The organism is Streptomyces gottesmaniae, from assembly GCF_031845845.1.
Taxonomy (GTDB): Bacteria; Actinomycetota; Actinomycetes; order Streptomycetales; family Streptomycetaceae; genus Streptomyces; species Streptomyces akebiae.
In genome coordinates this window covers 1-115,343 of record NZ_JAVRFJ010000024.1, presented here as the reverse complement: position 1 = coordinate 115,343, position 115,343 = coordinate 1, and the positions used below count along the sequence as shown (strand labels likewise).

The window sequence follows — 115,343 nt, the reverse complement described above, 5'->3', positions numbered from 1 at the left end:
TCAGGTCGGTCGCGTCGCCGACCACGGCCCGGGGCAGGCGGACGTACGCGCCGTCGGACGTGGGCGCTCCGCCGGGCAGGGCGAGCGCCCTGCCGCCGCCCGTGCCCTCGACGGACCGCGCGGTGGAGCCGTTGACCAGGCTCGCCGTCAGACCGTTGCCGGAGACGTCCGTGATCTTCCCGGACGTGAGGTCGTCCTCGTCGAAGGTGTAGCGGGCCGTGGGCTCGGGCGCGTCGGCCGCCTGGGCGGGGACGGACGGCGAGACCAGCACGCCCGCGCCGAGCGCCAGTGCCACGGCGGCCGGGGCCCGGCGCCGGGCAGATCTGTCAGCGGATGACATGGAGTGCTTCCTCGATCCTGTGAGTGAGGGGGTCCCGGTCGGCCCGCCTCGGCCCGGCTCGGCCCGGCCGTTCGTGCGCGTGCCGGGGCGGTGAGGCGGGTTCGAGGGGGCGGGCGATGCGGAATCGGTTCGATCGGCCGCGCTCCGGGGCGGGGCTGCCGACCCGACTGGCCGTGACGGCGCTCCCCACACCAGGAAGCTGTGCGGGGCGGGGCCCCCGGCCGCCGGAGGATCACTGCATCGAACCGGTTCGCAGGAAGTTAGCACCGGGGAAATCGCACAGCAATACCTTCGACACGAGCAAGGCCGCGACGGTGCGGGGGACGTCCGGATTGCCGCGCTGTGGTGCGAAGTGCCGCGCGAGGTGTTGACAGCCGCCCGGCCTGTTCCTACCTTCACTTCACGCGAACCGGTTCGACAACCGGGGAGCGTGCCCTCCTCGGTCCACCCACCCACGCGGTTCGCGAGCTCCGCTACCGTGGAGCGCCGAACCGGTTCGAGCAAGGAGCCCTCCGTGAACATCGGTGAGATCGCCCGGCGAGCCGGTGTCTCGCGGAGCACCGTGTCCTACGCGCTGAGCGGCAAACGCCCCGTCTCGGACGACACCCGCCAGAAGATCCAGCGGGTCATCGACCAGCTGGGCTACCGGCCCAACGCCAGCGCGCGGGCCCTGGCCAATGGGCGGACCAGCACGATCGGCCTGGTCTTCCCGCCGGCCGGCAACCACTACACGGGCATGCAGCTGGACTTCATCGGCAGCGTGGTGGAGGCCGCCGCGGCCCACGACTACGACGTGCTGCTGTCGCCCAGCGGCGTCGACAGCGACCGTTCCTTCCAGCGGCTGCTGGGGGAGCGGCGGGTCGACGGCGCGATCCTCATGGAGATCAGGCTGGAGGACGACCGGGTCGATCACCTGGCCGACCTGGACTTCCCCTCCGTCGCCATCGGCCGCACCGCACGGCCGGAGGGCGGCTGGTGGGTGGGCCTGGACCACACCGCGCTGGCGGAGGCGTGCGTCCACCACCTCGCGGACCTCGGCCACCGCAGGGTCGCCTTCGTCAACCGCCCCGAACAGCTCCTGCGGGCCGGGTACGAGTCCGCGCACCGGGGGCTGGACGGGTTCACGAAGGCCGCGGCCGAGCGTGGGCTGACCGTGCGGTCGTACACCTGCGGGGACGACGCCCGCTCCGGGCAGGCGTGCCTGGAGCGGATCCTGCGCGACGACCCGGCGACCACGGGCCTGGTCACGCTGAACGAGGCGGCGCTGGGCGGCCTGTACCGGGGGCTCGCCCGGGCCGGCCGCCATGTGCCGCGCGACTTCTCCGTCACCGGGGTGGTCGCCGGCCGGTGGGCGGAGACGGTGACCCCGCAGCTCACCGCGGCGGACGTACCGGCGGAGGAGATGGGCCGCCTCGCCGTCGACCTCCTCGTCGAGCGGCTGGACGACCCCGACGCGCCGCCCCGCAGCCACCTGCTCGTACCGCCGATCTCCCTGCGGGCCAGCACCGGTCCCGTCCTCGGCACCACCTGAACCCGAAACCCGACCTCCCGCCCGCCGCAGGCTCTGTCCTCCCGCCTGCCCGCAGGCCCCGACCTCCCGCCACGCCGACCTCCCGCCACGCCGACCTCCCGCCACGCCGGCATCCTGACCTGCCGAAGGCCTGCGCCTCCTGACCGGCCCAGGGCGTCCGCCTCCTGACGCACCGAAATCCCCACCGGCCCCACCGCCGCCGTTCGGCGTACCCCGGTTCCCCCCGTCATCCCTCCCTCTCACGGCACACCCATGCCTGAAACTAAGGAACCCGCCATGCACAGCACCTCCAGACAGCGCCGTCTGACCGCCGCGGCGCTGACGGCCCTGGCCGTGGCCGTCAGCGCCACCGCCTGCTCCTCCGGCTCGGGCAGCACCGGCGCCAAGGACGCGGACAGCGGCACGTACACCGTCTGGGACCCGTACCCGCAGTTCGCCAAGGGCTCGGCCTGGACGAAGCTGCTGGACAAGTGCGGCGCCGACGCGGGAGTGAAGATCAAGCGGACCGGCTTCGACACCAGCGACCTGCCCAACAAGACCCTGCTGGCGGCCCAGCAGGGCAACTCCCCGGACGTCCTCATCGTCGACAACCCGGTGGTCTCGACCCTGGCCGAGGCGGGCGTGCTCACCACGACCGACGACAACAAGCTCGACACCTCAGCGGTGGACACCAACCTGCTCGCGGCCGGCCAGTCCGGCGGCAAGACCTACGGCATGCCGATCGGCGCCAACACCCTCGCCCTCTACTACAACAAGGAGGTGCTGGAGAAGGCGGGCGTCGACATCGCCTCGGTCAAGGACTGGAAGTCGCTGACGGCGGCGCTGGCGAAGGTCAAGAAGGCCGGCAAGAAGGGGATCACCTTCTCGGCGATCGGCACGGAAGAGGGCAGCTTCCAGTTCCTGCCCTGGTTCTGGGGCTCGGGCGCACAGCTCACCGCACTCGACTCCGCCGAGGCCGCCTCCGCGCTGTCCCTCTGGAAGGGCTGGCTCGACAAGGGCTACGCCCCCAACTCGGTCATCAACAACACCCAGACCACCAGCTGGCAGGAGTTCGCCACCGGCGACTACGCGTTCAGCGAGAACGGCACCTGGCAGCTCGCGGGCGCCGACAAGGCCGGCTTCGACTACGGCGTGATACCCGTCCCGGCCGCCGAGGGCGGCAACGCGGCGGCCCCGACCGGCGGAGAGTTCGTGACCGTCCCGGTCCAGAAGGACGCCGCCCGCTACGCCACCTCTCAGAAGCTGGTCACCTGCCTCACCAGCACCGACAACCTCTACGACACCGACACCACCCTGTCCTACGTCGCTCCCACCACCGAAGTCCAGGACAAGCAGGTCGCGGCGAACGCCGACCTGAAGCCGTGGGTCGACGCGGTCAGGGCGGCCAAGGGCCGTACCAGTGACGACCTGGGCACCAAGTACCCCAAGATCTCCGAGCAGATGTGGAAGGCCGTCCAGTCCGCGCTCAGCGGCGCCGAGTCGCCGAAGGACGCGCTGGCCAAGGCCCAGTCGGCCGTCAAGTAACCAAGGATGCGCGGGCCGACGATGAACGACACGAAACAGCTCCCGGACCGCCGGTCCGCGCACGACCGGGGCGGGGCGGCCACCACCGCCCCGCCACGGGCCCGCGCGCGCGAGAGGCGCCGTCCGACCTCCTCGCAGTGGGCCGCCTGGGCCTTCCTCGCCCCGGTCACCCTCTACCTCGCCCTCTTCTACGCCTATCCCCTCTACCGCAACCTCGACCTGAGCCTGCGCGACTACACCGTCCGCTCCTTCGTCGACGGCGACGCGCCCTTCACCGGCCTGGCGAACTACCAGAAGGTCCTCGACGACCCGACCTTCGCGCCCGCCCTGCTGCACACCGTCGTCTTCACCGCCGTGTGCCTGGTCTTCCAGTACGCCATCGGCCTGGCGCTCGCGGTCTTCTTCAACCAGCACTTCCGGCTCTCCACCACCCTGCGGGCCCTGTTCCTGGTGCCCTGGCTGCTGCCGCTGATCGTGTCCGCCTCCACCTGGTCGTGGATGTTCAACAGCGACTCCGGCATCGTCAACACCGCCCTGCACGCCGTCGGCATCGGCCCGGTCAACTGGCTGACGTCACCGGACTGGTCACTGCCCTCGGTGATCATCGCGAACATCTGGATCGGCGTCCCGTTCAACCTGGTGGTGCTCTACAGCGGTCTGCAGTCCGTCCCCGGAACGCTGTACGAGGCCGCGGCCCTCGACGGGGCGAACGCCTGGCAGCGGTTCTGGCGCATCACGTTCCCCCTGCTGCGCCCGGTCTCCGCCATCACCCTGCTGCTGGGCCTCGTCTACACCCTCAAGGTCTTCGACATCATCTGGATCATGACCAAGGGCGGCCCGGCGGACTCGTCCACCACCTTCGCCACCTGGTCCTACCAACTCGGCTTCGGCAACCTCCTGCCCGCCTTCGGCCCCGGCGCGGCCGTCGGCAACCTGCTCGTGGTCGCCGCCCTGGTCTTCGGCCTGGTGTACGTCCGGGTCCAGCGAAAGCAGGCACTGTCATGACGATCGCCCAGGCGGCCCCGAGGCGGCGCCGCGGCAGCGCGGGAAAGACGGCCCTCGGCCTGCTGCTCACCGGGGTCATGCTCTTCCCGGTCTACTGGATGGTCAACGTCTCCTTCACCCGCGACCAGGACATGCGCAAGAGCCCGCCGGACCTGTTCCCGACCCACGGCACCCTGGCCGGCTACCGCACCGTGCTCGACGAGCAACTGCCCTACCTCGGCACCAGCCTCGTCGTCGCCCTCGGCACCGTCGTCCTGACCGTGGCCCTGGCCGCGCCCGCCGGATACGCCCTCGCCAAGCTGCGCCCACGCGGCGGCGGCCTGCTGAGCTTCGTCCTGCTGGCCGCCCAGATGATCCCCGGCATCATCATGGCGATGGGCTTCTACGCCATCTACCTCCAGCTCGGCCTGCTCCAGTCCGTGCCCGGCCTGATCGTCGCCGACTCCACCCTGGCGGTCCCCTTCGCGGTGCTCATCTTCACCGCGTTCATGTCCGGCATCCCCGGCGAACTGCTCCAGGCCGCGCAGATGGACGGGGCGCGGGCCCTGCGCACCTTCTGGTCGATCGTCCTGCCGATGAGCCGCAACGCCGTCGTCACCGTCTCGCTGTTCGCGTTCCTGTGGTCCTGGTCCGACTTCGTCTTCGCCAACACCCTGGTCAACGGCGGCACCCACGAACCGATCACCCTCGGCATCTACCACTACATCGGCAACAACAACCAGGAGTGGAACGCCATCATGGCCACCGCCGTCGTGGCGTCACTGCCCGCCGCGGTCATCCTCGTCCTCGCCCAGCGCTATGTGGCCGCCGGTGTCACCACCGGCGCCGTCAAGGACTGAAACCCCCACCCGCCAGACCCGCCACGACCGCCGGCGCCCTCCCGCGCCGGCCGGTCGGCACCCCCTGCTCCAGAAACGAGTCACGCCACATGACCGCCGCCCGATCCGGCCCGGCCTTCTCCGTCCACGACATCCCGTTCAGCGCGTACGGATCCTGGTTCGACATCTCCCCCGTGGTGGCGGAGAAGACCTACGCCGAGGACCTCCACCTCGTCTCGCACCAGAACGGCATGCACGGCGTGCTGCGTCTGGTCCCCCTGGACCCGGCGACGGGTGATCGGGCCGAGACCCGCGTCGAGGCGACGCCGGGCCTGCTCACCTGGACCGACGGGAAGGGCCGCGTCGAACTCGCCTACGAGACACCGGACACCGTACGCCTGCGCGGCAGCGGCACGCACTTCGGCGTCCTCGCCGCCGCGCGGACCCTGACCCCGTTCAGCGGCACGTACTTCTTCCACGACCCGGCGGCGAACGCGCATGTCTTCACCTCGTACGAGACCGGCCGCCGCTACCGCGTCACCCTGCTGTCCGGCGTCCTCGCGGACACGGTCGGTGACCAGGCCCTGGGTGGCGCCGACCGAGGTGTCACCGTGTCCGCGCGGGGTGGCGGCGACTGGGAGATCGCGATCGAGGAGTTCGACACCGCCCGCCCCCCGTACGTGTCCTCGGCGCCCTTCGACGCCGTCACGGCCGCCGCACACGCCGCCTTCGCGGACTTCGTCGACACCGTGGCCCCCTGGCGCTCGGAGGCCACCCCGGCCGCCGAACTCGCCGCCTACGTCGTCTGGTCGGCGACCGTCGCCGCGCAGGGCCTGGTCACCCGGCCTGGCGTGCTGATGTCCAAGCACTGGATGGACAAGGTCTGGAGCTGGGACCACTGCTTCAACGCCCTCGCCCTCGCGCCGGGCCGCCCCGAACTGGCCCTGGACCAGTTCCACCTGCCCTTCGACCACCAGGACGAGAGCGGCGCCCTGCCGGACTCGGTCACCCACTCCGAGGTGCTGTACAACTTCGTCAAACCGCCCATCCACGGCTGGGCCTTCGGCCATCTGCGCCGCACCCTGCCGACCCCTCCTGACCGGACCGAACTCGCTTTGGCGTACGAGCGCCTGGAGCGCTGGACCGACTTCTGGCTCACCGCCCGGCGTGCCCCCGGTGCCGACCTGCCCCACTACCAGCACGGCAACGACAGCGGCTGGGACAACGCCACCACCTTCGACCCCGAGCGGGTGGTCGTCACCGCCGACCTCGCCGCCTTCCTCGTCCTCCAACTCCACGAACTCGCGTCCCTGGCAGCGGAGTTGGGCAAGGGGGACGAGGCCGCACGGTGGACGCGCACGGCCGCGGAGACCCAAGCCGCGCTGCTGGACCAGCTGTGGAACGGCGACAGGTTCGTCGCCCGCTCGGCCGGCACCGGGGACACCTGGAGCAGCGCCGGCCTCCTCGACCTGATGCCCATCGCGCTCGGCGAGCACCTGCCCGCCGAGGTCGCCGGCACCCTCGCCGACCACATCAAGGCACATCTGACCCCGTACGGCCTCGCCACCGAACTGCCCACCTCACCGCACTACGTGGCCGACGGCTACTGGCGCGGCCCGATCTGGGCACCCGCCACCGTCCTCGTCGAGGACGGCCTGCGCCGCGCCGGACACGAACGCCTCGCGGACGACATCAGCGCCCGCTTCCGCGCCCTGTGCGAGACCCACGGCTTCGCCGAGAACTTCGACGCCCTCACCGGCACCGGCCTGCGCGACCGGGCCTACACCTGGACCGCGAGCAGCTACCTCCTGCTCGCCCATGACCACCACCTGCGCGCGGAGGCCGCGACCGGCGCCACTCCCGACCGACGCACGCGCTAGGGCCGCGGCACCAGCACCCACCCACACGTCCGGCACGGGGGCCGGAGCAGCACATACAAGCCCCATCCTGAAGGAACGTGAGCACATGCGAAGACTCGGGCAGAGCCGCTCGGCCTCGAGACGGCTTCTTCACGGCATCACCCGGACACTGCTTCCGCTGACCGTCCTGGCCGGCCTCACCACCGCGATCGCGGCGCCGGCCGCCGCCGCGGACCCCACCCTCACCGTCGACCTGGGCACCACCACCGGAGCCTTCCGCGGTGGCGCCTCCGGAGTGCTGTACGGCCTGTACGGCCCGGACGTGCCGACCAACAACCTCATCGAGGGGATGGGGGTGCAGACCACCAACACCAAGTACCAGGACGGACAGCAGCACCCCGGATCGGACGCCCTGGAGATCGCCGATCCGTTCGTGGACAGCGGCGGCGGGGACGTCTTCATCTACATGACGGACGTCTACCGGGCCAACTACGAGCGCACGAGCTACGCGGCCTACCAGGAGACGATGCGCACCCAGGTGGAGCAGGCGAAGGCCAGCCCCCACGCGAGCCACATCGTCTTCGTCCCCTACAACGAGCCCGACCTGAACTGGTTCAGCGGCATGCGCACCAACTCCACCGCGCTGAACAACTTCAACGCGGAGTGGCGCCAGACGTACAACTTCATCAAGGGCATCTGGCCCGAGGCGCGGCTGGCGGGGCCCAACACCTCCAGCTACACCTCCTCCTCCCTCAGCGGCTTCCTGAACTACTGCAAGACCAACAACTGCCTGCCCGACGTGGTCACCTGGCACACCCTGGGCAGCCCGGCGGACGTGCGCAGCACCGTCGACTCCTACCGCGCGGTGGAGACCGCCGCCGGCATCACCTCGCCGATCACCGTCAACCTCAACGAGTACGCCCACCGCTACCACCTGACCGACCCAGGTCAGATGGTGCAGTGGATCTCGGCCATCGAGGACAAGAAGATCGACGGCAACCTGCCGTACTGGAACATCAACGGCAACCTCGGTGACTCCGCCGCCGCCCAGAACACCCCCAACGCCCAGTGGTGGCTCTACAACTGGTACAGCTCCATGAGCGGCGACACCGTCAAGGTCACCAGCTCCGGGAACAACGCCGCCTACACCCTGCAGGGCCTGGCGAGCCTGGACACGGGCAAGAAGCAGGCCCGCGTCATCCTCGCCGGGGGAGGCACCAGCGGCGCCTCCGACACGGTCATCAAGAACATCGATCCCGCGGTCTTCGGCGACACCGTGCACGTGAGTGTCTTCCAGGACCGCTACAGCGGCTACCTCGGCGCGGCGGCCACGCCGACCCGGCTCTCCGACGCCGACGTCGCCGTGGGCTCCGACGGTTCGATCACCGTCCCCATCACCCTCGACGCGATGTCCGCGTACCAGGTGATCGTCTCCCCGGGCGGCACCGGCTCCGCCACCCCCTCCGACAGCACCTGGACGGGCACGTACGAGGCCGAGAGCGCCACACTCAGCGGCAGCGGCTACAACATCAACACCGAGGGCACGACCGGCAACGTCGGCAAGTTCCCCGCCTCGGGTACGAAGGACGTCGGCGGTCTGCGCACCGGCTCCACCACGGTGATCTCCTTCCCCGTCTCCGTCCCCACCACCGGCGACTACGACCTGTCGGTGTTCGGCAGCAGCTACGCCAAGGACGCCGAGGTCAAGGGCCCGACCGACGTGTACCTGCGGGTCGACGGCGGCGCCTCGAAGAGGGTCGACATCCCGGTGGGCTTCCAGTGGGTGGTGTGGGGCCACAGCGACACCACCGTGCACCTCACCGCCGGCAGCCACACCATCACCCTGGCCACCACCGGCGACAACGGCGCGAAGACCGACGGTGACGCCATCATCGACAAGATCGACCTCCGGTACCGGGACGCCGACGTCCAGGGCACCACGCTCCACGAGGCCGAGCAGGCCACCCTCTCCGACAACGGCAGCACCACCTACACCTCCCAGGGCCAGTCCGGCGCCGGCGCGGTGAACCTCACCTCCGGCAAGTCGGCGACGTTCTGGGTCTACTCGGCGCGTGACGGCTACGCGGACCTCACGGCTCGCTTCCGCAACACGGGCCGGGCCGACCTCACCGTCAACGGCAGGGCCGCCGACGACCAGACCCTCTCCGGCGCGACGCCCGACGCCTGGTCCACCTCCACCAACCGGGTGTACCTGAAGGCCGGCATCAACAAGGTGGAGGTGACCGGCGCCGGCGGCACCCTCGCCCTGGACGACCTGGCCGTCACCCCGTTCGGCGCCACCTCCGCCGTCACCACCGGCAACGTCGTCACCTACCAGGCCGAGGACGGCACCCTCACCGGCACCGCCGACGTCTCCACCAGCTACAGCCAGGCCGACGGCGGCGTCGTCACCGGCATCTCCGACGGAACCGCCAACTCCCTCACCCTCGACGTCGACGCGCCCTCGGCCGGCACCTACGCCATGACGATGCGCTATGCCAACGCCGAGGAGCTGCCCTCCAACCACTACAACCCCGACCTGTACGCCGAGCACGCCGACGTCAGCGTCAACGGCGGCGACGCCACCCGCGTCCACTTCGCGAGCACCCTGCACTGGAACCAGTTCGCCGACCACACCGCCCACGTCACCCTCAAGAAGGGCGCCAACACGGTCAAGTTCACCTCTTCACAGCTCTACGACTGGGACGGCACCACCATCGGCAAGGTGTACTCGGGCGGCGGCAGCGACATCGGACAGCCCATGCGCTCCAGCTCCGCCCCGCACCTCGACCAGGTCTCCTTCGCACCGGCGAGCCTGCACATCGGCGCCCCGGCCGCCTTCTCCTCCACCGCGGTGGCCCAGCACAGCGGCCTCTGCCTCGAAGATCCCGCCAAGTCCACCGCGGACGGCACCCAGTACCGGCAGAACACCTGCGGAAGCGGCGAGGAGCAGGTCTTCGACTTCCACCGTGTCTCCGGCACGACCGACACCTACACCGTCGTCAACCACTCCAGCGGCAAGTGCCTGGACGTCGCGGGCATCTCGACGGCCAACGGCGCCGCCGTCCAGCAGTGGACCTGCCACGGCGGCACCAACCAGCGGTTCAGACTGGCGGCGGTGACCGCGCTCGGCAACAGCCACGACTACCAGCTCGTCGCCGTCCACAGCGGCAAGTGCGTCGACGTCAGCACCATCTCGACCGCACCCGGCGCCCTCGTCCACCAGTGGCCGTGCGACACGGGGAGCACCCTGACCACCAAGAAGAACCAGATCTGGAGGCTCACCGGCAAGGACTGACCCGACGACGGTTCAGGGAAGCCGAAGTGGCGCCGCACCCCGTCCGGCGGGGGGCGGCGCCACTCGCACATCAGCTGTCCCGGAACGGTCCTCCGGATGTTTCACGCTGCACGGGACTCCGCAGAGGGGGAGGAGTCAGCGCCCGAAGTGGTGCGGCTCCTCCAGGACTTCATCGGCGGCTGACCGCCGGGGCCTGTTCGGCCCCGGCGTCGATGACCGTGTCCAGCATGGCGCGGGACGCCTCCAGGTCGTCGATGGAGCGGGTGATCCGCTCCCGCTCCTGCCGAAGCTGGGCGATCAGGTCCGAACAGACCGGGACCAGACGCTCGTCCTCCTCCCGCACACACGGCAGCACCCTCGCGATCGTGTCCGTGGTCAGCCCGGCGGTGAGCAGCACCCGGATCCGGCGCACCGTCTCCACGTCCTTGTCGCAGTACACCCGATAACCGCTGGGCAGCCGCTCGGGCGTCAGCAGTCCCTGCTCCTCGTAGTAGCGCAGCAGCCGCTCGTTGACCCCGGTGCGTCGCACCATCTCGCCCATGCGCATGGATCCGCCCCCTCACCGACTTGACTCTGACACTGATGTCAGACTTTAGCGTTCCCGCATGCAGAAGAGTTCCGTGATTCTCGCGGCCCTGTGCGTGAGCGTGTTCGTCGTGGGAACCTCCGAGTACCTCGTCGCCGGGCTGCTGCCCCAGGTGGCCGAGGACCTGGACGTCTCCGTGGGCGCGGCCGGCCAGACCGTCACGGCGTACGGCCTCGGCGTGGTCGTCGGCGGCCCCCTCCTCACCCTCCTGACCGTGCGCACGCCACGCAAGGGTCTCGCCCTGTCGTTGATGCTGCTCTTCGCCGTCGGCAGCGCCGTCAGCGCGTTCGCCGGCTCGTACGAGGTGCTGCTGGCCGGCCGTGTGCTGTCCTCGCTCAGCCACGCGGCGTTCTTCGCGCTCTCCCTGGTCGTCGCCAGCCAGGTCGTCCCCGAGGACAAGGTGGGCCGGGCGACCGCCGCGGTCGTCTCCGGCCTGACCGTGGCGACGCTCCTCGGCGTGCCGCTGGGGGCCCTGCTGGGTGAACGGACCAACTGGCGCACGCCGTTCGTCGTCCTCACGGTGCTGACCCTGCTCGGCGTGGCGCTGCTGGCCGCCGTCCTGCCGCGTCGGCACGCCGAGTCGGCGGGCGCCCGCGCCGAGATCAGGATCATGGCCCAGCGCCCGGTCCTGCTCGCCATCGCCACCACCGCCGTCGGTTTCGCCGGCGTCGCCACGGTCTTCACCTACATCGCGCCGCTGCTCACCGAGGTCACCGGATTCCCCGCGTTCGTCGTCTCCATCCTGCTGCTCGCCTACGGCGGCGGCAGTTTCCTCGGCAACATCATCGCGGGGCGCCTGACCGACAGGGCTCCGGCCGCCACCCTGCGCGGCGTCTTCGCGGCGCTGGCGCTGCTGCTCGCCTGCACGCCCTTCGCGGTGACGTGGAGGCCGACGGCGGTTCTGGCCGTGCTGCTGCTGGGGCTGCTCGCCACCGCGACGATCGCCCCGCTGCAGGGCCTGATCCTGCGTCACGCGCGGCAGGCGCCGACCCTGGCGGTCTCGGTCAACGTCGGTGCCTTCCAGTTGGCCACCGCCATGGGGTCGGCGGTCGGCGGCGGCGTCGTCGCGGCCGACGCCCTGCGCTGGACCGGTCTCGCCGGCGCGGTCCTCAGCGCTCTCGGCCTCCTCGTCTCCTGCTACGCGCTCCCGCTGCGGCCCAAGGCGGAGCCCGAGGTCGCCGGCACCCCCGCGGAGGCCAGCCCCGCCACCGCTGCCTGATCCCGCTTCCCCGCCCGACTCGCTGTCCGAACCATCGCTGCGACCCACAAGGAGAGTTCCGCCATGCTCGCTGTGCAGATCGACGTCCACGGAGGCCCGGAGGTGCTTGAGGTCCGGGAGATCGCCGAACCGGTGCCCGGCCCGGGAGAAGTGCTGGTCCGGACGGTCGCGAGCAGCCTCAACCCGGTGGACTGGAAGACCCGCGCCTGGGACGTGGGCCCCCAGTTCCCGATGACCCTGGGCTGGGACCTGGCCGGCGTCGTCGTCGCGAGCTCGTCCGCCGAGTTCGCCGTGGGCGACCGGGTGATCGCCATGTCCGCGCAGATCGCCACCGGACGCGGCACCTGGGCCCAGTCGGTCGCCCTGCCGGACCACCTCCTGACCCACGCGCCGACCACGCTCAGTCTCGCGGAGGCGGCCACGCTGCCACTGGCCGGGACCACCGCGCTGCAGGCCCTCGCGAAGCTGCGGTTGGTGAGCCGCGGCCGTCTTCTGGTCACCGGGGCGGCCGGCGCGGTCGGCGGACTGGCGGTCCAACTCGCGCGACGGGCCGGCGTGGCCGTCGACGGGCTGGTTTCTCGGGCCGAACACATCGACGTCGTACGGGAGTTGGGCGCCGATACCGTGGTGGACCTCGCCACGGACCTGCCCAAGGAGGCATACGACGCGGTACTCGACACCGCGGGCGTGGACGTGTCCTCGTCGCTCGTCGAGGGAGGGCGGTACGTCTCGATCTCCGACGAGCCCCTGCCCGCCGTGCCCGGTGCCGCCAAGAGCTATGTGCAGGAGAGCAAGAAGGATCTCGCCGAGCTGGTGGAGCTGGCGGAGGCCGGTCGGCTCCGGGTGCGGGTGGCGGAGCACCACCCGGTGACGGCGGTGCGCACGGCCCACGAGCGCTTCGAGGCCGGAGGGCTGTCCGGCAAGGTCGTCCTTCTCTTCTGAGCCCTTCGGCCCGGCGCCGGCACCGCCGAGCCCGTGGTGGGTCCGCCTCCTGGACGGGCCCACCACCGGTGTCACTCAGGCGGTGTCACTCTGCCTGTGTCACCGCGGCAGGGGCGTTCCCGGGTGCGTTCGGCGGAGTTGAAGACGACCGGGCGGCAGAGGTGGGTGCACCTCGGGTTGGCTTCGGGCGGTTACGGGGGTGATGCCGCCACTTCCCCTCCGGCCCCGTGTTCCATGCGGCTCGGCGGGGGTGTGGCGGCGCTCTTGCCTGCGACCCTCAGATGTCCCGGAAGATCTCGATCTGCGCCCCCACGGTGTTGAGACGCTCCGCGAGGTCCTCGTACCCGCGGTTGATGACGTAGACGTTGCGGAGCACGGACGTGCCCTCGGCGGCCATCATCGCCAGCAGGACGACCACGGCCGGACGGAGCGCGGGCGGGCACATCATCTCGGCCGCGCGCCAGCGGGTGGGGCCCTCGACCAGGACACGGTGGGGGTCCAGGAGTTGGAGGCGGCCGCCGAGGCGGTTGAGGTCCGTCAGATAGATCGCCCGGTTGTCGTAGACCCAGTCGTGGATGAGCGTCTGGCCCTGCGCGGCGGCGGCGATGGCCGCGAAGAAGGGGACGTTGTCGATGTTCAGGCCGGGGAACGGCATGGGGTGGATCTTGTCGATGGGCGCCTGGAGTTTCGAGGGACGGACGGTGAGGTCCACCAGGCGCGTACGGCCGTTGTCGGCGACGTACTCCGGTGAGCGGTCGTGGTCGAGCCCCATCTCCTCCAGGACCGCCAGCTCGATCTCCAGGAACTCGATCGGCACCCGGCGCACGGTCAGTTCGGACTCGGTGACGACCGCCGCGGCGAGCAGGCTCATCGCCTCGACCGGGTCCTCGGAGGGGGAGTAGTCGACGTCCACGTCGATGTGCGGCACCCCGTGCACGGTGAGCGTGGTGGTGCCGATGCCCTCCACCCGTACGCCGAGGGCCTCCAGGAAGAAGCAGAGGTCCTGGACCATGTAGTTGGACGAGGCGTTGCGGATGACGGTGACGCCGTCGTGGCGGGCGGCGGCGAGCAGCGCGTTCTCGGTCACCGTGTCCCCGCGCTCGGTCAGCACGATCGGACGGCCGGGGGTGACGGAGCGGTCCACCTCGGCGTGGTACAGCCCCTCGGTGGCCGTGATGTCGAGGCCGAACCGGCGCAGGGCGATCATGTGCGGCTCGATCGTCCGCGTGCCGAGGTCGCAACCGCCCGCGTACGGCAGCTTGAAGTGGTCCATACGGTGCAGCAGCGGGCCGAGGAACATGATGATCGAGCGGGTGCGGCGAGCCGCCGCCGCGTCGATGGCGTCGAGGTCCACCTCGGCCGGCGGCACGATCTCCAGGTCGACGCCGCCGTTGATCCACCGGGTGCGCACGCCGATGGAGCCGAGCACCTCCAGAAGGCGGTACACCTCCTCGATGCGGGCGACCCGGCGCAGCACTGTGCGCCCCTTGTTCAACAAGGTGGCGCACAGCAGCGCTACACACGCGTTCTTGCTGGTCTTCACGTCGATCGCGCCCGACAGCCGACGCCCGCCGACCACCCGCAGATGCATCGGACCCGCGTAGCCCAGCGAGACGATCTCACTGTCGAGGGCTTCACCGATTCGGGCGATCATCTCAAGGCTGATGTTTTGATTGCCGCGCTCGATACGATTCACCGCGCTCTGGCTCGTCCCGAGTGCCTCCGCCAACTGTGACTGTGTCCAGCCACGGTGCTGTCGGGCGTCACGGATGAGCTTGCCGATGCGTTCGAGGTAGTCGTCTGCCATGAGGGAGAGGTTATCTCAGATATGAGATGACGCCTCTCGAGGGGTCCGTTGGGGGTGTGACACGGGCCCGTTCAGGTGATGGGTGTGATGGGCGTGATGGTCCGTCAGCCGGGCTCAGGGGCGCCGCGCGTTGCGGGTGCGGCGCCAGCCGAAGGGGCCGGGCAGGTCCATCGAGGTCGTACGGCGTCCGGTGCTGCTGTGGGTGTGGCGGGGGCCGTTGCGGCCGCCGGTGGTGATGGACCAGGAGCGCTTGTTGATGTTCAGTCGCACACCCGGCAGGATCCGAAAGCTCTTGCGGAACGTGAGCGGCATGTCTGCTTCCTTCCCTTCCCGATGTCCGACGGGTACCCCGCTCCTCGGTCCGCATCCCCACCCGCCGTACGGCAACTGGGCTCTCCCGGGCGGCGATTGCCTCAGCGCGGCGGCAGTACGCAGAACTCGTGGCCGTCGGGGTCGACCAGTACCGCCCAGTCGACCGGGCCCTGACCGATGTCGGCGGGGGCCGCGCCGAGGGAGACGAGGCGGTCGATCTCGCTCCGCTGGTCACTGCCGGCGGACGGCACGAGGTCGAAGTGGAGGCGGTACTTCCCCGCCTTCGGGGCCAGCGGCGGACCGCCCCAGGTGATCTTCGTGCCTCCCTGCGGCGACTGGATCGCGGTCTCCTCGTCCTGGTCCCAGACGAGGGGCCAGCCGAGGGCCCGGCTCCAGAAGTACCCGACCTCCTGCGAGCCGTCGCTCGCGACCGCGCCGATGAAGCCGCAGCCGGCGAGGAAGCTGTTGCCCGGCGGGATGACGCAGAACTCGTTGCCCTCCGGGTCGGCGAGGACCACGTGTCTCTCTTCCGGGAGCTGGCCGATGTCGATGTGCCGGCCGCCGAGCTCCAGCGCCCGTTCCACGATCCGCCGCTGGTCGTCGAGGGACGTGCTGGTCAGGTCGAAGTGCATCTGGTTGGGGACGGTCTTCTTCTCCTGGCTGGGCAGGAAGCGCAGCCGCAGCCCGGTGCCGTCGTCCGGCGCGAGCGCGATGCCCCCGTAGGGGTCCTCGGTCGTCTCCCGGTCCAGGACGCCGGCCCAGAAGTGCGCGAGGCCGACGGGGTCGTTCGCGTCGAAGCTGAGCGCGTGGAGGTGGGACGTCATCGCGGGGGATCTCCGATCCGTCGGCACGGCCGCGGACAGGGCTCGTCCCCCGCCCATGAGGAACAGCCATGCTAGGAAGCGCGGGAAACGCTCCGCAACGCAATAAGAGGCCCGCGCGCCCGGACCGTCGGAACGGAGATTGGCGCACGCCACATCGGGCCGGGCATGACCAGCCCGCGCCCATGTACTACTGTTATCTCGACATCGAGATATCTGCCGAGGCGCACTGCGGCCGCCACCCCGGTAAGGGGTACCTAACTTAGCCTTACCTTAGCGGATCGGCCAAGGAGGCGTGGCGGCAGGATGCGGTGGTACGCGCACATGGAATGAAGGAGACTGTCGTGTCGGCGAACAGCTTCGACGCCCGCAGCACGCTGCAGGTGGGCGACGAGTCGTACGAGATCTTCCGGCTGGACAAGGTGGAGGGCTCGGCTCGCCTGCCCTACAGCCTCAAGGTCCTGCTGGAGAACCTGCTCCGCACGGAGGACGGCGCGAACATCACCGCCGACCACATCCGTGCCCTCGGCGGCTGGGACTCGCAGGCCCAGCCCAGCCAGGAGATCCAGTTCACCCCGGCCCGCGTGATCATGCAGGACTTCACGGGTGTGCCCTGTGTCGTGGACCTCGCCACCATGCGTGAGGCCGTGAAGGAGCTCGGCGGCGACCCGGCGAAGGTCAACCCGCTCTCCCCGGCCGAGCTGGTCATCGACCACTCCGTCATCGCCGACAAGTTCGGCACCCACGACGCCTTCGCGCAGAACGTCGAGCTGGAGTACGGCCGCAACAAGGAGCGCTACCAGTTCCTGCGCTGGGGCCAGACCGCCTTCGACGACTTCAAGGTCGTACCCCCGGGCACCGGCATCGTCCACCAGGTGAACATCGAGCACCTCGCTCGGACCGTCATGGTGCGTAACGGCCAGGCCTACCCCGACACCCTCGTCGGCACCGACTCCCACACCACCATGGTCAACGGCCTCGGTGTGCTGGGCTGGGGCGTCGGCGGCATCGAGGCCGAGGCCGCCATGCTCGGCCAGCCGGTCTCCATGCTCATCCCGCGCGTCGTCGGCTTCAAGCTGACCGGTGAGCTCACCCCCGGCACCACCGCCACCGACCTGGTGCTCACGATCACCGAGATGCTCCGCAAGCACGGTGTCGTCGGCAAGTTCGTCGAGTTCTACGGCGAGGGCGTGGCCGCCACCTCCCTCGCCAACCGCGCCACCATCGGCAACATGTCGCCGGAGTTCGGCTCGACCGCCGCGATCTTCCCGATCGACGGCGAGACCATCAAGTACCTGAAGCTCACGGGCCGCAGCGAGCAGCAGCTCGCGCTCGTCGAGGCCTACGCCAAGGAGCAGGGCCTCTGGCTGGACCCGGCCGCCGAGCCGGACTTCTCCGAGAAGCTGGAGCTGGACCTCGCCACGGTCGTCCCCTCCATCGCCGGCCCGAAGCGCCCGCAGGACCGCATCGTCCTCGCGAACGCCGCCGAGCAGTTCAAGCAGGACGTCCTCAACTACGTCGACTCCGTGGACGAGTCCGGCAAGGAGTCCTTCCCGGCCTCCGACTCCCCGGCCGTCGCCCCGAACGGCGCCCCGTCCAACCCGGTCACCGTGACCGCCCCCGACGGCTCGACGTACGAGATCGACCACGGCGCCGTGACGGTCGCGGCCATCACCTCCTGCACCAACACCTCCAACCCGTACGTCATGGTCGCCGCCGCGCTCGTCGCGAAGAAGGCCGTGGAGAAGGGCCTGACCCGCAAGCCGTGGGTCAAGACCACCCTCGCCCCGGGTTCGAAGGTCGTCACCGACTACTTCGACAAGGCCGGGCTCACCCCGTACCTCGACAAGGTCGGCTTCAACCTCGTCGGCTACGGCTGCACCACCTGCATCGGCAACTCCGGCCCGCTGCCGGAAGAGGTCTCCAAGGCCGTCAACGACCACGACCTCGCGGTCACCTCGGTCCTCTCCGGCAACCGCAACTTCGAGGGCCGGATCAACCCCGACGTCAAGATGAACTACCTGGCCTCCCCGCCGCTGGTCGTCGCGTACGCCCTCGCGGGCTCCATGAAGGTGGACATCACCAAGGACGCCCTCGGCACGGACCAGGAGGGCAAGCCGGTCTACCTGTCCGACATCTGGCCCTCCGAGGCCGAGGTCAACGACGTCGTGGCCAACGCCATCGGCGAGGACATGTTCAACAAGTCCTACCAGGACGTCTTCGCCGGCGACGCCCAGTGGCAGGCCCTGCCGATCCCCGAGGGCAACACCTTCGAGTGGGACCCGCAGTCGACGTACGTCCGCAAGCCCCCGTACTTCGAGGGCATGACGATGGAGACCACCCCGGTCTCCGACATCGCCGGCGCCCGCGTCCTCGCCAAGCTGGGCGACTCGGTCACCACCGACCACATCTCCCCGGCCGGTGCGATCAAGGCCGACACCCCCGGAGGCAAGTACCTCACGGAGCACGGTGTCGAGCGTCGTGACTTCAACAGCTACGGCTCGCGCCGCGGCAACCACGAGGTCATGATCCGCGGCACGTTCGCCAACATCCGCCTGCGCAACCAGATCGCGCCGGGCACCGAGGGCGGCTACACCCGCGACTTCACCCAGGACGGCGGTCCGGTGTCGTTCATCTACGACGCCTCGCGCAACTACATCGAGCAGGGCATCCCGCTGGTCATCCTGGCCGGCAAGGAGTACGGCTCCGGATCGTCCCGCGACTGGGCGGCCAAGGGCACGGCCCTCCTCGGTGTGAAGGCCGTCATCGCCGAGTCCTACGAGCGCATCCACCGCTCGAACCTCATCGGCATGGGCGTCCTCCCGCTGCAGTTCCCCGAGGGCGCCTCGGCCCAGTCCCTCGGCCTGAGCGGCGAGGAGACCTTCTCCATCGCGGGCGTCACCGAGCTCAACGACGGCACCACCCCGCGCACGGTCAAGGTGACCACCGACAGCGGCGTCGAGTTCGACGCGGTCGTCCGCATCGACACCCCCGGCGAGGCCGACTACTACCGCAACGGCGGCATCATGCAGTACGTGCTGCGCAACCTGATCCGCAACTAAGCGGCTCAGTACGGCAGTCGAGGGCCGCATCCCCGGTTTCGGGGGTGCGGCCCTTCGCCGTCCTCGACGGCCCTTCCGTACGGCCGATCCGAGAGGGAGGGGTGCTACAACCAGCCGCGCTGGGCCGCCCGTGCCCCCAGCTGGAAGCGGCTCGCCGCCCCCAGCCGTTCCTGGAGGTCACTCACCCGGCGGCGCAAGGTCCGCAGACTCACGCCCAGATGGCGGGCCACCGCCTCGTCCTTCATCCCGGCCGCCAGCAGTCGTGTCAACGCCCGCTCACCCTCGGAGAGTTCGGCGTCCTCGGCGGGCCGGCCCAGCGGAGCCGCCTGCTGCCAGGCCAGGTCGAAGAGCTTCTGGAGGGCCTCGGTCACGGCCGAGTGCCGTACGACGGCGGCGCAGTAGCCGCCCGCCGGGGTGGCGGTCAGCGGAAGCATCGCCCGACGTCCGTCGACCACCAGCAACTTGACCGGCACCGACGGCAACACCCGGGCCAGTTCGCCGAGTTCCACCATCTTCCAGGCGTGGGACAGGACGTCCGGGTCCTCCAGGGCGGTCGCCGCGTAGACCGTGCGATACACGATCCCGCGGCTGAGCAGATCGGCCTGGAGGTCCAGCTGCGGGGTGCGGGGGGCGAGATAGGGAGGCGTGTCGAAGACACACACCTCGTGCTCGGCGTGCGCGTACAGCTCTTCCAGGCGTGCCGCGTTGGCGCCCTCGCCGGAGACCACCTCGACCAGCCGGGACGGCTCCTCGCGCAGCAGCCCCGCCTCGTACGCGGTCGCCATCTCCTCGGCGGTGGCGGCGAGCAGTTCGGACTCCGTCTCGCGCCGCCGGATCAGCGCGCGGATCGCCACCCGTGGGTCGACCGCGCGTAACCCGCCCATGGAGTCGGGCGGTTGGAGAAAGCCGAGAGCGAGCAGCCGGTCACAGGACGCCCGCACCCGCGCCGGGGAAGTACCGGTCAGCAGCGCCCAGCCTGCCGCGTCGGCATCGGGCTGATGGAGGATCGCCTGGTACACCAGCTCGTCGAAGGCGGAGACCCCCACCGCGGACCAGGGGCTCGCGGCAGGGGTCGGTCGTGCCGTGTCGTGTGCCGTGTTCACCATGTCCCGGCACGGTAGAGGATCTTTGTTAAGGCTGAGGAGCGGGTGGCGGGTGTCGCCTACTTCAGGCCGAACGCCCGCAGCACGGTCTGGTCGATCCCGTTGCCGTCGCGGTCGGTGGCCCGCACCCGCAGCGACACCGACTCGGCGTCCGCCGCCGGCTCGAACCGTGCCTCGCCGCTCTTCACCCTCACCTCCTTCCAGGACGTGCCGTCGTCGTAGGAGACCCAGGCGCGCAGGCTGCTCGCCTTCACCCCGCCCAGCTGGTCGGCGACCGGCAGATCGACCCTCAACTCCTTTCCGCTCTTCGCCCGGTTGAGGAGGTCGAGGCCCTTCGGGGCGATGCCGACGGTGAGCAGCGGCAGGGCCGTCTCGGCGGCGGTGTGTGCCGAGGTGAAGGTCCACTCCGTGTGCGTGCTCGTGGAGTACCTGGCCCAGGCCGCCCGGCGCCGCACATCCAGCTCGAAGCGGTACGAGGCCTTGTCCGCCGCCACGTCGAAGGTGCCGTGGCCGCCGAGTGTCGAGTCGCCGACCGGCTTCCCGTCCGCGTAGAGACTGCCCTTGCCGGTGCTGTCGGCGCCGTCGATGTAGCCGTAGTGGCCCGGTGTGGAGTCGGTCAGCTCCGCGACGGAGAAGGTGAGTCTGTCGCCGGTGCGGGTGGAGAGGCCGTACTCCTCGCTGGTTCCCGGGCGGACGACCTGGCGCAGCCAGTTCTCGGTGGGTTCCGTGGCCGGCTCGGTGAAGGTCCGCAGCGGGCTCCACTGGCCCCTGAGCGTGTTCCAGTTCGGGTAGACGACGTGCCAGGTACGGGTGTCGGGGTCGACGTAGTAGTACTCGTCGCGTTCCGTGCCGAGCCGCATGTACTTGCTGTTCTCGATGCTGAAGAGCTGCCAGGGCCGGTAGGTGTACAGGGTGTCCGCGCCGGTCTCGCCGGCCGTGGCCCCGTGGTAACGGGCCTTCCGCTTCACCGTGTTGGAGCGGTCGAGGGCGTAGGTCTGGTCCGCGGAGATGGCGCCGCTCTGGGCGGCGAGCAGGTTGTAGACGTACGGGCTGTCCGGTGTCCCGCCCAGCTTCAGCGTGACCTTCTTGCCGGTTCTCAGCAGCGCGGTGAGCCCGGCACCCTCCTCTCCGGTGGTGATCATCAGCGGGACGGTGGTGGCACGGTCCACGGCCTCGATCCAGAAGCCGGGCGTCTTGCGATACGCGATGAGGTAACCCGCCCCGGCCTCGGTGGCGTTGTCCAGGGCGTTCTGCGCCCGCTCCGTGGCGCCGAGCGCGACCACCGCCACCTTGCCCCTGACGTCGAGCCCCGCGAAGTCGGCCTCGGTACCGCCGCCCGCGTCCACCGCACGGACCTTGTGCTCCCCACTGATCCTCAGCGGGAAGTCCTCGTAGGTCTGCGCGTAGTAGAGCGAGGACAGTTCGGTCTTCTCCGGGCTGGTGACGCTCGCCGTCAACTCCTTGGCGTACAGCCGGAACTTGGCGGTGAACTCCAGGCTCCCCTCGGTGACCTGCTCGGTCGGCGTCACATAGAGGTGGTCGGTCCAGAAGCCCTGGCTGTAGGTGAGTCCCCAGCCGCCGCCGGGCCCTTCGCGGTGCACATTGGTGCTGAAGCCCTGGAACTCGGAGTCCTGCTTCGTCCTGGGCTTGACCTCCACCGCCTTGCGGGCGTCCAGGACGACCTCGGTGTCCTGGCCCACCTTGATCTCGGGGCTGACGACCACCGAGGTGCCGACCGCCACGCCGCCCGCGTCGCGGTCCGGGATCCAGGTCGAGATGGAGTAGGTACCGGCCGGAACCTGCCAGGTCCAGCCGGTGCCGAGGAAGCCGTACTGGTCGGGAACGGCGCCGTTCAGCTCCATGAGCGTGTAGAGCGACCCGCCGGTGGGCGCTTTGCCGTCCCGGCCCAGGAGGGAGACGGCGAGGTCGTACATCTTCGGTGCCTTCTCGAAGCCGACGCCCGTGGTGATCCGTACGCCGTCGTCGGCGGTCGCCGTGATGTGGCCCGCGTACCGGCCCTGGGGCTTCTCCGCGGGGTCGACGCCGACCGGGAGCGTGGCGGTGCCCCGCGCGGGCACGGTCAGGGTGCCGTCGACCGGAGTGACCTCGGCGAGCGACGACGAGATCTTCAACTCCACGGCCTTGTCGGTGGTGTTGGTGTAGGTGATGTCCTTGGTGACGACCTCCGTGTCGCCGTCCTCGAACTTGCCGAAGCTCAGCGTCGGGGTCGCGAACACGTGCTGGCCGACGGCCCGTACGGCGTCGACCCGCCCGTTGCCCTGCTCGAACACGGAGTCGTCGGCGTTCGTCTTCGCCGTGGTGGCCAGGGCTTCCTTGATCTGCCGGCCGGTCCAGTCCGGATGCGCCTGCGCGACCAGCGCCGCCGCGCCCGTGACATGCGGGGTCGCCATCGACGTACCGTTCGCCGCCGTGTAGTGGTCGTCGACCGGCGTCCCCATGGCGGTGCCGGCGGCACGGGCCGCCGTGATGCCCACGCCCGGCGCGGTGATCTCCGGCTTGACCGCGAAGTCACCGGGGCGCGGGCCGCGTCCGGAGAACGGGGCCAGCCGGTCCGACTTGTCGACCGCGCCCACGGTGAGCGCCGAGTCGGCGATGCCCGGGGTGCCCACCGTCTGCTCGCCGGGGCCCGCGTTGCCCGACGCGATCACGAAGAGGGCGCCGGTGGACGCGGACAACTCGTCGACGGTCTCACTGAGCACGTCGGAGGGGCCGGTCGCGGTGCCGCCCAGCGACATGGAGACGATCTTCGCGCCTGAGTTCGCGGCCCACTCCATGCCCGCGATGATCCAGGAGGACTGGCCCCGGCCGTCGTTGCCCAGCACCTTGCCGACCAGCAGCTCCGCGCCCGGCGCCACGCCCTTGCGCAGGCCGTCCGAGGCCGCGCCGGAGCCGGCGATCGTGGACGCCACATGGGTGCCGTGGCCGTGACCGTCCTGCACCGACTGCTCCGGCACGAACGTCCGGGAGTCGCCTACCCTGCCCGCGAGATCCGGGTGCCCGGTGTCCACGCCCGTGTCCAGGACCGCGACCTTCACGCCCTTGCCGTCGTGGCCCGACCGCCACACCTCGGGTGCGCCGATCTGCGGGACGCTCGTCTCCAGGGACACCTTCACCTGGGCGTCCAGCCAGAGCTTGTCGATGCCCTCACCGAGGTGCCGCGCGGCCTTCGTGGTGGGCTCGGTGCCGAGGGCGGGGGCGATGTCCGCCCAGAACGCGGTCGACTTCTCCGCGCTCAGCGCCGCGCCGTCGATCCCGGGCAACGCCCGTGTGCGCCGGGCGCCTTCGGGCGTCGCACCGCCCTTCGCGTAGGTCGCGATCAGCGGGGTGGCGCCGGTCCTGTCGTCGCCGTACCCCTGCTTCACCAGCCGGGTGACATTGAAGAGTGCCGGGTCGAGGCGGCCCGCCCGTACCAGCGGGACGGCGTCCGTCGGCAGGACGCTGACCTCGCCGTCCCGTTCGCTCGACAGGAACGTGGCGGCCTCCCGGCCCACGCCGCGCCGTACGTCGACAGCGTGCTTGCCGTTAGGTCCGGCGGTGAGCGAGACGGTGTCGCCGGTGATGAGGGTGACGGTCCGGGTGGCGGGGGCACGTGAGGTGTCGGTGCTCGTGCCGGGGGCGGTGCCGGGGCCGGCCGTCGCGGGCGTGATCGCCGCCGCGAGCAGACCGGCCGCTCCCGCCACGGCACCGAGGGCATGGAGTCTTCGCATGGGTGGTGCGTCCTCCCCTGAATCGCTGATGAACGCTTCCGGCCGATGGGCGGAAGCCAGTGATCAGAGTGGGCGGCGCGCCGAGAGAGGCTCAAGGGATTCCTGTGGCCGGTCCGTGCCAACGCCCTCTTCGGTCAGGGCAGTTGGCGGTCTCCGTACGTCTCCGTGCGGGGTGCCGTCCGCACCCGACGGCCAGGTCGCACGGCTCCGGCTCAGCCGGAACACAGGCTTCCCCCAGGCAAGAGGGACAGGATCAGGACATGGCAGGTCCGGCCGGTCCGCCCCTTCCGGCCCGTCGGATTCGTCGTATCCGTCGGTTCCGGTGTGACCGTCGGCCTACTCTGACCCGATGGTGGGGGAACACGACTTCGGTGCGCGGTTGCGGCGGCTGCTCGATCGCCGGGGGCTGCACCCGACGTCCCTGTCCCGCCACGCCGACGTCCCCGAGCCCGAACTGACGGCTGTGCTCCAGGCCCACCAGACCCCGACGCCACCCCTCCTACGGCGGCTCGCACCCGCCCTCGGCCTCCACACGGCGGACGTCTTCGCGATCGCGGGCGCCGACCTCCCCGAAGACCTCGCTCCACTGGACGCGACGGCCGGACGCGAAGTCCCGCGTGTCATCCAGGAAGCCGCCGGCCTCCCGCCGGAGCACCGGGGCCGGCTGCGCCGACTCGTCGCGTCCCTGCCCCAGGCACAGCGGACCCAGCCCGTCCCGGACACCCCTCCCGGCCACCGCTACCCCCCGGGGCCCGGGGCCCTTCTCCTGCGCATGCTGCACATCCGGAATCTCAACCTGCCGGCCACGGCCCGGGCGTTCGGGACGGTCACCGACCGCTACTGGGCGGCGGCCACCTTCGGCCAGGTGGGGCGCGGCCGCAAGCCGCTCACCCCGGACCTGTTGGCGGACTGCACGACGCTGCTCGACGTCCCCGCCGACGACCTCTCCGCGCTGACCGGCATCCCCCTGCCCACCACCTCCACCACCACCTGCGCCCCCACCCCCGGAACACCGAAGCTCGACGCGCCCGAGATCGCCGAACTCATCTGGGAGCTGCGCCGCCTCACCGCTAGCCAGCTGCGACAGGTCACCGACGCAGCGAAGGCCCTGCGGGAACGACAGCCGGACGCCTGAGCCGCGAACCCGCCCACCTCACCCCCGGCCCCCGTCGCGCACGTTTCCGCACGGCAACCCTGGCGATCGGGAGGCTGGAGGGCGAAGACTGGCACCCATGGATGCACCGATGCGCCGCCGCACCCCGCTCCCGTACGTCGACGAGCACACGATCCTCGTGGAAGCGGACGCCGACGAGGTCTGGTGGGCCCTGGCCGAGGCGCTCGACTGGGCCTTCTCCCGCCCCGCCGCGGTCCGTTACGCCAAGCTCGTGGGCTGCGCCGACCACACGGCGTCCGGGCCGCGCCCGCCCGTCGAGGGTGCGACGACGTTCCCCGGCTTCCGCACACTGACCGCGATCCCGGCCAGGCAGCTGACCCTCCTGGGCCGCCACCGCTTCTCCTCCTACACCCTGACCTTCCACCTCGAAGCGGCGGGGCCCGACCACGTCCGGCTGCGTGCCGAGACCCGTGCCGCCTTCCCCGGCCCGGCCGGTGGCCTGTACCGCCTGCTCACCGTGGGCACAGGCACGCACGCGAAGCTCACCCGCCGACTGCTGACGACCGCCCGGCTCCAGGCCGAACGCCCCTGGAGAAGGGCCGGATGAGTCCCGGAGCACCGGATCGGCGCCCACGACGTCAATCACACGCCGTCAATCCCGGGCCGGCGCCGCGCGCACGCCGCCGTCCGAGGGGCGAGGCCCCGCGCCTGCCGCCGTCCGAGGGGCGAGGCTCCGCGCACGCCGCCGTCAGAGGGTCCCCCGGCACCCGCGGGCGTCAGGCTCCGCTCAGCTTCCACGCACAGAGTCGTCCCGTACGGCGATGCTCCCGGCGTACGGGTGTGTTCCGGTCATAGCGGGGGGCCGCGCCCGCCCGGGTGCGGCCCCCGCGCGTCAATACGTGACAGCCGTTTACAAGCACGGCGCCGCGCGCTAGCTTCCGAAGCAGGTGGGGTGGGAGCGCTCCCATCTCTGGCGTGACGGACCGGAACCCGTCACCCCCGGATCCGCTCCCACCCGCACCACTCATCCGCACCACTCACTCGCACCACTCATCCGCACCGGCACGTCGCACCGGCACCTGGCACGTCCGCACCGGCACATCGGCACCCGCATCTCGGCACCCGCACGTCCCCCCACTTCAAGCCGTACACGCAAGGAGCTCCTGTCATGCACGTGACAAATCTACGGTTAAGACTGCCCCGGCGCCACAGGGCCCTTCTTCTCGTCCTGCTCGCCCTCGTCACCACGATCCCCGCGCTCGGCCTCGTCGTCACCGCCGGCAGCGGCAAGGCGGAGGCGCACGGCACTCCGATGAAGCCCGGCAGCCGTACGTTCCTCTGCTGGCAGGACGGGCTGACCGACACCGGGGAGATCAAACCGATCAACCCGGCCTGTCGTTCCGCGCAGCAGGTCAGCGGGACGACCCCGTTCTACAACTGGTTCTCGGTGCTCCGCTCGGACGGCGCCGGCCGCACCCGCGGCTTCGTCCCGGACGGCCAGCTGTGCAGCGGCGGCAACACCAACTTCACCGGGTTCAACACGCCCAGCGCCGACTGGCCGTTGACCCACCTCACCTCCGGCGCGACCGTCGACTTCTCGTACAACGCGTGGGCGGCGCACCCGGGTTGGTTCTACGTCTACATCACGAAGGACGGCTTCGACCCGACCAAGACGCTCACCTGGAACGACATGGAGGCGCAGCCGTTCCTGAGCGTCGACCACCCGCCGCTGAACGGCAGCCCGGGCACGGTCGAGGCCAACTACTCCTGGCGGGGCCAGCTGCCCGCGAACAAGTCGGGCCGCCACCTCATCTACATGGTCTGGCAGCGCTCCGACAGCCAGGAGACCTTCTACTCCTGCTCCGACGTCGTCTTCGACGGCGGCAACGGCGAGGTGACCGGCATCAAGCAGCCCGGCGACCCCACCGACCCGGTGCCGGGCGAGTGCGCCGCGACCCGGCGTACGACGGGGAGTTGGACCGGTGGCTACCAGTCCGAGGTCGTCGTCACCAACACCGGCGACGTGCCGATGCTCGGCTGGATGGTCAATTGGACGTTGCCCGCCGGGCAGAAGGTCGACAGCCTCTGGAGCGGCAGCGCGACCTACACCGGGCAGAACGTGATGGTGCACAACGCGGACTGGAACGGGGCACTGGATCCCGGTGAAACCGCCACCTTCGGCTATGTGGTGCAAGGGTCGGGAGGTGATCCCGCGACCACGCTGCCCTGCCGGGTGGGCTGAGCCCGGCCCGCGCGTGACGCCGGCCCTGTGCGGGGGCGGGCGTCACGCTCGGGGCGGACCGGGTGGGCGGGCGGTGCGTGCCCACCCGGTCCGCGAGCCGCGTCCCGGTACGGGGGAGACCGGGAGCGGTGGGAGTGCGGCTGTGAGAACCCCCCGACAGGACAACGTTGTCGAGTGGTCTGGACAAGACTCTATCGTTCCCATGGGCAACCAAGTCAAGCCGGTTGGGCCCGTGCCCCCGTCAGGCTCAGACTCAGGGGCAGGGTCAGGACAGCAGTTCCACCTCCGCGAGCGTCGCCGTGTCGTCCAGGACGAGCCGGTAGTGGTCGTACGCCTTCGGGGCCGGGACGGAGAAGGCCCGGGTCTGGCGGTCCCAGGCGAAGGACTCGCCGGAGCGTCTGTCGAGGGTCTTCCAGGTCGTGCCGTCCGTGGAGGCCTGCAAGGTCCAGCCGTCCGGAGCCTCGGCGCGTTCGGCGGAGGTCAGCGTGTACTGAACCGCCTCGGTCCGGGCGGGAGTCGGCAGCGGCACCGTCCGCACGGCTGCCTTCGTGGACGACGTGTCGTCGAAGAGCGCCCCGTCCCCCACGACGGCGTCCGAACGGGGGGACGGCACCGTGTCGTCCTTCGTGATCGACACCGGGGCCGCGCTCTCACCGGTGCCCCAGCGGGAGGGCTTCGGGCCCATGTCGAACTTCAGCACACCCCCACGGGAGATGAGGGAGTGCGGCAGTGAAGTCGACGTCCAGGCCTTGCCGTTGACCTTCAGACCCTGCACGTACACGTTCCTGGCGCTGTTCCTCGGGGCCTCGATCACCAGGTCCCGCCCGTTCTCCAGATGGACGGTCGCCTTGGTGAACAGCGGGGAGCCGACGGCGTATTCGCCGCTGCCCATCACCAGCGGGTAGAAGCCGAGCGCGGAGAAGAGGTACCAGGCGGACTGCTCGCCGTTGTCCTCGTCGCCGTGGTAGCCCTGGCCGATGTCGCTGCCGACGTAGAGGCGGGAGAGCACCTCACGGACCTTCTCCTGGGCCTTCCAGGGCTGCCCGGCGGCGTCGTACATGTAGATCGCGTGGTGGGCGACCTGGTTGGAGTGGCCGTACATGCCCATGCGCACGTCACGGGCCTCCGTCATCTCGTGGATGACGCCGTTGTAGGAGCCGACGAGGTCGGGGGAGGCCGTCTCCGGGGTGGAGAAGTAGGTGTCCAGCTTCTTCGCCAGCCCGCCGCGACCGCCGTACAGGTTGGCCAGGCCCTTGCTGTCCTGCGGCGCGGTGAAGGCGTATCCCCAGCCGTTGGTCTCGGTGTAGTCGTGGCCCCAGACCCGGGGGTCGTAGGTCGCGGAGTCGACCCGCCAGGCGCCGGTGCCGTCGCGGCCCTGGAAGAACCCGGCCTTCTCGTCGAACAACTCGACATAGTTGCGGGCCCGGTTGAGGAAGTAGGCAGCCTCCTCCCGGTAGCGCTTCTCGCCGGTCTTCCGGTACAGCGCCTGACCCATGCGCGCGATGCCGTAGTCGTTGAGGTAGCCCTCCAGTGCCCACGACAGGCCCTCGTGGGTGTCGGTGGAGGTGTAGCCGAGGAAGGGGGAGGTGGCCATGCCCTTGCGGCCGACGCCCGCCGACGGTGGCACGACGGTGGCGTTCTTCAGGGCCGCCTCGTACGCCGACTTCGCGTCGAAGTCCACACCCTTCACGTATGCGTCCGCGAACGCCACGTCCGACGAGGTGCCGGTCATCAGGTCCGCGTAACCGGGGGAGGACCACCGCGAGGTCCAGCCGCCGTCCTTGTACTGCTGCACGAAACCGTCGACCATCTCACCGGCCCGGCCGGGCGTCAGCAGCGAGTAGGCGGGCCAGGTGGTCCGGTAGGTGTCCCAGAAGCCGTTGTTGACGTAGACCTTGCCGTCGACGATCTTCGCGCCGGTGTGGGTCGGGGTGTCCGGACCGGTCATCGGGGAGAACGGCGAGGCGTACCGGTACGTCGATCCCACCTTCTCGAAGCCGGAGTTGGGGTACAGGTAGAGCCGGTAGAGGCTGGAGTACAGCGTCGTCAGCTGGTCGGGGGTGGCGCCCTCGACCTCCACCTTGCCCAGGACGCGGTCCCACTGCGCCCGTGCCCGGCTCTTCACCGCGTCGAACGACGTGCCCTCCGGGATCTCCTGACGCAGGTTGTCCTTCGCCTGGTCCAGGCTGATGAGGGAGGTGGCGAGACGGAGGGTCACCGTGCGGTCCGCGCCCGCGTCGAAGCGGAGGTGGCCCTTCACCCCGGTCGAGCCGCCGTCCGTGACCGGCGCGTCGAAGACCCCGTACACGAAGAGGCGGGTCGCGCCCGCCGACAGACCGGACTTCACATCCGAGAATCCCGTGACCACCCCGGCGTCCTTGTCCAGGGTCAGCCCCGCCTGGTCGGTCACGTTGTCGAAGATCACGCCGGCGTCGTCGCCGGGGTAGGTGAAGCGCAGCGCCGCCGCGTGGTCCGTGGGCGCCATCTCGGCCCTGACGCCGTTCTCGAAGCGCACCCCGTAGTAGTACGGCCGGGCCGTCTCGTTCTCGTGCCGGAAGGCCAACGCCCTTGATGTGCGGCTCAGTTCGGGCGTACCGGTGGCTGCCGAGGGCATCACCTGGAAGGTCTGCCGGTCACCCATCCAGGGGCTCGGTTCGTGACTTGCGCTGAACGCCTGGATGGTCGGGAGGTTGTCCGCGTTGTTGGCCCGCGCGTAGTCGTACAGCCAGCTCAGGGAACCCGCGTTGGTCACCGGCGTCCAGAAGTTGAAGCCATGGGGCACCGCCGTCGCCGGGAAGTTGTTGCCGCGGGAGAAACCGCCGCTGGAGTTCGTTCCCCTGGTGGTCACCGCGTAGTCGGACAGGTGCGCCTTCGGCCGCTCGGGCGCCCGGACACGCAGCGTGACGTCGTCGATCCAGCCGCGGAACCTCGCCGGGCCCTTCGGGGAGTCGTAGGCCACCAGGATCCGGTCCACGGTCCGCCCGGCCGCGACCGACCCGATCCGCGCGACCACGTCGTTCCACTGGTTGACGTACAGCACCTTGGCCGCGCCCTGCCCGCGCGGCGACAGCGGGAACCCATGGCTGTCCACCGCCCGCAGCTCGCTGAGGGAGGTGCCGTCGGTGAAGACCAGGTCGACCGAGACGTTGGTGGCGTCGTAGTCCAGATCGCCGTCCGCCATCGACGGGAAGATCCGGTAGGCCAGCTCGGTGTCGCGTTCGACGGCCACGTGGACGTCGAAGATCTTGTTGTACGAGTGCGCCGGTCCGTCCGCCGTGTGGCGGCCCGCGTACCGCAGGGCCCGCTTGCCGGTGAAGCCCGCGCCGGCCTTCGCGGTCGCCGAGCCGTTCGGGCCCCGGTCGACCAGCGACAGCATCTCCTTCGGCGGGGGCGCCTGCCCGCCGCCCGTGGAGAACTGCACATCGGCGAGCTGGGTGATCATCGAGGCGCCGTTGTTCCGGGTGATGTCGAGTCGGAAGTGCCGGTACCCGGCCACCGCGTCACCGGGGATGTCGTACGACTTCGTCTGGAACCGGTCGGTGAAGCTCTCGCCGGAGCGGGTGTCGAGGGTCTTCCACTCCTTGCCGTCGGTGGAGCCCTTGAGGGTCCAGTCCTTCGGGTCGCGGGTCTCGAAGTCGTTCGCCGACGTCAACGCGTAGGTCACCACCTCGGCCGGTCCGGCGAGGTCGAACTCGGCCCAGCCGGTGGGCTGGAAGGTGAGCCACTTGGTGCCGGACTCGCCGTCGACGAGGTTCTCCTTCACCTCGCCGCCGTCGGTGTTCTCGCCGCTGGCGCGGACCTCGGTGACCCGGTCGGTGATGTTGCCCGGGATACCGGTGGTGTAGCCGCCGTCGACCCCGGAGGCCCGCGGGGAGCCGTCCGGTGCGGTGTCGACCGTGCTGATCCAGTCCGGGGCCGGATCGTCCGGTTCGAACGACGAGCCGAACTCCCGCGCACCGGCCGCCGGTCGGTCCGGTAACGCGACGGCCGCGCCCTGCGAGGCCACCACCAGAGCGAATGCGACGGCGCCGAGCACCGCCGTGGATCTCCGTCTGTGCCGCATCAGCGAGCACCCTCCCTGCGTCCGACGTACTGTTTCCGATCAAGAAGTGATCGAAAGAGGACAACGTTGTCGACTGGGTAACGCGGGGACCAGTAGGGGTTGAAGTGGCGAGTGGTGTCAAGGGCGTTGACTGCGTCATCCGGGCCGAATGGCGGGGATTTTCCGGTCAGGTGGCGCAAGGTCGCTCATATTTCCGAGAGGTCTCAACTCGGAAAAGACCGAAGGCGAACCTTGCATTCGATCTTGCCCCCCTGGCGGGAAGTGGACTATACCTGTCGGCGTCCGCATAGTGGTCGCACGATCGTGGACGGCACTACCTGGGGGGAATTACCGGTGGTCGCGGACGTGTCCGCGCGCCGACCGCCGTCTTGCCCCTGTTGAATCCTCACGCACGACCCCAGCTTGAACCGACCGCGGTGCCGGGAGGATCCGGTTCACCGCCTGAGTCCTGGAGAAGGCGAGGACTTGAGCATGGGATCCACTACCGCTGAGCACGAGCACGGCCCCGAGGGCGTCGACACCACCCACCCCGAGGGCGTCGGCCGCCGCGATCTGATCAAGCGTTCCGCCGCGCTGGGCCTGATCACCGTTCCCACGATGAGCTTCCTGTCCGCGTGTGCCAGCGGGGGCGGCGGGGACGACGACACCTCCGAGGACACCCAGGGCGAGACCTCCGAGTCGAACCCCTTCGGCGTCAAGAAGGGCAGCAAGCTCGACGTCGTCATCTTCAAGGGCGGCTACGGCGACGCCTACGCCAAGGCATGGGAGGCCGCCTTCCAGAAGAAGTGGGGGGTCACCTCCACCCACACCGGCACCCAGGAGATCACCGGCAAGCTCCAGCCGCGGTTCAACGCGGGCAACCCGCCGGACATCGTCGACGACTCCGGCGCCCAGCAGATCCCGATCGACGTCCTCTACAAGAACGGCCAGCTCCTCGACCTCGCCGCGGTGCTGGACGCCCCCTCGATCGACGACCCGGCCAAGAAGGTCCGCGACACCCTCATCCCCGGCACGCTCGACGCCGGCATGCAGGAGGACAAGGTCGTCGCCCTCAACTACATCTACACGGTGTGGGGCCTGTGGTACTCCGGCAAGCTCTTCAAGGACAACGGCTGGGAGGAGCCCAAGACCTGGGCCGACTTCCTGACCATCTGCAAGGAGGCCAAGGCCAAGGACATCGGCGGCCTCGCGCACCAGGGCAAGTACCCGTACTACATCAACGTCGCCATCATGGACCTGATCGCCAAGACGGGCGGACTGGAGGCCATGAAGGCGATCGACAACCTCGACCCGAAGGCGTTCGTCGGCTCCGACGCCGCGAAGGCCGGGGTCGAGGCGATCTACGAGATCGTCGAGAAGGGCTATCTGATGCCCGGCACCAACGGCCTCACCCACACCGAGTCCCAGACCCGCTGGAACCAGTACAAGGCCGTGTTCATCACCTCCGGCTCCTGGCTGGAGAACGAGCAGCTCAAGCAGACACCGGACGACTTCGACATGAAGTTCATGCCGATGCCGCTGCTGCCGGACAGCGTGATGCCGTTCGAGGCGATCCGGGCCGGCTCCGGCGAGCCGTTCATCATCCCTTCCAAGGCCAAGAACCTGCCGGCCGCCAAGGAGTTCATGCGGATGATGCTCTCCAAGGAATGGTCGACGCTGTTCGCCAAGGAGGCCAACTCGCTGACCATCCTCAAGGACGGCGTCGACCCCGGCGTGCAACTGCGGCCGGGCACCCAGTCGACGGTCGAGGCCTCCCAGGCCGCCGGTGACAACACGTTCCGTTACCTGTACACCGAGTGGTACAGCGAGATGGACACGGCGATCCAGAACGCGTCGAACGAACTGATGGCGAAGCGCATTCAGCCGGCCGAGTGGCTCAAGCGGGCCCAGGCCGCGGTGGACAAGCAGGCCGAGGACCCGGATTCCAAGAAGAACCGGCGGGACTAGGGGGCGTCGGAGCGCCGGGGGAACCGCGCACTGTGGTGAGCTGCGGGTTCGCCCGTGGCTCACCGTGCGGTTCCCCGCGTCCCCGAAAAGCGGAGCGCGCCTTTCCTCTCCTGGAACCCGAGGCAGGGAAACACCAATGCGTAAAGGGCAGAACCGGTTCGTCGCGGGGTTTCTCCTGGTCCCCGTGGCGCTTTATCTGATCTTCGTGATCTGGCCGTACATCCAGACATTCGGCTATTCGCTGACCGACTGGAAGGGACAGTCGCAGACCTTCTCCTTCATCGGCCTGGACAACTACACCGCGTTGTTCGAGGACGACATCTTCCTCCAGGCGATCTGGCACAACATCCTGTTCCTGGTGTTCATCCCGGTCATCACCATCCTGCTCGCGCTGTTCTTCGCGTTCATGCTGAACGCGGGCGGACGCGGCCGGGCCGGCGGTGTCTCGGGGGTCGCCGGGTCGGGCTTCTACAAGATCGTGTACTTCTTCCCGCAGGTGCTGTCGCTGGCGATCCTCGCGGTGCTCTTCGGCGCCGTGTACCGCAGCGACAGCGGCGGCATGCTCAACGGCCTCCTGATGAAAGTGGGACTGGTCGACGAGAGCGCTCCCATCGAGTGGCTGAACGAGCCGAACATGGTGCTCTGGGCCCTCATCCTGGTCGTCGTATGGCACGGGGTCGGCTTCTACCTGGTGCTGTTCTCCGCCGCGATGCAGGCCATCCCGAGAGACATCTACGAGGCCGCGCTGATCGACGGCGCCGGACGCGCCCACACCTTCTTCCGCATCACCCTGCCGCTGCTGTGGGACTCCGTGCAGACCGCCTGGGTCTATCTCGGCATCGCGGCGATGGACATGTTCATCCTGGTCTCGACCATGACCGCGGGGGAGTACGGAGGCGGCCCCGACCACCACAGCGAGGTCATGGCGACCGTGATGATGCGGAACTTCCTGCTGTACGGCAGGAGCGGCTACGCCTGCGCCATGGGCGTCGTGATGCTGCTCCTCACCCTGATCGTGTCGGTGGTCATGCTGCGGGCCACCCGTCGCGAGCGCGTCGAGTTCTGAGCGGGAGAGACGACAGAAGATGAGTGCACCCCTCAAGACCGCCTCGCGCGGCGACTCGGTCCCCACCGGACCGACGGTGAACAAGGGCCGGACCGGGACCGGCGACGAGCGCGGCGAAGGCGTCGTCCTGAACGTCTTCTCGCACGGCTTCCTCGCCCTGTGGGCCCTGCTGATCGTGCTGCCGCTGCTGTGGCTGGTGCTCAGCTCCTTCAAGACCGACGCCCAGATCGGCGGCTCGGCCTTCGGCTGGCCCGAGAACTGGTCCCTCGACGTCTTCTCCCGCGCCTGGGACAAGGGCATCGGTGACTACTTCGTCAACACGGTCATCGTGCTGGTCTTCTCCGTGCCGCTGACCATGCTGTTCGGCTCCATGGCCGCGTACGTCCTGGCCCGCTACCCCTTCACGGGCAACCGGCTGCTGTACTACTTCTTCGTCGCCGGCGCGATGTTCCCCGTCTTCCTCGCTCTCGTGCCGTTGTTCTTCATGGTCAAGCGGCTGGACATGCTGAACACCTACCAGGGGCTGATCCTGGTGTACGTCGCCTACTCGCTGCCGTTCACCGTGTTCTTCATGCACGCGTTCTTCCGGACGCTGCCCACCGCCGTGTTCGAGGCGGCCATCCTCGACGGGGCCTCGCACACCCGGACGTTCTTCCAGGTCATGCTGCCGATGGCGAAGCCCGGGCTGATCAGTGTCGGGATCTTCAACACCTTGGGGCAGTGGAACCAGTTCATCCTGCCCACGGTCCTCATGCAGCCGCAGAGCGGCGACGATCCCGAGCGGTACGTCCTCACCCAGGGCCTCATCCAGCTCCAGCAGCAGCAGGGCTACGCCTCCGACCTGCCCGTCCTCTTCGCCGGTGTCACCATCGCCATGATCCCCATGCTCGTGGTCTACCTCTCCTTCCAGCGGCAGGTGCAGGCGGGGCTCACCTCCGCCACCCTCAAGTAGCCCGTCCCGGGACCTCAAGTAGCCGCAGAGTGACATTTAGTGGTCATTCGGCGGTCTCAGTTTCCCTCAAGGACTTGACTGCGGTAACCCGTTCAGCGGAGTTTGGAGTTCACAACTTGTAAGTGACCCGGCTGCGTGGCTGTGATCTGGGTCACCCGGGCGGCGTGCGGGCCGCCCGGTCTTGGACGGGAGTGGATGAGTCGATGGAGACTCCGGGGTCGCAGTCGTCGCTGCACCGAGCAAATCTCGAGCGCGTCGTACGGGCGGTGCGTCTCGCCGGGTCGCTCACGCAGGCGGAGATCGCCAGGACCACCGGCCTGTCCGCGGCCACGGTCTCGAACATCGTGCGCGAGCTCAAGGACGGGGGAACCGTCGAGGTCACCCCCACTTCGGCGGGCGGCCGACGGGCGCGTGCGGTCTCGTTGAGCGGGGACGCCGGAATCGTGATCGGCGTGGACTTCGGGCACACGCATTTGCGCGTCGCGATCGGGAATCTCGCCCATCAGGTGCTGGCCGAGGAATCCGAGCCGCTGGACGTGGACGCCTCCTCGGCGCAGGGTTTCGACCGGGCGGAACAGCTGGTCACCCGATTGATCGAGGCCACCGGGGTGGATCCTACGAAGATCGCGGGTGTCGGCCTCGGGGTGCCCGGCCCGATCGACGTGGAGTCCGGGACGCTCGGCTCCACCGCGATCCTGCCGGGCTGGACCGGCACCAAGCCCGCCGCCGAGATGCGTGACCGCCTCGGCGTCGCCGTGCACGTGGACAACGACGCCAACCTCGGCGCCCTCGGTGAGCTGGTCTGGGGCAGCGGCCGGGGAGTGCGGGACCTGGCCTACATCAAGGTCTCCAGCGGCGTCGGTGCCGGTCTGGTGATCGATGGCAAGATCTACAGGGGCCCGGGTGGCACGGCGGGAGAAATCGGGCATATTACTCTTGATGAGTCCGGCCCGGTCTGCCGCTGCGGGAACCGCGGCTGCCTGGAGACCTTCGCTGCCGCGCGCTATGTGCTGCCGCTCCTCCAGTCCAGCCACGGCACCGACCTGACCATGGAAGGGGTCGTGCGGTTGGCGAGGGACGGTGATCCGGGCTGCCGTCGGGTGATCGCCGACGTCGGTCGACACATCGGAAGTGGAGTGGCCAATCTCTGCAATCTGTTGAACCCGAGCCGCGTGGTCCTCGGTGGCGATCTCGCCGAGGCCGGAGAGCTGGTTCTCGGGCCCATAAGGGAGTCGGTCGGCCGGTACGCGATCCCGAGTGCCGCACGTCAACTCTCAGTGCTGCCAGGGGCACTTGGTGGCCGTGCCGAGGTCCTCGGGGCCCTGGCGCTGGCCCTCAGTGAAATGGGTGATTCAACCCTTTTGGACGGGACCCTCTCCGCTGCCACCCCTGCCTTCACTTAGAGAACGAAACACGCCGTTGCCAACCCGTTAAGGATTTACTTCTTGACGTCGCACGTGTGGCCGAGTTGACTTCCAGCCACCTCGGCCGCAGCGCTGCGGCCCGTGTCAGGGAGGCACAACCCAAAATGAACGCAACGATGCGTAGAGTCGTGATCGGCGCCACCGCGGTTTCGCTGGCGCTCTCCGTGGCCGCCTGTGGCAAGGCCGGCGACGACAACGACTCGGACAGCGGCAGCACCGGTGGTGGGGACAGCAAGACGATCGGTCTGCTCCTGCCCGACAACGTGACCGCGCGCTACGAGAAGTTCGACCGCCCGTACTTCGAGGACAAGGTCGAGGAGCTCTGCTCCGACTGCACGGTCGAGTACGCGAACGCCGCCGCCGACCCCACCAAGCAGGCTCAGCAGATGAGCACCATGGTGACCAAGGGCGTCAAGGTCATCGTCGTCTCCGCCCAGGACTCCGCCGCCATCAAGTCCTCCATCCAGTCCGCGGTGGACAAGGGCGTCAAGGTCGTCGCCTACGACCGTCTCGCCCAGGGCCCGGTCTCGGCCTACGTCTCCTTCGACAACGTCAAGGTCGGCGAGCTCCAGGGTCAGGCCCTCCTCGACGCCCTCGGCGACAAGGCGACCGCCAAGTCCAAGGTCGTCATGATCAACGGCGACGACGCCGACCCGAACGCCGGCCAGTTCAAGGAGGGCGCGCACAAGGCCCTCGACGGCAAGGTCGACATCGCCTACGAGCAGTCCGGCCTCTGGAAGGACACCGTCGCCGCCCAGAAGATGTCCGCGGCGATCACCCAGCTGGGCGCCAAGAACATCGCGGGCGTCTACGCCGCCAACGACGGCATGGCCGGTGGCATCGCCAACACCCTCAAGGGTGCGAAGATCAGTGGCATCCCCCTGACGGGTCAGGACGCCGAGCTCGCGGCCATCCAGCGGCTCGTCGCCGGCACGCAGTCCTCCACGGTCTACAAGGCCTACAAGCCGGAGGCCGACACCGCCGCCGAGCTCGCGGTCAACCTGCTGGAGGGCAAGGACGTCAAGTCCCTCGCCGACACCGAGGTCACCAGCGGCTCGGGCGACAAGGTCCCGGCGAAGCTGCTGACCCCGGTCTCCGTCACCAAGGAGAACATCAAGGACACGGTGGTGAAGGACGGCCTCTACACGGTCGCCGACATCTGCACCGCCGAGTACGCCAAGGCCTGCAAGGAGGCCGGCCTCGAGTAGTCACTCGGGCCCGGGCCGCGAGCGGTCACCCGCGTCACGACCGCTCGCGACCCCCTGAACCTGTCCGGCGCCCGCCCCGTCTTCAGACCCCGCTTCCGGGGCGGGCGCCGGACGGAACCGCTGCCGAAAGAGCAGCGGCCATACGCATGTTCACCTTGTAAGCCTTGTGCGACGGCCCCCACCCACGGGGCCAGGCACATTCCTCCGCGCCTGGTTCAAGGCGCGGCATCCCCGCCGGTCAGGCGGCGAAGGAGATGGTTCACGTGTCCGCTACGCCCGTGCTGGCGTTGCGCGGAGTCTCCAAGCGATTCGGTGCGGTGCAGGCACTCACCGACGTCGAGCTGGAGGTCCACGCCGGTGAAGTGGTCGCCCTGGTGGGCGACAACGGCGCAGGAAAGTCCACCCTGGTCAAGACCATCGCGGGTGTCCACCCCATCGATGAGGGCGTCATCGAGTGGCAGGGCGACCCGGTCAAGATCAACAAGCCGCACGACGCCCAGGGCCTCGGTGTCGCGACGGTCTACCAGGACCTCGCGCTCTGCGACAACCTCGATGTCGTCGGCAACCTCTACCTCGGTCGCGAACTGCTGCACCGGGGCGTCATCGACGAGGTGACGATGGAGAAGAACTCCCGGGAGCTGCTGTCGACGCTCTCCATCCGGATCCCGAGCGTACGGATCCCGATCGCGAGCCTCTCCGGCGGTCAGCGCCAGGTCGTCGCCATCGCCCGCGCCCTCATCGGTGACCCCAAGCTCGTCATCCTGGACGAGCCCACCGCCGCCCTCGGCGTCGAGCAGACCGCACAGGTCCTCGACCTGGTCGAAAGGCTGCGCGAGCGCAACCTCGCCGTCATCCTCATCAGCCACAACATGGCCGATGTCAAGGCGGTCGCGGACACCGTCGCGGTCCTGCGTCTGGGCAAGAACAACGGCTCCTTCTCCGTGAAGGACACCAGCCACGAAGAAATCATCGCCGCGATCACCGGTGCCACGGACAACGCCGTGACCCGTCGCGCGGGGCGGCGCACCACGGAGGCGGCAAAGTGAGCGACACGTCCAAGACCGTGAAGAGCGATTCCGCGACGGGGCCCGAGGGCCAGACCACGGTCGCCCCCGCCGACGACCCCACGGCCGCGCCGGTCACCGTCGTCGACCCGCGTCTGCTGGTCCGCGAAGAGGGCTTCAAGGGCTACGTCACCGAGTTCAAGCGCAAGGTGAAGGGCGGCGAGCTGGGCTCGCTGCCGGTGGTCATCGGCCTGATCGTCATCTGGACGATCTTCCAGCTCCAGAACGATCGTTTCCTCAGCGCCGACAACCTCTCGAACATCAGCTACTTCCTCTCGGCCACCGGCATGCTCGCCATCGGCCTGGTGTTCGTGCTGCTGCTCGGCGAGATCGACCTGTCCGTGGGTTCGGTCAGCGGTCTGGCCTCCACCCTGTTCGCCGTGTTCGCGGTGAACAACGGCATGAACGCCTGGTTGTCGCTGGTCCTCGCCGTCCTCACCGGTATCGCCATCGGCGCGCTGCACGGCTGGTTCTTCGCCAGGATCGGCGTACCCGCGTTCGTCGTCACCCTGGCCGGCTTCCTCGGCTGGAACGGCCTGATGCTGTGGCTGCTGGGCGAGAGCGGCACGATCAACATCCCCTCCGACGAGGGGCCGGTCCGTCTGCTCGGCCAGAGCTCCTTCTTCATGGACCAGGCCATCATCGGCGCGTACATCCTGGCCGGTCTCGCCGTGGCGCTCTCCCTCGTCGGCAACCTGGGCGAGCAGCGCCGTCGTCGGGCCGCGGGTGTACCTTTCCGGCCGACCAGCGAGATCCTGCTGCGCGTCGGCGCGCTCGCCCTCGTCTCCTTCGCCGCCGCAGCCGTGCTCAACAACGCGTCCGGAGTCTCCAACGCGCTGGTGATCTTCCTGGCGGCGCTGGTGGTCGTGGACTTCGTGCTGCGTCGTACGACGTACGGCCGTCAGGTGTTCGCGGTCGGTGGCGGCATCGAGGCCGCCCGCCGTGCCGGTATCAACGTGCCGATGATCCGGATCACCGTGTTCGCCATCTCCGGTGGCTTCGCGGCGGTCGGCGGCATGTTCTTCGCCGGCCAGACCGCGAGCGCGACGCTGTCCGCCGGTGGCGGCAACACGCTGATGCTCGCGATCGCCGCGGCCGTCATCGGTGGCACCAGCCTCTTCGGTGGCCGCGGGTCGGTGTGGTCGGCGCTGCTGGGTATGTTGGTGATCCAGTCGATCCAGACCGGTCTCGACCTGCTGAACATGAACACCTCGATCCAGTACATGATCACGGGTGCGGTGCTCCTGGGCGCGGTCGTCATCGACTCCGTCAGCCGTAGGAGCCAGAAGGCGGCGGGTCGCGCCTAGCCGCCGTCGGGGCACATGTGCCCGGTGCCTTCCAGGCACCGGGCACTTCTCTTTGTTGTCGGACGTTTCGTACGGGTACGTCTGCGCAGGATGGTTTACGGCCGTTTGCGTGACACGGGACCCGACCGCCCGGCGGTCGGCCCGGTGCGCGGAAGATTAGACTTCGTCGAGCCCGGTAACGCTCGAACAGCACTATCGCAAGGAGGCACGGGTGCCGCTGCTGACCCGCATCAGGGGACCGCGCGATCTGGACCGGCTCAGCCTGGAGGAGTTGGACCAGCTGGCGGAGGAGATCCGGACCTTCCTCGTGGAGGCGGTGTCGAAGACCGGCGGTCACCTCGGCCCGAACCTCGGCGTGGTCGAGCTCACCATCGCCCTGCACCGGGTCTTCGACTCGCCCAAGGACAAGGTGCTGTGGGACACGGGCCACCAGTCCTACGTCCACAAGCTGCTGACCGGCCGCCAGGACTTCTCCAAGCTGAAGATGAAGGGCGGCCTGTCCGGCTACCCTTCGCAGGCGGAGTCCGAGCACGACGTCATCGAGAACAGCCACGCCTCCACCGTGCTGGGCTGGGCCGACGGCCTCGCGAAGGCCAACCAGGTGCTGAAACGCGACGACCACGTGGTCGCGGTCATCGGCGACGGCGCGCTGACCGGCGGTATGGCCTGGGAAGCGCTCAACAACATCGCCGACGCCAAGGACCGCCCGCTGGTCATCGTCGTCAACGACAACGAGCGCTCGTACGCGCCGACCATCGGCGGCCTCGCCAACCACCTGGCCACGCTGCGGACGACGGACGGCTACGAGCGGTTCCTCGCCCGCGGCAAGGACCTGCTGGAGCGGACCCCGGTCGTCGGCCGGCCGCTCTACGAGACGCTGCACGGCGCCAAGAAGGGGCTGAAGGACTTCATCGCCCCCCAGGGCATGTTCGAGGACCTCGGCCTGAAGTACGTCGGCCCGATCGACGGACACGACATCGAGGCCCTGGAGTCCGCGCTCGCCCGCGCCAAGCGGTTCGGCGGACCGGTCATCGTGCACTGCCTCACCGAGAAGGGCCGCGGCTACCAGCCCGCCCTCCAGGACGAGGCCGACCGCTTCCACGCAGTCGGCAAGATCCACCCGGACACGGGTCTGCCCATCGCCTCCTCCGGCGCCGACTGGACCTCCGTCTTCGGCGAGGAGATGGTCAAGCTCGGCAAGGAGCGCGAGGACATCGTCGCCATCACGGCTGCCATGCTCCAGCCGGTCGGACTCGACCGGTTCGCCAAGGCCTTCCCCGAGCGCGTGTACGACGTCGGCATCGCCGAGCAGCACGGCGCGGTGTCCGCGGCGGGCCTCGCCACGGGCGGTCTGCACCCCGTCTTCGCGGTGTACGCCACCTTCCTCAACCGTGCCTTCGACCAAGTGCTGATGGACGTCGCCCTGCACAAGTGCGGTGTGACGTTCGTCCTGGACCGGGCCGGCGTCACCGGCACCGACGGGGCCTCGCACAACGGCATGTGGGACATGTCGATCCTCCAGGTCGTCCCGGGCCTCAGGCTGGCCGCGCCACGTGACGCCGACCAGGTCCGCGCCCAGCTGCGCGAGGCCGTCGAGGTCACCGACGCGCCGACCGTGGTGCGCTTCTCCAAGGGCGCCGTCGGCCCCGCCGTACCGGCCCTGCGCCGCGTCGGCGGCATGGACGTGCTGCGCGAGCCGGGCACGGACACCCCGGACGTGCTCCTCGTCTCCGTCGGTGCCCTCGCGCCGATGTGCCTGGAGATCGCCGGCCTGCTCGACAAGCAGGGCATCACCACGACCGTCGTCGACCCGCGCTGGGTCAAGCCGGTCGACGAGCACATGGCGCCGCTCGCGGACAAGCACCGCGTCGTCGTCACCGTCGAGGACAACTCCCGTGTCGGCGGCGTCGGCTCGGCCGTCGCCCAGGCGCTGCGCGACGCCGGCGTGGACATCCCGCTGCGTGACTTCGGCATCCCGCCGCGCTTCCTCGACCACGCCTCCCGCGCCGAGGTCCTGGCCGAGATCGGGCTCACCGCGCCCGACATCGCCCGCCAGGTCACGGGGCTCGTCTCCAAGCTCGACGGCCGCCTCGACGGCGCGCCCGCCGAGGCCGAACCCGCGCGTGACTGACGTACCGGCGCGTGGCTGACGCTCCGCGCCACTGACGTGCCCCCTTGGGCCGCTCGGGCCGGTTTCGCCATCCTTTACGGTGGTGAGACCGGCCCGTTCGCGTGAAACCGCCCGCGCCGGGGCAAACGCACCCCCAGTCTCGGCTTCGCTCGACCGGGGGACCCCCTTCGCCCCCTCTCGACCCTGTCGAGGACGACAAGCGTGGGAGGTACGCCCGTGAGCAGCACACTCTTTCGGACCAAGAAGGTCGAGCAGTCCATCCTCGATACCGAGGAACCAGAGCACGCGCTCAAGAAATCCTTGTCCGCGCTGGATCTGACGGTCTTCGGCGTCGGTGTCATCATCGGCACCGGCATCTTCGTCCTCACCGGCACGGTGGCCAAGAACAACGCCGGTCCCGCCGTCGCCCTCGCCTTCGTCGTGGCCGGCGTCGTCTGTGCGCTCGCGGCCCTCTGCTACGCGGAGTTCGCCTCCACGGTCCCCGTCGCCGGATCCGCGTACACCTTCAGTTACGCCTCCCTCGGGGAACTGCCCGCCTGGATCATCGGCTGGGACCTGGTGCTGGAGTTCGCGCTGGGGACGGCGGTGGTGGCCGTCGGCTGGTCCGGCTACATCCACTCGCTGATGGACAACGCCGGCTGGGACCTGCCGGCCGCGCTCGGCACGAGAGACGGGGCCGACGGCTTCGGCTTCGACATCCTCGCCGCCGCGCTCGTGCTGATCCTCACCGCCATCCTCGTGGCCGGCACCAAGCTCTCCGCGCGGGTCACCTCGGTCGTCGTCGCCATCAAGGTGACGGTCGTCCTCACCGTGATCATCGCGGGCTCCTTCTTCGTCGTCGGCGACAACTACGACCCGTTCATCCCGAAGGCGCAGGAGGTGCCGGCGGGTGACAGCCTCCAGTCCCCGCTGATCCAGCTGATGTTCGGCTGGGCACCCGCCAACTTCGGCGTGATGGGCATCTTCACGGCCGCCTCGGTCGTCTTCTTCGCGTTCATCGGCTTCGACGTCGTCGCCACGGCCGCCGAGGAGACGAGGAACCCGCAGCGGGACATGCCCCGGGGCATCCTCGGCTCCCTCCTGATCTGCACCACGCTGTACGTGGCCGTGTCGATCGTCGTCACCGGCATGCAGCACTACACCGACCTGTCCGTGACCGCGCCGCTCGCCGACGCCTTCAAGGCCACCGGGCATCCGTGGTTCGCGGGCTTCATCAGCTTCGGCGCCGCCGTCGGTCTGACGACCGTGTGCATGATCCTGTTGCTCGGTCAGACCCGGGTGTTCTTCGCGATGAGCCGCGACGGGCTGCTGCCGCGCTTCTTCTCCCGCGTCCACCCCCGGTTCAAGACCCCGCACCGGCCGACCATCCTGCTCGGTGTGGTCATCGCGATCGTCGCGGGCTTCACCCCGCTGAGCGAGCTGGCCGAGCTGGTGAACATCGGCACGCTGTTCGCCTTCGTGGTCGTCGCGATCGGTGTCGTCATCCTGCGCCGGACCCGCCCCGACCTGCCCCGGTCGTTCCGCACCCCCTGGGTGCCGCTCATCCCGATCCTCTCGGTGTGCGCCTCGCTGTGGCTGATGCTCAACCTGCCCACCGAGACCTGGCTCCGCTTCGCCGCCTGGATGGCCCTCGGAATCGTCGTCTACTTCGTCTACGGCCGCACGCACAGCCGGCTCGCGCGGCACGAGGAACTGCCTGCCGACGAGGTCGGGGGGCCGCCGGGACGCGGCACCCCGTAGCCGGCCCCCGAGGCCCGGTGACTCTCCGGCCCTGCGGTCCCGCTTCCGGCGGGACCGCAGGGCCGTGGTCCGTGGGCACCGTTCCTTCGCCTTCTCCGGCGCGGACCCCGACGATCTGCTGCTCGGTACAGCGCTGGCGCTGCGCGGCGCGGGTCTCGCCTCCATCTCGATCCCGTTGGCGGCGGCTCTCTACAAGAGCGATCGCCGCAGGCGGCGATTCCGCACATCACCACGATCAGCGCCGTCGCTCAACGCGTGGGCGGCGCGACGGGTGGGGCGATGGCCGCGGTGAGTCTGCAACTGCTGTCGGAGCCGGGCAAGGAGTTCGACGGATCCGCGTTCATCACCACGTTCTGGTGGATGACCGCCCTCCTGCTCGTGCCATTCGCGCTCGCCCTGCTGCTGCCCCGCAGGGCCGCATCCGAAGCCCGAGCCTGCCGGCAAGAACCGGGCACACCTGAGACAACGGGAGTCTCAGACGGCAAGCATGGTTGAGGTCAATCCCCGCCGGTGGACTGGGACATGAAGACGCGCTCCTCTTCGGGCAGGTCCGGCGACGGGCGCCACCAGCGGCTCAGTCCCCGCCCCGCACCGTCCGCGGCCCGGTCACCTCGGCGCCCAACTCACCCACCCTGCGCCGTAGTTCGCGGTCGGCGGTGACGACGAGGCAGGGGCGGTCGTGAGCCTCCTCGGCGACGAGTTCCACGATGCGGTCGTCACCGCTGCGGGGTGCCGCCTCGACCCGCACGCCGGGCACCGGCTCCACGCCTCGGGCCGCGCCCTCGACGACCATCACGACTTCGACGGGCCCGTCCCGACCGGGGATCCCGTCCCGGGCCAGGCGGTCGCGCAGCCGCTCCGCCGCGCCGCGTCGGTCGCGCCACCAGCCGTCCGGGACGGAGCCGATGACGTTGGCGGCGTCGACGATCACGAGCAGGGGGGCGTCCATGGAGGACAGGGTCGCATGCCGGGCGGCCACGCCGGATCGGCAAAACGTTCATCCTATGATGGGTTCCGCTCGGCCTCCCGTGGTGCGGGCGAGAAGGCGGCCGGAGCGCCGAGCCGAGCGCCATCGGGCCGAGCGTCATAGGGCCGCGTGTCATCGGAGAGGGCAGGTCACGTCATGCGGACCAGATCCGGGCGCGCCGCGGCCCAGGGGGCGGCGACCGGCATTTCGGCGAACGGCGGGAGCGCGCGGCACAGGGCCGAGACCACGCTCGCCGGCTCCTGGCTCGTGCTCGGCAAGGACGGCAGGCTCACCGCGTACGCCCGCGCGCGCACGGGGCTGCTGCGCTGGACGCAGACGCGGCCCGGCGGCGCCGAGTGGACGGGCCCGGACCTCTTCCCCGTGTCAGGGCTGACCGACGTTCACCTCGTGCAGGGTGCGGACACCTATGTGCACTTCCTCGGCCGCCGTGAGGTCCGCAAGGCAGACGGCCCGCCCGCCGTGGACATCGTGCACGCCATCCAGTACCAGACCGGCCGACCGGTCACCGAATGGCGTTCGCTGGGCAATCCGCACAAGGACGCGGCGAAGGCGGCGCGCTTCGGGATGCCCACCGGCGCGGTGAGTGCCGGCGGCAACGTCCATGTCTTCGCACGCAACGCGGGTGGCGGCGTCATGCTGCGCCGGGAGCTGGCGGGCGGCAAGTGGAGCGCGTGGACCGACCTCAAGGGCAGCCTGGTGCAGGATCCCGTGGCCGTGGTCGCGTACGCGGCCGGGCGCGTCGAGGCGTTGGCCGGCGGAGAGGACCTCATCATGCGCTGGACGCAGGAGAAGCCCGACGGGAACTTCGGCCAGGCGCCCACCATTCCGCTCTCGGTGGCCCGTGGCAGCGCGGTGGGTCTGGAGACGGGGCCCGACCGGGCGACGTACTACTGGACCGACCCGGCGACCGGAGGCGTCGTCGCCCACCGGCCGGGCGGCGACGTGATCCCGCTGGGCGGGGCTCCGGCCGAGGGCCCGGGCGCCGTGCTGCGGGTGCCGCTCGACGGGTACGACTGCACGGTCCTGGCCCATCGTGACGTCGAGGGGCGGGTCGTGGTGGCGGCCTGCGGTACGGAGAACGAGCAGGCCGGGGTGTGGTGGTCGCCGACCCGTGAGCGCTGTGTGGGGGTGCCGGCGTTGGCTCGGGACGCCGACGGGCGGGTGGTCCTCGGGTTGATCGACGCGGGGGGCGCGTTGCGAATCGCCCGGCAGAACGACGAGGACGGGTTGGCGTTGGCGCCGTCGGTCGTCGTCTGACGGTGCGTGTCGCCCACGCGTCTGCCGTGTTCGGTGAGACGGCGGGTGCGGGTTGCGCGTGGCCGCTCACGCGGTTCCCCGCGCCCCCACCAGGACCCCACCAGGACCCCACCAGGACCCCACCAGGACCCCACCAGGACCTGACCCTACGAGGGGCACCGTCGCCCCGCCCTGTTGACGGGGCGGTTCCCTGCCAAGTCCCGTGGCGAGGGAGGACGTTGAGGACGGAACCCCGTTGTGCGGTTGTTGTGAAGCGTGATCGCATGGCCAACTCCACCAGACGGAAGGTGAGTACAGACATGGCAATGGGACGCAGAGTGTTCCTCGGAGGCTTCACCGCCGGTGCGGTGACCGTCGCGGCGGGCGGCGCGGAGACGGCCGCCGCCGCGGCCGAGTACACGTCGTACACCGCGCCGGCCCAGTTCCTGGGGACGTCGACGACCGAGCACACGGTCACCATCAACCACAAGGCCACGTCCGGAGAGAAGACCGTGGCGCTGAACGTCACCTCGGACAACCCGCAGACCTCGGCCATGTACCTCAAGGGCGTGGAGACCGCGCACGGCACGCTGAAGATCTCCCACGTGGGCTACGCCGACGGCTCGGACCCGGGCTCCTCCGGCCTCTCGATCGACCTGAAGACGGCGGGGACCGCCGCCCAGGGCATCTTCGTGACCGCGACCGACGGTCCGACCACCGGCGCCCTCATGATCCTGCGGAACACCCCGGGCCGGGACGACTTCGTCGTCAAGGGCAACGGGCTGACCGGCATAGGCGTGGGGCGGGGCGACAAACCCCTGTCCCAGCTCCACGTGGTCCAGGGACCCGACGCGCCCTCGGCCATCCTCGCCGAGGGTGCGGTACGCCTCGCGAACGTGGCCACGGAACCGACGGGCGCGCCCGCCGCGGCGGGCGGCGGCTCCCTGTACGCCCAGGGGGGCAAGCTGTTCTGGAAGGCCGTCGGCGGTACGCCGACCCAGCTGGCGTAAGGGGACGTGGACGTGCAACTGACCCCCGACCAGCTCATCTCCGAGTTCCACGACGCGGTCATGGAGCTGTACTTCGCCCGTAAGCGCATCGCGCTGCTGGAGGCGGAGAACGCCGAACTGAAGGCGCGGCTCGCCGCGGCCGAAGGGGAGGCGGCGGGCGCATGAGAAGAGGGCCTCCGCCCGCAGGCGGAGGCCCTCACCCGTGTCCGGTGGTTACGCGGGGACCGAAGCCACCCCGGCCTCCAGGAACTTCTTGCCGTTGACCCGCTCGCTGACGCCCTCGCGGTCCAGGTACGGCGTGATGCCGCCCAGGTGGAAGGGCCAGCCGGCGCCGGTGATCAGGCAGAGGTCGATGTCCTGCGCCTCGGCGACGACACCCTCGTCGAGCATCAGCCCGATCTCCTGGGCGACGGCGTCGAGCACGCGGGCCCGCACCTGCTCCTCGGTCAGGACGACATCGCCCTGCTTGAGGAGCGCGGCGACCTCGGGGTCCAGCTCCGGCTTGCCGGAGTCGTAGACGTAGAACCCGCGCTTGCCGGCCTTGACGACCGCGGCGAGGTTCTCGGAGACCGTGAAGCGGTCCGGGAAGGCCCGGTTGAGGGTCTCCGAGACGTGCAGACCGATGGCCGGGCCGACCAGCTCCAGGAGCACCAGCGGCGACATCGGCAGACCCAGCGGCTCGACCGCCTTCTCGGCGACCTCGACCGGCGTGCCCTCGTCGATGACGTTCTGGATCTCGCCCATGAAGCGGGTGAGGATGCGGTTGACGACGAACGCCGGGGCGTCCTTCACCAGCACCGCGGTCTTCTTCAGCTTCTTGGCGACGGCGAAGGCCGTGGCGAGGGAGGCGTCGTCGGTGGCCTCGCCCCGGACGATCTCCAGGAGCGGCAGGATCGCGACCGGGTTGAAGAAGTGGAAGCCGACGACCCGCTCGGGGTTCTTCAGCTTCGACGCCATCTCCGTCACCGACAGCGAGGAGGTGTTGGTGGCGAGGATCGCGTGCGCCGGGGCGACCGCCTCGACCTCCGCGAACACCTGCTGCTTGACGCCGATCTCCTCGAACACGGCCTCGATGATGAAGTCGGCGTCCGCGAAGCCCTCGGCCTTGTCGAGGACACCGGTGACCAGGGCCTTGAGGCGGTTGCTCTTGTCCTGGTTGATCCGGCCCTTGAGCAGCAGCTTGTCGATCTCGGCGTGGACGTAGCCCACGCCCTTGTCGACGCGCTCCTGGTCGATGTCGGTCAGGACGACCGGGACCTCCAGGCGGCGCAGGAAGAGCAGCGCGAGCTGGGAGGCCATCAGACCGGCGCCGACGACACCGACCTTGGTGACCGGGCGGGCCAGGTTCTTGTCCGGGGCACCGGCCGGGCGCTTGCCGCGCTTCTGCACCAGGTTGAAGGCGTAGATGCCGGCGCGCAGCTCGCCACCCATGATCAGGTCGGCGAGGGCGACGTCCTCGGCGTCGTAGCCCTGCTGGAGGTCGCCGTTCTTCGCGGCGGCGATGATGTCCAGCGCGCGGTACGCGGCCGGGGCCGCCCCGTGCACCTTGGAGTCCGCGATGAAGCGGCCCTTGGCGACGGCCTGGTCCCAGGCCTCACCGCGGTCGATCACCGGGCGGTCGATGACGATCTCGCCCTTGAGGACGGACGCCGTCCAGATCAGCGACTGCTCCAGGAAGTCGGCGCCCTCGAAGATGGCGTCGGCGATGCCGAGGTCGTAGACCTGCTCGCCCTTGAGCTGCTTGTTCTGGTTGAGGCTGTTCTCGATGATCACCGAGACGGCCTTGTCGGCGCCGATCAGGTTCGGCAGCAGCGTGCAGCCGCCCCAGCCGGGGACCAGGCCGAGGAAGACCTCGGGGAGCGAGAACGCCGGGAGGGCCGCGGAGACGGTCCGGTAGGAGCAGTGCAGACCGACCTCGACGCCACCGCCCATCGCGGCACCGTTGTAGTACGCGAAGGTCGGGACGGCGAGCGCGGACAGACGCTTGAAGACCTCGTGGCCGCCCTTGCCGATGGCGAGCGCGTGCTCGTGCTCCTTCAGCAGCTCGACGCCCTTGAGGTCGGCGCCGACGGCGAAGATGAACGGCTTGCCGGTGACACCGACACCGACGATCTCGCCGGCCGCGGCCTCCTTCTCGACCTGGTCGATGGCGGTGTTCAGGTTCGCCAGCGACGCCGGGCCGAAGGTGGTCGGCTTGGTGTGGTCGAAGCCGTTGTCCAGCGTGATGAGCGCGAAGCGCCCGGCGTCGAACGGCAGGTCGAGGTGGCGTACGTGCGCGGACGTCACGACCTCGTCGGGGAACAGCTCGGCCGCGCCCTTGAGAAGCTCAGCGGTGGTGCTCACTTGTCGCCTCCGGCGTCCTTGTGGTGCGGGTTCTCCCAGATGACGGTGGCGCCCATGCCGAAGCCGACGCACATGGTGGTGAGGCCGTAGCGGACCTCCGGCTGCTCCTCGAACTGGCGGGCCAGCTGCGTCATCAGACGCACACCCGAGGAGGCCAGCGGGTGACCGAAGGCGATGGCGCCGCCGTACTGGTTGACGCGCGCGTCGTCGTCGGCGATGCCGTAGTGCTCCAGGAAGGCGAGCACCTGCACGGCGAAGGCCTCGTTGATCTCGAACAGGCCGATGTCGTCGATCGACAGGCCCGCCTGGGCGAGCGCCTTCTCCGTCGCCGGGATCGGGCCGTAGCCCATGACCTCCGGCTCGACACCCGCGAAGGAGTACGAGACGAGGCGCATCTTCACCGGGAGGTTGTTCGCGCGGGCGAAGTCCTCGGACGCGATGAGAGAGGCGGTGGCGCCGTCGTTCAGACCGGCCGCGTTACCGGCGGTGACCCGTCCGTGCACGCGGAACGGCGTCTTGAGGCCCGTCAGGTTCTCGATGGTCGTGCCCGGCCGCATCGGCTCGTCGGCGGTGACCAGGCCCCAGCCGGTCTCGCCGGCCTCGGCGTTGGTGCGGCGCACCGAGATCGGCACCAGGTCGGCCTGGATCTTGCCGTTGGCGTACGCCTTGGCGGCCTTCTCCTGCGAGCGCACGGCGTACTCGTCGGCGCGCTGCTTGGTGATCGTCGGGTACCGGTCGTGCAGGTTCTCGGCGGTCATGCCCATGAACAGGGCGGACTCGTCGACCAGCTTCTCGCTGACGAAGCGCGGGTTCGGGTCGACGCCCTCACCCATCGGGTGGCGGCCCATGTGCTCGACACCGCCGGCGATGGCGACGTCGTAGGCGCCGAAGGCGACGGAACCGGCGACCGAGGTGACGGCGGTCAGGGCGCCGGCGCACATGCGGTCGATGGAGTAACCGGGCACCGACTGCGGCAGACCGGCGAGGATGCCCGCCGTACGGCCGATGGTGAGGCCCTGGTCGCCGATCTGCGTGGTCGCGGCGATGGCGACCTCGTCGATCTTCGCGGGCTCCAGACCGGGGTTGCGGCGCAGCAGCTCCCGGATCGCCTTCACGACGAGGTCGTCGGCGCGGGTCTCGTGGTAGATGCCCTTCGGGCCCGCCTTGCCGAACGGGGTGCGGACGCCGTCGACGAAGACGACTTCCTTGACGGTACGAGGCACGATGGCTCTCCTCCAGAGGTGCGGGACGGCACTGCTGCGACGCGCAACCGCTGAGCGCGCGCTCAGGCCCATGCTACTTGCGGGTAACTGTGCTGCCCACCCCTGGGGAGGGGAGCGGCGAACGTCACACGCCTTCTGCATGTTACCGCCGGTTACATAAAGTCGCCCGAAAGGCACGAGGAACCGCGCGACCAGCCCCGACACACCCCCTGTCCCGTACGGCGGTCAAGGGGCGGTCGCGGTCGACCCTCTCGGAACCAGCACCGGCGTGGCCGCCGGACGGGAAGCCCCGCTCCCGGCGATCACCTCGAACAACGTCCGCGCCACATCCGCCCCGAACCCGTGCACGTCATGACTCATCGCCGACAGGGTCGGCCGCGTCAGCCGGCACAACTGGGAGTCGTCCCAGGCGAGCAGGGACACCTCCTCCGGCACCCGCACGCCCATCTCCGCCGCCACCGACAACCCCGCCACCGCCATGATGTCGTTGTCGTAGACGATCGCCGTGGGCCGGTCGTCCCCCGCCCCGGTCAGCAGCGACCGCGTCGCCCGCGCCCCCGCCTCCCCCGAGAAATCGGTCGCCACCTGCCAGGCACCGGCCAGCCGCAGCTCCCGCGCCGCCTGATCGAACGCCGCCGTACGAATGGCCGTGTGCCCCAGCGCGGCCGCGCCCCCCACCCGGGCGATCCGCCGATGCCCCAGCGCCGCCAGATACCGCACCGCCTCCGTCACGGCGGTCGCGTCGTCCGTCCACACGGACGTGAGCCCGCCGGTCAGCGACGGATGCCCGACGGCCACCACCGGCACCCCCAGCCGCCGCACCGCGGCCACCCTCGGATCGTCCGCGCGGAAGTCGACGAGGATCGACCCACTGACCTGCCGCCCCCGCCACCACGCGTCCTGGAGCCCCACCTCCTCCTCCAGATTCCGCACCAGCCGCAGCAGCAGGGAACAGGACCGCTCGGTCAGCACGCTCTCCACGCCGGAGATGAACTCCATGTAGAACGGTTCGAGCCCGAGCTGCTTGGCGGGCCGGCAGATCGCCAGCCCCACCACGTCGACCCGCCGGCTCGACAGCGACCGCGCCGCCAGGTTCGGCGCCCACCCGAGCTCCCGCGCCGCCGCGAAGATCCGGTCCCGCGTGGCGTCGGCCAGCCCCGGCTTCCGGTTGAAGGCGAGCGACACCGCGCCCTTGGACACCCCGGCGAGCGCGGCGACGTCCTTGATGGTCACGCGCGGGGCCGGGGGCGGACCGGGCGGCGGGGGCGGTGGCGGAGTCGGCGAGGTGCTCATCGGGCGGGCTCCACGCAGTACAGGGCCCGTCGCACGTCCGCCACGTCCGGCACGGCCTCCAGCCCACGCACCCCGATGGTCACCCGCTCACCCGGCAACAGGGTGACCAGCCCGGTGTCGGCACGCGCCGCCGGCCCCAGCCGGTCCGCCTGGAGCAGCAGGTCCCGCAGCAGCGTCCGGGCCTTCACGGTCACCGCGCCCGGACCGACCTCGACATCGAACTCCGGTTTCGGATAAGGCACTTCACGATCCGGCAGCGGGAAGTGCACCGCCCGCAGCGGCCCCTGACCGTCATGCCCGTCCGCCACCAGGAACTCCTTCGCTCCCACGGGCTCCACCTCACGCGGCACCCGCACCTCGGCCACCGTACGCGGGGCGGCGGACACCTCCACCGCCACCTCTGCGACGACGGCCCCCTCCACGGACATCCGCCGCAACCGCAGTCCACCCGGGACCCATCGGTCGCCCGCCTGGTTCACGACAGCCAACACCAGTCCCTCCCCGCGCACTTGAAGAGTCAGCAGCCGGTCCGCGTACAGCCGGCGCAGCTCGTGGTACAGCGGCTTCTCCCGCCCGTCCCCGTCGACCGCCGCCCAAGAGGTCACCGGCCAGCAGTCGTTGAGCTGCCACACGACCGTGCCCGCGCACACCGGCCAGTGGGACCGCCAGTGCTCGATCCCGGCCGCGATCGCGCGCGCCTGGTTGACCTGCGTCAGATAGTGCCAGCGGTCGAAGTCCCCCTCCGGCACCACGAAATGACGCGCGAGCCCCCGCTCCAGCTTCCCGTTCCCGTCCTCGGCCTTCTGGTGGTGCAGCATGCCGGGGGAGTCGGACGCGAGCTCCTCACCGGGCAGCGCCCGCCGCAGGGTCGCGTACGCGGGCGGCGCCTGCCACCCGAACTCGGCGACGAACCGCGGCACGTTCGCCCGGTACTCCGCGTAGTCCCGCCGGTTCCACACCTCCCAGGAGTGATGCGTGCCGTGCGCGGGGTCGTTCGGATGCCGGTCCCACGAACCCGACCACGGACTGCCCGCCGTGTAGGGCCGGGTCGGGTCCAGCTCCGCGACCACGCGCGGCAGCAGCCCCAGGTAGTACCCCTCGCCCCACGACTCCCCGGCCAGCCGCTCCTCCCAGCCCCAGTCCCTGAACCCCCACAGGTTCTCGTTGTTGCCGTTCCACAGCACCAGCGACGGGTGCGGCATCAGCCGTACGACGTTCTCCCGCGCCTCGGCCTCCACCTCGCCCCGCAGCGGCTGCTCCTCCGGGTAGGCCGCGCACGCGAACGGGAAGTCCTGCCAGACCAGCAGCCCCGACTCGTCGCAGACGTCGTAGAAGTCCTCGCTCTCGTAGATCCCGCCGCCCCAGATCCGTACGAGATCGACACCGGCCCCGGCCGCCTGCCGCAGCCGCTCCCGGTACCGCTCGCGCGTGACGCGGGAGGGGAACACGTCGTCCGGGATCCAGTTCACCCCGCGCGCGAACAGCCGCTCCCCGTTGACGACGAGCGTGAACCCGGTCCCGTGCTCATCGGCGCCCCGGTCCAGTTCCACGGTTCGGAACCCGACCCGCCGCCGCCACACATCGAGCGCGTCAGCCTCGCCGTACAGGGTCAACTCCACCTCGTACAGCGGCTGTTCACCGTAGCCCCGGGGCCACCACAGCTCCACGCCCGGCACCTCAAGCCGTACGACGCCGCTCGTCCCCTCGATCTCCGCGGCCGCGGTGACCCCTCCCACCCGGGCCTCCAGCCGCAGCCCCGCCTCCACGGCCGCCCGCTCCACGTCGACGAGCAGTTCCACCCGCCCCGTCGTGCCGTCGACGGTCACCAGCGGCCGTACGCGGGCGATCCGGGCCGTGGACCACCTCTCCAGCCGGACGGGCCGCCAGATGCCGGCCGTCACGAGGGTCGGCCCCCAGTCCCAGCCGAAGGAGCAGGCCATCTTCCGGATGAACTGGAACGGTTGCGGATAGGCGTTCGGCCGGTCGCCGAGCCGTCCGCGCACCGCCTCGGCCTCGGCGTACGCGGAGACGAAGCGCACCGAGAGCAGACCGCTCGTGCCGGTGATGTCGAAGCGGTAGGAGCGGTGCATGTTCCGTACCGAGCCGAGGAGCCGCCCGTCGAGCCGGATCTCGGCGGCGGTGTCGAGCCCGTCGAAGACCAGGTCGGTCTGGTCGTGACCGCCGGCCGCGCCGACCCCGGGCAACTCGATCTCGTACGTCCACTCCCGGCGGCCCACCCACGCCACCTCGTCCTCGGCGCGTCCGAGGAAGGGATCCGGGATCAGCCCCGCGGCCAGCAGATCGGTGTGCACGCACCCGGGCACCACGGCGGCGAGCGGTCCCCGCTCGTGCCGGAGGATCCAGCCCTCGGTGAGCGGTGTGGCGTCCAGCATGCGCACTCCCTAAACCGGTCCAGTCAAATGCCTCGACACGATCGCGAAATCTTTCGGCATCCTTGGCGAAATAGGGACTTTACCGGTTCAGTGACAGGCTGCCAGAGTGCCGAACCAGCCATCCCACTCGTGCTCGTCCGTCCCGAACGGAGCTGGTGCACATGAACCACCGGAAGACGCTCACCGGAACACTGCTGGCGGCCGCGCTGCTCGCGTCGGGCTGCACCGGCGGCGGAGGAAGCTCGAAGGGCGCCGACGCCGAGGCGGCCGACGACCCGGCACAGGTGTCCGGCTCCATCACGGTCCTCACCCACCGGACGGACATCGTGCAGGACGGCACGATGAAGAAGTACGCCGACGACTTCAACAAGACCTATCCGAAGGTGAAGGTGAAGTTCGACGCGATCACCGACTACGAGGCCGAAGTCAAGATCCGGATGAACACGGACAACTACGGCGACGTGCTCATGATCCCGGCCGTCATCAAGAAGAACGACTACCCCAAGTTCTTCGCCTCGCTCGGCAGTCAGAAGGAACTGAGCGAGAAGTACCGCTTCACCGACTTCACCGCCGTCGACGGCAAGGTCTACGGCCAGAGTCCGATGGGCGCCGCCCCCGGCTTCCTCTACAACAAGCGGATCTGGGCCGAGGCCGGCGTCACCGACTGGCCCACCACCCCGGCGGAGTTCCTCACCGCGCTGAAGGCCATCAAGTCGAAGACCGACGCCGTCCCGTACTACACCAACTTCGCGGCCCAGTGGCCGCTCAGCCAGTGGACCGCCGTGAACGGCTCGGTGAGCTGCGACACCGAGGCCACCACCAGGCTCGCCGAGGGCAACCCGTGGGGCGAGGACGGCGAACTGCGCGTCGCCGACCAGCTGTTGTACGACATCGTGCACCAAGGCCTGATCGAGAAGGACCCGACGACCACCAACTGGGAGAACTCCAAACCCCAGTTGGCCAAGGGCGAGATCGCGACGGCCTGGCTCGGCAGCTGGGCGGTCATCCAGTTCCGGCAGGCCGCCGAGAAGGCCGGGGCCGACCCCGACGACATCGGGTTCATGCCGTTCCCCGCCCGGGTCGACGGCAAGGCCTGCGCGACCGTCAACCCCGACTACAACCAGGCCGTCAGCATCCACTCCCAGCACAAGGAGGCGGCCCGCGCCTGGATCGACTGGTTCACCGACAAGTCGGGCTACGCGCAGGACAACCTCTCGATCTCCACGCTCAAGGACGCCCCTCTGCCCGAGGTCCTGAAGCCGTACGAGGAGCAGGGCGTCGAGCTCATCGAGCTCGACGACGCCAAGGGCGGGACGGTCAAGGAGATCGACAACGCCTCGGAGGTCGGCATCAACGCGCCGGCCTACCGCCAGGAACTGGTCGACATCGCCCGGGGCGCCAAGGACGGCGACGTCGACGACTTCCTCGACGACCTCGGCAAGCGCTGGACCGAGGCAGCGAAGACCGTGGGGTCCTGATGCCCCAGGCGCGTACGACACCCCCCTCGCACGCGACGGAGAAGGCGGCGCGGCCCTCGACGGCCGCGCCCCGGCCCCCCACGCCCCGGCGCGCCCCTCGCGGGGTGCGCCTGTGGCGCGGGCTCACCCCCTGGCTCTTCCTGGCCGTCCCGCTGGCCCTGCTGATCACCTTCACCTACGTGCCGGTCGCCAACATGCTGGCGTACAGCTTCACCGACTGGGACGGCGTCAGCCCCGAGCTGACCTACACCGGCACCGACAACTACGTCGAGATCTTCACCCGGCCCGAACTGTTCCGGGTCTTCTTCGTCAGCGCCTACTACCTGGCCGCGTCCGCCGTGCAGATCGTGGCCGCCCTCTACTTCGCGACGGTCCTCAGCTTCAACATCCGCTTCCGGAACGTCTTCAAGGGCATCCTCTTCTTCCCGTACCTGATCAACGGCGTCGCGATCGGCTTCGTCTTCCTCTACTTCTTCCAGGACGGCGGCACCCTCGACTCGGTCCTCGCCCTGTTCGGCCACGAGTCGGACCGCGCCTGGCTCGGCACGGAGACCTCCGCGAACGTCTCTCTCGCCGGCGTCTCGGTGTGGCGCTACATGGGCCTGAACTTCGTGCTCTTCCTCGGCGCGATCCAGTCGATCCCGGGGGAGTTGTACGAGGCCGCCGAACTCGACGGAGCGAACCGCTGGCACCAGTTCCGGTACATCATCGCGCCCGCCATCCGACCGGTGCTGAGCCTGAGCGTGATCCTCTCGATCTCCGGCTCGCTCTCGGTCTTCGAGATCCCGTACATCATGACGGGCGGCGCCACCGGCACCGAGACCTTCGTGATCCAGACCGTCAAGCTCGCCTTCCAGTTCAACAAGACGGGCCTCGCGTCCGCCGCCGCGGTCGTCCTGCTGCTGATCATCCTGGCGGTGACGTGGCTGCAACGCCGACTGGTCCCCGACGACAGGGTTGACCTCGTATGACGACGCTCACGACCCCAACCCCGGTGACCCGCGGGCGAGTCGCCCGTACGCTCACCTACCTCTCCCTGGTGGGCGCGTCGGTCGTGGTCCTGCTGCCCCTAGCCGTGGTCCTGCTGACCTCGCTCAAGACCGAACGCGAGATGGCGGACGACAGCGGCGCCCTCACCCTGCCGGACAACTTCCTGAACCTGGAGAACTACGCCACGGCCTTCCGCGACGGCGAGATGCTCGCCGCCTTCGGCAACACGGCCTTCATCCTTCTCTTCGCCATCACCGGAACGGTCCTCATCGGCTCGATGGCGGCCTACGCGATCGACCGCTTCACGTTCCGCTTCCGGAAACCGGTCCTCGCCCTGTTCCTCGTCGCGACCCTCGTCCCCGGCGTCACCACCCAGGTCGCGACCTTTCAGATCGTCGACAGCTTCGGCATGTTCGACACCCTCTGGGCGCCGATCGCCCTCTACATGGGCACCGACATCGTCTCGATCTACATCTTCCTGCAGTTCGTGCGGTCGATCCCGGTCTCCCTCGACGAGGCCGCCCGCCTGGACGGCGCCAACGCCTTCACCATCTACCGGAAGATCATCTTCCCGCTGCTCAAACCGGCGATCGCCACGGTCGTCATCGTCAAGGGGATCACGGTCTACAACGACTTCTACATCCCCTTCCTCTACCTGCCCTCCGACGACCGCGGCGTCATCTCCACGTCCCTCTTCCGCTTCAAGGGCCCCTTCGGAGCCCACTGGGAGACGATCTCGGCAGGAGCGGTCCTGGTGATCCTGCCGACCCTGATCGCCTTCCTGCTGCTCCAGAGGTTCATCTACAACGGCTTCACGAGGGGGGCGACGAAGTAGGGATCACGGCTGCCCGAGGGGTGCGGCAGGCTCTCGAGGGGCGCGGGGAACTGTGCGAGCGACCACACGCGACCCGCACCAGCCCACGCACAGAGGGCCCCTGCGCCGCCTACGCCTTCTTCACCTTCGCCGCGGCGGACAGCGCCCCCACCAGAACCGGCGTGACCAGCTCCACCTGCCAGGCCCGCGCCCCGTACCCGGCCAGCGCCGCGGAGATCGACTCGGCGTCGGCCGTGACCGGCGGCTCCCAGCACAACCGCCGAACGGTGTCCGGAGTGATCAGATTCTCCTGCGGCATGGTGAGCTGCTCCGCCAGCGCGGACACCCCGGCCCGCGCCGCGGACAGCCGCGCCGCCGCCGCCGGATCCTTGTCGGCCCACGCCTTCGGCGGCGGCGGGCCCGTCACCGGCTGCCCGTGCGCCGGCAGCGCGGAGTCCGGCAGGGCCCTGGCCCGGTCCACCGCGGCCTGCCACTGCTCCAGCTGCCGCCGTCCCATCCGATGCCCGAACCCGGTCAGCGCGGCCAGCGCGTGCGCGTTGACCGGCAGGGCCAGGGCCGCCTCCACGATCGCCGCGTCGCTCAGTACCTTCCCCGGCGACACGTCCCGCCGTTGGGCGATGCGGTCCCGCGCCTCCCACATCTCGCGGACGACCGCCATCTGCCGGCGCCGCCGCACCTTGTGCATCCCGGACGTCCGCCGCCACGGGTCCTTGCGCGGTTCGGCGGGCGGCGCGGACGCGATCGCGTCGAACTCCTGCCGCGCCCACTCCAGCTTCCCCTGCCGGTCCAGCTCCTTCTCCAGGGCGTCCCGCAGGTCCACGAGGAGTTCCACGTCCAGCGCGGCGTAGCGCAGCCACGGCTCGGGCAGCGGGCGGGTGGACCAGTCGACCGCGGAGTGGCCCTTCTCCAGGACGTAGCCGAGGACGCCCTCGACCATCGCGCCGAGGCCGACCCGGGGGAACCCGGCGAGCCGCCCGGCCAGCTCGGTGTCGAAGATCCGCGTCGGCACCATGTCTATCTCGCGCAGACAGGGCAGGTCCTGGGTGGCCGCGTGCAGCACCCACTCCACGCCGGAGAGGGCCTCGCCGAGGCCGGAGAGGTCGGGGCAGGCGACGGGATCGATGAGCGCGGTGCCCGCGCCCTCGCGGCGCAGCTGCACCAGATAGGCCCGCTGACCGTAGCGGTAACCGGACGCGCGTTCGGCATCCACGGCGACGGGGCCGGAGCCGGCGGCGAAGTCGGCGATCACCGCGGCGAGCGAGGACTCGTCGGCGATCACGGCCGGAATTCCGTCCCTCGGCTCCAGCAAAGGGATCGGCGCCCCCGCTTCAGAGGATCCGCCGTCGTCCGGAGGGGCGCCTCCGGTGGTTCGCAGGGTCCTGTCTGCTGCGGTCTCTTGGGCGTCGGTCACCTGTCAAGGGTATCCGTGTATGGACAAGGCCCGCCGACGGAACGTTCCGCTGACGGGCCTTGCGGGGTCGTAAACCAGTCACGTGTCACACGTGTCAGTGAATGTTCCCGGCGAACCGGGAGAGGCCGGTCGTGTAGGGATAATCCCGGCCTCTTGCTGCTTCGAAGCCCTCCGCGTCAGTGGATGATCCCGGTGCGCAGGGCCACCGCCACCATCCCGGCGCGGTCGCCGGTGCCGAGCTTGCGTGCGATTCGGGCCAAGTGGCTCTTGACCGTGAGCGCGGACAGGCCCATGGAGACGCCGATCGCCTTGTTCGACTGCCCCTCCGCGACCAGACGCAGCACCTCGACCTCGCGACCCGAGAGCTCCCGGTAGCCGCCCGGGTGGCTCGGGGCGCCCGGGGGGCGGCGGTGCATACGGGCGGCGGAGCCGATGGGGGCGGCGCCCGGGCGGGTGGGCAGTCCGATGTTGGTACGGGTGCCGGTGACGACGTATCCCTTCACACCGCCCGCGAGGGCGTTGCGTACGGCGCCGATGTCGTCGGCGGCGGAGAGGGCGAGGCCGTTGGGCCACCCCGCCGCGCGGGTCTCGGAGAGGAGGGTCAGGCCGGAACCGTCCGGCAGGTGGACGTCTGCGACGCAGATGTCACGGGGGTTGCCGACGCGGGGACGGGCCTCGGCGATGGACGAGGCCTCGATCACGTCGCGGACCCCGAGGGCCCACAGGTGGCGGGTCACGGTGGACCGGACCCGGGGATCCGCCACCACCACCATCGCGGTCGGCTTGTTCGGACGGTAGGCGACCAGGCTTGCGGGCTGCTCGAGGAGAACGGACACCAGGCCTCCTGGGGTGCGGGACGGGGGGCGATTCGCTGGGCTCGTGGGGTCGAAGCCGGGACGAACCGTGCTTTCAAGGTCACAGAGGTCTTCGGCACCAAACCTCTGCTCCTTTAGAGAATGATCACGATTTGGTGAGTAACAATACGTTCAATTCGGACAAATCTTCGATCATTCGAAGATCGAACGGTGTCACTTCATGTCGATACGAGGCCGAAAGTGGCCGTATCGACAAAGTGACGGTTTTGGTCGGCGTGGTAGCTCGCGCACGAAAAAGGACCGTGCTCCGCGGAGCACGGTCCTGGGGACGAGAAGGGTTCAGCGGGACTGCGGCCCCCGCCGCTGCGGCAACGACACCACCGCCGCGTCCCCGGGGTCGACCGCCGGAGGCAGGCCCGCGATCTGGGCGAGCAGGTCGCACCACGCCGCGAGATGCGCGGCGGTGTCGGGAACCCCGCCCAGGACCTCGCGCGGGGTCCACGAGGCCCGGATCTCGATCTGCGACGCGGCCGGCCGCGCCGCCAGCCCGCCGTAGTAGTGGGAACTGGCCCGCGTCACCGTCCCGCTCGGCTCCCCGTACGACAGCCCCCGGGACTGCAGCGCGCCGGTCAGCCACGACCAGCACACCTCCGGCAGCAGCGGATCGGCCGCCATCTCGGGCTCCAGCTCCGCCCGGACCAGGGTCACCAGCCGGAACGTGCCCTGCCAGGCGTCGTGTCCCGCCGGGTCGTGCAGCAGCACCAGCCGGCCGTCGGCCAGATCCTCGTCGCCCTCGACGACCGCGGCCTCCAGGGCGTACGCGTACGGGGCGAGCCGCTGGGGCGGCTTGGTCGACTCGATCTCGATCTCCGGCCGCAGCCGTGTGGACCTCAGCGCTTCGACGGCGGAGCGGAACGGCAGCGGTGCCGTCTCCCTCGCATCGCCCTCCCCCTCCTTCGCGTCGTCCATCCCGCCAGCGCCGTCCGACAGTCGTCCCTGAGCCGCAGCCATGCCGGAACATTAAGGGGAACGGGGCCCCGGCGCAGGGCAAGACACCCGTGCGCTGGGTCACGGTCGCATCGCGCTGAGCGAACGCGGGCCCCGCCGACGCGCGCGGGCGCCGACCGCCGAAGCGCGGGCCCCGCTCGGCGACGGCCCGGGCCATCACTGTCAAGCGGGCGTGCGAGACTTTGCCTCGTGAGTGCCAACGCCAGCCCCTCGGGCCACCAGCCGACCGCCACGTACAACTCCGCCTTCCTGAAGGCGTGCAGGCGCGAGCCCGTGCCGCACACACCGGTGTGGTTCATGCGGCAGGCCGGGCGTTCCCTCCCCGAGTACCTGAAGGTGCGCGAGGGCATCGGGATGCTGGAGTCGTGCATGCGGCCCGAGCTGGTCACGGAGATCACCCTCCAACCGGTCCGCCGGCACCGGGTGGACGCGGCGATCTACTTCAGCGACATCGTCGTCCCGCTCAAGGCCATCGGCATCGACCTCGACATCAAGCCCGGCGTCGGCCCCGTCGTCGAGAAGCCGATCCGCAGCCGCGCCGACCTCGCCCAGCTGCGCGACCTGACCCCCGAGGACGTCTCCTACGTCACCGAGGCCATCGGGCTGCTCACCGCCGAACTCGGCGAGACCCCCCTCATCGGTTTCGCCGGTGCCCCCTTCACCCTCGCCAGCTACCTCGTCGAGGGCGGCCCGTCCCGCACGTACGAGAACGCCAAGGCGATGATGTACGGCGACCCCGAGCTCTGGGCCGACCTGCTCGACCGCCTCGCCGGGATCACCTCCGCGTTCCTGAAGGTCCAGATCGAGGCGGGCGCCTCCGCCGTGCAGCTCTTCGACTCCTGGGCCGGCGCGCTGGCCCCGGCGGACTACCGCCGCTCGGTGCTGCCCGCCTCCGCGAAGGTCTTCCGGGCCGTCGAGTCCTACGGCGTCCCCCGCATCCACTTCGGCGTCGGCACCGGTGAGCTGCTGGGCCTCATGGGCGAGGCCGGGGCGGACGTCGTCGGCGTCGACTGGCGCGTCCCGCTCGACGAGGCCGCCCGCCGCGTCGGCCCCGGCAAGGCGCTCCAGGGCAACCTCGACCCGACCGTCCTGTTCGCCGGCACGGAGGCCGTCGAGACCAAGACCCGCGAGGTCCTCGACACCGCCGCCGGTCTTGAGGGCCACGTCTTCAACCTGGGCCACGGCGTCATGCCCAGCACCGACCCGGACTCGCTGACGCGCCTCGTGGAGTACGTCCACACCCAGACCGCCCGGTAGCGCTCCCGGGTCACCAGCCGGGCCGCGCCCGTCTGCGGAACAGCACTCGAGGGCCAGGGTTCGGACGCGCCGGCTGCGCACTGCACGGCGAGCGGGTCCTCCGCGCTCCGTAACCGATGTCAGTGACCTCGCCGCGGACTTGGCTCCCGTCGTGATAGACCCCGAGGACGGCCCCCGGGAACCGCTGCCCGAACTGCCGGCCTCGCTTCACGCGGCGGCGAGACTGGCCACCGGACCGGGTTCTCCGGGACGGATCAGGATGGCGACCGGCTGGGTGGACAGCGCCGACGCCGACCGGTGGCGCCACGAAGTACGACAGATACCGCAACCACTCGCAGCACGGTGCGCCGGTGCTCAGTGGCGGTACGCGGCTGTCGCGATCTCGACGAAGGATCGGATCAACGGGTTGTTGTCACCTTCGTTCCACACCGCCACCACTCGGCTCGGCGCCATGTCGATCAGCGGCACCACAGCCAACTCCGCAGGCAGGTCGTGTCCGAGCGGGGCCAGGCCGACCGTGCCGTTCCACAGCACGGCCTGCTGGCATTCCTGGACAGCACGCACCACCGGACCCTCGCGCGGCCTGCCGCCGTTCCAGTACGACTGCCAGACGGGGTCGGTTCCCCGCGGGAACTGAAACCAGCGGCGGTCGCTCAGGTCGACCAGCCGCAACCGGCCACGGCGCGCCAGCGGGTCATCGGTGCGCAGGACCACGCCGACCGGATCGGACCGCAACACACGTACCGTCAGGGCCGTTTCGTCGAACGGCGCTCGCGTCAGGGCGACGTCGACCAGTCCGGCGCGCAGCCCACACGTCGGGTCGGCCAGATCGGTGTCGCGGATACGGATGTCGATGCCGGGGTGGCGTCGGCGGTAGGCGGCGGCCAGCCTGGTCACTCCCGGGTCGGTGCCGTCACCCAGGATGCCGACGGTGATGGTCGCGACGCCGACCGCCGCACTCACGCGTGCACGGACGCGGTCGGCATGGTCGAGTAGGGCTCGCGCCTCGTCGAGCAGCACCGTGCCCACCGGAGTGAGCGTGACGCCGGCCGGCGAGCGGGCGAACAGCAGGGCCCCGACGTCGGCCTCCAACTGCTTGATCGCCCGGCTCAGCGGCGGCTGACTCATGTGCAGTCGCACGGCGGCCCGGCCGAAGTGGAGTTCCTCGGCGACTGCCACGAAATAGCGCAAGGTCCGTAGCTCCACGCTGCAACGATACCCGTGAGGTATCGGCGCTGCGGGATGGGTCTTGGACACCGGCAGGGCCCCGGCGGTGGACTCGTGAGCATGAACGAAGAAGCCAAGACCAGCGAGCCGCAGGCCGACCCCGCCGTATCCGTCGTGGGTCCCGGCGACGGCGAGACCATCATTCTGGGCACCACGCACATGCGCGTCCTGGAGGACGGCAGCCACACAGGGCACCGCCTCGCGATCGCCGAGTCCGTCCTCGCCCCGCACACCCAGGGACCGCCGCAACACCGTCACGCCCGGCACGACGAGGGCTTCTACATCCTCTCCGGCACCGTGCGGTTCACCGTCGGGGACGACGACCACGACGCCACCGCGGGCACGCTCGTGATGGTTCCGCCCGGTACCCCGCACACCTTCGCCAACGTGACCGACCAACCCGCCGTCATGCTCAGCACCTTCACCCCGGACCTGTACGTGCAGTACTTCCGAGACCTCCAGGACGTGCTCGCCGACGGCCGGCCGCTGACGCCACAGGCCAACATCGGCGCGATGAGCCGCTACGCGACCGAGCCCGCCACCGGCCTCACCTGAAGCTCTTCCGGCAATGGACGCATCGACCGCTCCCCGAAAACCTGTCGCCCATGAACGGGAACCATGAACATCGCCTATTGGACCGTCGCGGGACCTCTCGCCCTCTTCTCCTTCTACGCGGGCGCGGTGAAGGTGATCCGCAGCCGCGATCAACTCCGACCGATGATGGCCTGGGTCGACCGCATACCGCTGCCCGCCGTGCGGGCGCTGGGGACGGTCGAAGCACTCGGGGCGACCGGGCTGATCCTTCCGCCGTTGACCGGCATCGCTCCCTCGCTGGCACCGGCCGCGGCCATCGGCTTCCTGCTCCTGCAGCTCGGTGCGGTCGCCGTCCACCTGACCGGCGAAGACCGCCGCATCACCCTCAACGTCGGGCTCATCGCCACCGCGGCCGTGACCATCTGGCTGGCCACCGGGCTGTGATCGAGCACTGTTCTCGACCGGTGGGTGCGCCTGAGGGCCGGCCGCCCCACTCCTTCAGCAGGGGCGGACACCGCGATGACCCGGGCGACTTGGCAGCGTCCCGGGGGGCGGTGAAGAGCACCGGCCCCCTTGCCTGTCACCGCGGCGGTCGCACCAGGCCGGACTGGTAGGCGAAGGCGACGAGCTGCGCACGATCGCGGGCGCCCGTCTTGGCTTTGACCCGCTGGACGTGGGTGCGGACGGTCAGGGGGCTGAGGAACAGCGCGGCGGCGATCTCGTCGTTGGATCTGCCCTCCGCGACCACGGCCAGCACCTCGCGCTCTCGCGGAGTAAGGGTGCTGAATCGCTCGAGGTCGCGGCCGACGGAGTTGGGCACGGGAAGGGCGAGAAAGCGGGTGATCAGTGAGCGGGTGGCTACGGGTGACAGCAAGGCGTCACCGGAAGCGACCGTGCGGATGCCGTCGAGGAAGGCGTCGGCAGTGGTGCTCTTGCCGAGGAAGCCGCTCGCACCCAGGCGCAGGGCCTCGGCGACGTGCTCGTCGGTCTGGAACGTGGTGAGGATGAGGACGCGGGTGTCCTGCAGCTCGGGCCGGTCGCAGATGGCGGCGGTCGCAGCCAGTCCGTCGGTGCCGGGCATGCGGATGTCCATCACAACGACGTCCGGGCGGTGGATGCCGGCGAGCGTGATGGCCTGCCGCCCGTCTCCGGCCTCGGCGACGACCTCCATGTCGTCACAGGAGTCGATCAGCACCTGGAAGGTCGCTCGCAGCAGGGCCTGGTCGTCGGCAATCAGTACGCGGATCGTCATGGAGGTCGCTCTCTGGTCAGACGGTGACGGGGAGTTCGGCCGTGATGGCGAAGCCGCCTTCCGGGCGGTGCCCCGCACGGAAGCGGCCCCCGGCGGACTGAGCGCGCTCTCGCATGCCGATGAGACCGAAGCCTCCGCCGGGTGTGCGCGGGGGCGCGACCGGACCGCTGTCGTTGCTCACAGTGATCGTCAACTGTTCCTGCGTGTAGGCGAGGTGGACCTGTGCCGTGTTCACCGCGGCGTGTTTGGCAACGTTGGTCAGCGCTTCCTGCACGATGCGGAAGGCGGTCAGGTCCACCCCGGCCGACAGGGGCTTCACGGTGCCTTCGACAGCGATCGTGATGTGCAGTGCGGCGGCGGCGAAGGCGGCGACCAGGTCAGGAAGCCGGTCAAGTCCAGGTGCGGGGTTCAGCGATTCCTCGGCGGTCTCCGGCTGGCGCAACAGGCCCACGGTTGCCTCCAGTTCGCGCAGCGCTGCCGTGGTCGTGCCGGTGAGTTCGGTGAGGATGCGGCCGGTCTGCGCGGGATGAGTGGGGAACAGGTGGGCGGCTGTGCCGGCCTGGGCGTTGGCCAGGGCCATGTGGTGGGCCACGACGTCGTGCAGTTCCCGGGCGATACGGACGCGTTCTTCGGTGACGCGGCGTCGTGCTTCCTCATGGCGGGTGCGTTCGGCGTCCTCGGCGCGGGTGCGGACGCTGTCCAGGTACGCGCGGCGCGCTCTCACGGCCGACCCATGCAGGATGGGCAGCAGGATCCAGAAGGCCACACTCACCGCCTCGTTCGCCCAGGGCTCGTCCTCGGCATCCCAGCGCAGGGCGGTGGGCACGAGGAGGACAGCGACCAGGAGACCGTGGAGACGGATGGATCGCTGAGAAGCTCGGAGAGTCAGTTCGTACAGGGCGACGATGACCGGAAGCAGCAGGAGCGGTCCGAAGGTGCTGCCCTGGGCGCCCGCGACGGCGGTGCCCAGGGTGGTGAGGACGACAACGGTGCCGGGGTGTCGGCGGCGCGCCGGCAGGCTCGTACAGGTGACTGCCGCGAGGGCGAAGCCCGGCCACCACAGGGTGTCGTCGCCGGCCCGGCGGTACTGGTTGCTGGTGGCCGCGTAGATCAGTAGGAGGAAGGCCGCCTCGACCAGGCGGGGATGGCGGTCGATGCGACGTCGCAGGCGGGTGACCATGGTTTCTCCGCAGTGCCGTGACCGTGGGCTGGGGAAGTGGACCGAGTGGAGGCCGGTTTGGGCCGCTCCGGGACTGGGGTGGAGCGGCCCGGTCGGCACGTGCGTCAGACCGTCATGGAGGCCCGTGGATCGTCGGCGGGCAGTTCACTCGGCGACGAGGCCTGCTGGGTGAGTGCTTCGCCCTCGACGTCGACGCGGGGCATCAACCGGTCCAGCCGGCGCGGCAGCCACCATGCCCGCTTGCCGAGGAGCGCCAGGACCGCGGGCACGAAGGCCATACGGACGACGAAGGCGTCGAAGAAGACGGCACTGGCCAGTCCGAAGCCGACCATCTTGACCAGGGACTCGCCGCCCGTCATGAACCCGCCGAACACCGCCATCATGATCAGCGCCGCTGCCCCCACAACCTGGGCGCTGTGCCGGAATCCGGTGACGATGGCCTGGCCGGGCCCTTCTCCGTGGATGTGCGCCTCCCGGATCCGGGAGACGAGGAAGACCTGATAGTCCATGGCGAGGCCGAAGACGATACCCACCAGGAAGATGGGCATGGTGCTCATGATCGGGCCGGTTTCGTCGACGCCGAAGAGGCCGGCTCCGTGGCCCTGTTGGAAGACCGTGACGATCGCGCCGAGGGCCGCACCGACGGACAGCAGGAAGCCGAGCGCGGCCTTCAGCGGCACCAGGATCGAACGGAAGACCAGGGCCAGGAGGAGGAAGGCGAGACCGACGACGACCGCGAGGTAGGGAATGAGGGCGTCCTGCATCTTCTGGCCCACGTCGATGTTCAGAGCGGTGGTGCCGGTGACCATGAGGTCGGCGCCGGTGGAGGACTCCACCGCACCGCGCTCGCTGCGGATGGTGTGCACCAGGTCCTGCGTCTGTCGGCTGGTGGGTGCGGTTGAGGGGACAGCGGCGATCACCGCCGTGTCTTCGGCCTCGTTGAACCGTGGCGGGGAGACGGAGACGACTCCCTCGGTGCCGGCGAGCTTTTCGGAGACCGCTGTCACGGCCGCCTGCGGGTCCTTGGCCTCCTGGACGTCGACCACGACGGTCAGCGGGCCGTTGAAGCCCGGGCCGAAGCCCTCGGCGAGCGCGTCGTAGGCGCGGCGCTCGGTGGTCGCGGTCGACTTGGCCTCATCGCCAGGCATGCCCATCCGCAGGTCGAGCGACGGCACCGCGAGCGCCCCGAGGCCGATCACCGACAGGAGCAGGACGGGCAGCGGGCGGCGCACCACGAACTGCGCCCAGCGGACACCCCGGGGGGCCTTCGTGGTGGTGCCGGCCGTCCTGGTCCTGCCGACGAGGCTGAGGATCTTGGTGCCGGAGCGACGTCCGCCCTTGCGGTCACGGCGCGAGAGCACCGCGTTCGGCCAGAAGCCCAGGAGCGCCGGCACCGCGGTCAGGGCGATCAGGACTCCGACCATGACGGCGCCTGCCGAGCCGATACCCATCTTGCTGAGCATCGGGACGCCGATGACGGAGAGACCCAGCAAGGCGATGACGACGGTGAGTCCGGCGAAGACGACCGCGCTTCCGGCCGTGCCCACGGCCAGGGCCGCCGCCTCCTGCGGCTGGTGTCCCTTGGCCCGCTCCTCCCGGTAGCGCGAGACCACGAACAGGGAGTAGTCGATGCCGACGGCGAGGCCGAGCATCATCGCCAGTTCACCGACCGTCGAGGAGAATCCGAAGGCACTGCTCAGAGCCGTGATTCCGGCCAGGCTGATGCCGACGCCGAGGATGGCGGTGAGCAGGGGGAGGCCGGCGGCGGCGAGTGAGCCGAAGGTGATCAGCAGAACCACCGCCGCGACGAGTACGCCGAGTACTTCACCCAGGCCCTGCGCGGCTTCGGTCTCCAGCGCGGAGCCGCCGACCTCGACGGTCAGGCCCGCGTCCCGGGCCCGCTCGACCGCCTTGGTCAGGTCCGTCTTGCTGGCGTCGGTGAGATCGTCGCCGGCGACCTTGTAGGTGACGGTGGCGTACGCGGTCGACCTGTCCTTGCTGACCGCGTTCGTGTCGAAGGGGCCGGCCGCGTCGGCGACCTGCGGCCCGTCGGCCACCGCCTCGACGAGTTCACCGATGGCCGACCGGCCGGCGGCGGAGGTGACCTGCCGGCCGTGTTCCGCGACGAACACGATGCGGGCCTCCGCACCGTCCGCTTCGGCGCCCGGGAACCGCTCATTGATCAGGTCGAATGCCTGCTGGGACTCGATGCCGGGCAGGGAGGACGAGTCCTCCGATGCCTCGGACGCGCTGGAGGCCCCGAGGAATACGGCAGCCAGTACGGCCACCCAGGCCAGCACCACGGTGCGACGCCTTCGGAAGGCCCAGCGGCCCACCCGATGCAAGAAAGTCGCCATGAAAGACATCTCCATATCTGGATATCGGGAACGTCATTCACCCTGCCGGGCAAGCCGTATTCGGGTCGTCCGCCCGATCGACGATCCCCCGTACTCAAAAACAAGTAGGGCTCGGCGGGGTGTCATATCCCGCCGGTAGGCCTCCTGCGATGAACGGCAGGAGGCAGCGCAGAACAGGACGGCGGCACACTTGGCGGAGCACGCCATCGGTTCTGTTGAGCAATCTGCGTGTCGGTTACGGCCCGCTGTCCGCGACAGCGGACCGACGGGCTCGGGCGATCCTCAGGAATTGCCGACGGAGCTGTCGGAATGCAACGGCAGCAGGACGCGGAACGTGGTGCCCTCCCCAGGCTGGGAGCACACCTCGACACGGCCCTGGTGAGCGGTCACCAGGGAGCGGACGATGGACAGACCAAGTCCGGCACCGCCGGTCTGTGTGCGGCCGCGGGCGGTGTCGGCACGGTAGAAGCGGTCGAAGACGTGAGTGACCTGTTCGGCTGTCATCCCTGGCCCCTCGTCGCTGAGTTCGAGGACGGCCTGGTCCCGCAGAGTGCCGACACCGATGCGTACCGGCGTGCCGGGCGGGGTGTGGGCGATGGCGTTGCCGACGAGGTTGGAGGTGACCTGCCCCAGGCGTGACTCGTCGCCCAGAACCGGGGCGCCACCGGGCGGGCCGCCGCCCGGGCCGGTCAGGGTGACGGGACGGTCGGGTGCCATGACCCGCAGGTCGTGCAGCGCGTCGGCGGCCAGGGTGCGCAGGTCCATGGGAGTCAGACGAAGGGTCAGACGCGCGTCGGCGGTGGCGTCTTCGTCGAGCCGGGCGAGCAGCAGCAGTTCCTCGACGAGGCGGACCAGGCGGGCTGCTTCCCGCTCGATACGGCTCATGGCGGCATCGACGTCCGCACGCTGGGGCATGCCGCCCATCCGGTACAGCTCGGTGAAGCCCTTGATCCCGAACAGCGGGGTGCGCAGTTCGTGGCTGGCGTCCGCGAGGAAGGTACGCATGCGCGCGTTGGTGGCCGCGCGGGCGGCGTCGCCGGCTTCGATGCGGTCCAGCATGCCGTTGAGGGCAGCGGACAACCGGCCCAGTTCTGTGCGCATGGTGGCCGGCTGCGGCACCCGGCTGGACAGGTCCCCGCCCGCGATGGCGGCTGCCGTTCTCTCGATGCGCCGCAGCGGCCGCAAGCCGGCCCGCACCGCGAACCAGGCGACGACGCCCAACCCGATGAGCACCACCGCATCGATCACCAGCATCCACACGCCCAGGTGCCGGATCGTCGTATGGACCGGAGCCACAGAACCGGCCACGACGACGCTGCCGCCCTTGCCCGCCTCGACGTCCTGACCCGGGGCCAAAGAAGTCGCGATGACACGCCACTCGTCACCGTCGCCCTTGGCCGCCACCTGGAACGGGCGCTGTTCGCGGGCCGCGACCGCCGCTGCGTCCAGGGCGGGAAGACGTGGGGCGCTGTGCACAGCCGGACGCAGCGTACGCCGCAGTCGGCCCTGGGAATCGAGGTAGGCGACGTAGACGTCACCCGTCAGGTCGCGCTCCACCGCCTCGCGCAGCTCCGGTGCCGTCTCACCGGGCACGTCTTCCAGGTTCGACAGCCGCGCCGCCGTCGCGGCAGCGGCGCGCAGCCGGTCTTCCAGCTGGTGCACCAGTTGCCGCTCCAGCAGGGTGACGAGTACGGCGTTGCCGGCCAGCAGGGCGGTGACGACCAGCAGCAGCGTGATGGCCACGACCCGCCCGCGCAGCGACATCCGGCTGATCGGCCCGCGCGGTGAAGCGGCACTCATGCGCGGGACCTGCGCAGAACGTAGCCGGTCCCGCGCACGGTGTGGATCAGCTTCGGTTCCGCGATGTCGATCTTGCGGCGCAGGTAGCTGATGTAGGACGCGACGATGGAGTCGTCACCGTCGAAGTCGTAGTGCCAGACGTGGTCCAGAAGCTGATGCCTGGACAGCACCTGGCCGGCGTTCTCCATCAGCACGCGCAGCAGACTGAACTCGGTCGGAGACAGTTGCACCGGCCGGCCGCCGCGGGTCACCTGGTGGCTGTCGGGATCGAGCTCCAGGTCGTCCACCACCAGGAGCCCATCGGGACGACGGCCGCTGGTGCGGCGCAGCACGGCCTGGATGCGCAGGATGAGTTCCTCGAGGTTGAAGGGCTTGGTGACGTAGTCGTCCCCGCCCGCCCGCAGACCGCTGATGCGGTCCTCCGCCGCGTCCCGGGCGGTCAGGAAGAGGATCGGCGGCTGCCCGATTCCCGGGCCGGAGGGGTCCTCACGCAGACGACGTGCCACCTCGAAGCCGTCGAGGTCGGGCAGCATCACATCCAGGACGATCAGGTCGGGTCGGTCGTCGCGGACCGCTTCCAGGGCCTGGCCTCCCGTCCGGGCCGGAGTCACCTCGAAGCCGGCCAGCCGCAAGCTGGCGGACAGCAACTCACACAGCGTGGGCTCGTCCTCGACCAGCAGCAGTCGTTGTGTCGTCGCCATGGCCCCTGTCCCCGCCCGATGATCTTCTGTCTTCACTGTCCCGCCCCGCTACGCGTCACGCCTGCGGAAGACAATGAATGCCGCCGCCATCAGAACGGCCACGGACCCCACCATGACACCCACCCCTGCCCAGGGACTCAGCAAGTCGGGGTCCTGATGGCTGGTGATGATCTGCCCGCCAGCGATCGGCGGCCAGTACTTCGACACCCAGTCGCCCAGTCCTCCGGGCAGGGCCGGGGCGAACGCCTGAACAATCAGCATCACCCCGAACAGTGTGGTCACCGTTGCCGTCGTGGAGCGGATCACCGTGCCCAGAGCCAGTCCGAAGAGCCCGGCCAGTGCCAGGTACGAGCCACCCCCGAAGATGCCGCGCAGTGCCACGCCGTCGGAGAGCGCCAGGTGCGGAGCGCCCGCCCCGGACAGCGACGCCTGCCCGACCACGAACCCGGCCAGCGACACCGCGATCCCGACCGGGAGCGCCACGCCCGCCAGCACCACAGCCTTGGATGCCAGCACCCGCGCCCGGTGCGGAACCCCGAGCAAGGTGGGGACGATCGTTCGCGCGCCGTACTCGGACGTGATGACCAGACCGCCCAGCAGACCGAGCGCGATCTGCGCGAGCAGGTAACCGCGCAGGCTGGTGGCCAGCGGGTCGAACGATGCCTGGTCCGCAGCGCTCAGGTCCGCGAACTCATGGCCCGCGGACGAGCTGTTCAGCGCGGCGAGTCCGAGGCAGAACGCCAGGGTGCCCAGGACCACGTATAACGTCGACCGCATCGTACGAATCTTGATCCACTCGGCGTGCAGGCAGTGCCGGAACGTCGCCTTCCCACCCCGCGCACGCCGCGGTTGTGGCTGAAGTCGGAGCACGAGCGGGCGCCGGCGGGCTTTCGTCGCCCCGGCGAGGACGTGCGCAAGGGGGCGTGTCATCGACTCGTCTCCTTCTCCGACCGGTATTCCACCGCGTCCCGGGTCAGGTCCATGAACGCCTTTTCCAGCGACACCTGGCGCGGAGCGAGCTCGTGCAGCTCCACTCCGCCGGCCGACGCCAGCGCGCCGATCTCGGCGGCCTCCAGGCCGGTCACCACCAGAGCGTCGCCGCTCTCGGTCCGCACCTGAACGGCCGCACCGAGCATGCCGCGCAGTTCCTCGGCCTGGGGGCTGCGGACGAAGACCTCGCGCTCGGAGTGAGCCTCGATGAAGTCCTTCATCGTGGTGTCGGCGATCAGCCGTCCCCTGCCGATGACGATGAGGTGGTCAGCGGTCAGTTCCATCTCGCTCATCAGATGGCTGGACATCAGAACCGCGCGTCCTTCGGCCGCCATCCTCCGCATCAGCGAGCGGATCCACATGATGCCCTCCGGGTCCAGCCCATTGAGCGGCTCGTCGAAGACCAGCGCCGGTGGATCACCCAGCAGGGCCGCCGCGATCCCCAGCCGCTGACGCATGCCGAGGGAGAACGTCCCCGCACGCCGGCGGCTCACGTTCTCCAAGCCGACTTCCGCCAGCACCGCCTCGACCCGGCTGCTCGGGATCCCATTGCCGGCCGCCAGCGCCAGCAGGTGGTGATAGGCGGTGCGGCTGGGCAGCACCGCGCCCGGATCCAGGAGCGCCCCGACCTCCTTCAGCGGCGTGGGCTGCGCGACGTACGGCCGCCCACCCACAGTCGCAGTCCCGGAACTGGCGGCGTCCAGGCCCACGATCATCCGCAGGGTGGTCGACTTGCCGGCACCATTGGGCCCCAGGAACCCCGTCACTTCCCCGGGCCGGACAGCGAACGTCAGATCGTCCACGGCCAGGACCTCGCCATAGCGTTTTGACAGGCCACGTACTTCGATCATCAAGACTCCAGACCGGCGGTGGTGCACGCGACCTCGCGTGCACCACTCACTGTCCGCCGCCGCCGTGAACCGGATCTGGACGAACATGAACGTCTCATGGGAATGCCAAGCCTGTACCTGGGAAGACTCGGCAGGCCGCACCGGGGAGCCCTTCGACTCACATGAAACTCACATGCCGGCCATGCCGGCCTCCGGTCGGCAGCCAAGGATGGCCACCGCCGCGCGGCGGGAGGTGGTCCCGCAGGAGGAGACCGGCGCCGGCCGGCCTTCGAAACGCAGGTGGCCTTGTCGACCGGTGACACGACGGGAGCACCCCTGGACGCAGTCCAAGCCGATCAAGTCGCCGTCCAAGCCGATCGAGCCGAGGCCTGCAAGGGCTCCGAAATGAGCCGGCAGCCTGCGCGGCGGCGGCCCTCACCGCATGCCTGCCACCGCCAAATGTCGGCGCGGAAAAGAAAAAGTGGTGTTGTGAATCCCGGTTTCGCCGAACGGGAATGCTCTGCCGCATTCCGCGCCGCGCGACCGGGCTGTGTGCCCTTGCGGGCGGGACATGGAAGGGGCCTGCCTTTTCCGAACTGGAGAGGGCGTGCAGCTTTCGATGCGATCGCCCAGCGCATGACCCTCCCCTTACGTTGAGTCGGCGCCGGCCGTTCTCACCATCCCGGCCGTGCCCGCCTCCCGAACAGCAGCCCCCGGGGCTCAGGAGGCGGCGGAGTGCCGGGCCGCAGCGGCCAGGCCAGCAGCATGCCCGCCACGAAGCCGGTGACGTGCGACAAATACGCCACGGTCCCGGCGTCCGATACGCCCTGGTCCGACGACTGCACCGCCTGAAGCCCGAACCAGAACCCCAGCACGATCCAGGCCGGCAGCCGCAGTGGCAGGAAGATCAGGAAGGGCACGAGGACCCAGACCCTGGCCCTCGGGTACAGCACCAGATAGGCGCCCAGGACTCCGGCGATCGCCCCCGACGCGCCGATCAGCGGGTCGGCCGAGTCGGCATTCGCGAGGGCGAAACCGTACGCGGCCGCGTATCCGCACGCCACGTAGAACAGCGCGAACCGCACATGCCCCAGCCGGTCCTCGATGTTGTTGCCGAAGATCAGCAGGAACAGCATGTTGCCCAGCAGATGCAGCCAGCCGCCGTGCAGGAACAGCGCGGTGAGGACGGACAGCGCGGGTGACTTGTCGTAGCCCGGCGGGCCCAGCGCGCAGCCGCCCGACGGGGCGAGTTCGCCGGTGGGCACCAGCCGGGGCAGCTGATGGCGGATCAACTCCTGGGGTATCGCCGCGTACTGCTCCAGGAACGCCTGTGTGTGGCACAGCCGGGCAGGCTCGCTGTCACCCGGCAGGGAGCCGGCGAGACCCGGCATGAAGACGAAGACGAAGACGTTCGCGGCGATCAGTGCGTATGTCACGTAGGGCGTGCGGCCCACGGGGTTCACGTCATGGACGGGGATGACCACACCGGACTTGTGCCCGGGATACGGGGCCGGAATCAGGCGCCCCGGGGTTCGGTGAACGTGCGGGGTGAGTGGTGCGTATGAGTTCTCAACCGCGGATCTACGTACTACGTGAGGAACAGGCGATGAACGACCGAGTTGCCCCGGCGATGCACGCCACCCCTGATGGTGAGGCCGAGATCTCGCTGGTGGTGCGGCTGCCCTGGGAAGACGTGGCCGCGCTCGGCCAGGAGGCCGGGCGGTTGGCCGCGCGGATGCAGCGGCCGGTGACCCTGGACGAGGCCGTGAGCCATCGGTTGCGGTCGGCTCGGCCGGCGGCGGCCCATGCGAAGCCGACAGCGGCGCCGACGACCGCGCCGTCCGCGGTGACGTCCGCCGCGTCGGTGTCCTCGCTGCCGTCGCGGCCGCCGACGGAGCAGGCTCGGCAGGCCATCGACCGGATCACCGGTACGTCAGCTGTGTGACGGGGGCGCCGTGGCGGTGCTGTGCGGTGCCGGGTGCGGGGGCGTCGTGGCTGGTCGCGCAGTTCCCCGCGCCCCTGGAGGCCACGCCCCCCGGGTTCACCGGCGCCCGATTCATGAGGTGCCCGACCTCACCGCCGCCGTCGCCTTTCTCGCCGCCACCAGGACCGGGTCCCAGACGGGGGAGAAGGGCGGGGCGTAGCCGAGGTCGAGCGCGGTCATCTGTTCCACCGTCATGCCCGCGGTGAGGGCCACCGCCGCGATGTCGACGCGCTTGCCCGCGCCCTCCCGGCCGACGATCTGGACACCGAGGAGGCGGCCGGTGCGGCGTTCGGCGAGCATCTTCACGGTCATGGGAGCGGCGGCGGGGTAGTAACCCGCGCGGCTCGTGGACTCGATGGTGACGGTGACGTACTGGAGGCCGGCCCGGTCGGCGTCCTTCTCACGGAGGCCGGTGCGGGCGATCTCCAGGTCGCAGACCTTGCTGACGGCGGTGCCGACGACACCGGGGAAGGTGGCGTAGTCGCCACCGATGTTGGCGCCGATGATCTGGCCGTGCTTGTTGGCGTGGGTGCCGAGCGGGATGTGCCGCTCACGGCCCGAGACCAGGTCGAGGACCTCGACGCAGTCGCCGCCGGCCCAGATGTTCGCATGGCCCCGCACGCGCAGGGCGAGATCGGTGAGCAGGCCGCCGTGGTCGCCCACGGGCAGGCCGGCCGCGCGCGCCAGCTCCGTCTCCGGGCGGACGCCGATGCCCAGCACCACCACGTCCGCCGGGTACTCGGCGTCCTCGGTGGCGACCGCGCGGACGCGGCCGTCGTCGTCGGTGCGCAGGGCGGTGACCTCGGCGTCGTCCACCATGGTGATGCCCATGCCCTCCATGGCCTTGTGCACCAGTCGGCCCATGTCCGGGTCCAGGGTGGACATCGGCTCCTTGCCGCGGTTGACGACCGTGACCTCGTACCCCCGGTTGATGAGCGCCTCGGCCATCTCCACGCCGATGTATCCCGCGCCGACGACCACCGCGCGACGGCCCTCGGTGGCGGTCAGCGTGTCCAGCAGGGCCTGGCCGTCGTCCAGGGTCTGCACACCGTGCACCCCGTCCGCGTCGACGCCGGGCAGGTCGGGGCGGATGGGCCGGGCGCCGGTCGCGATGACGAGCTTGTCGTACGCGGTCCAGGACTCGGTGCCCGCGTCGAGGTCCCGCGCACGGACGCGGGCGCCCTCGACGTCGATCTCGACGACCTCCGTACGCATGCGGACGTCGATGTCCCGGGCCCGGTGCTCCTCGGGCGAGCGGGCGATGAGCCGGTCCCGCTCGGGGACGTCGCCGCCCACCCAGTAGGGGATGCCGCATGCCGAGAAGGAGGTGAAGTGGCCCCGCTCGAACGCCACGATCTCCAGGGCGTCGGGGCCCTTCAGCCGACGCGCCTGCGACGCGGCGGACATACCCGCCGCGTCGCCTCCGACGACCACCAGGCGTTCCCTCGAACGTTCTTCAGCGCGGCTCGTGTTCATGGGGACACGCTACGGGTCCCCGCCTCCCGACCCCGCGCCACTCCCGAGCCCGCGTCACTCCCGCTCCTCCTTCCCCTCCTTCTCCTCCTTCTTCTTCTCCGTGTCCGGCGTGGCGGCCGGCAGCGGAGCGGCCGCTCCCGCTCCCGCCGTCGCCGTCGCGGGCCGGCGGGAGCGGTTGAGGCGGTACCACACGAGCAGCAGCACAGCCGTCGCCACCGCGAAGGGGAGGACCGCGGCGAGTGCCAGGCCCAGCCAGCGGAAGACGGCGACGAACGCGCCCCAGCCGCCCGCCAGCGCGTCCATGAAGCCGGGGTCGTCGTTCTCGGGGGCCTTCTTCACCGCGGTCTCGGACAGGGTCAGCGTGATGGTGGCCAGGCTGGTGCGGTCCTTCAGGGACTTCTGCTGGGCCAGCAGCGACTCCAGGTCGGCCTGACGGGTGCTCAACTCGCCCTCCAGGGTGACCACGTCACCGAGCTTGGTCGCCCGGTCCATCAGCTCGCGGATCCGGGCCACACTCGCCTTCTGCGTCTTGATGCGGCTCTCCACGTCGACGACCTGGTCCGTGACGTCCTCGGCCTTCGTCTTCCGCTCGATCAGCTTGCCGGTGCCCTCCAGTTCGGTCAGGACCTCGTCGTACTTCTCGGCGGGCACGCGCAGGACGACCCGGGTGCGCTCGCGGTCCTCGCCGTCCCGGGTGGTGGACTCGCTGCCGACGAAGCCGCCCACGCCCTCGACGGCGGTGCGGGCGTCGTCCAGGGCCTTCGGCACGTCCTTGACCCGCACGGTCAGGGTGGCGGTGCGGATGATGTGGCTCGGGCTGACGCTCGGCGGCGCGTCGGAGGCCTTGCCCTTGCCGGTGTAGTCGCTGTTGCCGCTCTGGTCGGCGAGGGCGCCCTCCTGCTGGGCCATGCCGTCGTCGGCCCGGCCCACGCCCGCGCCGCTCTTGGCCGAGTCGGTTGCCGCGTCGCCGGCGCCGCAGCCCGTGACGGCCAGGGCGGCGGCGAGGAACAGGGCGGCCAGGGCCCCTGCCCGCCGCCGGGAACGTCGTACACGTGTTTCGGCCATTGCGGTGTCCCCCCGAGGGTCGAGAACTGCCTGTCTGCCTTGCTGACGGTCCTTTGACGCCGGAGCGGGTCGGAACGTTGGGCGGGGGCGGTCGCGAAGCGGTCACGGTCGGGACTCGGCGGGGCCACGACGGCTCCACCACGGCGGGCGGGACCGGCGCCATGACTGTCAGTGACGTCTGAGAGGCTGGAACCATGAGCGGATCACCTACGGACGTCGGGCGCGACGCCGGGCATGTCGTCGTCATCGGGGCCGGTATCGCGGGACTCGCCGCCGCGCACGGGCTGCTGGACCGGGGTGCGAGAGTGACCGTCCTGGAGGCCTCGGAGCGGGTCGGCGGCAAGCTGCTGCCGGGCGAGATCGCGGGTGCCCGCGTCGACCTTGGCGCCGAGTCGATCCTGGCCCGTCGGCCCGAGGCGGTCGCCCTCGCCCGGCAGGTCGGCCTCGCCGACCGGCTCCAGCCGCCCGCCACCGCCACCGCCTCCCTCTGGACCCGGGGCGCCCTGCGCCCCATGCCCAAGGGCCACGTCATGGGGGTCCCCGGCACCGCGTCCGCCCTCGCCGGGGTGCTGTCCGACGAAGGGCTGGCCCGCATCGAGCGCGACGCCGACCTGCCGCGCACCGAGATCGGCGACGACGTGGCGGTGGGGGAGTACGTGGCCGCCCGCCTCGGCCGCGAGGTCGTCGACCGCCTGGTGGAGCCGCTGCTCGGCGGGGTCTACGCGGGCGACGCGTACCGCATCTCGATGCGCTCGGCCGTCCCGCAGCTCTTCGAGGCCGCGCGGACCCACGCCTCCCTCACCGAGGCCGTCCGGGGCATCCAGGAGCGGGCGGCCGTCGCCGGGCAGACCGGGCCGGTCTTCATGGGAATCGAGGGCGGTGTGGGGCGGCTGCCGCTCGCGGTCGCCGCGTCGGTGCGGGCGCGCGGCGCCGAGATCCTCACCCGCACCCCCGTCACGGAACTGCGCCGTCAGGCGGCGGGCGGCTGGCGCGTCGTCACCGGAGGCGGTGCGGGCGGCGCGGGGAGCGGCGAGGACGGCGACACCCGGGTCCTGCACGCCGACGCCGTCGTCGTGGCCGTCCCCGCCCCGGTCGCCGCCGGCCTGCTGCGGGCCGAGGCGCCCGAGGCCGCCGCCGAGCTGGCGGCCGTCGAGTACGCCTCGATGGCCCTGGTCACCCTCGCCTACCGCCGCGCCGACGTCACCCTCCCCGAGGGCAGCGGCTTCCTGGTGCCGCCGGTCGACGGCCGCACCATCAAGGCGTCCACCTTCGCCTCCCAGAAGTGGGGCTGGATCGCCGACGAGAACCCGGACCTGCTGGTCCTGCGCACCTCGGTCGGCCGGTACGGCGAGACGGCGATCCTGGAGCGCGACGACGCCCACCTGGTGGAGGTGTCGAGAACCGACCTGCGCGAGGCCACCGGTCTGTCCGCCGTCCCCCTGGAGACCCGCGTCACCCGCTGGGACGACGGTCTGCCGCAGTACCCGGTCGGCCACCACGCACGCGTGGCGCGCCTGCGCGAGCACCTCGGCAAGCTGCCGGGCCTCGCGGTCTGCGGCGCGGCGTACGACGGCGTCGGCATCCCGGCGTGCGTCGCGAGCGCCGCCGCCGCGGTCGACCAGATCCACGGTGACCTGCGCGCGGTGCGGCACCTCACGGCCCACCCGGTGCAGAGCCTCCACGGCGGAGCGGGAGAATGAGACCCATGAGCGACGACGCCCCCACCACCGAGTCCGGCCGGATCCCGAACAAGGGCAAGCTGGCCAAGGACCTCAACGAGGTCATCCGTTACACGCTGTGGTCCGTCTTCAGGCTGAAGGACGTGCTGCCGGAGGACCGCGCCGGTTACGCCGACGAGGTCCAGGAGCTGTTCGACCAGCTCGCCGCCAAGGACGTGACCATCCGCGGTACGTACGACGTGTCGGGCCTGCGCGCCGACGCCGACGTCATGATCTGGTGGCACGCCGAGACCAGCGACCAGCTCCAGGAGGCGTACAACCTCTTCCGCCGCACCCGGCTCGGTCGCGCGCTCACCCCGGTGTGGTCGAACATGGCGCTGCACCGCCCCGCCGAGTTCAACCGGTCGCACATCCCGGCGTTCCTCGCCGACGAGACGCCCCGCGACTACGTCAGCGTCTACCCCTTCGTGCGCTCCTACGACTGGTACCTGCTGCCCGACGAGGACCGCCGCCGCATGCTCGCCGACCACGGCAAGATGGCCCGCGGCTACCCCGACGTCCGGGCCAACACGGTCGCCTCCTTCTCGCTGGGCGACTACGAGTGGATCCTCGCCTTCGAGGCCGACGAGCTGTACCGCATCGTCGACCTCATGCGGCACCTGCGTGCCTCGGAGGCCCGGATGCACGTCCGCGAGGAGGTCCCGTTCTACACGGGCCGCCGCAAGTCGGTGGCGGAGCTGGTGGCGGGCCTCGCCTAGGCCCGTGAAGGGCGCGGGGAACTGCGCGATCAGCCACTGACGGCCCGCGGTTCCCCGACGGCCTTGCCGCCCGGCGTGGCGCCGGGCTCCGGCCGCCCCGCGCACGCGGCCCTCCGCACGGGCGCCCGCCCCCGCAACAGGTAAGCCTCCAGGTACGCGTTGACGCAGTCGTTGGACCCGCCCGCGACCCCGTGGTTCCCCGCGTCCCGCTCGGTGACCAGTACCGAACCCCACAGCCGCCGGTGCAGCTCGATCGCCCCGTCGTAGGGCGCGGCCGCGTCCCGCTCGGCCGCCAGGATCAGCGTCGGCGGCAGCTCGCCGGGGCCGGTCCGCACGTCGAGCGGTCGTTGCCGCGGACCGCTCCAGTAGGCGCACGGCAGGTTCGTCCACACGTTGTCCCACGTCTCGAAGGGCGCGGTCCGCGCGAGCCGGGTGTTGTCGCGGTCCCAGACGCTCCACCGCGTCGGCCAGGGCGCGTCGTTGCACTCGACGGCCGTGTAGACGGCCTTCGTGTTCTCCTGCTCGACGGCGGCCTCCGGGTACGGACCGGCGATCTGGACGAGCGGCTTCGGGTCGCCCTTCAGATACGCCGAGAGCGCCAGGGCACGCTGCGGCCAGTGGTCGTCGTAGTACGCGGCCTGGAGGAACGCGCCCTGCAGCTGGCCCGGGCCGACCTTGCCGGCGGCGGGCCGGGCGGCCAGCCGCGCCGCCGCCCGCTCGTAGCTCCGCAGCACCTTCTGCGGGGTGTCACCCAGCCCGTACACCCGGTGGTGCCTGGCGACCCAGGCCCGGAAGTCCGCCCAGCGCCCCTCGAACGCGGCCGACTGGTCGAGGTTGTTGCGGTACCAGATCTGTTCGGGGGCCGGGTTCACGGCCGAGTCGAAGACCATCCGGCGTACGTGCGAGGGGAACAGGGCCGCGTACAGCGCCCCGATGTACGTCCCGTACGACGCCCCCATGAACGTCAGTCGTGGCTCGCCGAGCGCGGCGCGCAGGACGTCCAGGTCACGAGCGTTGTTGAGGGAGTGGTAGTGCCGCAGCGCGCTCCCGCCCCGCCGCGCGCAGCTTCGCGCGTACGCCTGGGCTCGTGCGACGCGTTCCTTCTTGTACGTCTCCGAGGGGTGCGTCGGCGCCGGCGCGGGTCCCCGGTGCAGTCGCTTCGGGTCCTGGCAGGACAGCGGTGCCGAGCGGCCGACCCCGCGCGGGGCGTAGCCGACGAGGTCGTAGGCGGCGCCGACGCGCTTCCAGCCCGGGAGATAGCCGGCGAGCGGGAAGTACATCCCGGAGGCGCCGGGCCCGCCCGGGTTGAAGACGAGTGCCCCCTGCCGGGCGACCTTCCTCCCCTTCGCGTCCTTGCCCTTGGCCTCGATCCGGCTGACGGTCAGTGAGATCTGCGGGCCGTCGGGCCGTGCGTAGTCGAGCGGCACCTCGACCGTCCCGCACCGCACCCCGTCCGGCAGCCCCTCCGCCACCGGGCACCTACCGAACCGGATTCCCTCGTCCGCGGCCCGCTCGGCCGCGAGGGCGACCGACTCCGCCGCGAGGGCGACCGACTCCGCCGCCGTCCGGCTCGTGTCCCCCGCGGCCGGCGCGGCACCGAGGCAACTCAGCACCAGCGCCCCGACAGTCCCGTGGAGAACGGCAGCCCGCATGGCGAATCCCTCCGAAGCACGACAGCGACAAAGGGATGTTTGGCCTTAAATAGGGCGAATGTAAAGGACTGTCAGGGAGTGTCGTCGTCGCTATCGCTGTCCGAAGGCCGCCCGTAGCTCCGGGGACCCCACCGCCCCCACGCCCCAGACGGCCACGGAGACGAGATCCGCCAGGTCGCCTCCGCCCCGGCCCGCGACGGTCCGCAGCACCCGCACCCCCTCCGGTGTCGCCCAACGCGTACCGGGACGCCTCTCGACCCGTGCGATGACCAGACAGCTGAGCGTCAGCACCAGCGGCAACGCGAACCACAGCGCGACCAGCACGTGATGCTCCGCGTACCCCTGCGAGGGCAGCATCAACGCCAGCGCACCCAGTCCGCACACGCCCAGCGCGGCGCCCCGTACCTGGGTGACCGCGTCGGCCACGCCCGTGCGCGCGGCGTCGGGCACGGCCAGCCCCGCCGCGACGAGCCGGTCGGAGAGGCGGCGTACGGAGTCCGCGGCCGCGGCGGTCCGGCGTACGGGCGCTATCCGGGACTGTCCGCCGGGGCCTATCGCGCCGATCACGGAGCGTTCCATGTCGTCCCGGCCGTCCGGGTCCACCACCGTCACCCAACCGGTGTGCGCGAGCAGGAGTCCGCGCCGGCCGGCCATGGAGACCAGGGTGAGGTCGGCGACGCGTGCCGGGCCGCCGGACAGGAACGCCGCCTCGTACAGCGTGAGCCGGTGGCAGTGGTGGGCGTGGTCGGCGTGGACGTCGGAGTCGGCCGCCGCCGCACGCATCGAGGTCAGACAGAGTCGGGCACAGGACACGCCGGCGGCGGCCCAGGCCAGCAGGAGGAAGAGGACCCAGAGCATGGCGTGTTTCTATGCGCCCGCCCCGGGCCGCATCGCGCGATGTCCGTTATCGGCGGGGAAGGTGGCCGCTCTCTTCCGTTTGTTCGCCGACGCGGCCCGCATTTGGCAGGACCGGGCAGCGGCGGGCGGCCGGTCCTTCGGGCCCGGCCGGTGCCCTGTCCTCAGCCTTAATCCATCGTCAGCCGTGATCCGTCCTCAGCCGTCGTCCACCGGGCCGTTGGCGGCCGGAGGCAGGGAGTACGTCGGTGACGGGTCCGGCCGTGACGGCGTGGGCGAGGGGGTCACCGGGACGGGGGAGCCGGGGTCGTCCAACGGGGTCGGCGGGGTGGGGGAGTTGGTGAGCGGCGGGGCGCTCGCGGAGGCGGCGTCGCGGGCGATCGCGTCGTAGTCGACGAACCCGGTGGCCTCCAGCACCTTGATGTGGTCGAGGACGGTGGTGTTGGCGTCGTCGGCGAGGTCACGCACCAGCGAGTTGCGAGTGGTGGCCCGGACCTGGGCGACGACGGAGAAGACCTTGCCGTGTGCCAGCCGCAGGATGTTGGCGAACTCGCGGTCGTAGGTCTCGCCCTGCGCCGCGGTCAGGGTGTCCAGCCATGCCTTCTGCTGGTCGCTCGGCTGGTTGGGCAGGGGCAGGGCGAGGCGCGCGGCGACATTGCGGACCCGCGCGTCGAGGAAGGTGTGCCCCTCGACGAGATGCTCCCCCGCGGTGCGTACGGCCAGGGTGGAGCCCTTCGTCTGGGCCTGCTGCCCGGCCGGCAGCTCCCACAGCCCCGCCAGTCTGACCTTGGTGACGAAGTCGCGGTCCAGGGCGGACAGCGGGCCGTACTGCGTCGTCACGGTGGACGCGTTGAGCACGCTCACGCCGGTGCCCGAGCGGTCCGCGTACGACCAGATGGGGAAGAGCAAGGCGACGAGCGTCGCCGTCAGTCCGGCGACGATGAGTCCTGTGCCACTGAACAGTCCTCCTCTGCCGTTGGTGGTTCGCATGGTGCCTCCTGCTCGCGGCACCGCACGCTAGTGCGCAACGGGTGCTGATCGGCCTACACACCCGTATGTTACTGCCCGGTCTACGCCAACTGCCGTATGCGGAGGAACGGTTGAGGAGGGGACAAAGCGCGCAGGATGGGGTAGGTGAAGGGGCGGACGAATCACGCCAAAACATGGCGCACGGGCCGGTGGACCCGTGCGGGGGGCACGGGTCTGTTAATCGCAGCACATCTGGGGGTGAACGCCCCGGCTCACCGGCGTAGCAGTACCCTGCGGGTCGCGCGGGCCAGCCGGGCCGTCGGCCGCTGGGAGAGCGGCGCGGGGCCCGAGCGCTCCAGCCACCAGCGGCGCACTTCCCGCAGGACGTCCGCGTCCTCCGGGCGGCCCGTGAGCAGCACGTGCTCGGCGAAGGACAGGGCGTCCCGCCGGTAACCGTCGGTCATCGGGTGGCCCTGCGCGTACGCGACAAAGGTCGGCCGGTACGACGATCCGAGGATCTCCGGGAGCTCCGGCGCCACCTTGGCCACCACGTCCGCCCGCTTGGCCGCGAGGGCCCGCGCCTGGACGCCCAGCCGCACCCGGTCGAACCCCTCGGGCACCGGGGTCCCCGCGACCAGCGCGGACAGCAGCGCCGCCTGCGCGAGCCCGAGCCGCTGCCGGGCGACGGGCTCGGCCTCCGCACCTGTGGCCGATCCGGCCGCGGGCGCCTTCCGCTCGGGGCCTCGCACACTCCTGTCGGGGCCTCGCACCCCCTTGCCGGGCTCGGGCGCCCCGGCCTTCTCCAGCACCCCTCGGATCGCCCCCAGCTCCCGCTCCAGCTCGCCCGGCTCGGGGAAGTTGTCGTCGCGCTCCAGGAGCACGCCCGGCGGGGCGACACGGGAGGCGAGGTCGGCGAGGACGTCGAGGACCTGCTGCGGGACGGGGTGGGCGTGGCTGTCGTGCCAGACCCCGTCGCGCTCGAAGCCGCCCGCGACATGGACGTACGCGATGGCCTCGACCGGCAGCTCGTCGAGCGCCTTCGCGGGGTCCTCGCCCCGGTTGACGTGGTTGGTGTGCAGGTTCGCCACGTCGATGAGAAGCCGGACGCCGGTGCGGTCGACGAGGTCGTAGAGGAACTGTCCCTCGGTCATCTCCTCGCCCGGCCAGTTGATGAGCGCCGCGATGTTCTCCAGCGCGAGCGGCACCGGCAGCGCGTCCTGGGCGATCCGGACGTTCTCGCACAGCACGTCCAGGGCGTCCCGGGTGCGCGGCACCGGCAGCAGGTGACCGGCCTCCAGCAGCGGCGACGCGGTGAGGGCGCCGCCCGCCCGGACGAAGGCGATGTGCTCGGTGACGAGGGGGGCGCCCAGTGCCTCCGCGCGCTCGGCGAGGGAGCGCAGGCGCTGCTCGTCGGGGCGGTCGGCGCCGCCGAGACCGAGGGAGACACCGTGCGGCACGACCGTGACGCCCCGCTCGCGCAGACGCAGCAACGACTCGGCGATGTGGCCGGGACAGACGTTCTCGGCGACGACCTCGACCCAGTCGACACCGCCGTCCGCACCGGCCATGCGCTCCACGGCGTCGGCGATCTCCGGCCGCCAGCCGATCCCCGTCCCCAACTGTGCGATCTGCTCCATCGTCCCCGTCCCCTCCTCGGTCACGTCGGCCACGGCTTCACCAGGACCCTGTGTGTGTCTCCTTACGGCGGACCTGTGTTCCGGCGTGACGGAGTCATGGCCCCGACAGCCGGGGCCGAACCCCGTGGAGGGGACCTTCAGAGCAACATTTGAGCTTTCTACTGGACCTGCGGCAGACCCTGGTCCTTGTTGATCTCCTCCGGGTCCGGACGACCGGTGGGGACCGCGTCGGACTCGAAGGGCGACGGCTTGGACTGCACGTCCGGGTTGGTGGACGGCACGGCCGGGGGCGCGGCCGGCGGCACCTGGCCGGGGACGGGCGGCGGCGGGCCGGTCGGGCTCGCGGTGCCGCTCACCGAGTTGTCGGCGATCGTCGCGAAGTCGACCTCGCCGGTCTTCTCCAGGATCGTGATGTGGTCCAGCACGGTCTGGTTGGCGTCGGAGGCCAGCTGGCGGATCAGCGTGTTGCGGGTGGAGTTCCGCACGGTGGCGATCGCCGGGAAGATCTTGCCGTGGGCGGCCCGCAGCAGGTTCGCCCACGTCTTGTTGTACTCGGCCTCGGTCTTGGAGGCGGTCATCTGGTCCAGCCAGCCCTGCTGTTCCGCCGTCGGCTGGTTCGGCAGCTCGACGCCCAGCTTCGCGGCGATGACCCGTGAGCGCTTGTCGAGGTCGGTGTGGCCCACGATCAGGTGGTCGGCGGCCTCCCTGACCGACTGGCTGCCGCTGCGCTCCAGTGCCTGCTGCCCGGCGGGCAGCTCCCACAGGCCCGCCAGCCGCACCCGGATCAGCAGGTCACGGTCGGCGGGGGTGAGCGGCCCCCACTGCGTGGTCACCGTGTCACCGGTGAGCGCGGCCGCGGCTGTCGCGTTGCGGTTGGGGTACGAGTAGAAGATGGGGTAGGCGACCGCGGTGAGCGTGCCGGCGATCGCCAGGGCGACGAGGACAGAGCCCTTGGAGCGTCGCAAATGAGCCTCCCGGAGGAAACCAACTGATCGTTGGGGACTGACTGTTGCTTGGGGCGCGGAGGGTGACCGCTGGGGTACCGCTGTGACTGTCCGGTCGCGGCCCGCCGCTCGGGGGCGGGCCGGGGCCGCGTCAGATCGTGCCGTTGGCGATCGCGTCGAAGTCGACCTGGTTGGTCTTCTCCAGCATCGTGATGTGGTCGAGCACGGTCTGGTTGGTGTCCGAGGCCAGCTGGCGCACCAGGGTGTTCTCGGTCATGTTCCGCACCTGCCCGATGGCCGGGAAGATCTTGCCGTGCGCGGAGCGCAGCAGGTTGGCCCAGACCCGGTCGAACTGGTCGTCGGTCGCGTTGTCCATCTGCGCGAGGAAGCCCACCTGCTGCTCGTTCGGCACGTTCGGCAGCTCGACGCCCAGCTGTGAGGCGACGTTGCGCACCCGCTCGTCGAGGTCCTTGTGACCCACGATCAGGTGGTCCGCGGCCTCCTTGACCTCCGGGCTGCTCGACCGTGCCATCGCCTTCTCGGCGGCCGGCAGCTCCCACAGTCCGGCGAGGCGCACGCGGATGATGAGGTCCCGGTCGGCGGCCGTCAGCGGCCCCCACTGGGTGTTCACCGTGCTGGCGGCCATGTTGGCCTGCGCGGTGCCCGATCGGTCGGCGTAGGACCATACGGGAAACGCCAGCGCGCCGACGGTGACGACGAGAGCCAGGCTGGCGATGAGCGAGCCGTTGAGACGCCGCAAAGTGATCCTCCCGGGTGATGCCAACTGGTCGTTGGGGCAATTGCTTGGCCAGTACCGGGAAGTACGTGCGGTGCGGCGGAGTTGTTCAACGGGCTTTGAGCCGGCTGAGGAAGGGCTGCTCAGGCGGACACGATTCACCACGGCTCGGGCCTCGGGCCGCCGCCCTCAGCCATGCAGGGGCCGGTGGTCCGCGACCACGGTGCGGGAGCCGGGGGCGATTTCTGTGAAGCCGGCGAGGAAGTGCGTGTCTCGCCAGGCGGTGCGGGTCGCGGTGTCCGGGTCCCATGAGGCGAGCTGGGCGTCGTGGTCGGCTTGGGGCGTCGGCTTGCCCGCCGTCGGCTCTTCGGGCGGCCTGGGGTCAGCCGTGCAGGGGTCGGTGGTCCGCGACCACCGTGCAGGAGCCCGGGGCGACCTCCGTGAAGCCGGCGTCGCGTACGACGGGGAGGTCGGTCGTGGTGAGGGTGTGCCAGTGGGCGGGGGCGGCGGTGCGCACGGCGAGCGGGAAGTTCGCGTCCCGCCAGGCGGCGCGGGCCGCGGTGTCCAGGTCCCACCAGGCGAGCTGGGCGCCGTGGCCCGCCTGGGCCATCGCCTTGCCCGCCGACATCTCGACGTCCGGGTTCAGCCACAGGACCGGGGCCGCGGGCTCGGGGTCGGCCGGTGGCTCCGGGTCGTCGAGGTCCGTGCCGGAGACCTGGAGGCGGGCCAGGTCCTTGGGCCAGCCGTCGAGCGGGACCGGCGGGAAGACGCGCACCTCGGCCGACTTGCCCGTCACCGTGATCCCCGGCAGCGCCTCGGCCCGCCGCCACTCCGCGCCGCGCGCCCGCCGGACCACCTTCCGGATCCGGGCGTCCTGCCAGCTTCGCATCGCCTCGGCCCACTCCCCGTCGCCCCGCGACCGCGCGTCGCTCAGCATCACCAACACCGCCCGCGCCGCCGTCTCCAGCGCGTCCGTACGCGCCGGGGGAGAGGCCTTCTCGATGTGCGCGACCAGGGGCAGCACGAACTGCGGCGCCTCGTCGCGGGAGGTCCGCTCGTCCCGGAAAGGGCTGTCCTGAGTGGGGTCACCGGTGGTCACCCGCCCAGTCTGCCAGGCGGAAACGCCCTGCCCCGCCCCCCCGCTCGCTCGCCTGTACGAGGATGGGGGCATGGAACGTGAGTTACTGCTGAGGTTGGAGGGGGTCGGCCGACGGTACGGCTTCCGTGGCGACTGGGTGCTGCGCGGCGTCGACCTGGAGATCGCCGGCGGCGCGCTGATCCGGGTGGAGGGCGCGAACGGCACCGGGAAGTCGACGCTGCTCCGTGTCCTCGCCGGGCTCGACGCGCCCACGGAGGGCCGGGTGACGGGACGCCCGCGTACGGCGTACGTCCCCGAGCGCTTCCCCGCCGCGCTGCCGTTCACCGCCGTCGCGTACCTCACGCACCTCGGCGCCGTGCACGGCCTGGACCGCCCGTCCGCCGCCCGCGCCGCCCACGCGTGGCTGGAGCGCTTCGGCGCCGCCGAGTACGCCCGTACACCGATGGCGGAGCTCTCCAAGGGCAGCAGCCAGAAGGTCGCCGTGGCGCAGGCACTGCTCGCCGAACCGGAGTTGCTCGTGCTCGACGAGGCGTGGACCGGCCTGGACGCCGACGCCCGCGAGGAGTTGGAGCGCGTGGTGGTCGAGCGGACCGCCGCCGGTGCCGCGGCGGTCTTCGTCGACCACGACCCGCGCCGGCTCGCGGGGGCCGCCGACGCGACGTACGCGGTGGTCGACGGCGCGCTCGACCTCCGGTCGGGGGAGGGGGACACCTCGGCAGGGACCTTCGTCGTGGTGGAGGGACGGAGACAGGGGGCGGCAGGGGCTCAAGTGCCGTCCGGCGTAGACGATTTGATCTCGGCGGTAGAGACGTCAGGCTCAGGGACCAGCCTGTTCACGGTCCCGGCCGCCCGCTCCGACGCGCTGCTCAGGGCGTTGCTGGGAGCGCGTCCGCCCTGGCACGTGGTGCGTGTGACCCCGGTGTCCGAACCAGCGGCCCAGGGAACGTCGGAACCGGAACCGGAACTGAAAGTGGAAAGCTCCTGATGACCGCCCTCCTCCGCTACCAGGCAGCCCTTCTCGTCCGCTCCCAGCGCTGGCTGCCGCCCGTCATCCTGTACGCGGCGTTCCTCGGCATCGGCGTGCAGAGCGGACAGCCGGTGCTCGACTCGCTCGGCTACACCGCCGCCGCGCTGCTGCCCGTGTCCGCGTGGCTGATGCGGATCTGCGTCACCAACGAGCCGCCCGTCGCGCGCAGTTGTACGGGGGCGGCGGCCGGTCCGGGCCGTGCGCACCTGGCCTGTGTCCTGGTCGCGTTCTCGGCGGCCGCGCTCCTCGGGACGGCGGCCACGGTCCTCGTCACGCTCATCAGCGCCCCCACGAGCACGGACCACCAGACGCGCGTCGAGGCACTCCCGGCGGGCGGCGCGGGCCTCCTGGCCGCCCTCGTCTGCGCCCTCCTCGGCACGGCCGTCGGCGCGCTCACGAACTGGCCGCTGCTGCGTTCGCCGGGCCGGGCCGTCCCCGCGCTCCTGCTCGGCGCCCTGCTGGCCCTGGTGGTGGCCGGCTCCCCGGCCAGGGCGGCGGTCACGGCCCTGGTCGACGGCTCGCGGCACGCGACCGTCCCGGTCCCCGTCCTGCCCCTGCTCGCGGCCGGACTCCTCACGGCGGCCGCGACCGCCGTGGCCTGCGCCCTGACCAGGCGCCGCTCAGCCTGAACAGGCCGTCCGTTCGGCCTCCCTCCACTCGCACACCGGGCACAGGGTGATCCCCCTGTGGGACTCCGGGTACTCGGTGGGCTGCCGGCACAGGACGCACTCGGCGAAGGGAGGACCGCCGGCGGTCTCCGGGGACAGGGCCCGCGCCGGATCCGGTGTCGCGGTCGCCGCCCCCTCGCCGCCGCCGCAGTAGTCGTCGTCGCTCATACATCCAGCGTAGAGCGGCCTCGCGCCGACCTGCTCAGGGCGCCGCGACCGCCCTCGCCGCCGTCGTTCCGACCAGCTCCGACACCTTCACGAACCGGAAGCCGCGCTCCCGGAGCGCCGGCACGATCTTCCGCACGGCCCGCTCCGTGACCGGCGCCGCGCTCCGTGTGCAGTGCATGACCACGATCGACCCGGGCCGCACCCCGTCCAGCACCTCCCGCACCACGTCGTCCGCGTCCGTCGCGAACGCGTCGCCGCTCGTCACGTCCCACTGCACCGCCGTCACCCCGGACGCGCTCAGCCTGCGCAGCGCGCGGCTGTCGTAGCAGCCGCCGGGGAACCGGAAGTACGGCATCGGATCGCTGACGCCCGCCTCCCGGAACACGCGGTACGCCCGCTCCAGATCCGCCCGCATGCGCGCGGGCGCCATGGTCGGCAGGCCGTGGCAGTCCTCCGTGAAGGCGTGGTGGCTGTACGAGTGGTTCGCGACCTCGAACAGGGGGTCCCGTCCGATGGACCGCGCCTGGATCGGGTACTCCTCGACCCACCGCCCCGTCATGAACAGCGTGGCCGGAACCTTCAGCTGACGCAGCGCGGCGATCAGCTCCGGGTTGTCGAACCGTTCGCCCGCGGCGGCCCGCTCACCCTGGTCCGCGGTCATGTCCGCGTCGAAGGTGAGCGCGACGGTCTTGTCGGTGCGGCTGCGCAGACCGTGCTCGAACACCGGCGTCAGCCCGGCGGGACCCGGCGCGAGCGTGGGCGGCCGGGACACCGACGCCGCCGACGGGCTGGCGGTGGCGTTGACGATGCGCGTCGAGGCGTGCGGGGTGCCACAGGCGGTCAGAGCTGCACCGAGCGCGCCGAGTGCGCAGAGCGCGCAGAGCGCGGTGATGGTTCGTACGGGACTGATCACCGCACGAAAGTACGGCGATGCGGTCAGCGGACAGTCGGTTCAGCTGCCGAACGCCAGGGAGTCAGCCCCGAAGTCACCCGCCTGGGCGATGAAGGGGGCCCAGGCGGCGGGGGAGAGGGTCAGCGCGGGGCCGGTGGGGCGCTTGGAGTCCCGGACGTGGACGGCGGAGGGGAGGGGGGCGACTTCTACGCAGTCGTCGCCTTGGGCGCTGCTGTAGCTGCTCTTGGTCCAGCGCAGTTCAGTGGTGCTCACAGCTCACCTCGCATTCTCTTCAACAGGCCCACGGAGTCCTGCGGGGAGAGGGCCTGCGAACGCAGTCTGGCATAGCGCAGGGAGAGCTTGGCCACCTCCTTCCTGTCGGCGATCAGGCGCCCGCTCTCCTGACCCTCGCAGTACGCGTACCGCTGCGCATCGGGGGTTTCGAGGAGGCGGATGGGGCCGGCCAGGCAGGCGTGGTGCTCTGTGCGCGCAGGCATGATCTGGAGGGTGACGTTGCGCAATGTGCTTGCCGCCAGCAGGTGGTCGAGCAGTTCCACACAGACGGCCGTGCCGCCGAGGCGGCGCATGAGCACGGCCTCCTCGACGACGAAGTCGAACGTGGTCCTGGGCTCGTCGCGGAACAGGGTCTGCCGCTGCATGCGAGCCGTGACGAGAGCCTCCAACTCGTCGTCGGGCAAGGGCGGGACGTCCTCGTCGCACAAGGCCCGCACGTACGACTCCGGCTGCAACAACCCCGGTACGAGGCGGCACTCGTACGTGCACAGGCTCACCGCGTGCCGCTCCAACTGGGCCCACCGACGGAACCACGACGCCAGGCCCGGCTGCCGTGAGACGTGCTTCGCGGCCCTGCGCAGCGCGCCCGTGTCCCCCAGCACCCGGTCCGCCCGCTCCACGAACACCTCGTCCGCCATCCGTCTGCCCAGCTCGATCGAGGCGACGGTGTGCACGCTGAAGCTCACCAGCGGGGCGAACTGCTCCCGTGTGTAGCCGTGATGCTCGCGCAGCGCCTGTACGAACGCCCCGAACGTCTTCAGACTGTCGGACGGGTCCGGCTCCCAGTCGACACCCATGCTCGGCCACCTCCAGATGAGTCGGATCTCCCCACGATCAACTCACCCAGAGTCACGAACGGTTACGCGTACTGTCCATCGAACACGCGTGTACGGCGCGGTGCCGTACACGCTCGCCGCGCGCCACCATTACCGGTCGGTGAGGTCCACCAGCACATCGCAGTGGGGATCGTCCGGGCTGGGCCGGTGCCGTTCCTCCTCCTCCACGAGGGAGGGGAGCGAGGCGATCAGAGCGGTGAGGGCGTCGGCCGGACGGATGTCGGCGCCGATGACACGCGTGCCGTCGGGGTGCCGCACGTACAGCCGGAGCAGGCCGTCGCCCCGCATCAGGAAGCCGATCAGGAAGGGGTCCTCGTCCTCGCCGGGGTCCGACAGGGCGCGCAGCACGACCAGGGCCCGCTCCTCCTCGGACTCGGGGGCGGGAGTGATCCGCTCCGGGTGGAGGCGGATCAGCGTCATCCCCATGACCTCACCGATGTCGTCGCTGCTGTAGAGCTGGGTTCCGGCCAGGGTGGTGCGCAGGATGCCGGGGACGTACGCGGGGGCGACGACGTCGTGGGGGATCTCGTAGAGGAAGGTGACGCCCTCCTCGGGGTCACCGGCGTGGACGGCGATCCGTACGGCCGCCGGGGCGGGCAGGACATCGGCAGCCCTCGAGAGGGGCGTGTTCAGGTGGTACAGCAGTAGACGGCTGACGGCAGCCTGCTGCTCCCCGGTCCTCGCAGTGCGTCACTGGTTCATCCATGCGGGGCACTTGTTGTTGGGCTGGTTGCGACAGTTGGCGTTGATGACGCCGATCTTCTGGCCCTTTTGCCGGCGTCGTACTTCTTGTCCTCGGACGCGTCTGTCCCACGGGTTCGGCTTCACGGCCCGTTTCATGCCGTGAGCATGAAATCGCGATGGGTTCCTGCCTATTGTCCTTTGGGGACCCTCGCCGTGCTGGACTTCGTCGTCCTGCGGGTGGGCGCGGTGACCTCAGCCGATCAGTCTGGCCGCGCCCACGATCACAGGGTTCAGAGGGTCATGTCCGACGCCACGGCCCCGTCACCGCGAAGGTCGTGCCCGGGGTGTAGCAGTTGACGTACATCGTGTCGCCGTCCGGGGAGAAGGTGACGCCCGCGAACTCGCCCCATTCCGGTTCCTCGGCGGTGCCGATGTTCTGGGCGTTGCGGGCCATGGCGTACACCTCGCCGCGGCGGGTGACGCCGTAGACGTGCTGGGCGCCGTTGCCGTCCTCGCAGACCATGAGGCCGCCGGAGGGGGCGAGGCAGATGTTGTCGGGGGATTCGCCGGGGAGTTGGAGGTCGGTGTCGGGGCCGAAGGCGATGACCAGGGTGAGGGTGCGGTGGTCGGGGTCGTAGCGCCAGATCTGGCCGTAGTGGTCGGCGGCCGAGCCCTCCGAGCTGCGGGCGAAGGAGGAGACGAAGTAGACGCAGCGGCCGCCCCAGTAGCAGCCCTCCAGCTTCTGCGCGTGGGTGATGCCCTTGGGGCCGAAGTCCTGGTGGCGGATGGGGGTCTGGGCTGCCAGGGGGTCGGGGACGTCGACCCATTCGATGCCCTCGAAGCAGGCGCCGGGCTCCTGGATGGGGGACAGGTCGGGTACGCCGGGGACGCGCATCGCCTGGAGGCGGCCGCCCGCGCGCAGGGAACCCAGGCCGCCCTTCGGCTTGTCGGGGAGGAAGCGGTAGAAGAGGCCGAAGGGCCGCTCGAAGGCGTCCTCCGTCTCGTAGACGACTCCCCGCTTCGGGTCCACCGCGATCGCCTCGTGCTGGAAGCGGCCCATCGCGGTGAGGGGTACGGCTCCCGAGCGTCGCGGGTCGGCCGCGTCGACCTCGAAGATGAAGCCGTGGTCCTTGGTGTAGCCGTTGGTGCCGGCCTTGTCCTCGTTCTCCTCGCAGGTCAGCCAGGTGCCCCAAGGGGTGGGCCCACCGGCGCAGTTGACCGCGGTGCCGGCGATGGCGACGCGTTCCGCGACGACCTTGCCCCGGGCGTCGAGCGTGAGGGACGTACAGCCGCCCTTGCCCGTCGGGTCGTAGGTGAGGCCCTCGATGGTGGGGACCGGGATACGGCCGTTGTGGCGGTTCTCGTGGTTGCGGACGAGGTGGACGCGACCGTGTCTGCCGGGGAAGGCGGACATGCCGTCGTGGTTGCTGGGGACCGGGCCCTCGCCCGAGCGGAGGGGGTCGCCCTCGCGGGAGAGGACCCGATAGCGGAAACCTTTCGGCAGGTCGAGCAGGCCGTTCGGGTCGGGGATCAGGGGGCCGTAGCCGGAGTGGCCGAGGGGGCTCTGCGCGGTGGCCGTGCCCACGAAGAGTTCGGAGAGGGCTCCGGTGAACGCGATACCTGCGATACCCGCGCCCGAGCGGGCGAGGGCCTGACGGCGGGTCACTGACACGGGAAAACCTTCCTGTTGGCGGACAGGATGTGACCCGCCTGTGTGTATCACGCGGTCAACGCCGCGTGAACCACGCGCGTAGAGGTCGGGGGAGGAGTCGTCGCCCGTGTCACTCGGTCGGAGGGGGTGGGAAGGGAGGGGCGGGAGGAGGTGAGGGGGGCTGCTGGGGGAGTGGGCGCGCGACGTCCTGTGGGGGGCCCGGTGGGGGGCCCGCCTGGGATCGTTCCAGGAAGCGGAGGAGCTCCACCGGGAAGGGCAGGACGAGGGTGGAGTTCTTCTCGGCTGCCACCGCGACCACCGTCTGCAACAGGCGGAGTTGGAGGGCGGAGGGCGTGTCGGCCATCTCCTTCGCGGCCTCGGCGAGCTTCCTCGACGCCTGCAGCTCCGCGTCCGCGTTGATGATGCGGGCGCGGCGCTCGCGGTCGGCCTCGGCCTGGCGGGCCATGGAGCGCTTCATGGTGTCGGGGAGGGACACGTCCTTGATCTCGACCCGGTCGATGGTGACGCCCCACTCCACGGCGGGGCTGTCGATCATCAGCTCCAGGCCCTGGTTGAGCTTCTCGCGGTTGGAGAGGAGGTCGTCGAGATCGCTCTTGCCGATGATGGAGCGCAGGGAGGTCTGGGCCATCTGGGAGACGGCGAAGCGGTAGTCCTCGACCTGGACGACCGCGCTGGCCGCGTCGACGACCTTGAAGTAGACCACCGCGTCGACACGGACGGTGACGTTGTCGCGGGTGATGCCCTCCTGGGCCGGGACGGGCATCGTCACGATCTGCATGTTGACCTTGCGGATGTGGTCGATACCGGGGACGACCATGGTGAAGCCGGGTGTTCTGGGGTTGCCCCGCAGCCGGCCGAGGCGGAAGACCACGCCTCGTTCGTACTGCTTCACGACCCGGGCCGCGGCGGCGACGTAGACGACCGCGGCTGAGCCGATCGCCGCGGCGGTGATGACCAGCGTCTCGACCATGACGACCCCCTTGAGTCGTCCGCTAGCGGTGCGCATACCACGATATGTCGGAGGTGGGGGGCGGGGCGACTGTCGGCCGGGGGCGGGTTTCACTCACCGGCGATTACCGGCGATTACCGGCGATTACCGGCGCTGGCCGGGTGCCGCCCGCGCACACCCGTGCCGCCCCAGCGGCACGATCGCCCGTGGTGAGAGCGATGCGCGCCAGGACGGCACGGGAGGACGGTTCAGCAGGACCGGTCAGCAGGACCGGTCAGCACGACCGGTCAGGAGGACCGGTCAGAGCGAGGTCAGGACGTGCCTGACGTCGCGTTCTCCAGTTCCGGGACGGTCATCCGTACCGGCTCCGTCCCTGTCGTGCTGTGGCGGGCCGCCCAGTTCTCCAGGGCGGTGCGGCACGCGTGGTCCAGGTGGTGGAGGCCGGTGAGGTGGAGTTCCACGGGGCGGTCCTGGGGGAGGGACTCCAGGTCGTCCAGGATCTTCGGCAGGCGCAGGAAGGTCGCGTTGCCGGAGAGGTAGGCCTGGACCGGCCCGGCGCCCTTGTCGATGACCTCCAGCTTGATGTGCGAGGCCTCCCAGGCGGTCTTGGCCACGGACAGGGCCAGACCGATCAGGACGCCCTCGAACATGTTGACCGCGACGATCGCCACGGCCGTGGCGACCAGGATCAGCGCCTCGCCCCGGTGGCTGCGCCACAGGGAGACGACCTCCCGGAAGGGGATCAGCTTCCAGCCCGCGTGGACGAGGATGCCGGCCAGAGCGGGGAGCGGGATCAGGGCGAGCGCACCCGGCAGCAGGGCCACGAAGACCAGCAGCCAGACACCGTGCAGGACGCGGGAGGCCTTCGTCTTCGCGCCGGCCTGGACGTTGGCGGAGCTGCGCACGATCACCGCCGTCATCGGCAGCGCGCCCAGCAGCCCGCACACGGTGTTGCCGGCGCCCTGGGCCATCAGCTCCTTGTCGTACTCGGTGCGCGGACCGTCGTGCATCCGGTCCACGGCCGCCGCGCTGAACAGGCTCTCGGCGGAGGCGATGAGGGTGAAGGCGAGGATGGTGCCGAGCAGTGCCACGTCGGCGAGCCGGCTGAAGGCGTCGAGGCCGGGGGGCTGGATCACGTCCAGCAGCCCCTGCACCTCGACGTTCGCCACCGGCAGGCTGAAGGCCAGGGTGACGAGGGTGGCCAGCAGGACCGCGGCGAGCGCGCCGGGGACCAACTGGACCTTCTTCGGCAGGCGCTTCCACAGCACCATCACCGCGATGGTGCCCGCGCCGACCGCCAGCGAGGCGAGTGCGGCGGTGCTGCTGACGGCGTCGACGAAGGCGCCGGGCAGGCCCGCGATCTTGTCGAGGCCGGAGGCGGGGGCCTTCAGACCGGCCGCCGCGTAGAGCTGGCCCGCGATGATCACCAGGCCGATGCCGGCGAGCATGCCCTCGACGACCGATAGGGATATGGCGCGGAACCAACGGCCCAGCTTCAGCGCGCCCATGGCGAGTTGGAGCAGACCGGCGGCGAGCACGATCACACCGAGGGCGGGCAGCCCGAACTGGCGGACCGCCTCGAAGACCAGCACGGTCAGACCGGCCGCCGGGCCGGAGACCTGGAGGCTGCTGCCGGGCAGCAGACCGGCGACGATACCGCCCACGATGCCGGTGACCAGGCCGAGTTCGGCCGGTACGCCGGAGGCGACGGCGACGCCGACGCACAGGGGGAGGGCGACCAGGAACACGACGAGCGAGGCGCCGAAGTCCTGTCGCAGATGGGGAAACCTGGAGGACGGGGACGGGGGAGAGGTCTTGGAGTTCATCTCGGACACCTGGCCGCCGGTCACAGGGTCTCGAACTTGTCGGTGTCCGCGCGGTGTTCGCGCACGGAACCCGTGTGGACCTCGTAGTACCAGCCGCGCAACCGCAGCCGTCCGTCCGCGAGGCGCTTCTCCACGCACGGGTAGGAGCGCAGGCGCAGCAGCTGGCTGAGGACGTGGTTCTGCACGCCGTCGGCGACCGTCGGATCCTCGACCGCCCCTTCCGGGCGGGGGGTGGCGTGGGTCAGCCAGTCGCGGACGGCCGGTACGGCGTCCAGGTCGTCGCCGCGCACCAGGGCGCCCACGGCGCCGCAGTGCGAGTGTCCGCAGACGACGATGTCGGTGACGCCGAGGACCTCCACGGCGTACTCGATGGTGGCCGTCTCACCGGTGGGGCGGTCGGCGGCGTACGGCGGGACGATGTTGCCGGCGGTGCGCAGTTCGAACAGCTCGCCGGGGCGGGCGCCCGTGATCAGGGCCGGGACGACCCGCGAGTCGGAGCAGGTGATGAACAGGACCTCGGGGGACTGGCCTTCGGCCAGCCTGGCGAACTCCTCAGGGCGCTGTCCGAACGTACGGGCGTTGTCGATGAGGGGCTGCATGATGTGGTGACTCCTCCTGGCGCGCCTCGTGGCGCGTCGGGCTTGCACGACAGAGTGGGGGGAACAGGCGCTCCGCGGCTCAGCAGCGGAAGACCTGGAGAACGGCCGGGGTGTGGGCCGTGGAAGGTCTCGACGCCCGGTGGTACGGGGCCGAGGGCCGTTCGGGTGCGCTCGCGGCCGCCGGGTTCTCCCCCAACGGCGGGCGCGCGGACGCCCCGGGAACGGTGTGGTTGGCCATGCGATGCCGGTCGCGTGTGCGATGAGGACCGGTCGGGTCCTGCTGGGGTGCGCACGTGCGGTGGGTGACTGCCGTGTCACGCACCGGCTCCGCGGTGAGGGTGTTTCCGGGCTCGGCTTTGGCCTTGACGTGACCAAGCGTGTGCGCGGCTGCGAAGGATGTCGTGGGAGTGAAGAACGCCAGCGTGAGCAGGACGGCGAAGAGGGCCGAAAAGACGGTCCGGGTCGTCGTACCTCGCAATATGAGCCTCCCCACTGGCAGTTCCGGGTGTCTCCCGTGCGTCGACACTTGCTCGACTTGGTCAACCGATGGTCAACCACTGGTCAAGAAACACGTTAACCCTGCAAAGTTGTTTGCAGGGTTAACTTAACGTTGCGAGCTGAAGAGAGCCTGAAAAGCGAGGTCGGGTTGGCTGGAATCGTCCCTTGACCTGGGGGAGTTCTCCTGGATCGCGCCACTGCCGGTGGCTGTGGGCTCAGTGCTCCACGAGTCGCTTGGCGTCGCGTGCGAGGGCGGTGAGGCGGGAGATGGCGCGGAAGTACTTCTTGCGGTAGCCGCCGTTCAGCATCTCCTCGCTGAACAGCCGGTCGAAGGGCAGCCCGGAGGCGAGCACGGGGACCTCGCGGTCGTACAGCCGGTCGGCGAGCACCACCAGCCGCAGCGCCGTGGACTGGTCCGGCACCGGCTCGACGCCCGTCAGACAGACCGCCTCGAGGCCGTCCGTCAGAGCGCCGTACCGGCTGGGGTGGACGCGCGCGAGGTGGGCCAGCAGATGCGGGAAGTCGTCGAGCGAGGCGCCCTCGGTGGCGTACGCCGCCTTGGTGACCTTCTCCTCGGAGTACGGCGCCGGAGCCTCGGGCAGACCGCGGTGGCGGTAGTCCTCGCCGTCGATCCGCAGGGCGCGGAAGTGGGCGGACAGGCCCTGGATCTCGCGCAGGAAGTCGGCCGCCGCGAACCGGCCCTCACCGAGCTTGCCCGGCAGTGTGTTCGAGGTGGCGGCCAGTGCCACGCCCGCGTCGACCAGCTTGCCGAGCAGGGTCGACACCAGGACCGTGTCGCCCGGGTCGTCCAGCTCGAACTCGTCGATGCACAGCAGACGGTGACCGGAAAGGGTCTGGACCGTCTTCTGGAAACCGAGGGCGCCCACCAGGTTCGTCAGCTCCACGAAGGTGCCGAAGGCCTTGAGGGAGGGTTCGGCCGGGGTGGCGTGCCAGAGGGAGGCGAGGAGGTGCGTCTTGCCGACGCCGTAACCGCCGTCCAGGTAGACGCCGCGGGGGCCCGCCGGGACCTTGGGGGCCTTCGCCCGGCCGAAGCCGAGGAAGCCCCGCCGGCCGGCGCCGGTCGCGTGCGCGCCGCCGAGGCCTGCCGCGAAACCGCTCAGGACGCGGACGGCCTCGGTCTGGCTGGGCTGGTTCGGGTCCGGGATGTAGGTCTCGAAGCGCACCGAGTCGAAGCGGGGCGGCGGCACCATCTCGGCGACGAGCCGGTCCGCGGGGACATGGGGCTCGCGGGTGCACAGGGACGCGGGGGCCGCTTCGGGTATCGGACCGATTCCGGACACGGTGGCTGAGGACGACGACACGGTTACCGAGTCTAAGGGTCGTGCCACACTGCACGACATGCGACGCCTGTTCCCTGTGACCGAAGAGACAGCGGCCCGGACACCGGAAGCCACCGGTGGGGCGAGTGCGGCCGAGGTGCCGGCGGTGGGCGGGGGTGAGGGTCCGGCGGGGGCCCGGACGCCGGGCGCGCGGGACGGCCGCTCCCCGGCGGCGGCCGGAGGGTCGGATCTCGTCGAGCGGGAGTGGAGTCTCGACGAACTGGCGGCGGCGTACGCGTACCCCGAGCCCGCGCCGGGTGGGCGGGAGCCGTGGCTGCGGGCCAACATGGTGTCCACCCTCGACGGCGCGGCCCAGCACGGTGGACGCTCGCAGCCGATCTCCAGCGACGCCGACATGCGGATCTTCGGCACGCTGCGCGGGCTCGCGGACGTGGTGATCGTCGGCGCCGAGACGGTACGGCAGGAGGGGTACCGCCCGGCACGCGCGCGTGAGGCGTTCGCGGAGGCGCGCCGGGCGGCCGGACAGACTCCAGCGCCCGCCGTCGCCGTGGTGAGCGCGAGCCTGGACCTCGACTTCTCGCTGCCGCTGTTCACCTCGCCGCTGACGCCCACGATGCTGCTCACCGGGGCCGCCGCGGCCCCGGACCGGGTCGCCACCGCCGAGAAGGCGGGGGTCCGGGTGGTGGTCGCCGGGGACGGGATGGGCGTCGACCCCGCCCGCGCCGTACGGGCCCTCGCCGACCTGGGGCTCACCCGGCTGCTCACCGAGGGCGGTCCGCGCGTCCTGGGCCAGCTGATCGCCGCCGACGTCCTCGACGAACTCTGTCTGACCGTGTCGCCGATGCTCACGGCGGGCGACGCGCAGCGGATCGCCGGGGGACCCTCGGTGGCGGTGCCCAAGCGCTTCGCCCTGGCATCGCTGCTGGAGGAGTCCGGGTTCCTGTTCGGCCGTTACCGTCGCACGTGAAAGCGGGCGGAATCTGCCGTTCCGTTTAGCTTTCGACGGGCACACTAGAACTCTGAGGAGCGAGGGCCCATGGGGCCCTCCGAGGAGAAGGGCGCCTGTGGTGTCGTTCACGAGCGTATTGATGATCGAGAAGGCTCTGACGTCCGCGGACGTCGAGTTCGTCACGACCCTGCACGGCGACGAGCGGGCCTCCTTCCACGTGCTGCTCCAGCCGCGCGGAAATCAGGCCGACCGGTTGCTGCGGGCCATCGACGACCTCGCCCTCGGGGAGCTGGACGAGGCCGCGCGGGAGGGGGAGACGCCGGAGGGGGAACAGGCGATGGACGCCGGGGAACGGGCTCTGGAGGTGTCCCTGCAGGCGTTGCGCGGGGCCGGGAGCACGGCGGAGGGGCGGCTCATCGAGGATCATCCGCTGGATGCGCTGAAGTCGCTGGTGGAGGAGGTGGGGGCGGACGAGGTGCTGGTGCTGACCGATCCGCACTACGTGGAGGAGTTCTTCCACCGGGACTGGGCCTCCCGGGCCCGGCACAAGGTGGGGGTGCCGGTGTTGAAGCTGTTCTCGCACGCGCGGGCGTAGGCAGGGAGTACGACGGCGTAGGAACCGGGGGCGCCGTGGGGGTGCTGTGCGTCGTCGGGTGCGGGTTCGTCGTGGCCGGTCGCGCGGTTCCCCGCCCCCCTTCGGGGCGCGGCCCCCGGCCCGTGGCCACACGGGGACCCGGTGGTGGCTAGGGTGGGGGCGCGCCTGCTCGGGGCGTGGATCGTCTTCGTACCGTCGCTTGGAGAACACACATGGCACCCGGACTGCCTACCGCCATGGAACGGCCGCACTTCATCGGGATCGGTGGGGCCGGGATGTCGGGGATCGCGAAGATCCTCGCGCAGCGGGGGGCCAAGGTCGCCGGTAGCGACGCCAAGGAGTCGGAGACGGCCGAGGCCCTGCGGGCGCTCGGGGCGACCGTGCACATCGGGCACGCCGCCGAGCACCTCGCGGACGACGCGACGGCCGTCGTGGTCTCGTCGGCCATCCGGGCCGACAACCCCGAGCTGGCCCGCGCCGCCGAGCTCGGCATCCCCGTCGTCCACCGGTCGGACGCGCTCGCCCGGCTGATGGACGGGCTGCGGCCGATCGCGGTCGCCGGCACGCACGGCAAGACCACGACGACGTCCATGCTGGCGGTGTCGCTGGGCGAGCTGGGGCTGCGGCCGTCGTACGCCATCGGCGGGGATCTCGACGTACCCGGGTCGAACGCGAACCACGGCGACGGCGACATCTTCGTCGCCGAGGCGGACGAGAGCGACCGCAGCTTCCACAAGTACGCGCCCGAGGTGGCGATCGTCCTCAACGTGGAACTGGACCACCACGCCAACTACGCGTCCATGGACGAGATCTACGAGTCCTTCGAGACGTTCGCGGGGAAGATCGTGCCCGGTGGCACGCTGGTGATCTCCGCCGACCACGAGGGCGCGCGTGAGCTGACCTCCCGGCTGTCCGGGGTGCGGACCGTGACGTACGGCGAGCGCGAGGACGCCGACGTACGCGTGCTGTCGGTCGTGGCGCAGGGGCTGAAGAGCGAGGTCACGGTTCTGCTGGACGGGCGGGAGACGACGTTCACCGTGTCCGTCCCCGGACGGCACTACGCGCACAACGCCGTCGCCGCGCTGGCGGCCGGTGTCGCGCTCGGCGTGCCGGCGGCGGAGCTGGCGCCCGCGCTGGCGGCGTACACCGGGGTGAAGCGACGGCTGCAGCTCAAGGGCGAGGCGGCCGGTGTGCAGGTCATCGACTCCTACGCGCACCACCCGACCGAGATGACGGCCGACCTGGAGGCCATGCGGGCCGCCGCCGGGGACGCGCGGATCCTGGTCGTCTTCCAGCCGCACCTGTTCTCCCGCACCCAGGAGCTGGGCACCGAGATGGGGCAGTCCCTGGCCCTCGCGGACGCGTCGGTCGTCCTCGACATCTACCCGGCCCGCGAGGACCCGATCCCGGGGATCACCAGCGAGCTGATCATCGACGCGGCCCGGACCGCGGGCGCGGACGTCACCGCCCTGCACGACAAGGCCGAGGTGCCCGCGGCGATCGCGGGAATGGCGAGGCCCGGTGATCTCGTTCTCACCATGGGCGCGGGTGACGTGACGGACCTGGGCCCGCAGATCCTGGACCGTCTTTCGAGCTGAGGGGCTGAGGCTCATGTCGTACGACGTCGAGAAGCCGGACGAGCAGTGGCGGGCGGAGCTGACACCGGCCGAGTACGCCGTACTGCGGCAGGCCGGCACGGAGCCCGCGTTCGTCGGCGAGTACACCGACACCAAGACCAAGGGTGTCTACTCCTGTCGCGCCTGCGGTGCCGAACTCTTCACCTCCGACACGAAGTTCGAGTCGCACTGCGGCTGGCCGTCCTTCTACGACCCGAAGGACAGCGACGCGGTGGAGCTGCTCGCCGACCGGTCGCACGGGATGGTGCGCACGGAGGTGCGGTGCGCGCGGTGCGGCTCGCACCTCGGACACGTCTTCGAGGGCGAGGGGTACGCCACCCCGACCGACCAGCGGTACTGCATCAACAGCATCTCGCTGACGCTGACCGCCGACGAGGACTGACCGCCCGCGTCGGCTGACCGCCGGCCGTCGACACCCCTTCACCTGTCGTCGCACATCCGCCCGTTGTCGGGGTTGACCGCGTGACTACTGTGTGAAGGGTGTTGACGCGAGAGGTCTCTCGGACCGAGCCGGGGGGCCTGACGTGAACGGACTGGTCTACTTTCTGGCGGCCGCCGCCCTGTGGACCGGCTTCGCCGCCCAGCTGCCCGGCCTGTGGCGCGAGCGGCGTGATCCCGTGAAGCGTGCGCTCTGCGCCGTGATCTTCCTGGCCGGCTTCTGTTTCGCCCTCGGCGCCCCGCCCACCGTCGGCTTCGTCAACCGTGCCGTCGGCGTGCCCAACGCCGCCGCGTGCCTCACCTACGGTGCGGTGAACGCCTTCTCCGCCGCCTCGCTGGTGCTGATCGTCCACTGGCGCGGTGCCGACGACCCCGCCCGGCTGCGACGCGTCTCCCGCCGATGGCTGCTCGGGTACGCCGTGATCATCGCGGCGCAGACGGCGCTCTTCGCCGTCGGGGACGCGCCCGTCGAGCGCCTCACCGACTTCGACACCTACTACGCGGACACGCCGTTCATCCGCGAGATGATCGTCCTCTATCTGGTGGCCCACATGGCGGCCGCCCTCACCACCACGATCCTGTGCTGGCGCTGGACCCTGCAGATCAGCGGCTGGACCCGGCGGGCACTGGCCGTGCTGGCCGTCGGGTGGCTGTGCACCAGCGCGTACGGGGTCCTGAAGGTGGTGGCCGTCGCCGGCCGCTGGACCGGGCAGCACTGGGATCCGCTGAGCACCCGGCTGGCTCCGATGCTGGTCACCGTCGGCGCGGTCCTCACCTCGGCCGGCTATGTCCTGCCGCTGCTCGGGCCGCGCATCGACAGCCTGGTCGCCTTCCTGCGGCTCGGGCCGCTCTTCCGGCTCGTCGGCTCCCGGGGCACCGGCCGCATCAGACGGACCGCGCTGCTGTCCTGGCGTTCCCTCGGCGACGTCGAGCTGCGGCTGACGCACCGGACGACGGCCATACGGGACGGACTGCGGGACGTGTCCGTCCACTTCGACGAGGCGGTCCGCGACCGTGCCTACCGGCAGGCCCTCTCCCTCGGCTCCAGTGCCGGCGAGGCCGAGGCCATCGGGGACGCGGCGATGGTGGCCGTCGCCGTGGTGTCCGGCACGCGGGAGCCGGTCGGGGGGCCGCGTCAGGGGGGCCTGGACCGTGCCGCCCTGGACGCCCTCGTGGGGCTCGGCGGGGGCTGTGCGGGGCCCGCGGCCGAGGGGCAGGGGCTGGACACCGGGCAGCCGTCGTTGATCCGGATGTCGCGGGCGGTGCGGGCGGGGGTCGTGGAGGGGGCGGTGCGCGCGGAGCGCGCGAAGAGCCGGTAGGCGCGGCGTTCCTCCGCGGGTCGCCCGGTGGGGGCTTGTCGCGCAGTGCCCCGCGCCCCTAAGGGGCGGGGGTGTCGAGGCCGCTCAGGATGTTCCGTTCCTCCGGGGTGAGCGGGGGGCCCGACAGGGGCGGGAGGAACGGGCCGAGGGCCGTGGACAGCAGCAGGGCGGGGTGGAGCAGGTGGAGGGCGTCCGCCTGGAGGGTGGTCACCCTGCACATCGCGGCGGAGACACGGTACGAGCCGGTGGCCACGCGGGACATCCGGCCGGCGTAGGCGGACAGCAGACGGTCGGCGAGCGTGGGGGACTTGCCCCGCACCCCCGGGAACCACTGGTCCTGGCCGACCGACATGGTCCACGCCGCGTGCACCACCTTCGCGGCGGCCCGCTGCACCCGCCGGGCCAGACCGGGCGCGCCGACGCCGGCCCGGTCCAGCTCCCGGCTCAGCTCGCGCGCGCCCAGCGCGGCCACCGACATGCCCTGGCCGTAGACCGGGTTGTAGGTGGCGACGGCGTCCCCGAGCGCCACCAGACCCTCGGGCCACCGCTCGGACTTCTCGAAGTAGCGGCGCTCGTTGCGTGTGCTGCGGCTGAGGGTCACGTCGGTCAGGGGTTCGGCGCCGGCGATCAGCCGACCCACGAGGGGGTGGCGCAGGCTGAGGGCGAAGGGGACGAAGTCCTCGGGCGAGCTGGTCGGTTCGCCGCCCCGGGTACCGGCGAGGCTGACCAGCCAGCGGTCGCCCTCGATCGGGAGGAGGAGCCCCGAACGGCCGGGCCGGCCGCCCTTCGGGTCCGCCGTCACCTGCGCCGGCGGGAAGTTCTCCGCCCCGACGGGGGTGCGGTAGAGGCGGGTCGCGTAGACCAGCCCGGAGTCGACCACGTCCTTGCGGACGCCGGTGATGCCGAGGTCCGCGAGCCAGTGCTCGACGCGGGTGCCACGTCCGCTCGCGTCGACGACCAGGTCCGCGGGCAGACGCTCCTCGGCGGCCCCCGCGCTCGAGCCCGCGCTCCCCTCCGTGTCGGTGGTGAGCCGGACGCCGGTGACCCGCTCGGCGGTGCCGAGGAGGCCGGTGGCCGAGGCGCGGCGGATCCTGACGCGGGTGGTGCTCGCGAGGACGGCGTCGCGTACGGTCCGGTCGATCAGGTCACGGCTGCCGATGAGCAGGGGGTAGGCGTCGTGATGGCGTGAGCGGCGGTACCAGCCCTGCGGACCCAGGGTGACCAGGCCGGAGGTGAGACCGCGTTCCCGGGCGCCCGCCGCCAGCAGGCGGCCCCGCACCTCGCCGCCCGGCACGAGTTCGTCGATGGCGTCGCGGCCGCTGGGCAGGAGGATGTGGGCGTGGCGGCCCTGCGGGAGCCCTCGGCGCGGTCGGGGTTCGTCCGGAAGGTCGTCACGTTCCAGCACGATCACCTCGTCGACGGACCGGGCCAGGGCCGCGGCGGCGAGCATGCCGGCCATGCTGGCGCCGATGACGACCGCGGTACGCGGCATGGGTCCCCCTTGTGTTCGCCTGTGCTCGCCTGTGTTCGCCCGTGATCGGCGGAAGTCTTCACCGTACATTCAGCTGTCCGAGGGCACGGGAAGATCAGCGCGACGGTGCTCTGCGCACGGGGATTGGCGTGCGGCGGTGGGAGGGGTGGGCGGAGGGCCCGCCCGGTGTCCGTGGGCGGGCCCTCGTTCCTCTGCCGCTGGTCAGGTGGTGATGCGCCCGGTGATCAGGTGGTGGCTCGTACCGCTTCCTGGATCACCGTCGCGACCTCCTTGGGGCGGGAGACCGCCACGGCGTGGGAGGCGCCCTCGACTTCCGTGACGGTGGCGCCGGCGCGCTTGGCGCCGAAGCGCTGGACGTCGGGGTTGATGGCCTGGTCCGCCTCGGCGACGACCGCCCACGAGGGCTTGGTCCGCCACGCGGCGGTGCGGGCTGTCTCCGTGAACACCGAAGCGGCGAGCGGACGTTGGGAGAGGGCGAGGATCTCGGTGACCTCGGCCGGGACATCGGCGGCGAAGATGCCGGGGAAGGCCTCCGGCTTGATGGTGACCTCCACGGCGGGGTCCGTGCCCTCGACGGGGTACGTCCACTCGTCGAGGTTGGCGACCAGCGGGGACAGCGGGAAGCGGCCCTGCAACTCGCCCAGGCTCTCGTCCTGCTCGGGGACGTACGCGGCGACGTAGACCAGGCCGACGACGTTCTCGGCGGCGCCCGCCACGGTGATGACCGCGCCGCCGTAGGAGTGGCCGACGAGGACGACGGGGCCGTCGATCTGGGCCGCCGCCGACGCGACGTACGCGGCGTCGGAGGCGAGACCGCGCAAGGGGTTCGGCAGCGCGCGGACCGGGATGTCCTGGCCGCGCAGCTCCTCGACGACGCCCGCCCAGCTGGACGCGTCGGCGAAGGCTCCGTGCACGAGGAGGACGGTGGGGGTGGGGGACATGGTGGCGGGTTGCTCCGTTCTGTTCTGTGGAACTGTGGGATGTGCGCCGGTACGACCGTGCGTCTCTCGCCGGCCGGTGCGGCGCTCGCCGTGCGGTGTCAGTTGGCGTGCAGGGCCGTGCGCAGGGTGGTCGTGGCCAGGGTGATCGCGGCCTCGGCCGCGTGGGTCTCGCGCAGGGCGTTCAGCATGACGAAGTCGTGGATGATGCCCTGGAAGCGCACGGCGGTCACCGCCACACCGGCCTCGCGCAGCTTGTTCGCGTACGCCTCGCCCTCGTCGCGCAGGACGTCGGCCTCGCCGGTGATCACGAGGGCCGGGGGCAGATCCCTGAGCTGGTCGACGCCGGCCCGCAGCGGGGAGGCGGTGATCTGGGCGCGCTCGGCCTCGTCGGTCGTGTACTGGTCCCAGAACCACTGCATGCCGTCGCGGCGCAGGAAGTAGCCCGTGGCGAACTGGTGGTAGGAGCCGGTGTCGAAGCTCGCGTCCGTCACCGGGTAGAACAGCACTTGATGGACCAGCGGGACGTCACCGCGCTGCTTGGCCATCAGGGTCAGCGCGGCGGTCATGTTGCCGCCGACCGAGTCACCGGCGACCGCCAGCCGGGCCCCGTCCAGGTCCTTGGACGCGCCCTGCTCGACGACCCACTTCGCGACCGCGTAGTTCTGCTCGATGGCGACCGGGTAGCGGGCCTCGGGGGAGAGGTCGTACTCGGGGAAGACCACGGCGGCCCGCGCGCCGACGGCCAGCTCGCGCACCAGCCGGTCATGGGTGTGCGCGTTGCCGAACACCCAGCCCGCGCCGTGGATGTAGAGGATCACGGGCAGGACGCCCTCGGCCCCGGCGGGCCGGACGATCCGCGCCCGGACACTGCCCGTCGGACCGCCGGAGACGGTGATCCACTCCTCGTCGATCTCCGGCTTCGCGATCTCGCCGGACTGCACCTCGTCGACCGCCTTACGGCCTTCCGCGGGCGGCAGTTCGAAGAGGAAGGGCGGGTTGGCGGTGGCTTCGGCGAAGGCGGCGGCCGCCGGTTCCAGGACCGGGCGGGTCGGCTCGGAGGTGTCGGACATGTGGTTCTCCCGATGGGTCGTGATGTCGTGCGGGCGGCACCCGGTCCCCGGTGTCGGGCGGGCGGCGTCCTGTTCGGTGGGCCGCGCGGGCGGTGCCACGGCCAGCACGCTAGGCCCGGAGCCGGCCGCCGAATTGCCCACCAGCGCACCGACGTCGGTCCGGGAGCGCACGACATGGGGGACGTGTGTTCCCCGGGCGCTGTGAGGACGAACGCCGTGCGCGGCCGGACCGAAGGGAGACGTGCGGCCCGCCCGGCTTTCCGGCATCGCCGCGATCCGTGTCAGCGGACGCCTCCTTCTCCCGTGGAGATCCATCAGAAGCGCCCTGGCCCGCGCGGTCTTGGGCCGGCGGCCGGGGCTACCGGTGGTGCAGTGGTGTGCCCCGGCCGCCCGTCGGACCCTGCCCCGCAGAGTCCCGCCACTCGCTCGGCGACATGCCGTACGCGGCCCGGAACACCCGGCTGAAGTGGGTCGCGCTGAGGAAGCCCCAGCGCCCGGCGACCGAGGCGATGGTCCGACGGTTGCGGACGCCGAGCACCAGGTCGCGCCGGCACTCCTCCAGCCGACGGCGCTGGACCCAGCGGCCCACGGACGTCCCGTCGTCCTGGAAGAGCCTGTGCAGATAGCGCACCGAGATGTGGTGGGCCCCCGCGATCACCTCGGGTGACAGGTCCGCGTCGGCCAGATGCTCGTCGATGTACCGCAGGACACGCGCCATCAGCGGCGAGCGGCCGACCGGTGTGTCCGTCGGGCCGGCGCCCGGCGTACCGCTCCTGGTCCGCCCCAGCTGCTCCGCGGCGAGCATGGCCAACAGGTTCACGGCGTTCCGGGCGAGCATCTCGCCGACCGGGGGCTCCGTGGAGATCGCGGAGACCGCCGTGTCGGCCAGCTCGGACAGGAACGGCGACAGCAGGGTCCCCAGCCGGGACGACCGGGAGACCGGGTTCGCGACGACGCGCCGTAGGTCGTCGCTGCCGTCCTCCAACCCCAGTTCCTCACACGGGACCAGGAAGACCTTGAGACGGCAGTGCTCGGGGAAGTCCAGTAACGGCGGATGGTTCGCGTCGTAGAAACAGATGTCCCCCGGCTGGAGCGAGAGATCGGGGAGCCGTCCGGCGGACGGGGCGGGGGTCCCGCGCACCCCCACGAACAGGTACGCGCCCCCGGCCCGTGCGGTCAGCCGGTAGGCCCCGATGCCCGGCCGTCCCTCGCCGGGCAACTCGGCGGGGTTCCCGCCGAGGACGGCGATGCGGAGCCCCGCCGGCGCGATGGTGCCGATGTCGGACCTGGTCATCTGTCTTTACCTCCAAGGCCGTTCGAGCACACCGTTCGAGCAGACCGTTCAAGCACTGCACCCGGAGCCTAGGAAGGGAGATGTGAAAAAAGAGTGACTGTGAAGTGACGGTGGTCGACGCGGAGATTCATCAGAAGGGCTTTAGGTGTCGGCCGCGCCCGGGTCGGGGTCGGGGTCGGGGTGGGCGGGGCGCCGACGGGCGGTACGGCGGTCCTGGGGGCAGTCGTGCGTACCGGTCAACTCGGCGGCGAGGGCGCGCAGCAGCTCGTGTTGGACGTAGCGGCCGGGCGTGTGCTCCATGACGAGGTGCGCGTCGGCGAGGCCGTCGAGCACCTGCCGGGCGCGCCGGACGGGGAGTCGGGCAAGGGCCGCGGCCGTCTCGGCGTCCAGGTCGGGGCCGGGGTGCAGGGACAGCAGACGGAAGAGCCGGGCGTGCTCCGGCGGAAGGCGGCGGTAGGAGCGGGTGAGGACGGCGCGGAGGTCGGGTGTGCCGCCGGGCGCGGTGAACGCGTCGAGCCCGCGGCGGGCGTGCCGCAGCTCGGCGGCGAGCGCGTCGAGGGCCGCGAGAGCCGCGAGGGGGCGGGAGGGGTGGTGGGCGGCACGGGCCGCGATGATCGCCAGAGCCAGGGGCAGCCGGCCACACCGGCTGACGATCTCTTCGATGGGTTCGATCTGGTGGAGGGGATCGGTGGAGTCGGTGGGATCGGTGGAGTGGGCGGGGTAGGTGGAGTGGGTGAGGTCGGTGGGCTCGGAGGGGGTGACCTGCTGGAGCAGTTCGGGTGGGCCGGTCGGCCGGTCGGCGTGGGTGAGGTGGGCCGTCAGTGTGGTCCGGGCGTCCGCCTTCGACGGTAGGTCCAGGCGGAGGGGATGGGCGCCCGACGCGATGAGGCCGGACAGGCCGTTGCGGCTGGTGACCAGGGTCAGTGAGCCGGGCGACGCGGGCAGCAGCGGACGTACCTGTTCGGTGTCGGCCGCGTCGTCCAGCACCAACAGCAGTCGTCGGCCGACCAGCAGGCTCCGGTACAGCCCGGTGAGCGAGTCCGTGCGGCCCGGCAGGCGCGCGGGCGGCACCCCGAGCGCGGTGAGGAGCGCGCGCAGTGCCGCGTCCGGCTCCAGCGGGGCCTCCGCCGGGTCGAAACCCCTCAGCCCGAGGTGGAGTTGGCCGTCGGGGAATCGCTCCGCGACCGCGTGCGCCCAGTGCAGCGCCAGTGCCGTCTTGCCGATCCCGGGCATTCCGTTGATCAGCACGGTGGCCGGTGCTCCGCCGGAAGGGCCGACCGTGGCCGTGATCTCCGCCAGGCGACGGAGTTCACCGCGTCTGCCGACGAAGACGGGCCCGGAGGGGGGCAGTTGGGTGAGCGGGACGGCGGGCGGCGCGAGCGCCGGTCCGGTTGCCGCGCCCGGGGGCTCCTCCGGCAGGTCGGCCGAACGGAGGGGCGAGGAACCCGGCTGTGCGGGCGGCCGCAGCGGAGTCCACTCCTGGCGGAGCACCCTGGTGTGGGCCGTGGTCAGTTCCGCACCCGGTGTCACGTCCAACTCCGCGGCCAGCAGCCGTCGTACGCGCTCGTAGGCGGCCAGCGCCTCCGCCTGGAGGCCGGTCGCGGCCAGGGCCATGACGAGGGCGGCGTGCAACGACTCGTCCAGGGGGTCGAGTTCGAGGGCCTGGCGCAGCCGGGGCAACACCTGCTCGCTCCTCCCGCAGAGGAGCGCCGCGTCGGCGGCCATCCTGGTCGTACGGAGCAACTCGCGTTCCACTTCCCCGAACACGGCGTGCTCCCGCACGGCGGCGGGGATCCCTCTCGCCACCGGCCCCCGCCACTCGCCCAGCGCGTCGACGAAGCAGCGTGTCGCCGCCTCGGACCGCCCGGTGGCGGCGGCCCGCTTGCCCCGCTTGGTGAGCGCGCGGAAACGCAGCAGGTCGACCTCGTCCTCGTCGGCGTCCAGCAGGTACCCCCCGTCGCGGCGCAGCAGCCGCCGTCCGGGAGCCCGGGGCGGCAGTCCGGGTTCGAGCAGCCGCCGCAGCGAACCGGCGTACCGGCGCACCACGTTCATCGCGCTCGCCGGCGCCCGTTCCGGCCACAGCACGTCGACGACGTCACCCGACGGCACCACGTGGCCCGCCCGTACGACCAACAGCGCGAGCAGGGCCCGCTGTTGCGGGAAACCGAGGTCGAGCTCCTCTCCGTCCCGGCGCACCCGGAGCGGCCCCAGCACGTCGAAACTCAGCTCCGCCCCCCGCCGGACGAGGGGTCGGTGTCGAACGACGTCGGTCACGCGTGTCGCTCGCTCGTGGTGAGCAGGGCCCGGACCTGTTCGGCGTCCGGGTGGCCGAGGGTGATGAGGAGGGTGAGGGCCTGCTGCCGGACCTCGACGGCGCCGGCGTGGTCGCTCATCGCGGCATGGGTGTCGCCGATGTGGACGAGGGTGCAGGCCTCCAGGTAGGGAACGCCCAGCTCCCGGTAGAGGGCGAGTGCGTTGCCGTAGCCGAGAAGGGCGTTCGGATGGCGCCCGAGGTGGTGGTGGGCGTACGCGATGGTGTGCCAGGTCGCGGCCTCGCCGTAACGGTCGCCGAGCTCCTGGAGCAGGGTCAGGGCCTGATGGCAGTGGCTCAGGGCCTCCTGATGCTCGCCGAGCAGCGCGTGGTACCAGCCGACCGAGTTGAGCACGCTGGCGTACGCGGCGCGGCGACCGCTGTCCCGGAAGAGTTCCATGGCCAGCCGGTTGTGGTGGAGGGCGCCGGGCAGGTCCCCCTCCTGGTCGTGGGTCCAGCCGAGGCTGCGATGGGTGTCGGCCCGCCCGACGGTGTCGCCCGACTCGGTGAAGAGCGACAGCGCGCGGTCCAGGCGGAGCCGGGCCGACCCGTGCAGACCGAGTCGGCTCTCGGCCCGGGCCAGCGCCCGCAGGCCCCTGGCCTCCCACCCGGGATCGGCCGTCCTGAGCGCCGCGTCGAGCGCGATCCGTTGGACGGTCGTCCAGTCGTGCCAGTGCCCTCGCCGGTCGAAGAACGGCTCCAGCGACCACGCGAGCAGACAGGCCACCCGGTCGCGGCCGGACCGGGCCGCCGCCCCGACGACGGCGAGCAGCACCGGATACTCGGCGGTGAGCCAGGCCAGCGCCTGCGGGTGGTCGGCCGGCCGTTCGGCCAGGACGCCGGGTGGGAGCGGACCCGGCGACAACGGGTCCGCGTGCGGGGCGAGGAGCGGCTCGGCGGCGTGCGCGGTGTGCAGGTAGTGCGCGAACAGCCGCTCGACGGCCGCCTCCCGCGCGCTCTTCGGGTGCTGTTCCTCCAGCAGTTCGGACGCGTGGGCGCGCAGCAGGTCGTGCAGGGCGTACCGGCCGGGCGCGGGCTCGCCCACCAGGTGGACGTCGGACAGTTCGGCGAGGAGCGACCGTGTGCGGCGCGGGGACAGACGGGCGAGCGACGCCGTCGCCGCCACGGAGAAGTCCGGGCCGGGATGCAGCGCGAGCAGCGGGAAGAGGAGCGCCGCCTCGGGCGACACGGCCCCCAGTGACCAGGAGAACACCGCCCCGACGTTCGCGGCCGCGTCCGTCCGGCTGAACGCGTCCAGACTGCCGTGCGCCGCACGCAGCTCCGCCGCGATCGCCGACAGCGGGAAGTCCGGGTGCGTGGCCGCCCGCGCCGCGACACAGGCCAGCGCCAGCGGCAGACCCCCGCACAGGGGCGCGATCTCCGCCACCGCCCGCGCCTCGCCCGCGAGCCGCCCGGCTCCCAGTCTGCGTTCGAGGAACGACCGTGCCTGCGCCGCGTCCAGCGGACGCAGCGCCAGCGTGTGCGCGCCGTGCGCGGAGACCAGGCCCGACAGTTGGTTGCGGCTCGTCACGATGGTCAGACAGCCGGGAGTCCCCGGCAGCAACGGCCGCACCTGCTCGGTGTCCCGTGCGTTGTCCAGGAGCACCAGGAACCGCCGTCCCGCCAACAGACTGCGGTACAGCGCGGCCTGGGCGTCGACACCGTGGGGCACCCGCTCCGGCGGTACGCCCAGCGCGTCGAGGAAGACCCGCACGGCTTCTCCCGCCTCCATCACCCGACCCGAGGGCGCGAACCCCCTGAGGTCGACGTAGAGCTGCCCGTCCGGGAAACGGTGCGCGACCCGATGGGCCCAGTGCACGGCCAGCGTGGTCTTCCCGATGCCGGCCATCCCCCCGATGGCGCCGATCACGACGGTGTCGGCGGGGTGCGCGGGGCCTCCACCGGCACGGTTGTGGCTGTCGTCGCCGGTACCGCTGTGGCTGTCGTCGCCGGGGCCGCTGTCGTCGTGGCCGGTGAGGAGTGCCAGGACCTGGTCCAGCTCGGCGCGACGACCGGTGAACGTCGGGAGGTCATGGGGGAGTTGGGCGGGGACGGTGGTCGGTGCGTTCGGTGCGTTCGGTGCGTTCGGTGCGTTCGGTGCGTTCGGTGCGTTCGGTGCGTTCGGTGCGGTTGGTGGGGTCGGGGGCTGGGGCGCGGCGGAGGCCGAGACCGAGGGCGGAGAGCCGGTGTTGGCGTCGTCCGCCCCGGAAGCAGCGCCTCTTGGCGAACCGGCGTCGTGCGGAACGGCGTCGGCCCGACCGCCCTCGTGCCGCACCTCCACGTCCGGCCCGGTGCCCCGCAGCACGGACTGGTGGGCGTCGCGGAGTTCCGGTCCCGGATCGATGCCCAACTCGTCGGCGAGCCTCGCGCGGGCGGCTCGGTAGGTGTCCAGTGCCCGCGCCTCGTACCCGGTGGCGGCGAGCGTGCGAACGAGCCGGGCCAGCAGAGGTTCGTCCAGCGGTTCGTCGTGCGCTGCCTCCTGGAGCAGGGGGAGCACGGCGGCGGGGGTGCCGGCCCGGAGCGCCGCGTCGGCCGCTTCCCGTACGGCCGCCGTCCGTTCACGGTCGACGGCCGCGAACCCGGCGCGCTCCCGCATCTCGGCGGGGAGCCCGGCCCCGGCCGGTCCCCGCCACAGCGCCAGCGCCTCGGTGAGAAGCTCCACGACCCGTGCCGCCGGCTGGTGCGTGTCACCGGCGATTCGACGGGCCTCGTCCCGCAGCCGACGGAACCGCAGCAGATCGAGGGAGTCGTCGTCGACCAGGAGCCGGTACCCGCCGGCGTCCCGTATCAGCCACCGTCCGGTGGCACGGTTGGGCAGGCCCGGCTCCAACAGCCGTCGCAGCGACCCCACATGGCGCCGGACCACGTTCACCGCGCTGTCCGGCGGTCGCCCGCCCCACAGCACGTCGACGATCTCGCTCACCGTCACCGGCTGCCCCGCCCGCACCAGCAACAGCCCCAGCAGCGCCCGCTCCTGCGGCCGCCCCGGCGCCGGTTCCACCCCCGCCCGCTCCACGCGGACCGACCCCAGAACCGCGAACCGCACCGGCTCTAGCGCCAACTGCCCCTCCTGATATCTCGTATCTCGTATCTTCCTCGCGCCCCCTGACCATACGTGAGGTCGCGAGTTACCCAGAGTTACGCGCGCGTCATGGGCCCTGGCACGGCTGCGGGCAGGATCGCGGGCAGGACTGAGGGCAGGACTGAGGGCGGGACTGAGGGCGGGACTGCGGGCGGGGTGGCGTGGGACGGCCCGCCCGCAGGCGCGTCGGACCAAGCGGACCCCTCCCGCCCCTTGACGCCCATGGAAAGCGCTTGCCACACTCGCGGCCCGCCATAGGAATCGCCTGTCGCCCCACCGCCGTACCACCCGGTGCCGTACGCGGCCGCGCCACTCCAGGTCATCGGCCCGCCGAACTCCTCGACCGGGGGCGACGCGGTCGAAACGAGTTCGACGAGGAGGGCGCGGCGGACGGTGGACACATGACAGGCGGGCCGAACCCCCCACAGGAGAAGCCGAGATGGGACGCAGAGCCGCAGCCCAGCCCACGAGCACCGTCGAGGACGGAGCCCTCACGCCGACCGCGACACCCACCACGCCCACCCCTCCCCCCACCTCCCCCCTGTCCCTCACCCCTCCGACCCCCCGCCGCGCCCTCCTCGTC

At 70.9% G+C, this 115,343-nt stretch carries 91 protein-coding genes and 1 pseudogene (1 of these 92 running past the window's edge); 41 read left to right on the top strand and 51 right to left on the bottom strand.

The features are described 5' to 3' along the window. On the bottom strand, positions 1-340 hold the start of the coding sequence (locus RM704_RS26015; RefSeq protein WP_052146230.1) for a LamG-like jellyroll fold domain-containing protein. Its footprint begins 3,314 nt before the window's first position; 340 of the gene's 3,654 nt are visible here — the first part of the coding sequence; it begins with the start codon at positions 338-340; its stop codon lies off the left edge, out of view. A gap of 514 nt (positions 341-854) precedes the next feature. Between RM704_RS26015 and RM704_RS26010 the strand changes: the two genes are divergently transcribed. The 6 genes from RM704_RS26010 (at position 855) to RM704_RS45635 (ending at position 10,375) form a co-directional block, all read left to right on the top strand. After that, entirely contained in the window at positions 855-1,871 is a 1,017-nt protein-coding gene (locus tag RM704_RS26010; protein WP_033529458.1) for a LacI family DNA-binding transcriptional regulator, read from the top strand. Positions 1,872-2,147: 276 nt separating this feature from the next. Continuing rightward, positions 2,148-3,395: a sugar ABC transporter substrate-binding protein gene (locus tag RM704_RS26005; RefSeq protein WP_033529457.1), complete on the top strand. Its 1,248-nt coding sequence runs from the start codon at positions 2,148-2,150 to the stop codon at positions 3,393-3,395. Positions 3,396-3,416: 21 nt separating this feature from the next. Then, positions 3,417-4,400 carry a carbohydrate ABC transporter permease gene (locus RM704_RS26000; RefSeq protein ID WP_033529456.1) on the top strand — a complete coding sequence of 328 codons (984 nt, stop codon included), beginning with the start codon at positions 3,417-3,419 and terminating at the stop codon, positions 4,398-4,400. Beyond that, the gene (locus RM704_RS25995) at positions 4,397-5,239 is read left to right on the top strand and encodes a carbohydrate ABC transporter permease (RefSeq protein WP_033529455.1); all 843 of its coding nucleotides are present in this window, start codon (positions 4,397-4,399) and stop codon (positions 5,237-5,239) included. The genes RM704_RS26000 and RM704_RS25995 overlap by 4 nt, the downstream gene beginning before the upstream one ends. 89 nt (positions 5,240-5,328) lie before the next feature. Beyond that, positions 5,329-7,098: an amylo-alpha-1,6-glucosidase gene (locus tag RM704_RS25990; RefSeq protein WP_033529454.1), complete on the top strand. Its 1,770-nt coding sequence runs from the start codon at positions 5,329-5,331 to the stop codon at positions 7,096-7,098. 1,387 nt (positions 7,099-8,485) lie between these two features. After that, positions 8,486-10,375: an RICIN domain-containing protein gene (locus RM704_RS45635; RefSeq protein WP_438828951.1), complete on the top strand. Its 1,890-nt coding sequence runs from the start codon at positions 8,486-8,488 to the stop codon at positions 10,373-10,375. A 169-nt stretch (positions 10,376-10,544) separates the two neighbouring features. On the opposite strand, the gene RM704_RS25980 is transcribed toward RM704_RS45635, so the two are convergent. Next, positions 10,545-10,922, bottom strand: a complete 378-nt coding sequence (locus RM704_RS25980) for a MerR family transcriptional regulator (RefSeq protein ID WP_033529452.1) — start codon at positions 10,920-10,922, stop codon at positions 10,545-10,547. A 58-nt stretch (positions 10,923-10,980) separates the two neighbouring features. On the opposite strand from RM704_RS25980, the gene RM704_RS25975 reads away from it, so the two are divergent. Both RM704_RS25975 and RM704_RS25970 read left to right on the top strand, forming a co-directional pair. Next, complete coding sequence (locus RM704_RS25975) at positions 10,981-12,180, top strand: MFS transporter (RefSeq protein ID WP_052146229.1); 1,200 nt, start codon at positions 10,981-10,983, stop codon at positions 12,178-12,180. Positions 12,181-12,243: 63 nt separating this feature from the next. Next, the gene (locus tag RM704_RS25970; RefSeq protein WP_033529451.1) at positions 12,244-13,122 is read left to right on the top strand and encodes an NADP-dependent oxidoreductase; all 879 of its coding nucleotides are present in this window, start codon (positions 12,244-12,246) and stop codon (positions 13,120-13,122) included. A 277-nt stretch (positions 13,123-13,399) separates the two neighbouring features. On the opposite strand, the gene RM704_RS25965 is transcribed toward RM704_RS25970, so the two are convergent. The 3 genes from RM704_RS25965 to RM704_RS25955 form a co-directional block, all read right to left on the bottom strand. Then, the gene (locus tag RM704_RS25965) at positions 13,400-14,929 is read right to left on the bottom strand and encodes a helix-turn-helix domain-containing protein (RefSeq protein WP_311591295.1); all 1,530 of its coding nucleotides are present in this window, start codon (positions 14,927-14,929) and stop codon (positions 13,400-13,402) included. Between the two features lie 114 nt (positions 14,930-15,043). After that, positions 15,044-15,241 (bottom strand): DUF4236 domain-containing protein, encoded by a 198-nt coding sequence (locus tag RM704_RS25960; RefSeq protein WP_033529450.1) that lies wholly within the window; start codon positions 15,239-15,241, stop codon positions 15,044-15,046. 101 nt (positions 15,242-15,342) lie between these two features. Next, on the bottom strand, positions 15,343-16,065 hold the full coding sequence (locus RM704_RS25955) for a VOC family protein (RefSeq protein WP_033529449.1): 723 nt from the start codon (positions 16,063-16,065) through the stop codon (positions 15,343-15,345). Between the two features lie 341 nt (positions 16,066-16,406). Between RM704_RS25955 and acnA the strand changes: the two genes are divergently transcribed. Further along, on the top strand, positions 16,407-19,124 hold the full coding sequence (gene acnA, locus RM704_RS25950) for an aconitate hydratase AcnA (protein ID WP_033529475.1): 2,718 nt from the start codon (positions 16,407-16,409) through the stop codon (positions 19,122-19,124). Positions 19,125-19,228: 104 nt separating this feature from the next. Here the strand turns inward: acnA and RM704_RS25945 are convergent, their stop codons facing one another. Together RM704_RS25945 and RM704_RS25940 are read right to left on the bottom strand one after the other, a co-directional pair. Beyond that, a complete protein-coding gene (locus RM704_RS25945) occupies positions 19,229-20,230 on the bottom strand; it encodes a helix-turn-helix transcriptional regulator (protein WP_033529448.1) in 1,002 nt (333 codons plus the stop codon). A gap of 56 nt (positions 20,231-20,286) precedes the next feature. Beyond that, positions 20,287-23,955 (bottom strand): S8 family peptidase, encoded by a 3,669-nt coding sequence (locus tag RM704_RS25940; RefSeq protein WP_033529447.1) that lies wholly within the window; start codon positions 23,953-23,955, stop codon positions 20,287-20,289. A 349-nt stretch (positions 23,956-24,304) separates the two neighbouring features. Between RM704_RS25940 and RM704_RS25935 the strand changes: the two genes are divergently transcribed. From RM704_RS25935 to RM704_RS25925, 3 genes are all read left to right on the top strand, one after another. Further along, a complete protein-coding gene (locus RM704_RS25935) occupies positions 24,305-25,090 on the top strand; it encodes a helix-turn-helix domain-containing protein (protein WP_033529446.1) in 786 nt (261 codons plus the stop codon). Between the two features lie 97 nt (positions 25,091-25,187). After that, positions 25,188-25,676: a hypothetical protein gene (locus RM704_RS25930; RefSeq protein ID WP_311591292.1), complete on the top strand. Its 489-nt coding sequence runs from the start codon at positions 25,188-25,190 to the stop codon at positions 25,674-25,676. A gap of 561 nt (positions 25,677-26,237) precedes the next feature. Continuing rightward, positions 26,238-27,311: a lytic polysaccharide monooxygenase auxiliary activity family 9 protein gene (locus tag RM704_RS25925; RefSeq protein ID WP_192829746.1), complete on the top strand. Its 1,074-nt coding sequence runs from the start codon at positions 26,238-26,240 to the stop codon at positions 27,309-27,311. A gap of 265 nt (positions 27,312-27,576) precedes the next feature. On the opposite strand, the gene RM704_RS25920 is transcribed toward RM704_RS25925, so the two are convergent. After that, complete coding sequence (locus RM704_RS25920) at positions 27,577-31,374, bottom strand: GH92 family glycosyl hydrolase (protein WP_033529444.1); 3,798 nt, start codon at positions 31,372-31,374, stop codon at positions 27,577-27,579. 471 nt (positions 31,375-31,845) lie between these two features. On the opposite strand from RM704_RS25920, the gene ngcE reads away from it, so the two are divergent. From ngcE to RM704_RS25870, 10 genes are all read left to right on the top strand, one after another. Further along, a complete protein-coding gene (ngcE, locus tag RM704_RS25915) occupies positions 31,846-33,321 on the top strand; it encodes an N-acetylglucosamine/diacetylchitobiose ABC transporter substrate-binding protein (RefSeq protein ID WP_033529443.1) in 1,476 nt (491 codons plus the stop codon). A 136-nt stretch (positions 33,322-33,457) separates the two neighbouring features. Beyond that, entirely contained in the window at positions 33,458-34,387 is a 930-nt protein-coding gene (locus RM704_RS25910) for a carbohydrate ABC transporter permease (protein WP_033529442.1), read from the top strand. 19 nt (positions 34,388-34,406) lie between these two features. Next, entirely contained in the window at positions 34,407-35,339 is a 933-nt protein-coding gene (locus RM704_RS25905; RefSeq protein WP_033529441.1) for a carbohydrate ABC transporter permease, read from the top strand. Positions 35,340-35,542: 203 nt separating this feature from the next. Beyond that, a complete protein-coding gene (locus tag RM704_RS25900; protein ID WP_033529440.1) occupies positions 35,543-36,742 on the top strand; it encodes an ROK family transcriptional regulator in 1,200 nt (399 codons plus the stop codon). 137 nt (positions 36,743-36,879) lie between these two features. Then, positions 36,880-37,971 (top strand): sugar ABC transporter substrate-binding protein, encoded by a 1,092-nt coding sequence (locus RM704_RS25895; protein ID WP_033529439.1) that lies wholly within the window; start codon positions 36,880-36,882, stop codon positions 37,969-37,971. Positions 37,972-38,225: 254 nt separating this feature from the next. Next, positions 38,226-39,017 (top strand): ATP-binding cassette domain-containing protein, encoded by a 792-nt coding sequence (locus tag RM704_RS25890; protein ID WP_078853670.1) that lies wholly within the window; start codon positions 38,226-38,228, stop codon positions 39,015-39,017. Then, a complete protein-coding gene (locus RM704_RS25885) occupies positions 39,014-40,342 on the top strand; it encodes a sugar ABC transporter permease (protein WP_033529437.1) in 1,329 nt (442 codons plus the stop codon). Before RM704_RS25890 ends, RM704_RS25885 begins: the two co-directional genes overlap by 4 nt. Before the next feature lie 211 nt (positions 40,343-40,553). Further along, the gene (gene dxs / locus RM704_RS25880) at positions 40,554-42,473 is read left to right on the top strand and encodes a 1-deoxy-D-xylulose-5-phosphate synthase (protein ID WP_033529436.1); all 1,920 of its coding nucleotides are present in this window, start codon (positions 40,554-40,556) and stop codon (positions 42,471-42,473) included. 216 nt (positions 42,474-42,689) lie between these two features. Continuing rightward, the gene (locus RM704_RS25875) at positions 42,690-44,213 is read left to right on the top strand and encodes an amino acid permease (RefSeq protein ID WP_033529435.1); all 1,524 of its coding nucleotides are present in this window, start codon (positions 42,690-42,692) and stop codon (positions 44,211-44,213) included. A 279-nt stretch (positions 44,214-44,492) separates the two neighbouring features. Beyond that, entirely contained in the window at positions 44,493-44,708 is a 216-nt protein-coding gene (locus tag RM704_RS25870) for a hypothetical protein (protein ID WP_033529434.1), read from the top strand. A 79-nt stretch (positions 44,709-44,787) separates the two neighbouring features. Here the strand turns inward: RM704_RS25870 and RM704_RS25865 are convergent, their stop codons facing one another. Further along, positions 44,788-45,162 carry an NYN domain-containing protein gene (locus tag RM704_RS25865; protein WP_033529473.1) on the bottom strand — a complete coding sequence of 125 codons (375 nt, stop codon included), beginning with the start codon at positions 45,160-45,162 and terminating at the stop codon, positions 44,788-44,790. 174 nt (positions 45,163-45,336) lie between these two features. On the opposite strand from RM704_RS25865, the gene RM704_RS25860 reads away from it, so the two are divergent. From RM704_RS25860 to RM704_RS25850, 3 genes are all read left to right on the top strand, one after another. Beyond that, positions 45,337-46,458, top strand: coding sequence for a PLL family lectin (locus RM704_RS25860; protein ID WP_033529433.1), 1,122 nt, complete (start codon positions 45,337-45,339; stop codon positions 46,456-46,458). A gap of 305 nt (positions 46,459-46,763) precedes the next feature. Beyond that, on the top strand, positions 46,764-47,447 hold the full coding sequence (locus RM704_RS25855) for a hyaluronoglucosaminidase (protein ID WP_311591286.1): 684 nt from the start codon (positions 46,764-46,766) through the stop codon (positions 47,445-47,447). Positions 47,448-47,453: 6 nt separating this feature from the next. After that, positions 47,454-47,612, top strand: coding sequence for a hypothetical protein (locus tag RM704_RS25850; protein ID WP_157856735.1), 159 nt, complete (start codon positions 47,454-47,456; stop codon positions 47,610-47,612). 48 nt (positions 47,613-47,660) lie between these two features. Here the strand turns inward: RM704_RS25850 and RM704_RS25845 are convergent, their stop codons facing one another. From RM704_RS25845 to RM704_RS25830, 4 genes are all read right to left on the bottom strand, one after another. Further along, positions 47,661-49,790: a 3-hydroxyacyl-CoA dehydrogenase NAD-binding domain-containing protein gene (locus RM704_RS25845; RefSeq protein ID WP_033529431.1), complete on the bottom strand. Its 2,130-nt coding sequence runs from the start codon at positions 49,788-49,790 to the stop codon at positions 47,661-47,663. Beyond that, positions 49,787-51,013: a thiolase family protein gene (locus RM704_RS25840; RefSeq protein ID WP_033529430.1), complete on the bottom strand. Its 1,227-nt coding sequence runs from the start codon at positions 51,011-51,013 to the stop codon at positions 49,787-49,789. The genes RM704_RS25845 and RM704_RS25840 overlap by 4 nt, the downstream gene beginning before the upstream one ends. Positions 51,014-51,238: 225 nt before the next feature. Next, positions 51,239-52,306 (bottom strand): LacI family DNA-binding transcriptional regulator, encoded by a 1,068-nt coding sequence (locus RM704_RS25835; protein ID WP_052146228.1) that lies wholly within the window; start codon positions 52,304-52,306, stop codon positions 51,239-51,241. Continuing rightward, positions 52,303-54,699 (bottom strand): glycoside hydrolase family 2 protein, encoded by a 2,397-nt coding sequence (locus RM704_RS25830; protein WP_033529428.1) that lies wholly within the window; start codon positions 54,697-54,699, stop codon positions 52,303-52,305. Before RM704_RS25830 ends, RM704_RS25835 begins: the two co-directional genes overlap by 4 nt. A gap of 161 nt (positions 54,700-54,860) precedes the next feature. Here RM704_RS25830 and RM704_RS25825 point away from each other — a divergent pair, with 161 nt between their 5' ends. From RM704_RS25825 to RM704_RS25815, 3 genes are read left to right on the top strand one after another with little or no spacing between them, the layout of a single operon-like run. Continuing rightward, complete coding sequence (locus RM704_RS25825; protein WP_033529427.1) at positions 54,861-56,177, top strand: ABC transporter substrate-binding protein; 1,317 nt, start codon at positions 54,861-54,863, stop codon at positions 56,175-56,177. Further along, the gene (locus tag RM704_RS25820) at positions 56,177-57,148 is read left to right on the top strand and encodes a carbohydrate ABC transporter permease (protein WP_033529426.1); all 972 of its coding nucleotides are present in this window, start codon (positions 56,177-56,179) and stop codon (positions 57,146-57,148) included. The genes RM704_RS25825 and RM704_RS25820 overlap by 1 nt, the downstream gene beginning before the upstream one ends. Beyond that, positions 57,145-58,002: a carbohydrate ABC transporter permease gene (locus RM704_RS25815; protein WP_438828949.1), complete on the top strand. Its 858-nt coding sequence runs from the start codon at positions 57,145-57,147 to the stop codon at positions 58,000-58,002. Before RM704_RS25820 ends, RM704_RS25815 begins: the two co-directional genes overlap by 4 nt. Positions 58,003-58,111: 109 nt before the next feature. On the opposite strand, the gene RM704_RS25810 is transcribed toward RM704_RS25815, so the two are convergent. The 3 genes from RM704_RS25810 to RM704_RS25800 form a co-directional block, all read right to left on the bottom strand. Beyond that, positions 58,112-59,413: a ribonuclease D gene (locus tag RM704_RS25810; protein ID WP_192829745.1), complete on the bottom strand. Its 1,302-nt coding sequence runs from the start codon at positions 59,411-59,413 to the stop codon at positions 58,112-58,114. Between the two features lie 176 nt (positions 59,414-59,589). Next, positions 59,590-60,249, bottom strand: coding sequence for a helix-turn-helix transcriptional regulator (locus RM704_RS25805; protein ID WP_033529424.1), 660 nt, complete (start codon positions 60,247-60,249; stop codon positions 59,590-59,592). A 318-nt stretch (positions 60,250-60,567) separates the two neighbouring features. Beyond that, positions 60,568-61,239 carry a DUF3000 domain-containing protein gene (locus tag RM704_RS25800; protein WP_078937266.1) on the bottom strand — a complete coding sequence of 224 codons (672 nt, stop codon included), beginning with the start codon at positions 61,237-61,239 and terminating at the stop codon, positions 60,568-60,570. A 186-nt stretch (positions 61,240-61,425) separates the two neighbouring features. Between RM704_RS25800 and hemE the strand changes: the two genes are divergently transcribed. Further along, a complete protein-coding gene (gene hemE / locus RM704_RS25795; protein WP_033529422.1) occupies positions 61,426-62,493 on the top strand; it encodes a uroporphyrinogen decarboxylase in 1,068 nt (355 codons plus the stop codon). 354 nt (positions 62,494-62,847) lie between these two features. Here hemE and RM704_RS25790 read toward each other — a convergent pair whose 3' ends face one another. Further along, positions 62,848-63,699 (bottom strand): LysR family transcriptional regulator, encoded by an 852-nt coding sequence (locus RM704_RS25790; RefSeq protein WP_311591279.1) that lies wholly within the window; start codon positions 63,697-63,699, stop codon positions 62,848-62,850. An 81-nt stretch (positions 63,700-63,780) separates the two neighbouring features. On the opposite strand from RM704_RS25790, the gene RM704_RS25785 reads away from it, so the two are divergent. Together RM704_RS25785 and RM704_RS25780 are read left to right on the top strand one after the other, a co-directional pair. Then, positions 63,781-64,275, top strand: coding sequence for a cupin domain-containing protein (locus tag RM704_RS25785; protein WP_192829744.1), 495 nt, complete (start codon positions 63,781-63,783; stop codon positions 64,273-64,275). A 63-nt stretch (positions 64,276-64,338) separates the two neighbouring features. Further along, the gene (locus tag RM704_RS25780; protein ID WP_033529419.1) at positions 64,339-64,698 is read left to right on the top strand and encodes a DoxX family protein; all 360 of its coding nucleotides are present in this window, start codon (positions 64,339-64,341) and stop codon (positions 64,696-64,698) included. A 136-nt stretch (positions 64,699-64,834) separates the two neighbouring features. Here RM704_RS25780 and RM704_RS25775 read toward each other — a convergent pair whose 3' ends face one another. From RM704_RS25775 to RM704_RS25740, 8 genes are all read right to left on the bottom strand, one after another. After that, the gene (locus tag RM704_RS25775; protein WP_033529418.1) at positions 64,835-65,506 is read right to left on the bottom strand and encodes a response regulator transcription factor; all 672 of its coding nucleotides are present in this window, start codon (positions 65,504-65,506) and stop codon (positions 64,835-64,837) included. A 16-nt stretch (positions 65,507-65,522) separates the two neighbouring features. Continuing rightward, positions 65,523-66,686, bottom strand: coding sequence for a sensor histidine kinase (locus RM704_RS25770; protein WP_033529417.1), 1,164 nt, complete (start codon positions 66,684-66,686; stop codon positions 65,523-65,525). A 104-nt stretch (positions 66,687-66,790) separates the two neighbouring features. Continuing rightward, positions 66,791-69,043: an MMPL family transporter gene (locus RM704_RS25765; RefSeq protein ID WP_033529416.1), complete on the bottom strand. Its 2,253-nt coding sequence runs from the start codon at positions 69,041-69,043 to the stop codon at positions 66,791-66,793. A gap of 282 nt (positions 69,044-69,325) precedes the next feature. Continuing rightward, a complete protein-coding gene (locus RM704_RS25760) occupies positions 69,326-70,843 on the bottom strand; it encodes a sensor histidine kinase (protein ID WP_033529415.1) in 1,518 nt (505 codons plus the stop codon). Next, positions 70,840-71,544 carry a response regulator transcription factor gene (locus RM704_RS25755; protein WP_033529414.1) on the bottom strand — a complete coding sequence of 235 codons (705 nt, stop codon included), beginning with the start codon at positions 71,542-71,544 and terminating at the stop codon, positions 70,840-70,842. The genes RM704_RS25760 and RM704_RS25755 overlap by 4 nt, the downstream gene beginning before the upstream one ends. A 48-nt stretch (positions 71,545-71,592) precedes the next feature. Continuing rightward, positions 71,593-72,474: an ABC-2 transporter permease family protein gene (locus RM704_RS25750; RefSeq protein WP_033529413.1), complete on the bottom strand. Its 882-nt coding sequence runs from the start codon at positions 72,472-72,474 to the stop codon at positions 71,593-71,595. Beyond that, positions 72,471-73,385: an ABC transporter ATP-binding protein gene (locus RM704_RS25745; protein WP_033529412.1), complete on the bottom strand. Its 915-nt coding sequence runs from the start codon at positions 73,383-73,385 to the stop codon at positions 72,471-72,473. Before RM704_RS25745 ends, RM704_RS25750 begins: the two co-directional genes overlap by 4 nt. A gap of 653 nt (positions 73,386-74,038) precedes the next feature. Further along, a complete protein-coding gene (locus RM704_RS25740; protein ID WP_033529411.1) occupies positions 74,039-74,848 on the bottom strand; it encodes a rhomboid family intramembrane serine protease in 810 nt (269 codons plus the stop codon). Between the two features lie 122 nt (positions 74,849-74,970). Between RM704_RS25740 and RM704_RS25735 the strand changes: the two genes are divergently transcribed. Further along, positions 74,971-75,309, top strand: coding sequence for a hypothetical protein (locus tag RM704_RS25735; RefSeq protein ID WP_192829743.1), 339 nt, complete (start codon positions 74,971-74,973; stop codon positions 75,307-75,309). Positions 75,310-75,420: 111 nt separating this feature from the next. Here the strand turns inward: RM704_RS25735 and RM704_RS25730 are convergent, their stop codons facing one another. Next, complete coding sequence (locus RM704_RS25730) at positions 75,421-76,824, bottom strand: FAD-dependent oxidoreductase (RefSeq protein WP_033529410.1); 1,404 nt, start codon at positions 76,822-76,824, stop codon at positions 75,421-75,423. A gap of 54 nt (positions 76,825-76,878) precedes the next feature. Then, positions 76,879-77,889, bottom strand: coding sequence for a DUF4349 domain-containing protein (locus tag RM704_RS25725; protein ID WP_033529409.1), 1,011 nt, complete (start codon positions 77,887-77,889; stop codon positions 76,879-76,881). 194 nt (positions 77,890-78,083) lie between these two features. On the opposite strand from RM704_RS25725, the gene hemG reads away from it, so the two are divergent. Together hemG and hemQ are read left to right on the top strand one after the other, a co-directional pair. Next, complete coding sequence (gene hemG, locus RM704_RS25720; RefSeq protein ID WP_033529408.1) at positions 78,084-79,589, top strand: protoporphyrinogen oxidase; 1,506 nt, start codon at positions 78,084-78,086, stop codon at positions 79,587-79,589. Positions 79,590-79,594: 5 nt separating this feature from the next. Continuing rightward, a complete protein-coding gene (hemQ, locus tag RM704_RS25715) occupies positions 79,595-80,326 on the top strand; it encodes a hydrogen peroxide-dependent heme synthase (RefSeq protein WP_033529407.1) in 732 nt (243 codons plus the stop codon). A 29-nt stretch (positions 80,327-80,355) separates the two neighbouring features. Here the strand turns inward: hemQ and RM704_RS25710 are convergent, their stop codons facing one another. From RM704_RS25710 to RM704_RS25680, 8 genes and pseudogenes are all read right to left on the bottom strand, one after another. Continuing rightward, positions 80,356-81,978 carry an alpha/beta hydrolase gene (locus RM704_RS25710; RefSeq protein WP_033529406.1) on the bottom strand — a complete coding sequence of 541 codons (1,623 nt, stop codon included), beginning with the start codon at positions 81,976-81,978 and terminating at the stop codon, positions 80,356-80,358. 90 nt (positions 81,979-82,068) lie between these two features. Then, a complete protein-coding gene (locus RM704_RS25705; RefSeq protein ID WP_033529405.1) occupies positions 82,069-82,836 on the bottom strand; it encodes a TIGR04222 domain-containing membrane protein in 768 nt (255 codons plus the stop codon). A gap of 195 nt (positions 82,837-83,031) precedes the next feature. Then, on the bottom strand, positions 83,032-83,823 hold the full coding sequence (locus RM704_RS25700; RefSeq protein ID WP_033529404.1) for a DUF4142 domain-containing protein: 792 nt from the start codon (positions 83,821-83,823) through the stop codon (positions 83,032-83,034). Between the two features lie 251 nt (positions 83,824-84,074). Continuing rightward, the gene (locus tag RM704_RS25695) at positions 84,075-85,439 is read right to left on the bottom strand and encodes an MbnB/TglH/ChrH family RiPP precursor modification enzyme (RefSeq protein ID WP_033529470.1); all 1,365 of its coding nucleotides are present in this window, start codon (positions 85,437-85,439) and stop codon (positions 84,075-84,077) included. 158 nt (positions 85,440-85,597) lie between these two features. Further along, complete coding sequence (locus RM704_RS25690; protein ID WP_033529403.1) at positions 85,598-86,404, bottom strand: DUF4142 domain-containing protein; 807 nt, start codon at positions 86,402-86,404, stop codon at positions 85,598-85,600. A 130-nt stretch (positions 86,405-86,534) separates the two neighbouring features. After that, positions 86,535-87,143 (bottom strand): DUF4142 domain-containing protein, encoded by a 609-nt coding sequence (locus tag RM704_RS25685; protein WP_033529402.1) that lies wholly within the window; start codon positions 87,141-87,143, stop codon positions 86,535-86,537. A 165-nt stretch (positions 87,144-87,308) separates the two neighbouring features. Then, positions 87,309-87,503: pseudogene (locus RM704_RS45630) on the bottom strand (peptidyl-tRNA hydrolase); the annotation flags it as partial. After that, a complete protein-coding gene (locus RM704_RS25680; RefSeq protein ID WP_033529401.1) occupies positions 87,502-88,218 on the bottom strand; it encodes a peptidyl-tRNA hydrolase in 717 nt (238 codons plus the stop codon). The pseudogene RM704_RS45630 and the gene RM704_RS25680, both read right to left, overlap by 2 nt. 70 nt (positions 88,219-88,288) lie before the next feature. Here RM704_RS25680 and RM704_RS25675 point away from each other — a divergent pair, with 70 nt between their 5' ends. Both RM704_RS25675 and RM704_RS25670 read left to right on the top strand, forming a co-directional pair. Continuing rightward, positions 88,289-89,203 carry an ABC transporter ATP-binding protein gene (locus RM704_RS25675; protein WP_033529400.1) on the top strand — a complete coding sequence of 305 codons (915 nt, stop codon included), beginning with the start codon at positions 88,289-88,291 and terminating at the stop codon, positions 89,201-89,203. Continuing rightward, positions 89,203-89,874 carry a hypothetical protein gene (locus RM704_RS25670; protein WP_033529399.1) on the top strand — a complete coding sequence of 224 codons (672 nt, stop codon included), beginning with the start codon at positions 89,203-89,205 and terminating at the stop codon, positions 89,872-89,874. The genes RM704_RS25675 and RM704_RS25670 overlap by 1 nt, the downstream gene beginning before the upstream one ends. On the opposite strand, the gene RM704_RS25665 is transcribed toward RM704_RS25670, so the two are convergent. The 10 genes from RM704_RS25665 to zapE form a co-directional block, all read right to left on the bottom strand. Next, positions 89,866-90,081 (bottom strand): hypothetical protein, encoded by a 216-nt coding sequence (locus tag RM704_RS25665; RefSeq protein ID WP_033529398.1) that lies wholly within the window; start codon positions 90,079-90,081, stop codon positions 89,866-89,868. The genes RM704_RS25670 and RM704_RS25665 overlap by 9 nt on opposite strands. A 34-nt stretch (positions 90,082-90,115) precedes the next feature. Beyond that, complete coding sequence (locus tag RM704_RS25660) at positions 90,116-90,994, bottom strand: polysaccharide deacetylase family protein (protein ID WP_033529397.1); 879 nt, start codon at positions 90,992-90,994, stop codon at positions 90,116-90,118. 39 nt (positions 90,995-91,033) lie between these two features. Next, on the bottom strand, positions 91,034-91,246 hold the full coding sequence (locus tag RM704_RS25655) for a DUF397 domain-containing protein (RefSeq protein ID WP_033529396.1): 213 nt from the start codon (positions 91,244-91,246) through the stop codon (positions 91,034-91,036). Beyond that, entirely contained in the window at positions 91,243-92,064 is an 822-nt protein-coding gene (locus RM704_RS25650) for a helix-turn-helix domain-containing protein (RefSeq protein WP_033529395.1), read from the bottom strand. The genes RM704_RS25655 and RM704_RS25650 overlap by 4 nt, the downstream gene beginning before the upstream one ends. Before the next feature lie 129 nt (positions 92,065-92,193). Next, positions 92,194-92,523, bottom strand: coding sequence for a hypothetical protein (locus RM704_RS25645; protein WP_033529394.1), 330 nt, complete (start codon positions 92,521-92,523; stop codon positions 92,194-92,196). 562 nt (positions 92,524-93,085) lie between these two features. Beyond that, positions 93,086-94,453: a PhoX family protein gene (locus RM704_RS25640; protein WP_033529392.1), complete on the bottom strand. Its 1,368-nt coding sequence runs from the start codon at positions 94,451-94,453 to the stop codon at positions 93,086-93,088. 115 nt (positions 94,454-94,568) lie between these two features. After that, positions 94,569-95,429: a slipin family protein gene (locus RM704_RS25635; protein ID WP_033529391.1), complete on the bottom strand. Its 861-nt coding sequence runs from the start codon at positions 95,427-95,429 to the stop codon at positions 94,569-94,571. A 290-nt stretch (positions 95,430-95,719) separates the two neighbouring features. Further along, positions 95,720-97,234 (bottom strand): SulP family inorganic anion transporter, encoded by a 1,515-nt coding sequence (locus tag RM704_RS25630; protein WP_107072365.1) that lies wholly within the window; start codon positions 97,232-97,234, stop codon positions 95,720-95,722. 20 nt (positions 97,235-97,254) lie between these two features. Next, positions 97,255-97,833: a carbonic anhydrase gene (locus RM704_RS25625; protein ID WP_033529389.1), complete on the bottom strand. Its 579-nt coding sequence runs from the start codon at positions 97,831-97,833 to the stop codon at positions 97,255-97,257. Positions 97,834-98,546: 713 nt separating this feature from the next. Then, a complete protein-coding gene (zapE, locus tag RM704_RS25620) occupies positions 98,547-99,692 on the bottom strand; it encodes a cell division protein ZapE (protein ID WP_052146227.1) in 1,146 nt (381 codons plus the stop codon). Here zapE and RM704_RS25615 point away from each other — a divergent pair. From RM704_RS25615 to RM704_RS25595, 5 genes are all read left to right on the top strand, one after another. After that, a complete protein-coding gene (locus tag RM704_RS25615; RefSeq protein WP_033529387.1) occupies positions 99,691-100,599 on the top strand; it encodes a pyrimidine reductase family protein in 909 nt (302 codons plus the stop codon). The genes zapE and RM704_RS25615 overlap by 2 nt on opposite strands. Positions 100,600-100,720: 121 nt before the next feature. Then, positions 100,721-101,176 (top strand): hypothetical protein, encoded by a 456-nt coding sequence (locus RM704_RS25610; RefSeq protein ID WP_033529386.1) that lies wholly within the window; start codon positions 100,721-100,723, stop codon positions 101,174-101,176. A gap of 212 nt (positions 101,177-101,388) precedes the next feature. Beyond that, entirely contained in the window at positions 101,389-102,774 is a 1,386-nt protein-coding gene (gene murC / locus RM704_RS25605) for a UDP-N-acetylmuramate--L-alanine ligase (RefSeq protein ID WP_033529385.1), read from the top strand. A 13-nt stretch (positions 102,775-102,787) separates the two neighbouring features. Continuing rightward, positions 102,788-103,195 carry a peptide-methionine (R)-S-oxide reductase MsrB gene (msrB, locus tag RM704_RS25600; RefSeq protein WP_033529384.1) on the top strand — a complete coding sequence of 136 codons (408 nt, stop codon included), beginning with the start codon at positions 102,788-102,790 and terminating at the stop codon, positions 103,193-103,195. 142 nt (positions 103,196-103,337) lie between these two features. Then, positions 103,338-104,570, top strand: coding sequence for an MAB_1171c family putative transporter (locus RM704_RS25595; protein ID WP_033529383.1), 1,233 nt, complete (start codon positions 103,338-103,340; stop codon positions 104,568-104,570). Between the two features lie 58 nt (positions 104,571-104,628). Here the strand turns inward: RM704_RS25595 and RM704_RS25590 are convergent, their stop codons facing one another. The 6 genes from RM704_RS25590 to RM704_RS25565 form a co-directional block, all read right to left on the bottom strand. After that, a complete protein-coding gene (locus RM704_RS25590) occupies positions 104,629-106,062 on the bottom strand; it encodes an FAD-dependent oxidoreductase (RefSeq protein ID WP_033529382.1) in 1,434 nt (477 codons plus the stop codon). A gap of 224 nt (positions 106,063-106,286) precedes the next feature. Further along, positions 106,287-107,003 (bottom strand): alpha/beta fold hydrolase, encoded by a 717-nt coding sequence (locus RM704_RS25585; RefSeq protein ID WP_033529381.1) that lies wholly within the window; start codon positions 107,001-107,003, stop codon positions 106,287-106,289. 98 nt (positions 107,004-107,101) lie between these two features. Continuing rightward, on the bottom strand, positions 107,102-108,073 hold the full coding sequence (locus RM704_RS25580; protein ID WP_033529469.1) for an alpha/beta hydrolase: 972 nt from the start codon (positions 108,071-108,073) through the stop codon (positions 107,102-107,104). A gap of 358 nt (positions 108,074-108,431) precedes the next feature. After that, the gene (locus RM704_RS25575) at positions 108,432-109,367 is read right to left on the bottom strand and encodes a helix-turn-helix domain-containing protein (protein WP_052146225.1); all 936 of its coding nucleotides are present in this window, start codon (positions 109,365-109,367) and stop codon (positions 108,432-108,434) included. A 141-nt stretch (positions 109,368-109,508) separates the two neighbouring features. Beyond that, positions 109,509-111,641, bottom strand: coding sequence for an AfsR/SARP family transcriptional regulator (locus tag RM704_RS25570; protein WP_063774498.1), 2,133 nt, complete (start codon positions 111,639-111,641; stop codon positions 109,509-109,511). Then, positions 111,638-114,739, bottom strand: coding sequence for an AfsR/SARP family transcriptional regulator (locus RM704_RS25565; protein WP_033529380.1), 3,102 nt, complete (start codon positions 114,737-114,739; stop codon positions 111,638-111,640). The genes RM704_RS25570 and RM704_RS25565 overlap by 4 nt, the downstream gene beginning before the upstream one ends. Positions 114,740-115,343: the final 604 nt, after the last annotated feature.

What these genes read in the sequence shown, in the direction of transcription:
- RM704_RS25920 (WP_033529444.1), bottom strand. Translation starts at nt 31,374, where the DNA reads ATGCGGCACAGACGGAGATCCACGGCGGTGCTCGGCGCCGTCGCATTC.
- RM704_RS26000 (WP_033529456.1), top strand. Translation starts at nt 3,417, where the DNA reads ATGAACGACACGAAACAGCTCCCGGACCGCCGGTCCGCGCACGACCGG.
- RM704_RS25575 (WP_052146225.1), bottom strand. Translation starts at nt 109,367, where the DNA reads ATGACCAGGTCCGACATCGGCACCATCGCGCCGGCGGGGCTCCGCATC.
- RM704_RS25625 (WP_033529389.1), bottom strand. Translation starts at nt 97,833, where the DNA reads ATGCAGCCCCTCATCGACAACGCCCGTACGTTCGGACAGCGCCCTGAG.
- RM704_RS25925 (WP_192829746.1), top strand. Translation starts at nt 26,238, where the DNA reads ATGCACGTGACAAATCTACGGTTAAGACTGCCCCGGCGCCACAGGGCC.
- RM704_RS25930 (WP_311591292.1), top strand. Translation starts at nt 25,188, where the DNA reads ATGGATGCACCGATGCGCCGCCGCACCCCGCTCCCGTACGTCGACGAG.
- zapE (WP_052146227.1), bottom strand. Translation starts at nt 99,692, where the DNA reads ATGTCGTGCAGTGTGGCACGACCCTTAGACTCGGTAACCGTGTCGTCG.
- RM704_RS25890 (WP_078853670.1), top strand. Translation starts at nt 38,226, where the DNA reads ATGGTTCACGTGTCCGCTACGCCCGTGCTGGCGTTGCGCGGAGTCTCC.
- RM704_RS25635 (WP_033529391.1), bottom strand. Translation starts at nt 95,429, where the DNA reads ATGGTCGAGACGCTGGTCATCACCGCCGCGGCGATCGGCTCAGCCGCG.
- RM704_RS25770 (WP_033529417.1), bottom strand. Translation starts at nt 66,686, where the DNA reads ATGGTCACCCGCCTGCGACGTCGCATCGACCGCCATCCCCGCCTGGTC.
- RM704_RS25615 (WP_033529387.1), top strand. Translation starts at nt 99,691, where the DNA reads ATGCGACGCCTGTTCCCTGTGACCGAAGAGACAGCGGCCCGGACACCG.
- RM704_RS25665 (WP_033529398.1), bottom strand. Translation starts at nt 90,081, where the DNA reads ATGAGCGACGACGACTACTGCGGCGGCGGCGAGGGGGCGGCGACCGCG.
- RM704_RS25700 (WP_033529404.1), bottom strand. Translation starts at nt 83,823, where the DNA reads ATGCGAACCACCAACGGCAGAGGAGGACTGTTCAGTGGCACAGGACTC.
- RM704_RS25735 (WP_192829743.1), top strand. Translation starts at nt 74,971, where the DNA reads ATGAACGACCGAGTTGCCCCGGCGATGCACGCCACCCCTGATGGTGAG.
- RM704_RS25785 (WP_192829744.1), top strand. Translation starts at nt 63,781, where the DNA reads ATGAACGAAGAAGCCAAGACCAGCGAGCCGCAGGCCGACCCCGCCGTA.
- RM704_RS25955 (WP_033529449.1), bottom strand. Translation starts at nt 16,065, where the DNA reads ATGACGTCCCACCTCCACGCGCTCAGCTTCGACGCGAACGACCCCGTC.
- RM704_RS25725 (WP_033529409.1), bottom strand. Translation starts at nt 77,889, where the DNA reads ATGGCCGAAACACGTGTACGACGTTCCCGGCGGCGGGCAGGGGCCCTG.
- RM704_RS25940 (WP_033529447.1), bottom strand. Translation starts at nt 23,955, where the DNA reads ATGCGAAGACTCCATGCCCTCGGTGCCGTGGCGGGAGCGGCCGGTCTG.
- RM704_RS25670 (WP_033529399.1), top strand. Translation starts at nt 89,203, where the DNA reads ATGACCGCCCTCCTCCGCTACCAGGCAGCCCTTCTCGTCCGCTCCCAG.
- RM704_RS25860 (WP_033529433.1), top strand. Translation starts at nt 45,337, where the DNA reads ATGCGGACCAGATCCGGGCGCGCCGCGGCCCAGGGGGCGGCGACCGGC.
- RM704_RS25765 (WP_033529416.1), bottom strand. Translation starts at nt 69,043, where the DNA reads ATGGCGACTTTCTTGCATCGGGTGGGCCGCTGGGCCTTCCGAAGGCGT.
- RM704_RS25995 (WP_033529455.1), top strand. Translation starts at nt 4,397, where the DNA reads ATGACGATCGCCCAGGCGGCCCCGAGGCGGCGCCGCGGCAGCGCGGGA.
- RM704_RS25905 (WP_033529441.1), top strand. Translation starts at nt 34,407, where the DNA reads ATGAGTGCACCCCTCAAGACCGCCTCGCGCGGCGACTCGGTCCCCACC.
- RM704_RS25590 (WP_033529382.1), bottom strand. Translation starts at nt 106,062, where the DNA reads ATGCCGCGTACCGCGGTCGTCATCGGCGCCAGCATGGCCGGCATGCTC.
- RM704_RS25935 (WP_033529446.1), top strand. Translation starts at nt 24,305, where the DNA reads ATGGTGGGGGAACACGACTTCGGTGCGCGGTTGCGGCGGCTGCTCGAT.
- RM704_RS25865 (WP_033529473.1), bottom strand. Translation starts at nt 45,162, where the DNA reads ATGGACGCCCCCCTGCTCGTGATCGTCGACGCCGCCAACGTCATCGGC.
- RM704_RS25760 (WP_033529415.1), bottom strand. Translation starts at nt 70,843, where the DNA reads ATGAGTGCCGCTTCACCGCGCGGGCCGATCAGCCGGATGTCGCTGCGC.
- RM704_RS25945 (WP_033529448.1), bottom strand. Translation starts at nt 20,230, where the DNA reads ATGGTGAACACGGCACACGACACGGCACGACCGACCCCTGCCGCGAGC.
- RM704_RS25780 (WP_033529419.1), top strand. Translation starts at nt 64,339, where the DNA reads ATGAACATCGCCTATTGGACCGTCGCGGGACCTCTCGCCCTCTTCTCC.
- RM704_RS25960 (WP_033529450.1), bottom strand. Translation starts at nt 15,241, where the DNA reads ATGCCGCTCACGTTCCGCAAGAGCTTTCGGATCCTGCCGGGTGTGCGA.
- RM704_RS25745 (WP_033529412.1), bottom strand. Translation starts at nt 73,385, where the DNA reads ATGATCGAAGTACGTGGCCTGTCAAAACGCTATGGCGAGGTCCTGGCC.
- RM704_RS25585 (WP_033529381.1), bottom strand. Translation starts at nt 107,003, where the DNA reads ATGTCCCCCACCCCCACCGTCCTCCTCGTGCACGGAGCCTTCGCCGAC.
- msrB (WP_033529384.1), top strand. Translation starts at nt 102,788, where the DNA reads ATGTCGTACGACGTCGAGAAGCCGGACGAGCAGTGGCGGGCGGAGCTG.
- RM704_RS25815 (WP_438828949.1), top strand. Translation starts at nt 57,145, where the DNA reads ATGACGACGCTCACGACCCCAACCCCGGTGACCCGCGGGCGAGTCGCC.
- RM704_RS25870 (WP_033529434.1), top strand. Translation starts at nt 44,493, where the DNA reads ATGGCCGCGGTGAGTCTGCAACTGCTGTCGGAGCCGGGCAAGGAGTTC.
- RM704_RS26005 (WP_033529457.1), top strand. Translation starts at nt 2,148, where the DNA reads ATGCACAGCACCTCCAGACAGCGCCGTCTGACCGCCGCGGCGCTGACG.
- RM704_RS25820 (WP_033529426.1), top strand. Translation starts at nt 56,177, where the DNA reads ATGCCCCAGGCGCGTACGACACCCCCCTCGCACGCGACGGAGAAGGCG.
- RM704_RS25990 (WP_033529454.1), top strand. Translation starts at nt 5,329, where the DNA reads ATGACCGCCGCCCGATCCGGCCCGGCCTTCTCCGTCCACGACATCCCG.
- RM704_RS25855 (WP_311591286.1), top strand. Translation starts at nt 46,764, where the DNA reads ATGGGACGCAGAGTGTTCCTCGGAGGCTTCACCGCCGGTGCGGTGACC.
- RM704_RS25835 (WP_052146228.1), bottom strand. Translation starts at nt 52,306, where the DNA reads ATGAGCACCTCGCCGACTCCGCCACCGCCCCCGCCGCCCGGTCCGCCC.
- hemG (WP_033529408.1), top strand. Translation starts at nt 78,084, where the DNA reads ATGAGCGGATCACCTACGGACGTCGGGCGCGACGCCGGGCATGTCGTC.
- RM704_RS25695 (WP_033529470.1), bottom strand. Translation starts at nt 85,439, where the DNA reads ATGGAGCAGATCGCACAGTTGGGGACGGGGATCGGCTGGCGGCCGGAG.
- RM704_RS25900 (WP_033529440.1), top strand. Translation starts at nt 35,543, where the DNA reads ATGGAGACTCCGGGGTCGCAGTCGTCGCTGCACCGAGCAAATCTCGAG.
- RM704_RS25705 (WP_033529405.1), bottom strand. Translation starts at nt 82,836, where the DNA reads ATGCTCTGGGTCCTCTTCCTCCTGCTGGCCTGGGCCGCCGCCGGCGTG.
- RM704_RS25750 (WP_033529413.1), bottom strand. Translation starts at nt 72,474, where the DNA reads ATGACACGCCCCCTTGCGCACGTCCTCGCCGGGGCGACGAAAGCCCGC.
- RM704_RS25755 (WP_033529414.1), bottom strand. Translation starts at nt 71,544, where the DNA reads ATGGCGACGACACAACGACTGCTGCTGGTCGAGGACGAGCCCACGCTG.
- RM704_RS25895 (WP_033529439.1), top strand. Translation starts at nt 36,880, where the DNA reads ATGCGTAGAGTCGTGATCGGCGCCACCGCGGTTTCGCTGGCGCTCTCC.
- RM704_RS25610 (WP_033529386.1), top strand. Translation starts at nt 100,721, where the DNA reads ATGATCGAGAAGGCTCTGACGTCCGCGGACGTCGAGTTCGTCACGACC.
- RM704_RS25910 (WP_033529442.1), top strand. Translation starts at nt 33,458, where the DNA reads ATGCGTAAAGGGCAGAACCGGTTCGTCGCGGGGTTTCTCCTGGTCCCC.
- RM704_RS25965 (WP_311591295.1), bottom strand. Translation starts at nt 14,929, where the DNA reads ATGGCAGACGACTACCTCGAACGCATCGGCAAGCTCATCCGTGACGCC.
- RM704_RS25970 (WP_033529451.1), top strand. Translation starts at nt 12,244, where the DNA reads ATGCTCGCTGTGCAGATCGACGTCCACGGAGGCCCGGAGGTGCTTGAG.
- RM704_RS45635 (WP_438828951.1), top strand. Translation starts at nt 8,486, where the DNA reads ATGTCCGCGTACCAGGTGATCGTCTCCCCGGGCGGCACCGGCTCCGCC.
- RM704_RS25980 (WP_033529452.1), bottom strand. Translation starts at nt 10,922, where the DNA reads ATGCGCATGGGCGAGATGGTGCGACGCACCGGGGTCAACGAGCGGCTG.
- RM704_RS25630 (WP_107072365.1), bottom strand. Translation starts at nt 97,234, where the DNA reads ATGAACTCCAAGACCTCTCCCCCGTCCCCGTCCTCCAGGTTTCCCCAT.
- RM704_RS25825 (WP_033529427.1), top strand. Translation starts at nt 54,861, where the DNA reads ATGAACCACCGGAAGACGCTCACCGGAACACTGCTGGCGGCCGCGCTG.
- RM704_RS25580 (WP_033529469.1), bottom strand. Translation starts at nt 108,073, where the DNA reads ATGTCCGACACCTCCGAGCCGACCCGCCCGGTCCTGGAACCGGCGGCC.
- RM704_RS25775 (WP_033529418.1), bottom strand. Translation starts at nt 65,506, where the DNA reads ATGACGATCCGCGTACTGATTGCCGACGACCAGGCCCTGCTGCGAGCG.
- RM704_RS25975 (WP_052146229.1), top strand. Translation starts at nt 10,981, where the DNA reads ATGCAGAAGAGTTCCGTGATTCTCGCGGCCCTGTGCGTGAGCGTGTTC.
- RM704_RS25710 (WP_033529406.1), bottom strand. Translation starts at nt 81,978, where the DNA reads ATGCGGGCTGCCGTTCTCCACGGGACTGTCGGGGCGCTGGTGCTGAGT.
- ngcE (WP_033529443.1), top strand. Translation starts at nt 31,846, where the DNA reads ATGGGATCCACTACCGCTGAGCACGAGCACGGCCCCGAGGGCGTCGAC.
- RM704_RS25650 (WP_033529395.1), bottom strand. Translation starts at nt 92,064, where the DNA reads ATGGGTGTCGACTGGGAGCCGGACCCGTCCGACAGTCTGAAGACGTTC.
- RM704_RS25800 (WP_078937266.1), bottom strand. Translation starts at nt 61,239, where the DNA reads ATGGCTGCGGCTCAGGGACGACTGTCGGACGGCGCTGGCGGGATGGAC.
- hemQ (WP_033529407.1), top strand. Translation starts at nt 79,595, where the DNA reads ATGAGCGACGACGCCCCCACCACCGAGTCCGGCCGGATCCCGAACAAG.
- RM704_RS25645 (WP_033529394.1), bottom strand. Translation starts at nt 92,523, where the DNA reads ATGACGCTGATCCGCCTCCACCCGGAGCGGATCACTCCCGCCCCCGAG.
- RM704_RS25730 (WP_033529410.1), bottom strand. Translation starts at nt 76,824, where the DNA reads ATGAACACGAGCCGCGCTGAAGAACGTTCGAGGGAACGCCTGGTGGTC.
- RM704_RS25830 (WP_033529428.1), bottom strand. Translation starts at nt 54,699, where the DNA reads ATGCTGGACGCCACACCGCTCACCGAGGGCTGGATCCTCCGGCACGAG.
- murC (WP_033529385.1), top strand. Translation starts at nt 101,389, where the DNA reads ATGGCACCCGGACTGCCTACCGCCATGGAACGGCCGCACTTCATCGGG.
- RM704_RS25675 (WP_033529400.1), top strand. Translation starts at nt 88,289, where the DNA reads ATGGAACGTGAGTTACTGCTGAGGTTGGAGGGGGTCGGCCGACGGTAC.